We start from the raw sequence: 115343 nt of genomic DNA, 5'->3' as shown, positions 1-115343 counted from the left end.
CGACAATTTCACGGCCCGGGAAAGCCCAACCAGATCGTCACGCCCATTGCGACGAAACCCGGCTGCCCGATCACCATACCCGGCCCGAACTGGCCACCCGACCCGAGAGCGCGCCGAGAACCCTGGGGGCGCTGTAAGCGGACCAGAAACCGGCCAGTCGGTGCGAAACCACCCACCAGCACCGGAGCGGTTTACGCCAGAAGCCCGGCTGGCCGGCCACCGCTTGTCCCCCGGGAGAGTCCACCTGCACCTCTCGGCGCGCGGTTCCGAGCCTGCACTGGCAAAGGCAACCGAAGGGTGAGCCCGCCCGGCCAGAAACACCGCGTGCACAACAATAACCGGCAGCACTCGGCCACCCGGTCACTTCAAACCGGCCAAGGCCCTTGGGGGCGCCCACACCCGCAACACCGACGAACCCTTCCGAGCCTCGACGCCCGGTGCACCCTGTACCCAGGCAGATCCCTCCTTCCATGGAGGGCTTGGTCGCTCTGCGCCGGCGCTCGCAGCGCAAACGCCGCCTCAGCAGGAGGCACCGGTGCGCGCAAATTGCCGGGACAACCGGGCACCGTCCTTGCATTCAGTCCCAGAGCTCTTCGAGTCTCGGCGCCATCCGCGGCTCCGGAAGGGTCTCAGCAGGTTGGATCTCCCCATCCCGCAAGGGCCTCTCCCAGCCCCAAGGGTGGAGCACGCAAGCGTGTGCCCCACCACGAACCCGGGACAACCCGCCGCCTCAGCATTGCCCCAGAGGGCCCACACCCGCCGTGAACCCAGCCGCAAGGTCGGTCCGAATCACCTCCGCAGCAGAGGAGGCCACATCTCCATGAGTCCGGAGGTCGCCCGCACCACCACCGCGGCTTTTCCAGACTCACGAAGGTCGGCAATCCGGCGAATGTCACCGCAGAACGCCATGGCTGCAGCTTCGCTGAGGGATCGTTGACGGAGGCACTCGACGGACCCAAGCCGGTAACAGCTTCAACAGCCTTGTCATGCCACAGGAAGCAGGGTACACGGCACCACAAAGGAATCCCGACTTCTTCGGCCTTGGCGGTCATCGGTTGGGACCTGGTTGGAACGCACCTTGGGCCGGCGCGCGGCATCAGCCCGGACAGAAGCCCGCGAGGTCGGACCAAGCACCAGACAAACAGATCTCCTTGTGTCGTGCATTCCCCACCCCATCCACCCCGTTGAGGCACGTCCCCCATCGGATCCATCCCGAAAGAGTGCCGATTGATTGGTCAAATTTTGCCCTTGACAGGGCCAGAAAATGTGCAAGGCTCCTCGAGCAAATACTCATCGGTATGCGTCCAGACTTCCCCCATATCCCTTGTGCTGCCCGGCAAATGGTCCGCAGTGCATACCGGATGGTCTGGTTCCTCTGGATCCCATTCGCGCTCGGCTCGACCGTGCTCCCGCACCAAGGCCGAATCTCCACAACCGAGGGGTATTTCGATGGAGAGGGACAGTTCAAGTTCGCCCTGCTCGACCCGGCCGGGGGACAAACACTTTGGCAGAACTCGCCCGACTCGGATGCCAATGGCGAGCCCGACCGCGCTGTCCTCATCCCCGTGCGTCGCGGACTTTATACAGTGTTCTTGGGAGACACGAGTCTCACCAACATGGCCCCCTTGGATGAAACGGCGCTGGCGAGGCCCAACTTGGTCCTTCGCATCTGGTTCAACGACGGCAACCAGGGTTTCGAACGCCTCGAACCCGATCTCCGCGTCCCGGCCCCGGCCTATGCCTCCGCGGCAGCAACCGTCCCCGACGCCACCATAACCGCAGCCAAACTCGCTCCCGAGGTCCTCAACCCCCTCCAACAACAACTGGCGGCCCTTGCCAGCGAACTTCATGCACTCTCCAACCGGCACGAGGCTATGGCAGCAGCCATCACAACCGGCCTTCCGCCCGGAGTGCCTGTCCTCTCTTCTGTGCCGGATGATCCGACCCTGCTGCAGCAAGGGTTCCGATTGGCCATGAGTCTGCCCGCCCCGGGCTGGACAGCGGGCTCCACGGCCGACGAGCCCCTTCCCCGACACGGACACACCGCCGTATGGACCGGCACCGAAATGTGGATCTGGGGTGGGACACTCGCGGATCCTGCCCTGACCACCGCCAGCGGAGCCTTCTATCGCCCCGGGTCCGATACCTGGTCCCCCATGCCCCTGGCAGACGCCCCGTCGCCACGCACAGGCCATGGTGCGGTTTGGACCGGAAACGAGATGATCGTCTGGGGCGGGACCGGTCAGGGCCGCTACCTCGAAACCGGCGGCCGTCTTGCTCCGGACTCCCCGACGTGGTCCCCCGTCTCGACCCTGGGAGCTCCGTCCGGCCGAGATGGCCACGTCATGGTCTGGACGGGGCGTCACGTCCTGGTGTGGGGCGGTCGAAACTTCACCGGCCTCTTGAACGACGGGGCGCTCTACGACCCGACGCGCGATCAGTGGACGCCGTTACCCAGCCAGCAAGCCCCCGAGCCCCGCACGGGCGCAGCGGGAGTCTGGGCCGGCGACACCCTGGTCGTCTGGGGCGGCCAAGGCCTGCAGGGAAAGCTCAATTCCGGTGCGCGGCTCCGTTTCGACGCCGCAGGCAATCCGGTCGGTTGGGAGCCCGTTTCCTCCACCAATGCGCCGTCGGCCCGCACCGGACACAGTGCCGTGTGGACCGGCCGGTTCGTCATTATCTGGGGCGGTGGAAGCGACGGAGGTCTTCGAACGGACGGCGCCCTTTACGACCCGGCCGCAGACAGTTGGACCCCCCTGCCGTCCCAACAGGCACCCGCCGCACGTCAGTTGCACAATGCCATCTGGACCGGTCGCGAGATGCTCATCCTCGGAGGCATCGGCGGCGACGGCTCGTCCCCGTCTCCCCATGCTTTCGATCCCGTTCGGCAGACCTGGCGGACGCTCACCACAAGCGGGAATCCGCCCGCACGAAGCGAGGCCACGGCTGTTTGGACGGGCACCGAAGTGCTGCACTTCGGAGGCCGGGTCGGAACGGTTACGCTGGCCGCCTTGTATCGTCTGGATCCCCGTCCGGCTCTCCACCTCTATGTAAAAAACTGAAAAGCCGCCCCCATGCACTCACCATCGCCGATGCCATCATCGTGGCAGGTTCCCTCCCCGCAGACCGCAAACCGGCGTGCCCGCTCGTCCCCGATCCGGACCGTCCCGGGTCTGCTGGCCCTGACACTTTTGACCGCTTTCAAGCCGTGCCTCCAAGCCCAGTGGGTCACCCAATCGTTCGACCTGGTGGCAGGCTGGAACGCCGTCTTCCTACACGTTGACGCGTCTTACACGAACCTGGACGACCTCATGGCAGAACCGGGCCACCAACCGATCCTGGAAATCTGGCAGTGGCAGCCCGAGGTGCCCGCCTCCCGGTTCACCCAGTCACCGGCCGTTCCTGCGGACACCGGATCGCCTTGGAGCAGTTGGGTGCGCGGACAGGGCGCGGACTCGGTGCTCACACGACTGGAAGGTAATCGGGCCTATCTGGTACGGATTCGTAGCGACGTCCCCACTTTTCGTTGGCAGGTGAAGGGCAGACCCCTGCCGCCCCGCTACACCTGGACGACCACCGGGTTGAATCTCCTCGGGTTTGCCACCCCACCGTCCACACCTCCAACTTTCGAATCTTTCTTGCGTCCGGCACCGGAGCTGCTCAACCAGCTTGAACTCTTCCGTTACATCGGCGGTCCGCTCGGCCCGGCCAATCCCACCCCGGTTTTCAGTCTCAACAGCACCCCGGTCCGACGCGGAGAAGCCTTTTGGATGCGAGCCGGCGAACTGTACAACCGGTACTTCGGACCTTTCTCCGTCGAGTTGGCACCCGGCACCCCCTTGGATTTCTCCGACGACTCCAGCGCCACCAGCATCAGGCTTCGCAATCTCACCACCGCCCCACTGACCGTCACGCTGGCCATGCTGGCCTCCGAAGCCCCTCCCCCTGGCCAGCCCGCCATCGCCGGTTCACCCCCCGTCCTGGTGCGCGGAGACCGCAATCCCACCAACCTGACCTACGGCTATACCAACTTGGCAGAGCCGCAGTCGTGGACCCTTCAGCCCGCAGGTCAGCCGGGCTCAAGCGTTGAAATCGTCCTGGGCATCAACCGCACAGCCATGACAGGCCCCGCAGGCACCTTGTACGCAGCCGTCCTGGTGCTGACCGACCACCGCGGACTCAGCCGGGTGGAACTGCCTTTGAGTGCCAGCGTGACTTCTCGCGCCGGACTGTGGGTCGGCGCGGCCGCTGTCACACACGTGCGTCACTACCTCACACAATACCGGCGCGGCCCCGACGGCACACCCGTCCTGCAGCCGGATGGCCGCTACGAAATCGAGGGCGTCAAACAGGATCTCGGGACCGTGGGCCGACCCTATCCGCTCCGCCTCATCCTCCACACCGACGCCGACGGCACCCGAGTCCGACTGCTCCAGCGCGTGTTCGTGGGTCCCAAACCCGACGGCACCATGGGTCTCACCACCCGCGAGGAGCTCCTGGACCCCGCACGACTCGCCGACGCGCGCAGGATCAGCGCCGTTCACCTCCCCTGGTCCGCGGCCAACGCCCCTTGGAACGGGACCGGTGCCCTTCAGGCCGGCCAGTCCGCCAGCATCGTCGTGACCGTCTCCTACGACGACGCGGCCAACCCGTTCCTTCACACCTACCATCCCGACCACGACAATCTCAACGCCACTTTTGATCAAAGGTTGCCCCGGGGCGAGGAGTCCTACGACCTTCGCCGCGAGATCATCCTCACACCGCAACCGCCCGCCGACGATTTCGACAACCTGACCCGCGGCCACAACACGGTCGGGGGCCAATATGTCGAATTCATCACCCTGACCGGTCGGACCAAGCCCGGCCGGCCACAACCCGAAAGCCGCACCTTCGAGGTGCGCGGCACATTCGAACTCACCCGGATCAGCGACATCGAAACGCTCACCACCCAGTAAACAATCATACTTGGAACAACCTCCATTCAACCCATCCAACCGTCCCGAACCATGAATACTCGAATCACCGCTCGCAACCATCCGCATCGTGCCCGGCCCCGCACCCGGACCCTCTGCGCCGGGCTTCTGTTGACGGGGTTCATCCTTGTTCCACCCTCCCTGACACTCCGGGCAGCCGAGACCAAACCGCCCGACGTCATGAGCTACCAAGGGTACCTCGTGGATGCCAATGGAGCCCCGCTGGCACCGAACAATCCGGCCAATTACCCGGTCATCTTCCGCATCTACGACCAGGCCACCGGCGGCAACCGGCTCTGGTCCGAACAACAAATTGTGACGATCGACAAGGGCAACTTCAGTGTGCTCTTGGGCGAAGGCACAGAAGTCCAGGGCGAAAGCCGTCCCAGCCTCTCTGACATCTTCGGCGGGAGTCCCCTGGCCGTGGGATCCTCCGAACGCTATCTGGACATCACCGTCACCGTCAACGGCCAGCCCCTCAACATCCTTCCCCGGCTCCGACTCCTCCCGGGCCCGTATGCCTATCTGGCCCGCTATGCCAACAGCCTGGTCGACGTCAACGGCCAGCCGCTCGCGACCGCCGGCGTGGGCAACTCCCTCGTGGTGAACGGCAGCATCACGGCCAACAGCCTGTTCGGCAACGGCGCCGGCCTGACGGACCTGAATGCCAACAATCTCTCCACCGGCACAGTGCCCGATGGACGTCTCTCCGACAACGTGGCCCGCCGCGACCAGCACAACAACTTCGCCCAGAATGTCCAGGTCAACGGGACCTTGCGTGTGGGGCAGATCGGAAACTTTCTCATCGGGGCCCCGGGCTACGGGTCTGCTTTAATCTTCTCGGGCGGCCCTGACCTTTCGCAAGGTTGGAGCAATGACAACTCCGACCCTCTGTGGATCGCCCGATTCAACGCCGCAGAGAACCGCACCGAACTCAGGGTCAACATCGGGGATGACCCCGGAGGAGGCGGCGCACTGGACAAGTTCGTCATCGGCGTCACAGCCGGCGTGGGACCTGACTTCACCTTGTCGCCGGCCAACTGGCAGGAAAAATTCACCGTGGACTCCCAGGGAACCGTGGGGTTGAACGGTCAATTGTACATGCCCAACATTTCGTCTGGTTCTGGAACTACCCTGGTTATAGAAAACAGCGGACGAGTCCTGAAATCATCGTCCTCCCGTCGGTACAAAACCAACGTCTCGGCCCTCTTGGACAAGTTCCAGCTGATCCTCCAGGCGCAGCCGGTGCAATTCAGTTACATCGGCCAGCCGGGACAGCAGGACATCGGTTACATCGCCGAAGACCTGCACGAACTCGGCCTCACCAATCTCGTCGTCTATGACAACCAAGGTCAACCCGACGCCATCCGTTACGACAAAATCTGTCTCTACCTCAACGAGATCGTAAAAGACCAGGCCCGCGAACTGGCCGAATTGAGGGCGGCACGCCAACAACAAAACGCCCTCTTGGAGGCGCAGCACGTCCGCCTGCAGGAACTCCAATCGCGGGTGGACTCCCTTGAACAGAAGCTGCGCGCGCTTTCCGATGTGTTGCCCGGCCCCAAGACGGCGCCCGACGCAGCCGTTGCCCTGACGTCCCACAAGGATTGACAACGCCCCGCAGTTGGACCCCAGCCAGGCTCTTACAGCCACCGCCCCCTTGCCCATGAATGCACCCTCTCGGCCCCGGTCTATAAAGGTGCCCTTGTGCTGCTTGGGTGCCCTTGCGGTTGTGGCGGTCCGGGCCGACCACAATCCGGTTCCGGCCACGCCGTTCGAACTCCGCCAAGACCGCACCGACTACAACTACCAGTCGCTGCGCGGCGTGCCCATATCCTCCACCAACGGCGTGCCGCCGGGGTCCGACGGCCGGGCGCCGACCCCTGAACAGCAAAGGGGGGACGGGCTTGACGAAAGCCCTGCATCACCCCAGCAGTTTCAGTCCATCATCACCGTGGGGGCCGTGGTCGCACCCCGGAACACCAATCTCAACCCGGCCCTGAGTTACGCCGCCAACGCCGCCGCAGCCAATCTGGACCTGCCACGCGGCGAGGCCGGCGGCCAGATCTTGGTGGTCCTGGTCCGGGCACGGGTCGGCGCACCGTGGGTAAGCCGGTCGGTCAGCTTCTTTTTTGGATCCCCCATCCCACCGCCCCTGGTGGACGTGGACGGCAACCCGCTGCCGCCCAACGTACTGGCCCGGGAGTACTGGCACCCCGAGCCGCATCGGCCCGCCCGATTTGCAACCAACGATATCTTGGATCCGTCCGCGTTGGCGGCCCGACTGAACGCCGCCGCCGATCCCGTGGCCGCCTTTGTCAAGGATCGGCTCTCCGACACTACACGGCAGCTGCTCAACGAGCCGACAAACCACGCTTTCATGACCAACCTCGTGATTGATCTCAATGCCATCGTGGCGGGGCCTTCCCTGTACACGCTCAGCCGGTTCAGCAACGTGGTGCTCTCGCTGGAGACAATGAACCTCGATCCCGCAGGCTCCGGCAGTGACAATCCGGCGCGTCTGAATCGTCTGCTCCTGGAAGACGCCTTCCCCGCCCTCCTGGCCCGAACCGCAGTGTCCTATTACTGGAGCCCCCATTCCCAAACCACCTACGCCATCCAAGCGGGCCAAATCGAGGTGGTCTGGCGCAAAGCCCAACCAACCAACATGCCGCCGCCGGATTATGGCACCAACCCGAACCGTTACTGGGTGGAGGCAGGCAATTATTACACCCTCTATCGGGCGCGGTACCTTGTCTCGGGCAGTCCCGTCAAGCCACCCCGCAAGATCTATTGGACGGAAGGCCCGTTCCGCGCCACCGGAAAACCCGTGGCAGTGCCGCCCGGGCGTGTCTCCGTGGTCAATGTGCTCTTCAACAGCACCTTCCCCAGGCGCGTCGCCACCGCGTACCGCGCCCTGGGTCAAACACCCGTTCTCGAGGATCCCAACGCACAGTTGGAAGAGACCCGCACCCTCTGGTTCGACAGTTCTCGTCGCGAGATCCTGGCATACAACGTGGAAGGACGCGTCTTTGTCGAATTGTTGGGCGAGACGGAGCCCGGCGGACGCATCCGGCGGCCCCTCGGTTTCGAAATCGTGGATGTCTACAGGGAACCCGTACCCGCCGACGTCAACACTGAGTTGGGCGAGCCCCTCACGGCCTTCCCGCCGGAAGAGGGACCCGACGACTCGGCATTGTATCCAGATCCCGTCCAGGGCAGCCTCGACTTTGTTTACCAGCACATGCCTGCAGATTCGCCCCGACCTGTGCTCTTTGCCACCCGCGAAACCCGCAACCGCAACGATGTCCAGGTTCACTGGCTGGAAACCGGAGTGGAGGGACTCCGTTGGCCGAACCGATTCGTGCGCTATCGCCAGGTCTGGCCCACCGACATCCTCAAGTACAGCCACTATTTGCGTCCCCGTGTGAACAGCGAAGAGGAGGCCAGAGCGACGGCGGTTCCGCTGCCACCCGAAAACGCCCCCATGATTGATTATCAGGACGCTCTGGACCGCCCGAGGGCCAAACTGACCGAAACCTTCAGTTTCTACACCTACCTGACCGAACAGTACCCGGTGCATCGAACATTATTGCGGTTCCGGGCGGGGGACAACATCCGATTCGAGCGGGTGCTCTCCTGGCTCGAAACGTTCGTCTCCGATCCCGCCCGGTGGAACGGGACGTTCGCATCGGGTCTGACGGTCGTGGACCCAGCCACCGGTAGGAGCTTCCCCATTTGGACCAACGGAGAGCTTCGATTCCCGGACACGCTCCCGGCACGCCTCGCCGCACCGCGCGTCGTCAACCAGATCGCATATGTGGGTCAGCGAATCCATGCGCCTGCCGGTGAACTGGGCGCCGATCCCGTCGAGCAGGCGTACTGGGCCGGTTACATCCGACAAAGCGCGGGCACAGCCTTTCATCCCGGCGCCTACGTGGACCCGTTCCTCGCCGGCTTCGAGGCCGCCAACAGCGGTGCCATCATTCCGGTCAACGCCGCTCCCGGCAACGACCGTCTCCAGGTCTGGTGGTTCCGGCTCAACTCGATCAACCAGGAGCAGATGGCGCAGGGATTCAGACCCGTATACTGGCCGGCCGTCCTTGGCCGGTACACCCTGCGCTGGCCCGACCCCGCGCGGGAGATCGTGCTGGCCAGCAACGATGGCAGCGGTCCGCTGAGCAGCCTGGAGGCCAAGGGCCAGATCTACTATCAGAACGATCGAAACCAGCCCGGGTTCAACCCCAACGAGGAGCACGCACTCATGCAGGGAGGCCAGGCCTACGCCCTGCGCGACGACTTGAATATCACTCAGGGCACCAACTACACGTCCGAACCTTACGTCCTCATCGAGTACACCGCCGAGGACAATCGTCCTGCAATGTCCGTGTTCAAGGTCCGGCGGGAACGGCCCGAAACAGGCGATGTGTTCAAGTATGCCGTTGAGGCCGGCACGGTCATTCAGCCCCCCATGCCCCTGCCGTTGTTGGGGGTGCCATGGGCGCCCCGCATCGCCGGCCAGTCACCCATCAGTCTCAACCGGGAAGTCCGGGGTTGGGAGATCCAAGCCACGGCCGTGCAAATGAACGCAGGCTACGACGAGGTCACCCTCACCACCACAAAGCCGCACGGTGTTCCTCGGGGCAGCGTGCTCCGCGTCCAAAACACCCACCAGCTTGATGAAATCGAGCGGTTTCTCGTCACCGGCGTGGATTACACCGCACAGACACTCACCGGCATCATCCTCGCCGGTGATCTCATCCCGCTTCAGCAATGGACCGGGGCAACTCCAACGGGTGCCAACCTGGTGCGCTTCGCTATCGAGGATCCCGCACCACACCTCACCGCGTTACCGGACAATGCTGTGGTGCTGGCACTGGACAGCACTTTGAGAAGCGCCTGGAGCGTGCAGGTCGTCGAGGTGGGGTTCGACGGTAACAACCATTACGTGGATCTCCAGTTCGAGGACGACCAGGCTGCCACGGCCGGTGCAACGGCAAGCCGGCTTGCCATTCCTGACAACCAGATTGAGGCCGATGCGTTCAACTCCTGGCGGCTGGCCTACGAACCCTTGCCGGTCCAACCCCTCAACCCGGACCTGCGCGATCGCTATGCATCCTTCACCCTCCAGGATCGCAAGGGCAATATCTGGGTCTACCGCGGTCCCCATGACCCGAACGACTCGCCCACTCTCGCCATGCAATTCTACTACAAGACCCTCCCGGGCTTCTTCTTCCCGACCCTGCCTCTCGATGCACAGCCCCCGGTGGGCACCGTCACACCCTATCTGCGGCCACGCAACAGCGACGGCACCTATGCGGGAGATCCCGTGTACGGAAACAGCACCGGTGGCCAGAATCCGGACGGAAACGCCCTTCACATCCTTTACACACCAGTCTGGCCAGCCCATGCCCCGGTTCTTCAAATGGCCGAAACCCTCACCCTGCCCAAGCGTGGTCTGCCGGCCGTCCGCGGTCAGACCAGCCTTCAGGTGGTCTATCAGCAGTCGCAGGTCACGCGCGATGACGGCGCCCCCTCCGTGGTCCTTCATGATCCCACACGCGAGAAGGTCTTTGCCCTGGGACCTGCGGGCGGCACCGACCGCCTGGGCAAGATCCCGGACTCCATCCGTACCACCATCTACCGGGGCCGAACTTACTTCCCCAATTTGCCCCCTCATCTCAGCGAGCGGTTTTTCTTCGATCCCAATCGTGGTGAGTTCGGCGCCCTTGTGCTGCAAGGCGTCTTCCGGGACGAACCCACGGGCGACGATTACCTGTTGCCCAATGTGCTGGGCCAGGATGACATCGCCCGACTCAAGGCGCTCTGCCTGCCGTACGATTCGGAACGTGCCCGGTGGGAGGCGGCCATTGATGGCCTGCAAACCGACCTCCAACTCTTCTTGGAAAATCCGGCCCGACCGGGGACCTACTACCCATACGATGACACCATCTACGGACCCTCCGATGTTTGTGAGGTCAACGACGATGATGAGGCTGTGGACTCGTATGCCCTGACCGCGATCGGACCGGGCACCGGCTATGTCACGCTCATCGCCGGCAATGGCCTGGCCTTCACGCCTCCGTCGGAACCCGTTTCGATTCACATTATCCGCGTGACCGACACCCTCTACCGAGGCGAACTCAAGATCGTGGCCTCGTCCAACCCTCTGAGCGAGATCCTCACCCTCCAACAGGTGGTGGACCTGGCGGGCCGGGCTCAGGACTACCGGTTTGAATGGAAGATCGCCGCACCCGTGGATGGGTTGCCCCCCGACGTGTACCGCACAGCGCGCGCCGCCCTGCTCGAAGATGGTGTCTGGCAGCACATTCCCTTCCCCACGGAATCCGATACACCGTCCCGACTCTCCGGGGTGGAAGCGGAGCGTGTCCGCGCAGACGTCATCACCAGTATCGTTCCACGCCAGCGCATCGCGTTCCGAGGGCCGGTTCAGTGGACCGAGAACCTCCTGTGGATTTCCGTGGACCCGGCCGTCGGCCCACTGATCAGGCCCGGCATGCGGCTCATCCTCCGCGACGCAGAAGGCCGCGAGATCCCGGGGACCGTCTCCCCGCGCTCCACAACCAATCAATGGGCCGTGCAGCCTGACCCCAATCCACCAGTGCCACCGGCGGCTTTCCAACCCGTGGAGGTCTTTGAACCCGCCACCACCAACCATCCCCAGAGCGTGGTCTTCAGAACCTTCTCCGTACCCGGTGACGCGACGTACAACGAGGTCTGGTTGAGTCTCGACCTCAATGCCGACCTGGGCGCGAAAGTCTACCTGGACGGCCAGTTGTACATCACCGCCAACTTCGGACCCCAAGACACACCCCCGTCTTCCGCACCAGGGATCTTCCAGCCCCTGCCACGGGCCTACCGATTGGATCCGGCCGCTCTGGCCGGGGGCCGGGTCCGAGCAGACGGTTCCCAGGAGCATACGGTGGCGGTCGAGCTGTTTTCCTCGGCGGTCCCCGACCAACGCCTCACTTTCAACCTCCGCATCGAGGCCAGTCAGGTCGTGGATGTCACCGATCAAGGGTGGGTGCCGCTCGACCCAGTCCGGTTTCCCGACGGCCTCCGCGCGCTGTTGGGCGGCCAGGCCGACGTGCGGGCGCTCAGCGACAATTATCTCATCATGCGGTACCAACCCGTCTCCTCCAACCATGCCTCCTTCCGCCCCGACCCCGGTGACCCGTCACGAAACATTGCCTGGTCCGCCTGGACCCGCCCGCAACTGGCCGAGGGCTGGATCAAACGCGTGCTCGCCGGCATCAACCCCTTCAACCAGCGTGTGGCAGACCTCTTCTCACACCAGATCAGCACCGACGTCAGTATCATTCAGCAGGCAGGTCCACGGTGGGAAGGTGACATTGCCCTGAACCTCGAATCGCTGAACCAGTTCGGGCTCATCGAGATTTACGAAACCGTTCTGCGCCGCGGCAAAATGCTCAGCATTGACGCCGGCATCAACTACGGACCCGCCAATGACGCCCTGCTGCTGGCTGCCGGGTACCTCAACGACCTCTACATGATGCTGGGCAACGAGGCTTGGGCCGATGCCGCCAATCCCACAATCGGCATCGGTACCAAGGACCACACCTACGGCGAAATCGCCACCGCACTGTTCGCCTTCCGAGGCCAGGTTCCGTCCCTGCTTGAGGAAGAGCTTGCCCTCCTGCGCGGTCGCGACGACCACCTCATGCCCGGCGTGGAGATCCGACCCGTCTATAACCGCCTCTATTGGAACTACACCCGGGGCATCGACGCCGGCGAGGTCATCTACGCGCTGAACTATAACATCCTGGACATGAACGAGGACGGCCGGGTTGACGCCGAGGATGCCCGTCGTCTCCATCCCCAGGGACACGGAGACGCGTACGGCCACTATCTCACCGCCCTCAAGGGTTATTACGGCCTCCTGATGAACACCGACTTCGACTGGGTCCCCCGAATCGAAGCAGTGACCGTCCTCGGCGTCCCCGTCTCGGTGGATTATCAGGATGAACGGAAGTTTGCCGCAGCCGCCGCCGCAGTCGCCCGCACCGGCCGGCAGATCACCGATCTCACGTGGCACAGGGATTACAAACCCGGCCGGGGGCGGGGCTGGCAACACTTGGGAGCCGCCAGTACCAATCCACGCCGCACCATCCCCAGCACACGGCTCTGGGGCGTGGATCACTGGGCCACCCGCACCGGCCTGGGAGCCTACGTCAACTGGGTCGTCGGCAACGCCGTTCTACCGGACCGTGACCCGGATCCGTCCCACGAAGGCGGCATCCAACAGGTGGACCGAACCACGGTTGTGGAACTGCTCGAACTGCCCGCCATCGCCGGCGGTGTGCAGGCCACAATCGACAACGCCGAAGCCGGACTGAACCCGTTGGGCCTGCCTGCCACGGCCATTCCGTTCGACATCAACCCCAATCTCGTCGTGGGCAACGAGCCCCAGACACACTTTGAACAGATCTATGCCCGCGCGTTGGCGGCCCTTCAAAACGCCCTGGCGGCATTCGACGACGCCAAGGACGTCACCCGCCTCATGCGCTCGGAGGAGGATTCGCTCGCCGAATTCCGAAGCCTCGTCAGCCGCCAGGAACTGGCCTACACGAACCAACTCATCGAACTGTACGGCACGCCGTACCCGGATGACATCGGGCCGGGCAAGACCTACCGCAGCGGCTACAACGGGCCCGACCTCGTCCACTACATGTATGTGGACGAAGCCGAACTCAGCACCCCGCTGTTGGATCCCCGCTCCGACAGCGTCTGGCGCATCGACACCCAGACCTTCACTCTGAACTGGGTCGATGCCGAGAGTGGAATCTCCGACTTCAATTTCATCACCAAGGCACGTGTGGACGGGATTGACCTGGGTCTGGCGGAGAACCCCTGGGCGCCCAATTACAATACCAATCTCTACGTCGAGTTCGTTCTGCCGGCCCACGGTTTCTTCGGAAAACCGGCGGAATGGAAGAGCCGCCGGGCCTCCCCCGGGAAGATCCAGCAGGCGATTTCGGACATCATCAAGGCCAGGAACGCCGCGTACCTGGCTCTCTACAATGTGGATGCGGCCAAGGGGGACCTCGACTGGGCCCTGAAAGCCTTCGAGAGAAAGATCGCATCCCATGAAAAAATCCGCGCTTGGAAAACCGGGCTCCTCGCGGCCCGGCAGGTCCTGGACTCGGTCAAGCTGGCAACGGAGATCGTGGACAAGGTCTTTGACGCCACCTCGGAGCAGATCACGGAGATTTCCGAGACGGCGGCCGAGTCCCTGCCCACCGTCTTCATCGCCGGTCTCGCCGCCGGCGGCGACCTGACCGCGCCTGCACGGGGCGCCATCGAAGCAGCCGGAGTAACCTTCAAAACCGCCGTGGAATGGAAAAAGGTGGGCACCTTCGCAGCCATCAAGGCCTTTGAATTCGCCAACGAAACCACCGAGCGCTGGGTCGAGTTCGGTCACATCCAGCAGGAAGAGTGGAACCAGGAATTGCGTGACGCCACGAGCGAACTCCGCGACAAGGTCTATGGTGTGCAGAATCTCCTGCCGGAGCTGAACGCCCGCCTGCAGGAGCTGGATGACGCCTGGCGGAAATATCGTGCCTTGTTGGCCGAGGGCGACCGGATCCAGGAAGAGCGCCGCATCTTTCGCCAACGTGCGGCCGCCGTCATCCAAGGGTTCCGCACGCGCGACGCCGCGTTCCGCATTTTCCGGAACGAGAAGCTGGAGCGATACAAGACCCTGTATGACCTGGCCGCCCGGTACACCTTCATGGCCGCACAAGCCTTCGACTACGAAACCGGCCTCCTGCATTCTGACGAGGGCCGACGCTTCCTGGCCCGGGCCGTCCAATCCCGCGCCCTGGGTGTGGTCCGAAACGGGCAGCCCCAGTTCGCCGGCAGCAACACCGGGGATCCGGGCCTTTCCAGCATCCTGGCTGAGATGTACGCAGACTGGCTGGTTCTCAAGGGGCGTCTCGGGTTCAACAATCCGGACGCCTACGGAACCACTGTCTCCCTCCGGCGAGAGTTGCTCCGCATCCTGCCGGGGCCCGAGGGTGACGAGGTCTGGCGCGACTATCTGTCCAGCCGTCGCGTGGCCAACCTGCTGGAGGATCCCGACGTCCGCCGCTACGCCCTGCAGATTGACCCCGGCAACGGCCAGACTGCACCCGGTCTGGTGATTGAATTCGGCACCACCGTCGGCACCGGTCTGAACCTGTTCGGCCTGCCCCTGGCAGGAGGAGACCACAACTTCAGTCCCAGCGCGTTCGCCACCAAGATCCATGCCGTCGGGGTGGCCTTGGAAGGCTATGTGGGCATGGACGTCCCCACCGCCAACCAAAGCGCGGTCACCTACGCAGGCGGCAGTTCGCCGGCCGACCCGGACCTGACCTTCCTGGATCCCAATGCACTCGCCGCCACTCCCTATGTTTACTTGATCCCAGCGGGCGTGGACTCCATGCGAAGCCCGCCACTCGGGGACCAAAGCGTCGTGCGCACCTGGTCGGTGGACGACGTGGCCATCCCGCTGCCGTTCAACATCGGGGCATCGGAGTTTTCCTCCTTCCCATTCTGGCATTCGGGGGACTCGTTGACCGAACCCCTATTTGCGGTGCGCAAACACCAGGCCTTCCGGCCCGTACCCGACGCCCGACTCTTCCCCGCCGACATCTACGGTTCGGATGGGCGTCTCCAGCCGTCCCAGTTTACCAACCGGCGCCTCATCGGGCGCTCCGTTTGGAACAGCCGGTGGAAACTGGTCATCCCGGGACGCACGCTGCTGAACGATCCGGAGGAAGGGCTCGACCGCTTCATCGGGACGGTCCATGACATCAAACTGCGGTTTGTCACCTATTCGTATTCGGGCAACTAACAGCACCCTTTCCCATGCGACAAAACATCCTTGCCACCATTGGGCTCTGGTCTGCCGCCCTCGGGTTCGGTTCGACGATGAGCATCGTGTGGGCATACCCGCCGGCCCCTCACCATGTTATCGAAGGAGTCGTCCGCGACTCCTACGGAACGCCCCTTGGTACCCCATCCGCCCGAATCACCCTGGAAACGTCCACAGGCCAAACCATCTCCGCCCCTCTGATTCCCACGATGCGTGGCGGCCTCAATTACAGGCTCACCATACCCATGGATGCGGGTGTCACTCCCGAGCGGTACCGGCCCACGGCCCTCCAACCCCTGATCCCGTTTCGCATCAAGGTTACCATCGGGCGCACCACCTGGCTGCCGATCGAGATGCAGGGAAGCCTGGTCGCCCTGGGACAACCTGCCCAACGCACAAGACTGGACCTCACCTTGGGCGCGGATTCCGACGGTGACGGACTCCCGGATGCTTGGGAATATGCCCTCCTGCAACAACTCGGTGGCAACGGCACCCTGCAGGACATCCGACCGGAGGACGACCTCGACGGAGACGGTTTGAGCAACCTCCAGGAGTATCTTGCGGGCACCTACGCCTACGACCGCAGCCAGAGCCTGCTGCTGGAACTCGCGGATGTCGGTACCAACAGTGCCCGACTGCGATTCACGGCCGTGACCGGTCGCACCTATCAAGTCCTCACGGGAAGCGATCTTCGGGGATGGAACCCCGTCCCCTTCCGCGTCCTGGGCACGGCTGATGGGCCGGTGACGGAGTACAAGGCCGCTGACGTTCGGCTGATCGAAGTGGAGGTTCAGGTATCTGAATCCGGGAGTGAAACCAGTGCAAGATTCTTCAGGCTGAGGGTGTTCTGATGGGTTTCCATGGGCAACATTTCAAGGGCAGCTTCCGAGTCTCTTCGCAGCGACTGCTGATCATGGCGATCGCGGGGGTCCTCGGCAGCCTGGCCTGCTGGTTTGCCATCAGGACGCCCGTGCCCTTGCGCGAGGTCACACGCGATCATCTGGAGCTGAGAGACGGTGTATTGTTCGAGAAGGGCCGGACGCGCCCTTTCGAGGGTCTGCTGGTCGAACGATATCCGGATGGTCGTTTGCTCTCCCGTTCCCGCATTGTTGCAGGCCGATTGCAAGGGCTCTCGGAAGGTTGGTATCCGGATGGCCAGCTCCAAGTACAAGAAGAGTACCGTCAAGGGATCCCCCATGGACGGAGGATCAAATGGTACCCCGACGGGACCACCCAGTCGGTCGCCCACTTGGTGGAGGGGCGGTACCAAGGGTCTTACCAGCGATGGCACGAGAACGGTGCGCTTGCCGAGGAGGTGATGTTCGAAAGCGGCCAACCCCACGGCTGGGCCCGATCCTATGACCCCGACGGTTCGCCCAGGGCCGAAATCCGCTTGGAACATGGCCGGGTTGTGGAAAGGCGCCTCTGGCCGGCGAAAGAGACTTCCGGCATGGCGGGAACGATCCTGCACCCGGCGTCCGGCCCGTGACGATGGCCAAGCAGACCTTTCATCTGCGGTCGAAGTCCTTACTCCAAATCGCGATCTGGAGCACGTCCGTCCTTTGTCCTGCGGCTACGCACTGCGGGGAACCGGTGGCGCGCTCGGCCCATTACACGTTGCAACCCGCTCAACCAAGCCGGGGAGGCGGATGGGCCTCCTCGTTCCACTACCGCGTTTACGCTTGCATAGGCACGCCGGTTGGCCATCTGGCGGATCGCGACCGAAAAGTGGAGTTGGCCGTGGGCTTTGTCGCCACGTTGAACGATCCCCCCGTGGCCTCATCGGACACCTTGTTCCGGTTTCCCGGTCAGACCGCGAAAACGGCCATCTCCGACCTCCTGGCCAACGATGTCGACCCGGATGGAGACCGACTGCATGTGACCCGCCTCGATGAGCGAACGTTCGCAGGTGGTCGCGTTTCTATGGACAACGGGTGGATCCTGTACGAACCAGCGGACCCGCTGCCGCAGGAGGACACATTCACGTACACTGTGGAGGACAGCGCCGGACACACCGTGCGGCAGATGGTTGTCGTCCGGATCAGGGGGCCACAACCGGCACCGTCGCTGAACCTGGTCCAAATCCAGATCCTGCCCGACGGGAGGCGAAGCCTGATCCTCGCCGGAATCCCGGGTCAACCCTACGCGATCCAAGCAAACGAAAGCCTGACCTCGACGAACTGGCTGACCTTGGAGATCGTCCATGCCGATGCCCGGGGGCTCGTGTTTTGGACGGACCCCACCCTGCCACCGCCCGCCATGCGCTTCTACCGACTCGTTGCCCCATGAGTTTGCGACCGCCCAAATCCTTTGTGTCGTTTGCCCGGCTCAGCCGCTTGATCTGCCTGGGATGGTGGTTGACCACCATCTTACCCGTGGCGGGTTACCAGCCACAAACATTTCAGTTCACCGTGCAGAACGCGATCCCCGATGGAGACCTCGCCGGGCTGGCGGACGCCCATCTTTTGCCTCCGGGTCCTGCTCCCATTGAGTCCATCACTGTCACCCTCGCCCTCAGCCCCGCCGCCGGAGGCGGTTTCTTGGGCGACTTGTTCGTATCACTCACGCGCCTGGAGACCGGCTACACCGTCCTGTTGAACCGTCCCGGGCGTTCCAGCCGGAGACCCTTCGGCTACAGTGACGGAGTCCCCGTGCGAATCACCTTCGACGATGAAGCGGCGTACGATATCCACAAATACCGCTCGTTTCTGACGGGCAACGACGACCTGCCTCTGGACACGCCGCTTACCGGAGTCTGGCAACCTGATGGACGAACCAACCATCCGAACTTCGTGTTGGAGACCGATCTGCGGGCGGCACCGTTGTCGGACATGTCCGGACTTTCCCAAGAGGGCACTTGGATGCTCTTTCTTGCGGACGTCAGCACGGGTGGAGCTTACATCCTGGAATCCTGGAGCTTGGAGGTCCGTTATGTCCCTGAAGCCCGTGTCTCCACGCTGCTGTCGCTTGCACTCCTGAGCGCCTGGCTGGTGCGGCGCTTTCGCCGCAGAACCGCCCCGTCACCCCGGGTCCGGTGAGCCGGGCACAAGCATCGTGTTCTGGTTGTTCGCGCTGCGACAGCCGGGACTCCCGGCGCCGGAGGCGGTCCACCCGCGGGAAGCGCAGGTGCTTCCGGGGCCACCGCCGGGGTGCAGACAGGTCCTTGCCGGGCGGAGGGGGACAGCCCAAACTGAACCCTGGCAAGACCATGGCAGGGGTGTTTTCCCAGAACACACTGGAACAGATCCGCGCCTCCAACGACATCGTGGAGGTCATCAGCGCCTACCTGCCCCTGAAACGCCGCGGCGCCAACTTCGTCGCACTCTGCCCGTTCCACAAGGAGAAAACCCCCAGCTTCCACGTCCATCCGCAACGCCAGATCTTTCACTGCTTCGGCTGTCACAAGGGCGGGGACGTCTTCACCTTCGTCCAACTCTACGAGAACGTCTCCTTCCCGGAGGCCGTCCGGCGGTTGGCCGAGCGTGTGGGCATCCGTCTTGCCCTCGAGGAAGACACCGAGGGCGCGGCCCGTCGCGACCTCAAGCGCCGGCTCCTCGATCTGATGGAACAGATCACGCGCCGGTGGCAGAACGTCCTGGCCACGGAAGCCGCCGGCCGGGCCGCCCGCGATTACCTGGCCCGGCGCGGCGTCTCTGCGGAAGCCATCCAAAAGTTCCGGCTCGGAGCCGCACCCGCCGCCTGGGACGACACCGTCAACTGGGCACGCAGCAGGGGGTTCGACCCCGAACTGGTCGAACAGGCCGGGCTGATCATTCGGCGCGAGGACGGTTCGGGCTACTACGACCGGTTCCGCGGCCGGCTCATCTTTCCCATCTGCGACGAGCAGGGCCGGGTGATCGCCTTCAGCGGCCGCGTGCTCGGCTCAGAGGCCGAAACCGCCAAATACATCAATTCACCCGAAACCCCCCTGTTCCGAAAAAGCCGGGTCTTCTACGGGCTGGACAAGAGTCGGCGGGCCATCCTGGACGCGGGCTTCGCCGTCATCTGCGAGGGGCAACTGGACCTCATTGCCTGTCACGAGGCCGGGGTGACCAACGTTGTGGCGCCGCTCGGCACCGCCTTCACCGAGGAACACGCGCGCCTGCTCCGCCGCTACACCTCCGAGGCCGTCCTGTGTTTCGATTCCGACGAAGCCGGCCAACAGGCCATGAGCCGCGCCCTGGAGGCGCTGCTGGAGGCCGGTCTCGTCGTCCGCGTGGCCGTGGTCCCGTCTCCGGACGATCCCGACAGTTTCATTCGCACCCGCGGGCCCGAGGCTTTTCAGGCCCTCATCCGAAACGCCGGTGACTTTTTCGATTACTACCTGAAACGGCTTTGCCAAAAGCACGACGTGCAGACTGACAGTGGCCGGCTCGCCATTCTCCGGGAAATGGGCCGTCTCCTCCTCAAGACCGCCAACGCCCTGTTGATCGAGAATCACGCCCGCAAAACCGCGGCGGTCCTCGGCGTCAGCCCGGAGGCGGTCCTGACGGAGTTCCGCCGCATGGACAGGCAGGGCGGCTCCCCCCGCCCACAGTCAGAGCCCACGCCCGGCCAGGCCGCACCCGCCGGGCCGCCTCCGCTGGAAGAGTGGTTGTTGCGCCTGCTCTTGCAGCACGACTCCCTCCTCCCGTGGCTGGTCAAACATCTCTCCCCTGAATGGCTCCAACACGACGGCGTCCGCCGCATTGTCCAGATGTCTTTCCAGTGGGGACGCGAGGGACGCCCCCTCCGCGTGGCCGACCTGGTCCAGGCCCTGCCCGAACCGGAACTCCAGTCCCTGATCAGCGCCTGCGCAGTGGACGACCGCCCTCTGCCGGAACCCGAACGACAAGTCCGGGACGTCACCCTCCGGATCCGCAACGCCTGGCTGGACCGGCGCCTGGACGAGTACAGGCGCCGGATGGGCCGGCCGGACCTTTCCGATGCCGATCGCCTGGCCCTTCTCCAGGAAATGCAGAACCTCCGGCATCAGAAACTGGCCGATCTGCCGCTGCCCGACGAGCCGGCCCCTTGATCCCTCGCGGGCGACATCCGCAGCCCGGCAAACTGCGGATGGCGCCGGAGCCTCTCCCACACGGAGAGGGCCGCCATCCGATGGGCGTCTCCCGCGTGCCGGCCGGAACCGGCGGGCGGTGTTTTTCGCAACCGGTCCAGCCACGCGTGATCCAACGGACGGCTCAACAGTTCCAACCGGTTCGATGCCACGGTGGTTTCCTCCTTCACACCCACCGGCCGGCCGCGTCCCACAAAGAATCCCGCCATCAACAGTGCCGTTCGAACCCGATTGCTGCGGGAGTACGTGGTCAGGACACACGGCCGCGACGGGTCGAGCCGGCCGTACAGCCGCCGGAACACCTCCGCCGTCCACAGGTCCGGATGGCACGACGGCGAATAGGGATCGAACGCCACCGCATCGGGCGCATCGGCCGGCGGCTCATCAACCGCCAGCCACCGGGCGAAATCTCCTTCAACATATCGCCATTCGACCCCGGCCGCGCCCACCGTGCCGGTGAACGCTCCCCGGGCGAGGAACTCGTCCACCAGGGATTCCCACCCCGCAAGATACCGGAGCCGCCCAGCCTCCGCCCGCGCAAACGCAAGGGCGTCGAGTGAAAGATCGAAGCTCCACAGCCGCAACCGCACCCGGCGCGCCGCCGCCGAGCGCAGAACCGCCAGGGCGTTCGCCCCGGCGCCCAATCCCACATCCCACACCACTGCCAACGCCTGCCGGCCCGATTCGACCCGCGTCCAAAGCTGCGGCAGTTGCAGTTCCTCCACGTAAAGCGCGGCCGGCTCGATCTCGGGCCCGGCCACCGGGTGCATGGTCTCGCCCCAGGCCCTGTCATGCACCGCCCAGCCACCGCCCGCCAGCGGTACCAACTCGAACCGGCTGTTGGACCCTCCATGCTCCATGTACGGAAACGAACGGCGTCAAGGGAGCGTGACCGAAGTGTGACCGCGGAAAAAGAAAATTGGTGGAGCCGAGGGGACTCGAACCCCTGACCTTCTCAGTGCGAACGAGACGCTCTACCAACTGAGCTACGACCCCACCGGTCTGCAAGCCCTTGTCGGGCCCGGCCGGCTGCGGCGTTTCCGAGGAACCACCGCGCCAACCGCTTTGCAATATGCCGCGTTCGCGCCGTTGCGCAAGCCCATTCCCGCCACCGCTCAAACGCCGGGCAACTCCCGGCAGCCGGGCACAGCCGCCGGTCAACGCCGGGTTCCCCTGCAGGCAGGACCACCCTCCCACACCCGGCCTTGCCAGAAGCGCGCCAGCCGATAGTTTCCCAACGATGCCAACAATCGGCACAGTGTATCTTGTGGGAGCCGGTCCGGGAGACCCGGGCTTGCTGACGCTCCGTGCCGCCGAACTGCTCCGCCGGGCAGATGTGGTGGTGTATGACGCCCTGGTCAATCCGGCCATCCTGACCCTCGCCCGGCCGGAGGCCGAGCGGGTCTTCGGCGGACGGCGGGCAGGAGAAGGACCGGCCGACCGCACCGCCGTCATGGACCTGATCGCCACCCGCGCCCGCGAGGGTAAAACGGTGGTCCGACTCAAGGGCGGCGACCCCTACGTTTTTGGCCGCGGCGGTGAGGAAGCACTGTATCTGGCCGAGGCCGGGATTCCGTTCGAAGTCGTGCCGGGCGTTTCCTCCTTCGTCGCGGTGCCGGCATATGCAGGCGTGCCCGTCACCCACCGCGGATACAGCTCGCGCCTGGTGATCCTCACAGGGCACGCGGATCCCGAGTCGCCCGAATGCCCCGTGGACTGGGCGGCCGAGGCCCGTTTGCCGGGGACGAAGGTCGTCCTGATGGGCACCGCGCAAATGGGCCGCATCGCCGAGGTCCTCCTGCGCCACGGCATGGCGCCGGACACGCCGGTGATGGTCACCCAGTGGGGCACCACGGCGCGTCAACGCTCCGTGGTGGCCACGTTGGCCACCATCGGATCCGAACTGGCCCGCGCAGGGCTCGGCGCACCCGGCGTCGCCGTCATCGGCGAGGTGGTCCGCCTGCGCGAAAAGCTCAACTGGTATGAACGCCGTCCGCTCTTCGGCCAGCGCGTCGTGGTGACACGCGCCCGGGAACAGGCCGCCGCCCTGTCACGGCCGTTGGCCGAACTCGGTGCCGAAGTCTGGGAGGTGCCCGTCATCAAGACCGCCCCTCCGCGACGCCGGCGCGACGTCATGGACGCCCTGCTGGAGTTGAACAGCTATGACTGGCTCGTCTTCACCAGCCCCAATGGCGTCTCCGCCTTTTTCGACTTCTTCTTCCAGCGATTCCAGGACCTGCGCGACCTCGGCGGCGCCCGCATCGCAGCCGTGGGACCGGGCACGGCCGAACGACTCCGGCAACTGCACCTGCAGGTGGATCTCGTGCCCGAGGAGGCCCTGGCCACCAAGGTGGCCGAGACCATGGCCAACTACATGAGCCTGGAAAACCTCCGCATCTGCCTGCTCCGGGCCGAGGTGGCCAATCCCGACCTCCCCAAGGCCCTTGAGGAACACGGTGCCATTGTGGACGACATCGCCGTCTACCGCACGGTGGCGGAGACCGAGGGCAACGACGAGACCGCCCGACGCCTGCGCGAAGAAGGCGCCGACTGGATCACCTTCACCAGCGGCTCCACGGTGGAACATTTCCATCAAAGGTTTGATCTGCCCAAACTCCTGGGCCGGTTCCCCACGCTCCGTCTGGCCAGCATCGGGCCCGAAACCAGCCGTGCCCTGGCCGGTCTGGGCCTGGCCCCCACCGTGGAGGCCCGCGAACACACCATCCCCGGCCTGGTCGCGGCCATTCGGGACCACGTCATCGCGGAACGTCTGGTGGCATCGCGCTGACCTCACGCGCATCCCGGGCACCGGCGCCGCCAAGGCCCGCACTTGACCGGCCGGCAGGTAACCCTGCAGCTTTGCTCCATGCGCCGGGTCCTCCTCTGTCAGCTCACCGCCACCGCCCTGCTGGCCGCCACGCCGGCCCCCGAGTTTCACCTTCACGAGTTCGAGAAACGGGTCCTCACACAGGAGTTCTGGGCCGAAGGCATCCACGCCGCCGATTTCAATCGGGACGGTCACACCGACGTGGTGTGCGGACCGTACGTCTATTTCGGTCCCGGTTTCTCCCGGCGCTTTGCCTTTGCTCCGGCCACACAGTCTTTCGAACGCACCCGCGAGGACGGCTCCCGAGAAGTGGTTCCCGGTTTCGAAGGTGCCCTGGGTTCGCGCAACGCCTACGCCGACGTGTTCCTCACCTTCACCGGCGATTTCAACGGAGACGACTGGCCGGACATTCTGCTTCTACCCCACCCCGGCGGCCCCGCCCGTTGGTACGAAAATCCATGCAGACCGGGCGTGCCCTGGCCCGGCCACCTGGCCCTCGAACCGACCGACGGGGAATCGCCCGGGTTGGCCGACATCACCGGGGATGGCCGGCCCGAACTGATTTGTTTCTCGGGCGGACGCCTGGGCTATGCAGAGTTCGATCCCCGCCAGCCCCACCGGCCGTGGACCTTCGTGCCCGTCAGTCCGCCCGGAGACTGGGGCCGGTACACCCACGGCCTGGGCTGGGGCGACGTGAACGGTGACGGCCGCACGGATCTCTTGGAAAAAGACGGCTGGTGGGAGCAGCCTCCATCGCTGGAAGGGCGGCCCCTGTGGAAGCGGCATCCCGCCTCGTTCGGCCGTGGCGGCGCACAGATGCTCGTGTTCGACGTCAACGGGGACGGTCTGAACGACGTCGTCACCGCCCTCCATGCACACGAATACGGCCTGGCATGGTTCGAACAAATCCGCTCCGGCCACGAGATCACCTTCCGCCGGCATCTCATCATCGGAGAACAGGATCCTGCCAACCCCTACGGCGTACGGTTCTCCCAGGCCCATGCCCTGGCTGCGGCCGACTTCGACCGGGATGGCCTCACCGACTTCGTCACCGGCAAACGGTTCTGGGCACACGGACCCACCGGGGATCCCGAACCCAACGCCCCTGCGGTCCTCTACTGGTTCCGCCTCGTGCGCCCTTCGGATGGCAGCCTCCCCTTCTTCGAGCCGCACCTGGTGGACCACGACTCGGGCGTGGGCACACAGGTCACCGTCCTGGACCTCGACGCCAACGGCTGGCCGGACATCCTCGTGGGCAACAAAAAGGGTGCCTTTGTCTTCCTCCATCGCATGCGCGCGGTCACCCGGGAGGAATGGGAGGCGCGCCAGCCCGCTCGAATCCTGCCGCACAAGCGCTGATGGCGGTGCGCCCGGAGCCCGGCCGGCCCCGGCAAACGGCCGGGCACCGGACGCAGCGGCCATCCCCCGGGTGCCCTTACGCGCCCTCACCCGACCCCACGCGAGCCGGGCGGGCCCGCGGCAGGGCCGCAACTGGCCGGGCCGCGGACCCCTTTCCCGGGGCATTTGAACCCCGGCCCGGGGCGACGAATACTAAAGGGCGGGTCCGCACGACGAACCCGCCCCGTTCAAACGGTTCTGCAGCCGATCACTGCTTGGACTCTTCCCCTTCGCGTTCCTCCTCGGCCGCCTCGAAGGCATGCTGCAGCGCCACCAGGTCTTCGCCCGGCTTGAGCTGGTCCAGCAGCCGCTGTTCCTCGCGCAACTGTTCCTCGGTGTAGTTGGCCGCCTTGATGGACAGGCCGATCCGGCGCTCCGCACGATCGATTTTGATCACCCGCGCGGTGACCTCCTGGCCCACCTTCAGCACATTCTTGATCTTGTCCACGCGTTCCTCGCTGATCTGGGAAATGTGGACCAGGCCGTCGATGTCATGCTGCAAGCCCACAAACGCGCCGAAACTGGCCAGTTTCGTGACCTTGCCGGTGACCAGATCGCCCACCTTGTAGAGCTCGTCGATCCGTTCCCACGGGTCGGGGGTGAGCTGTTTGATACCGAGGGCGATCCGCTGGTTGGGCTTGTCCACCTCCAGCACCACTGCCTCCACTTCGTCGCCCTTCTTGAGCACCTCGGAGGGATGATTGATCTTGCGCGTCCAGGAAAGATCCGAGACGTGCACCATGCCGTCGATGCCCTCCTCCAACTCGATGAACGCACCGTAACTGGTGAGATTGCGCACCTTGCCCTTGACGCGCGTGCCCGGCGGGTACTTCTGATCGATGGTGTCCCACGGATTCGGTTCCAGCTGCCGGACCCCGAGGGAGATCTTCTGCTCCTCGCGGTTCACGCTGAGAACCACCGCCTCGATCTCCTGCCCCACCTGCAAGACGTCCGAGGGCTTGGCGATCCGTTTCGTCCAGGACAGCTCCGTCACGTGAACCAATCCCTCCACGCCCGGTTCCAGTTCCACAAACGCGCCGTACGGGACCAGGTTCACCACCTTGCCCTTCACACGAGTGCCCACCGGATACTTCGTCTCGATCTGGTCCCACGGGTTGGGGGTCTTCTGCTTCAGGCCCAGACTGACCCGCTCCTTCTCGCGGTTGACGTCCAGCACCACCACGTCGATTTCCTGCCCCACCTTGAGCAGCTCGGACGGATGCCCGATCCGGCCCCAGCTCATGTCGGTGATGTGCAGCAGGCCGTCTATTCCGTCCAGGTCGATGAACGCACCAAAATCGGTCAGATTCTTGACCCGCCCTTTGCGGATGTCGCCCGGCATCATCTCCTGCAGCAGCTTCGCACGACGCTGGGCCCGTTCCTCCTCCAAAACCTCCCGCCGCGACAACACGATGTTCTGCCGCTCCGGGTTGATCCGGACCACCTTGAACTCAAAGGTCTTGCCGACGTACTCAGAAAGGTTCCTCGGCGTGGTGATGTCGACCTGCGACGCCGGCAGAAACGCCTCCACCCCCACGTTGACCAGCAGACCGCCCTTGACCACCGCCTTGACCCGACCCTGGATCCGACCGCCCTCGTTGCAAATGGCCAGGATGCGTTCCCAGTTCTTCTTGAACATGGCCTTCTCATGCGAGAGAACGACCATGCCGTCCTTGTCCTCCAGCTTCTCGATCAGCACATCCACCTGCATGCCGGGCTGGAGGCTCTCGGGGCTCTCGAACTCGCTCAGGGGCACGACCCCTTCACTCTTGTAACCGATGTCCACCAACACTTCCTTGGGACGCACCTCGATGATGGTCCCGGGCACAATCTCGCCAACCGCAAAGCGCATCGGGCTTTGCTTCATGGCGTCTTCCATCGTAAGCATAAGAATTCTCAGCCTTGTCGGGATTGTGTGGAGCGCTTGGGAACGCACCCCTGAGGGGCGCTGCCGAATGCTCCATTGCCTAACGAACCAGTCGTTGCAGCGGCAACGGAGGTTGTCCCCCGGATGCCTCCGGGGCCGGCCCCTCCTTCTCAGGAGCCGGAGGTTCAGTTCCGCGTTAACTTCTCTTTTCTCAGCCTCTCGTGGAACATCCGCACCCGCGGAGTCCAGGCGAACGGCAAGCATACGGACACACCGGTGCCGTGCAAGGGCAAAAACCGGCCCCGATCACCACACCCGCCCTACCCCTCGGCCCCGCTTCCGCCACCCTTTCCCACGCGACCCCGACCGAAACGGCCCGCTCCCGCCTTTGGGCCTCCACGAGATTCGACCTCCCCGGACTGCAAGCGCCGGAGGGTCGCCAGCACTTCATCCGCATGCCCGTCGGGCCGGACCTGACGCCAGATCCGCCGGATCCTCCCCTCCGGATCGATCAGGAAGGTCGTCCGCAACGTTCCCTCACGTGTGCGGCCCATGAAGCGCCTGGGCGCGCGGACACCGTATCGCCGGCACACGACAGCCTCGGGATCCGACACCAGCACGAACGGAAGCCGCTGCTTCTGCACAAACCGCGCGTGCGACGCCACCGAATCGGTGCTCACCCCCGCCACCACCGCGCCCAGCTGCTCCAGCGCATCGTGCCGGTCGCGAAACCCGCACGCCTCCCGCGTGCAACCCGGTGTGTGATCGCGCGGATAAAAATACAAAACCACCCAGCGACCTCGCTGCTCCCGCAACCGGAAAGGGGCTCCGGCATGTGTCTGCGCCTCGAAGTCCGGCGCCAGATCCCCCTCCTGCAATTCTTTAGCGTCCGATGGAGTCTTCCCACTCATGACGATCCCTCTCCTCCTTGCGTCTGCGCGCCCGGTCGGGCCGGCTCCGGTTCGTCCGGCGCCTTTGCACCCGCCGGCTCCTGCTCCGGCCGCGGCCGCGGCCCGCTGCTCGGGCTGGCACTGAGCTGGCGCACCCCATCCCATATGTACAGCAGCCCCGAAACACCCGTGGTCACTGCCGCCGCCAGCGCCAGCAACCCCAGGGCCGTCCCGTGCAACTTCAAAAGCACCCAAAGCACCACGATCATCTGCAAAACCGTCGCCACCTTCCCCACCATCCGCGGCCGCACCACGGCATGCCCCACCGTCATGTGGATCACCGCCAGACCCACCACCAGCAGGATGTCCCGGCCCAGGATCGTCCCCGTCAACCACAACGGGACACGGTCCAGGTACGGGCTGTGATCGAAACTCAGCAGGACCATCGCCGACACCAAAAGCAGCTTGTCGGCCAACGGATCCAGCACCGCCCCCAACTCGCTCTGCTGACGAAAGTGCCGGGCAATGAAACCGTCCAACGCATCGCACAATGCCGCCACAGCAAAACACGCCAGACCCACGTGCCGGTGTACCTCCCAGCCCGTCTGAACGTAATACAACACCTCCACCACGAACACCGGGATCAGCAGAATCCGCAGAATCGTCACCTTGTTGGCCGTGGTCATCCGACCCCATGGGTAACCGGACCGCCCGCCCAGACAAGACCAAATCCGTCACACAACCCTCGCCACCTGGACACCCCCGCAAGGGCAAGACACATCCCGCGCACCATGTCCGGGGTCGCTCGGCCGCCAGCAATCCGCTCCCGCCCCGGGCCCACGTCGGCCTGCGGGACTCCACCCCACCGTCCGTACGAATCCTCCCCGCCGGTCACCCGTCGGGACGACCCGCCCTCGCCAACCTCGTCCCCCATCCGGACGCACACCGGCCGGCAGCACCAACCTGGCCAGACCACGAAAGCAATCCCCGACCACACAGGCGAACACCCCCTGAGAGTCCTGCATGGTGGCACGACGCCTTCCAAGGGCCAAACATGACCCGTTGCGCGTGCCACCCGGCGTGTCCTCGGCAGAACGACAACCCACCCATGCCTGCCACGGACAACGCTGGACCCTTTTGCACCTTGGAACGACCGAGAATGCCGCGCCAGCGGGTTGCAGGAGGCAGGCTTCATGATCCAACGATCGCCCATCCCAGCAACCGGGTCCGAAATGTTCCTCCCGCGGCCGCCACCGGCACCTTTGGGCCGGTCTCGGTCATGAGAGGCGGAGCCTGAACCCGAGGGCGGCCCATTTCCATTGGAAAGGGTCCAGCCGGATCAAGAGAACAAGCCCCGGCCACCCGTTCACACCTGCACCCCCTGCCCGGCAGGTCAAGGCAACAGCGGACCTCCGGCCTGGCGCGCCTCCGGCGTGGTCGCCCACAGGTTCACGGGCCAGATCGTCCGGCCGAACCGTACAAACCGGACACTGCCATCGGCAAAAGCGTAATTCGATCCCCTGCCCGCGCCACGCGCACCACCGTGCCGCGCCTGATCCAGCTGGGTCAGGTCCTCCAGCCGCTCGTAGTCCAGGTACCAATGCGTGGAATCGGTTCGTTTTTCGCCAAGCAGACAGGTCTCCGAGGGTTCGCGAAGGTCGGCCTCCCGAATGGCGTGACCGTTGCTGGACACCACCTGGCGCCAGTCATCCATGGGAAACCAGGACCGGTAATAATCGTTCCATGCGTTGTAAATGAAACTTCGGGGTGCGGCGTCGGCGGGCCAGAGCCGGGGATCCGCACGACCCGTTGCAGGCTGGGGCCCGTCGGAAGCACAAACCAGAACCTTCACATCCTCGTAGTACGGCAACAGCCGTTGCGGCCACCGCAGCGGATGCGTGCGCGGACAATACCGGCCCTCGTTGTCCTGCACGTACATCTGCATCGCCAGGCCCAACTGTCGGAGATGGTTCAGGCACGCAATCCGCCGGGCCGCCTCCCTGGCACGTGCCACCGCCGGCAACAACATCGCCACCAACACGCTCAGGATCGCAATCACCACCAGCAGTTCCACCAGGGTGAAAGCGGCCGCGCCCCGCAGCCACTTCCTCAAGATCCCGCCCCGCCCGGCGCCGGACGAATCGACCCCTCCAATCCGCGGCCACCCCGCGACAGACCCGTCAACCGCGGATTCGCCCGCGCGCTCCGGCAAACCAGGCGGAGCGACCTGTCGCCCCACCATTCTCCCTGCACACCCACCACTGTTGGCCACCATACCATCAGAATGGACGATGCGCCGCCCCCGGGGTTTCATCCGGCCGGCTGAGCGTTGTCTGCGGCACCTCCCGCTTGCAGTGCCGCAAACCACGCCGACCTCCACCGCTCCCCGCCCTCGAATGTTTGCGGTGCGCACCGCGCCGCGGCGCCGGCCCCACCCCGGGCACGGAACGGCAGCGGCTCCGGCCGGACTCACCGGCCGCACTGAGGTCCAGCCTGCCGGGCCCCGCCTGTTGGCAACCGCGTTTTCCGCGCTACCATGTCCGGGATGCAAGACATCCGGTCGCTGACCCGTGAGGAGTTACAGGCCGAACTGGCTGCGTGGGGAGAGCCCGCCTACCGGACCGATCAGGTCCTGGGCTGGCTCTACCGCCACTACGCGGCGGATTGGTCGGCCATGAGCAATCTGCCCTTGGCGCTGCGCGATCGTTTGCACCAGCGGTTTGCCCTTGCCCCACTGGAGCTGGTCCGCGTGCAGGGTGCGGCGGACGAAACCCGCAAGTTTCTCTGGCGGCTGGCCGATGGCGCGTTGATCGAGAGCGTCCTGATCCCGGCCAATCCCGCCCTGTACGGCGAACCGTCCGATCGCCATACGCTCTGCGTCTCCACCCAGGTCGGGTGCGCCTACGGCTGCCGGTTCTGCGCCAGCGGCCTGGCCGGTTGGAAACGCAACCTCCTGCCCCACGAAATCGTCGACCAGGTCACGGCCGTGGAACGGTGGCACCGTTCCCTCACCGGCACGAAACCTCCCGGCCGGCTCGTGGACAACCTGGTCATCATGGGCATGGGCGAGCCCCTGGCCAACTACGACAATCTCATGCGCGCACTGCGCATCCTCAACGCCCCCTGGGGCGCAGGCATCGGCGCACGACGGATCACCATCTCCACCAGCGGCCTCGTCCCGGGGATCCGCAAACTGGCCGACGAACCCGAGCAGTTCCGGCTCGCCATCTCCCTGCACGGTGCCACGGACGAGGTCCGCGACCGCCTCATGCCGGTCAACCGCAAGTATCCGCTGGCCGACCTGGTTGCCGCCCTCGAATACTACCAGCAACGCAAAGGCCGCATGCTCACCTTTGAGTACATCCTCATTTCGGGGATCAACGACGGCCTCGACCAGGTGCCGCCCCTGGCCGCCCTGGCCCGGCGGCTCCATGCCAAGGTCAACCTCATCCCCTACAACCCCGTCCAAGGGCTGCCCTGGCAGCGTCCCGACCCGGCCCATTGCGAGAGATTCTTGCTCGCACTCAGGCGGGCCGGCATCCCTGCCACGCTGCGGAGAGAGAAGGGCACGGACATTGATGCCGCCTGCGGACAGTTGCGCCTCCGCACCCTGCAGGAGCTGGACGCCGCCCCGGCATCCGGCCCGGCTCCACCGGCAGGCGGCCCGGCTGAAAGCGGCATCTGATCAAAGCACCTCGGTCTCTCCCGGCATGGCGATCGGATACCGTCCCTTTGCATCAGCCTTCACTGGCGGTGGACCGTCGTCGCGCAGATCCTCCAGCCCGGGCGCCAATTCGCGGTTGGAAGCCAGGGCCTCTTCACGCGTGATTCGCCTGCCCGATTCACACGCCATGCGCCCCATGATGGCGGTCAGGTTCGACGCGGCACTCCGTTCCACCTCGTTCCACGGCCTGTCCCCACGGATGGCTTCGAAAAAGAGATCCATCTCCCGCTGGTAGGGATCACACGGCTCTCCGCGGTACCGCCACAGCAGCTGGTCGGCTCGGGGCTCGTGTCCCCGAAAGAGCATCGGATGGGGCTGGCCCTCACCCAGCACGGCACAACCCCGCGTGCCGTGCAATACGACACCGAAAAAGTCCCAACACCGTGCCATGTGCCGCCCCTGCACGATCATCCGCGTCCCGTCGGCGAAGGTGTACTCGGCCATGTAATGGTCGTAGAGCTGGTCGGGTTCCCGCCGGACCTGCCGTCCGCCCATCCCCTGCACCGCCACGGGTTGGCCTCCTTTTGCCCAGCAACCCACGTCGATGTTGTGGATCAGCCAGTCCACAAAGAAACTCCCGTTGAGCCAGGTAAACCCACTGTAATGAGCAATCTGCCAGGCCAGTTCGCTCATCCCCTCGGGTCGTGGTCCGATCCCCACCGGCCCGTGCATCCGGTACGCGTACACGGTGATCAGGTCCCCCAGCGCCCCGCGGTGCACCTCTTCCAGGGCCTGTTCCAACGGCAGGTAATGTCGGCTCATCAGACCTGTGGCCACTTTCAAACCCCGTCGTTGCGCCTCCTCCCCCGAGCGCAACACACGGCGGATCCCCGGCACATCCACGGCAAAGGATTTCTCCATGAACACGTGCAACCCGCGTCGCACCGCATACTCGAAGTGAATCGGCCGGAACGCGGGAGGCGTGGCCAGCAGCACCACGTCGCCGGGCTCCAGACAGTCCATCAGTTGCCGGTAGCCCTGCAACCCGCCGAAAACCCGGTCCGGTGTCACACGGATCTGCCTGCCGAACCGCGGCTGCAACCGCTCCACCAACGACCGGCCGCGTTCGGGGAAAAAGTCCGCCACCGCCCACAACTCCGTGGGGCCATTCGTTGAAAGTGCCTGGGCCACCGCCCCACTGCCCCGCCCCCCGCAGCCGACCAGGCCCACACGCAGGGTGTGGGACCCGCCGGCGAACACTCCCACCGGCACCGCACGCAACAGCGCCCAACCGGTCAATGCACCTGCCGATTGCCGGAGAAAGCGGCGACGACTCGACCCGCCCGAGACGCCCGACGAGGACTGCCTGGTTGCCATGCCCGAGGCTCACCCGACCGACCGGGGCCTGTCAACGTCGCATCCGACCCGGCCGACCCGGCCCGCCGCCTCAGCTCCGGAAAAAGATCCACCAGGTCAACGCAAGCACCGGCAACAGGTAGGGCAGCGTGAACCGGAACACGTAACCCAGAAAGGAGGGCACGTGCGCCTTCTGATGTTCGGCAATGGATTTCACCATGAAGTTCGGGCCGTTGCCGATGTAAGTGCACGCGCCGAAAAACACGGCACCAATGCTGATCGCGATGATGAACAGGTTGTTCTCCGGCGGGCCCAGCAGCACCGAAAGCTGCAGATGCTCCGTGCTCGGTTGGCCCGTCGCCAGTTCATGCGGGAAATACTTCGCCATGCCCTCCAGGGCCCCGCGGGTGATGGAATCCTGCACGGCATCGGGGCTCAAACCCTGGGCAATGGCATTCTGCAACTGCTGCAGGACCGGCGGCGGGGCAAACACACCCACCGCCGCACTCAGGAAGCTCAGGTACGTCGGTGCATTGTCCAGAACCGCGCTCAACACCCCCGTGCCCCAGTAGAAGAGCGCCGGCGTCGGCTCGCCCAACTCCCGCGCGTGCAACTGCAGCCAGTCCAACGCCGGCATCATGGTTGCAAAAATCCCGATGAACAGGATCGCCACCTCGCGAATCGGCTCGAAGTTGAAATCGTTCGCCTCATGCACCGGGCGGGGCGTGGTCAGATAGGATCCCACCGCCGCCGCCACCATGATCACCTCCCGCAAAAACGGCGGGTTCTGGATGAACACCGCCCCCAGGATCACCGCCAGAAAGGCCACATTGTGCAGGCCACGGAACTGCCATTGTTCACCTCCGCCGGTTTCCTTCTCCCGCACCTCGCGCGGTGCCCGCAGGAAATTGCGCCGGTCCAACACATAGAATATCGCCAGGAGCGATCCCACCCCCACCAGCCACATCGGCCAGCAATGCTCCAATACCCACCAGAACGGGATCCCCTTCAGATACCCCAGGAACAGCGGCGGATCCCCGATCGGCGTCAGGCAACCGCCCACGTTGGACACGATGAAGATGAAAAACACCACGTGATGCGCCGTCAGCCGGTACCTGTTCATCCGCAGCCAGGGGCGGATCAACAGCATCGACGCCCCCGTGGTGCCCAGTACGTTGGCAATCACCGCGCCCACCAGCAAAAACACCACGTTCGCAACCGGGGTGGCCTCGCCCTTGACCGTGATGTGGATGCCCCCGGAGACAATGAAAAGCGAGCCGATCAGAGCAATGAAACTGACGTACTCGTGAGCCGTGTGGCCGATCCGTTCCACCGCGCCCAACCCCAGCCAGTAATACGCCAGGGTGACGGCCCCCAAACTCAATGCCACCTTGGGATAATGCTTGTGCCAACCGTGCGCCCATACCAGCGGCCCCAGGGCTATGGCCGCCAGCAACAGCACAAACGGCAACACCATCCAGGGATTCGGCTCCAACATTGCGCCGTGCATGGGCAGCAAACAATAGGGAGGGGCCCCCGCCGGTCAAGCATCACCGACCCTGCGCCCCCGCAACGCCACCGGTCAGCCGGCTCTCCCCGCCGCGTGCCATGGCTTCCGACACCATGCCCAGCACCTCCGCCCGCACCAGCGCGCCCACCAGGCGCGGATCCGACAGGCTCTTCACCACGGGGATGTGCTGTTGTTCACTCCGCAACACCAACGGCAGCGCCTCGAACACGGTCTGGTTCGGCGTCACGCAGGGCGGCGGCGGACGCATCACGTCCATGGCAATCACCGCCCGCAGCTCTTCACCGGCATTCAAGAAAGGCTTCAAATCATGCAGCGCCACCACCCCCACCAGCCGGTTCTCGGAATCCACCACCGGCAGGAAATTGTTCGCACGCGTCAAAAACCGCTGCGCCATCTCCTGCAGCGTGGCCGTCTCCCGCACCGGCGGGACGGGTTCCCGCATCAGATCTCCCACCCGCCGGTCCAACGTCACCTCGGTGGGCGTCTCCAGACCGCGCGCACGCAGACTCTCCGTGTAGATCGAATCCGGATGCAGCCGACCCGCCACCAGGGTCGCCACCGCACACCCCAGCATGAGCGGCGGCATCATCGAATAGTTCAGCGAAATCTCGAACACCAACACCATGGCCAGCAACGGCGAACGCGTCGTGGCCGCCAGGACGCTGCCCATCCCCACCACCGCAAACGTGCTCAACGGCAACTGCTCCGCCAGCCCGCCCAGGTGCAGAGCCAGCCCGAAGGCCGCCCCGACAGCAGCGCCCACGAACAACGTCGGCGTGAACACGCCACCGACCGCGCCCGATCCCACCGTGACCGCCGTGGCCAACAGCTTGGCCGACAACAAACCCACCAAAAACAGCAGACCCCAACCCTCCCCGGTCAGTCCCATGCTCACCCACGGCGCCGTCAGCCGGTCGAACTCGCCGTGCAGGATCCGATTCGTCACCGAATAACCATTGCCGCACACCCCGGGATAACCCAGTGCGATCACACCCACGATCCAACCGCCCAGGGCCATCCGGGCGTACACCGGCCAGGGCAGCCGATCGAACTGCTGCTCGGCATGCCGCAAAAGCTTCAAAAACAGCGCACCCATCCCGCCGCAAAGCGCGCCCAGCACCAGAAACCACGGCAGCTGCCCCAACCGCGTGAACTCCACCGCCGGCACCTCGTACCACGGTTCGATCCCAAAAAAGCTCCGGGACAACACACTGGCCACCACCGCGGACACCACCAGCGGGGCAAACATCAGCATCGAGAAGTTCCCCAGCACGATCCACGCCGCAAACACCGCTCCCGAAATCGGCGCGTTGTACGCCGCCGCAATGCCCGCCGATGCCCCGCAGCCCACCAGCAACCTCAGCCGATAGGGCGGCCACTGAAACCACTGCCCCCACTTCGACGCCAGCATCGCCGACAACTGCGTGATGCCGCCCTCCCGCCCGATCGAAGCCCCGCTCGCAATACTCACCAGCGAGGAAACCGCCCGCACCATGCTCGGTCGAAACGGCAGGCGGCCATCCCCCGCCACCACGGCCTCCAGAAGATTGGTCGTCCCACGCGCCCGCACCCACCGCGAGCCCCCGTACAAAATCAAGCCCGCCACCAACCCCCCGAGGGCCGGAATCAACATCCGCTGCCACGGCCCCATCAACTCCGCCACCTCCACCGGATCGCCCGACCGCTTCACAAAAACCAGCCGAACCACATCAACCGCCTCGTGGAAAAACAGGTTCACCAACCCGCCAATCACCCCCACACCGGCCGCCAGCAACAGGTGAACCGTCTCCTCACTCGGCGCCAGCCGCTCCCGCCACTGCAGGGCACGCCGCCAGTGGCGGCGCCACAGGACCTCCAACATCCGTGGCAACCGCCGGACCAGCTCGCCGGGCGATTGCTTGCCGTTCACGCGACCATGCTAACAAACCGAACGACACCGCGACCAGTCAGCGTGCCCGGACCCCGCCGCCACCCCGGACCGGTCGCAGTTGCACCACCCGGCCCCGCGGTGATAGCAAGAACGCATGCGCCAGGCTGTCGCACCCGGGCTCACGAGGCTGCTCCCTACCCCGCTGGCCCTGGCCTTCGCGCTCGCGGGCAGCTTCGTCCCGCGAATGCCCGCCCCGGAAATCGAGCCCGCACTGGTCCCCGTCGGCGCCCTCTGGCACTACCGACTCAACTCCCTCGACGGCCCGCCTCCGCCTGCAAACTGGTTCCAACCGGACTTCGACGACTCCGCCTGGCCCTCCGGACGATCCGGCTTCGGCACCGGCTTGGGCGACGAGGTCACCGTCCTCACCGGCTCCAACCTGGTTTCCGCCTGTTTTCGGACCCGCTTCACCCTCGACGAACCGGCCGCCATCCAATGGCTCCTGCTCCGACTCGACTACCACAGCGGATACGTGGCCTGGCTCAACGGACAAGAAGTCGCCCGGCGGGGCCCGGTCACCGAACCACCCGCTTGGGACGAGGTCGTGCCGTTCCGACCCCGACCCGCCACGGAGGAAGTCAACCTGAGCTCCTTCCGCACCCTGCTTCGAACCGGCACCAACGTGCTGGCCATCCAGGTCCATGGCTACCTGCGGCCCGCTCCCGCCCTGGCCCTCATCGCCGAACTGCGCGCCCATTTCAGCCGCGGTCCCTACGTCCAACAGGTCGGTCCGACCTCGGCACACATCCTCTGGCAGACCGTCGTTCCCACCACCGCCGTCGTCGAATACGGCCTCCAGCCCGGGCCCGACCACTTCCTCGAACTCCCCCAGCTCACCAACCGGCACCACGCCGTGTTGAGCAACCTGCCTCCGGGCACCCTCATCCATTACCGCGTGCGCAGCCGAACCGAGGATGGCGAGGCCCTCTCACCGCCGGGGGCGTTCCGCACCGCGCCGCTCGCCGGACCGGTGCGCTTCGCCGTCCTGGGTGATTCGGGCTCCGGAACACTCCCCCAACTGCAGGTCGCCTCCTGCCTGGCCACCGCCGCAGTCGACCTGGTCCTGCACACAGGCGACCTTGTCTACCCGGCTCTCACCCGCGCACTTGCCGATCTCAGGCTGCTGAGCGTCTACGAATCCATCATGCGCAACGCCCCCTGGTACCCCACGCCGGGAAACCACGACCTCTACGGACCCGAGCTGCTCGATCCCTACTTCGAAATCTTCCTCCTCCCCACCAACCCCGTCACGGGGACCGCCCATTTTTATTCCTTCGACTTCGGCGACGCCCACTTCATCTCCCTCTTCGTCCCCACACTCATGCCATTCCGCAACCAGCAGGCCTGGCAGATGGGCGCCGACAGTCCCCAACTCTCCTGGCTGGCCGGCGACCTCGCCTCCACCGACCGGCCCTGGCGCATCGTTTTCCTTCACAGCCCGCTCTTTCACTCGGGAGGACATCGTTACGACGATTACAACTTCAACGGAATCCAAGACCGCCTGGAACTCCAGACCTGGCTGCTGCCCATCCTCACCCGGTACGGCGTGCAGGCCGTCTTCAGCGGCCACGATCACAGCTACGAACGTCTCGCCCCGATCCAGGGCGTGCATGCCTTCGTGACCGGAGGCGGTGGCTACACGTTGTACGCCCTGACCGAACGCGACCGCCTCAGCGTTGTTTACCAGGCCCGATTCCACCACCTCGAATGCGAGATCAATGGCGATACCCTGCACGTCGTCGCGCGCGACCGCTTCGGCAACGTTTTCGACACCGTCACCATCCCCAGGGTCTCGCCCCCCACACTCTTCTGGGTCGACCCGACCTCGCTGCCGCCCCGGCTGGGCTGGAACAGCGCACCCGGCGAAACCTACGAACTGCAGGCCACCCCCGCATTGACCGTCCCGTGGGAAACCCTCGAGACCATCTCGGCCACTGACTACCAAACCGTCCGCCCCGTCCCGGACACCGGATCGGACCCCACCGCGGCCTTCTTCCGACTGCTCTGGCGGCGGTGATGCACCCACATCAGCGCGCCCCCACCGCCGGTCCGCGCAGGGGGTCTGGCCCCCGTCACCCCGGAAACGCGAAGGGGCGGCACCACCCGCACCGCCCCCGTCCGTCAACAAATCCCGCTTGCAGGGCCGGGCCCGGCCACCATGCCTCAGCCGGAGCTCCCCTGCCGGGGAGGCAACTCTCGAATCCGCATGTTCCGAAACTCGATCCGCATGTCCACCCCCGCATGGATCTGCAAGCCGATCGGCGCGGGGTCCTTGTACCGGTCGTCCGTGTATTCCACCAACTTCTGGTCGTTGATCCACACGGTAAAGGTGGTGCCCTGCGCACGGAGCCGGAACTTGTTCCACTGTCCCGGCTTCAGAATCTTCTCGATTTCCCTGGCCTGGCCCGATTCCGGATAGCGTTCCCGCCCGCCGGTGTAAAACGAACCGGTCATGTCCTTCTTGAGTGTGCGCGAGACACCGATCTGAAGCTGCAGCTCGGGCTTGCGCAGCATCACCCCGCTGTCGATCTCACCATCCCACCGCGCCTCGAACTCCAGCTCGAAATCGCCGTACTCCTTCTCCGTCCAGAGCACATTGCCCTGGCGCGCCGGATCGCTCTGCCCCACCAACACCCCGTCCACCACCCGCCAGAACGGGTTCGGCTCCGGGACCTTCCAACCCGTCAGATCCTTCCCGTTGAACAGCGGGCGCCATTCCTGGGCCGACAAGGGCAGCAGAAAACCCGCAAGCACCACCACCCAGGCCGCCAGCCAGCTCCGTCGTCGCCTTTCACCCGTTCCAAAAGGATCGCACTCCTGCCGGCAGGCAAGCCACACCGCTCCGACCGAGAAAAAGGAAGCTTGTTGGAAGGACCGCAACCCGAAGGCTGTCACCCGGCTCGTGCCCCCCGGGTTCCCGTGATTCGAACGTTTCATCCCGTTCACGAGCCTGCATTCTGCCGAAACCCATCCCCACCCCGCAAGCACCGCCGGAACCCTGCCCCTGAAACGCAGAATGGTCGGAGCGACAGGATTTGAACCTGCGACAGCCAGCTCCCAAAGCTGGTGCTCTACCAAGCTGAGCTACGCTCCGACCCTGCTTCATAGTGACACGCGGCCGATCCCCCGGCAACGCGGAATTTATGGGCAGCCCGTCGCCCGTAGCCGGCCTGTCGAACCGGAACTTCCGACCTCAGCACGCCGGACTCCCTGGGCCCCGCCCCGCAGCCCGGCGGTATCGCCGGCTCCTCCGTGCGCGCGTCCAGGTTTTACGGATTGCGCCACAGCCGGCCGGCCCTACCCTTGCCGATGTGAAAACGAGGTGCCGCAGCGCCCATCCTCTCCCGTCCAGCCCGGCCACCGGTGGGGGTCTTGGGCTCATGCTGATCGTTCTATTGACACTCCGAGTGCCCGCCCAGCAGGTCCCCGTGGTGGAGGTCACGCTCACCAACGGCATGCGGCTGTTGATGGTCCAGCGTCACGATGAACCGTCCATCGCCGGCGGCTGGGTCGCCCACGTCGGCAGCGCCAATGAACGGCCCGGGATCACCGGCATCACCCACCTCTTCGAACACATGATGTTCAAGGGAACACGGACCATCGGCACCCGGGATCCCGAGCGCGACCTCCAAATCATCGAAGAACAGGAACGCATCCGCGAGCAGATCCGGAAGGAAGAGGCCGAACTCCGGGCAGCCTGGCGTCGGGGCGAGATTGACGACTGGCGCAAGCCGGAAAATCGCACGCCGCGCCTGCGCGAGCTGGAGGCCCGGTTCCGAGAGTTGGTCGAGGAACAGCGCCGGCTCCTGGTCAAAAACGAGTTCGACCGGATCTACACCGCCGCCGGTGCCTCCGGCATGAACGCCTTCACCACCGAGGACCTGACCGCCTATTTCATTACCGTCCCGGCCAACAAACTCGAGCTCTGGATGTGGATGGAATCCGAACGACTTCTCCACCCTGTCTTCCGAGAGTTCTACGCCGAGCGTGACGTGGTCTTCGAAGAACGCCGGCTGCGTATCGAATCCACCCCCTTGGGCCGCTTCGAAGAAACCTTCAACGCCCTTTTCTGGCAGTCGCATCCCTATCTCTGGCCCGTGGTCGGATGGCCATCGGACATCCCGGCCATCACCAAGGCGCAGGCCGACGAGTTTTACGCCACCTACTACACGCCGGAGAACATCACCCTGGTCCTGGTCGGCGATTTCACCACCAACCAGGCCGTGGCCATGGCCCAACGTTACTTCGGGCGGATCCCGCCCGGAAACCGTCCCCCGCCGGAGGTGATCACCGAGGAAATCGCACCCGTGGCCGAACGCCGCATGTACGCCGAGGCCGAGGCCAACCCCCAGGTCCACATCGCCTGGCTCACCGTGCCCTTCGCCCACAAGGATTCCTACCCGCTGGATCTGCTGGCCGAGATCCTCTCCCACCGAACCGGCCGGTTGTACAAGGGACTGGTGCTCGGACGGGAGATCGCCACCCAGGTCAGCGCCAGCCAGAATTCCCAAAAATGGTCCGGTAACTTTCGCATCACCGCGGAAGCCCGCGAACCGCACACGCCCGAGGAGGTCGAAAAGGCCATCTACGAGGAACTGGCCCGGCTGCAGGAGGAACCCGTGCCGCCCGAGGAACTCCAAAAGGTGAAGAACAACTTCGCCGCCAATGAATACCGCCGGCTCACCTCCAACTTCGCCATCCTGATCCAATTGCTGCTTTACGACGGATGGGGCGACTGGCGCGAGATCAACGCCGCCGGCCCCAAATACCAGGCCGTCACCGCCGAAGACATCCAACGCGTCGCCCGCAAGTACTTCACCAAGGAAGCCCGCACCGTGGCCATCTACACCCGGAAACCGGCCGCCGGGGCAAGGGCAGCCGGGGCACATCCACCCGACCAACCATGAACGCAGTCTCCCCCCAGGCCGCCGCTGTTCTCGTTCCCATCCCACGTCTCATGCAAACCCCTCCTAACAACCGCCTTCGAACCCATTGGTTGAATGCTTCCGTGCCCGGCCTTCTGGCAAGTCTGGCCCTCTGGTTTGCGCCCGTTCTCGTGGCGGGTGCCGCCGACGACATCCCTGACCGCCCGGAGCAGCTCCGGTTCCCGCCTCTTCAGTACGAGCCCCCCGATCCGGCAACCTGGCGGGTCGTTCTGCGTTCCGGACCGGTGGCCTACGTGATTCCCGATCGTGAATTGCCCCTGCTCAACGTGGTGGTCTACGTCCGCGCCGGGGCGTACCTGGATCCGCCCGGTCGGGAGGGACTCGCCGATCTGACCGGTTACCTGCTGGCCCGTGGCGGCACCCGGTCATGGGCTGCCGACGACCTTGAAGAGCGCCTCGCCTTCCTGGCCGCGCTCCTCAACTCCTCCCTCGGCGACACCCAGGGCGCCGTCAGCCTCAACTGGCTTGCCAAGGACATGGACGAAGGCCTGTCGCTACTGCGGGAAGTACTGGCCTTTCCCCGGTTTCAGGAGGACAAGCTCGCCCTGCGCAAACAGCAGCTCCTCCAAGCCATGAAAGAACGCAACGACCACCCCGCCTCCATCGAGCAGCGCGAGATCGGCTTTCTGGCCTACGGCGAAGATTTCTGGGCCAACCGACTTCCCACCGCCGCCTCCATCGAAGCCATCCGCCGCGAGGACCTGGTCCAATTCCACCAGAGATGGTTTCACCCCTCCAACTTCGTCATCGCAGCCAGCGGCGATTTCGACCGCGACGCCTTCATCGCCAAGCTGGAGGCGCTGTTCGCCGACTGGCCCTTCAGCGGCGTCCGGCCGCCCCAGGTCCCCACCAACACCTCTTTCGCGGCGTCCGGCACATACATTATCCCCAAGGACGTCAACCAGGCGCGTGTCTCGCTTCTTCTGCCCGGTGTGACGCGCGATCACCCGGATTTCTTCCCCCTCATGGTGATGAACCACATCCTGGGCGGCGGCGGGTTCACCTCCCGCATCGTCAACCGGGTCCGCTCCGACGAGGGTCTGGCCTATGCAGCCGGTTCCTCCCTGCCCGGCGGCGTCCATTTCCCTCCTCCCTTCCGCGCCGCGTTCCAGACCAAATCCCGGACCGTCTCTTATGCCATCTCCATCGTCCTGGACGAACTGCGGCGCATCAGGGCCGAACCCGTCAGCGAGAACGAACTCCACACGGCGCAACGGGCCTTCATCGACACCTTCCCACGCCGGTTCGCCACCAAGGCCCAAACGGCGCAGCTCTTCGCCCAGGACGAACTCACCGGCCGCTACGCAAGGGAACCGGATTACTGGAAACGCTTCCGCGAGCGCGTCGCCGCCGTGTGTCGTGACGATGTCCTCCGTGTGGCCCGCGCACACCTGCCGCTGGACCGGCTGGTCATACTCGTCGTGGGCAACCCGGACGAAATCCTGCTCGGCCATCCCGATCACCCGGTCAGCCTGTTCGAGCTTTCCCCCGGCCCGGTCATCGAATGGCCGTTGCGTGATCCGCTCACCCTCGAGCCGGTGGGAACGCCCCGGACCATCGCGCCCGGCCGCAACTGACCCGGGACCTCCGCGCCGGCGCAAGCCCTTCCACCGGCCGGGCGTTCACCAGAAGGTCCCGCCGTTGCCGCCGTGCCCTACAGCCGCACCGGCCGCGGCAACCGCCAGCCCGGCGATTCCACACGCACCGGTTCCTTGTGCCAGATGCCCGGGATCGGTTTGCCACACTTCGGGCAGGTCCCCTCCGGCGTGATCTCGTACCGTTCCACCACGTAACCGGTCCGCGCCACCACGGTGTGGCCGCAACCGGGACAGCGAGTGTCCTCCCACGGTCCCACGCGCCCCGGAAGATTGCCGGCGTATATGAACCGAAGCCCCTCCTCCGCACCGATCTCAGCCGCCCGAACCAGATCCTGTGCCGTGGTCGCGCGCGGCTCGGTCATCTGATAGTCCGGATGAAACGCCGTCACGTGCCACGGAATGTCCGGACTCACCGAAACCAGGAAACGCGCCATGTCGCGCAGTTCTTCCGGACTGTCGTTCCACCCCGGGATCACCAGCGTCACCACCTCCAACCACAGACCCCGGGCGTGCACCTCCCGGATCGTCTCCAGCACGTGCGCGAGCGTCCCGCCCAGGGAGCGGTAGCGGCGGTCGTTGAACGTCTTCAGGTCCACCTTGTAGCACTGAATCCACGGCCGCAGGTAGTCCAGCGCCTCCGGGGTGGCGTTCCCGTTGGAAACGAACCCGCACAACAAGCCCCGTTCCCGCGCCTTACGAAACACGGCCACCGCCCATTCGGCCGTGATGAGCGGCTCGTTGTAACTGGAGACCACCGACCGCGTACCCGTGCGTTCCGCAGCAGCCACCAGCTCGTCGGGCGTCACCGGCTGAATCGGCACTCCGGCAGCCGGATCCCGCAGCGCCTGACTCGTCACCCAGTTCTGGCAGTATGAACAGTGAAAGTCACAACCGAGCATCCCAAACGTCAGCGCGTCCGTGCCCGGCAACACGTGGAAGAAGGGCTTTTTCTCGATGGGATCGCTCGCCACACCGGCCACGTAACCGAAAGGCACCCGCAGCTCACCGTCCCGGTTGAAACGGACCTTGCAAATCCCGCGCCGGCCCGGGGGCAACAAACAGCGATGTCCGCAGGCCACGCAACGAATCCTGCCCCCCTCCTCCGACCGCCACAGCTCGCCACGAACCGTGTAACGGTCCAGCAGATCCGCCAGCGTCAGATCCGCCACACCGGCAGGCCGGCGGGACTCTTCGCCCAGACTCTCCTGTGCCACCGTTTTCATGGGATGCCTGCCAAAACCTAAGCCCCGGGGCCCGCACCTGCAAGGGGCGCACACGGGCTGCCGGAGGCTGGGAAACGCCTGCCCCGTGCCTTTGCCGCCAGTGCTGGAGGTCTGCACGCGGCCGGCCAGGCAGGCGAGCAGCCGCCATTCCCCTTCGCCGGCACGTCAAAACCCCACACGAAACCCGGGCGCCGGTTCCGCCCGAAATGGGGATCCTACCAAGGGCCCGTCCTCAAATACTCGTCAATGGCCCGGGCCGCCCGCCGGCCTGCTCCCATCGCCAGAATCACCGTCGCACCCCCGGTGACAATGTCGCCCCCGGCAAACACACCCTTTTTGGACGTTTTAAGGGTTTCGGGATCCGCACGGATGTAGCCTTCGGGGGTCGTGGCCAGATCCGGCGTGGTGGATTGGATCAGGGGATTGCCCCGGTTGCCCACGGCAATGACAGCCATCCTGGCAGGAATCACGAATTCCGACCCCGGCACGGGCACCGGCCGGCGGCGCCCCGAGGCATCGGGCGCGCCCAGTTCCATCCGCACACAACGCACCCCGTCCAACCAACCCCGACCATCATCCAGGAACTCCACCGGAGCGGTCAGAAGTTGAAATCGCACGCCCTCTTCCCGGGCATGTTTCACCTCCTCCAACCGCGCGGGCATTTCCGCCTCCGACCGCCGATAGACAATCGTGGCCGTGGCCGCCCCCAATCGCACCGCCGTCCGGACGGCGTCCATGGCGGTGTTTCCCCCTCCGATCACCACCACCTCCTTCCCACGGCAATCGAACACGGGCTCGTCGGCACCCGGCTGCCCGGCCCTCATCAGGTTGACCCGCGTCAGAAACTCGTTGGCCGAGTAAACCCCGCAAAGGTGCTCCCCCGGGATGTTCAGGAAGACCGGCAGACCGGCGCCGGTGGCCACAAACACGGCGTCAAACCCCTCCCGGCCCAGCAGTTCGTCCAGGGTCACCGTCTTCCCCACCACCACGTTGGTCTGGAATCGCACCCCCAGCCGCCGCAGGTTCTCCACTTCCTGACGTACGATCTCCTTGGGCAACCGAAACTCCGGAATCCCGTAAATCAGCACCCCGCCGATCTCATGCAACGCCTCCAATACCAACACCTCGTGCCCCTTCCGCACCAGGTCCCCCGCCGCGCTCAGGCCTGCCGGCCCGCTCCCCACTATCGCCACCCGCTTGCCCGTCGGCGGGGCCTTTGGAGGCAACGCCGGCCCCCCGTGCTCCCGCTCGTAATCCGCCACGAACCTTTCCAAATACCCGATGCCGATCGGTTCGCCACGCTTGCCCAGAATGCAGTTCCCCTCGCATTGATGTTCCTGGGGACACACCCGGCCCGTGATCGCCGGCAGCACGTTGTCCTCCCGGATCTTCGCCGCCGCACCCAGGTAGTCACCCTCCAGCACCAACTGGATGAACTCCCGGATCTTCACCCCCACCGGACACCCCTGCGTGCAGCGCGGACTCGCACACTCCAGGCACCGCAGCGCCTCCCGCCTGGCCAGCAGCTCGTCCAAGCCCAGATTGACCTCTGCAAAGTTTTGCCGACGCTCCGTGGGCTCCTGCTCCGGCATCTTCTGCCGGGGCAGTTTCATCCGTTCACGCGGCGGCAGCGGATTGCCCATGATCACTCCCCTCCGCCTTTCAGCGCTTGCTCCAGCGCCAGCATCCGGCATTCGTGCGGCTCCTCCGCACCTGCCGCGGCCGCCGTCCGCTCGAACTCGGCCAACGCCCGTTGCTCGAAATCCCGGTACATCGTGTTGCGCGTGGCCAACAACCGGAAGTTCACCAGATGCGCATCGAACTCCGGCCCGTCCACACAGGCGAACTTGCTCTCCCGCCCCACCTGAACACGGCAGCCGCCGCACATGCCGGTCCCATCCACCATGATGGGATTCACGCTCGCCACCGTCTTGATCCCGTATGGCCGCGTCAGCTCCGCCACCGCCGCCATCATCGGGATCGGTCCGACGGCCAGCACGTAGTCCACCTGCCGGCCCGATTCGAGAAGCCGCCGTAGCACATCTGTGACCAGTCCTTTTTCCCCGTAGGACCCGTCGTCGGTCGTCACGTACAGTTCGTCGCTGAATTCTCGCATTTCCTGTTCCAGAATCACATGTGCCCGACTCCGCGCGCCCAGGATCACACAAACCCGATTCCCCGCCTGCTTCAACGCGCGCGCCGTGGGATATGCGATGGCCGTCCCCACGCCGCCTCCGATCACCACGGCCGTCCCGTACAACGCGATCTCCGACGGTTTGCCCAGCGGCCCCACCACATCCAGCACATGGTCACCCGACTCCTTGCGGTTCAACAATCGGGTGGTCTTCCCCACACCCTGGACGATCAGGGTGATCGTGCCCGCCGCTGGATCCGCATCCGCAAGGGTCAAAGGAATCCGTTCGCCGGCCTCGTGGACGCGCACGATCACGAATTGCCCCGGCTTCTGACGGCGTGCGATCGCAGGTGCTTCGATCCGGAAGAGCTTGATCTCCGGCCCGAGGAATCTGGCCTCGACGATTCTGAACATACGCATTCCCCCGGCACGGGGCCTGTCCGCACCACCCGAACATGCAGCCAACAGGCCTCGTAACCACCCAGCATCGTTGCGAAACCCGCCACCTACCCTCAACACCAAATCTCACCCGCCCGAGCCCGCGCCCTCGTTCCAACCGATATCCAACGTCCCCCGGCCCTCCACCGTGTCAGAACACCTCACCGAAGACAGTCTGCCGATGCCGGAACTCCGGCCCCGGCCCCGTTTGGACTCGGGTCCTCCCATCACCAACAGCCGGGACAACCGGGTCGGACCCTCGTGGACGCACACCCTTCCCCAAGCGGGTATGGCCCACCCTCTCCCCCGTACCGGCTTCGAGGTCCTCGGCGCGGTGCACAGCGGATTCTTGTTGCTGGCAGGAGAGTGGGTGGCCGGCCTGCACGTCGGAGATCACCCGGCCGCCGCCGCACTGGTGACCGCGCTCTTCACCCGGATCGCCGCCTCCCTCGGTGTCCTCATCGCATCGGTGGTCACCCGCAAAGACCGCGTCCCCGGCCTGTGCCTGTTGCTGGCCCTGCCCATGGCCGCCCCGGGCGGTTGCTGGTTGCCCTTGGAAATCGCCCCGGACATCCTGCGCCACGCCGCCTTCTTGCCTGCCCACAGGTTGCGCCGTCCCGGCCCTGCATCAGCTCATCAGCTTCGGGTAACGCCTTTCCCGACATCATGCCTCACGTTTTTGTGCTCACCGGTTTCGGCACCGTCACACAAATCCCTGCCATCGGACATCTTCGGATCTGATTCATCATTCCATCCAAAGCAGACCGTCTTTCGACCCTTTTGCCCGCACGCGTCCCGTCCGGGCGTCCCGTTTGGCCACAAACCTTCCCGCCGGGATCCCAACGAAGGCCGCTTGCCCCGGACAAGCCGCGGCGGCGCGATTCAACAAGGAGATCTTCATTGACCGGACCCGGGCGTTGCCCTAAGTGTGGGCGGCAACGTTTCGAATCGTGTCAATCCGTCCATGAGCCAACGCATTCGCTTCACACTACCGCAGGCAGAAATTCCTGCTGCCTGGTACAACCTTTTGGCCGATCTTCCCGAGCCTCTGCCTCCGCCACTCCATCCCGGCACCCGGCAGCCCGTCACGCCCGACATGCTGACAGCGATCTTCCCCGAGAACCTGGTTCAACAGGAAGTCAGCTCGGAACGCTGGATCGAAATCCCGGAGCCGGTCCGCGAGATCTACGCCCTCTGGCGCCCCACGCCCCTGCTGCGGGCGGTGCGATTGGAGAAGGCGCTGCAGACCCCGGCCCACATCTACTACAAGTACGAGGGGGTCAGCCCCGCCGGAAGCCACAAGCCCAACACCGCCGTCGCCCAGGCCTTTTACAATCGCGAGGCCGGCACGCGCCGGTTGGCCACCGAGACCGGGGCCGGGCAGTGGGGGTCGTCCCTTGCGTTCGCCTGTCGGCTGTTCAACCTCGAGTGCGTGGTTTACATGGTCAAGGTCAGCTTCCAGCAAAAGCCCTACCGGAAGCTGCTCATGCAAACCTGGGGCGCCACCGTTCACCCCAGCCCCAGCGACCAAACCGAGTACGGCCGGCGGGTGTTGCAGGAGGACCCCAACTGTCCGGGCAGCCTCGGCATCGCCATCAGCGAGGCGATCGAGGACACCGTCAAGCACCCCGGCACCAAATACTCCCTGGGCAGCGTGCTCAACCACGTCTGCCTCCATCAAACGGTCATCGGCCAGGAAGCCCTCAAACAAATGGAACTGGCCGGAGAAGAACCCGACGTGGTCATCGGCTGCGTCGGCGGGGGCAGCAATTTCGCCGGTCTGGCCTTCCCCTTTGTCCGCCGGAAAATCGCCGAGAAAAAGACCACGCGAATCGTGGCGGTCGAACCCACCGCCTGCGCCTCACTGACCCGTGGCGAACTGCGCTACGACTTCGGCGACACAGCGGAAATGACGCCCCTGTTGATGATGCACACCCTCGGTCACAAGTTCATCCCGCCCAAGATTCACGCCGGCGGTCTCCGCTACCACGGCATGGCCCCGCTGGTCAGTCACCTCAAGAAGCTCGGGCTCATCGAGGCGGTCGCCTACCCGCAAACCCGCGTGTTCGACGCGGCCGTTCTCTTCGCCCGGACCGAGGGGATCGTCCCGGCCCCGGAACCTTCCCATGCCATCGCAGCCGTCGTGGACGAGGCCGTCCGGGCACGCGAAGAAGGCAAACCCCGCGTCATCCTCTTCAACCTGTGCGGGCACGGTCTGTTGGACCTCTCGGCCTACGACCAGTACCTCACCGGCCAGATGAAGGACACAGACAACGGCAACTCCTGATCTCCCATGAAACCGACCCGTCTCATCCTTGTAGGGGCCGTCCTGTGGACGGCAACTGGTTCGCACCTCCCTGCACAACCCTCGGCGCACTACCCGCCCGGAATCGAAGGCATCAAGGGCGCCACCCTGCCGCCGCCCGGTGTCTACTTCCGCGACTACAACCTCTTTTACTACGCCAGCCGGCTCAACGACGCCGGCGGTGATGAGATCGGATCCGCCGATCCAAACACCTTTGTCTACGCCAACGTCCCACGTCTGCTTTGGATCACCGACTGGAAGCTCCTTGGAGGAAACCTGGGCTTCGACGCCTTGTTACCCATCCAGTACACCGACCTGCGCATCAACACCCCGGGCGGCAGATTCGATGACAGCACCTTCGGCATCGGCGACCTCTTCGCCGAGGTCACGCTCTCCTGGCACCTGCCCCAGGCCGACTTCGCCATCGGCTACGGGCCCTGGGCGCCCACCGGGGATTCCTCCGCCTCGGACCCCACCGCGCCCGGTGCGGGCTTCTGGACCCACATGTTTACCGCGGGCATGACCTGGTACATGGACACCGAACGGCGCTGGGCCCTGGCCGCTCTCTGCCGCTACGAAATCAATCACGAGGACCGGGACAGCGACTGGCGGCCCGGTCAGGTCTTCACCGTGGATTACGGCCTCAGCTACGCGGTCACCCCGGCGATCGACCTCGGCATCGCCGGTTACTTCCAAACCCGCACCACCGGCAACCGCGGTGCTCAGGCACCCACGACGGACCGCGAACAAGTGGCCGGCATCGGCCCCGAGGTGGTCCTGTTCTGCTCCAAACTGGGCCTCTTCACCTCCGTACGCTACCAGTACGAGTTCCTCGCGGAATCACGACTCCAAGGGCACACCGGCGTGATCACCCTCACGCGCCGGTTCTGACCCGCGACGCCTCCTCCACAAAACCGGATCGAATCCCCGGTCTCCGAGAGAAGAAAACCCGGGGCGGGCAGCGCCTTTGACAGATCCCGCTTTCGCCGTTAACCAGTAAACTCCCGTCTCCACGGGAGGCGGAGCGCAAAAAAGCCGTGGGAGCCGCACCGGCCGGACTCGGGTACCCCGGCAAGGGAACCTGGCAGGGCTGGCGCCGCCCCACAAAGAGAAACCGAAGCACCAAGACATGAACACGGACACCTTGTTGCAAGCCCTGCGGTGGCGCTACGCCACAAAAGTCTTCGACCCGAACCGCAAGATCCCCGCCGACGTATGGTCGGCCCTGGAAGATACGCTGGTCCTGTCGGCCTCCTCCTTCGGTCTGCAACCCTATCGGTTTGTGGTCGTGGACGATCCGTCGCTGCGCCAGCAACTGATGCCCCACGCGTGGAATCAACGACAGGTCGTTGACGCGTCTCACTTCGTGGTGTTCGCCGCGCGCACGGCCATCACGGAGGGTGACATTGACCGCTGGATCGCCCGCATCGCCGAGGTCCGGGGGGTCACGCGCGATTCGTTGGCCGGGTATCGGTCCATGATGACCGGCATGCTGCTCGATCCCTCGTTCGCGCCGCAGGCCGTTCATTGGGCAGCCAAGCAGGCCTATCTGGCCCTCGGCAATCTCATGACCGCCGCGGCCCTCCTCGGGATCGACACCTGCCCCATCGAAGGCTTCGTCCCGGCCGAGTTCGACCGGATCCTCCAATTGCCGCAACAAGGTTACACTTCGGTGGTCTGCTGCGCACTCGGTTACCGGTCACCGGACGACAAGTATGCCGCCCTTCCGAAGGTCCGCCTGCCGAAGGAAGAGCTGATCCGCCACGTCTGAACGTCGCTTGCAGGGGTGATCCGCGGCGGGCGGAAAGAGCCGCCGGATGCACGTCGGCCGGGGCGGACCGCCCCGGCCGCGTGGCTTTGCCCTGCCTGCGTGCCTGCCTGCACGCGCCCGAGCCGGCCCCGGTCCGCAGCAGGCAACCCGGCCGGGGCGCAACCGGCAGATCTGTCTCGCCGGCCTTGATCGGCTCGTGACCCACCGGTGGGCAGATTCAAGCCGGTCAGGGCCGACGAACGCCGCGATCTGCCCGGTCGCCCCGGTGAGGGGGCCGCTGCCAGATACACCCGGCCGCGATCCAACACGACCGCACACAATTGGTGCACCAATCGCAGCGGATCCGGCGGCCTTCGCAGCCGGCGGCGTCAGTACTCCCGGTTGCGTTTGCGACCCGGTTCGGGCACGGGATAACGGCCGTCGGGGCCGGGCTGCAGCGGCGCGGGCGAGTCGTAGGTAAGCTGGTCCAGCCCGGGCGCCATTTCGTGGTCGTGGTTGAGCATCTCCTCCAGTGTGATTTCCTGGCCGGTGTGGACGGCCATCCGGCCCATGGAGGTGACCACGCTGGCCATGACGCCCCGCTCCACCTCGTTGTGCGGTTGATCCTTGACGATGGCCGTCAGCAACGCGCGCCACTCGTTGATGTAGGGGTTGGACTCGTCCTGCGGAACGTTCGATTCCCACACCAGGTCGGAGCGGCGCATGCGCTGGCTCTTGAAGATCCGCGAGGGCAGTCCACAGTCGCCGCTGCTGGAGGCCACCGCCATGCCCTTCGTGCCGTGGAGATAACTGGCATACAGATCGCGGCAGCCGGTCATGCACCGGCCGTCGAACAGCATCTTCGTGCCGTCCGGGTACGTGTACTCCACCGAGTACACATCGAAATTCTGATCCACGTAGGGCCGTCCCTCCGGATCGGTTTTGTAATGCCGGCCTCCCAGACCCTGGGCCCGTTCCGGCCACGCACCCTTCATCCACGCCAGATGATCAATGATGTGGATGTAGAAATCACTGAAACAGCCGCCGCTGGCCCAGATGAAACTGTGGAAACGCCGGACCTGATACAGGAGATGACTGATGTCCGGCGGCTTGGCCACGGAGGCGAAATACCCGCCGGGCCCGTGCATGCGATAACCGCGTTGCAGAATGATCTCACCCAGTTCACCGTCGCGTACCCGCTGCGCCAGTTCCTGCAGGGCGCGGCTGTGCCGGGACATCAGGCCCACGCCGCATTTGAGTCCCTTGGCCTCCGACTGTTTGGCCAGCTCCAACATCCGCCGGCTGGTCGGCCCGTCCACGGTGACCGGCTTTTCCATGAAGACGTTCAGTCCCTTTTGGATCGCATAGGTGAAATGCACCCATCGAAAAGCGGGTGGCGTGGTCAAAATCACCACGTCGCCGGGCCGCAGGCAATCCATCGCGTGTTTGTACGCGTCGAAGCCGAGGAACCGGCGTTCCTCGGGCACGTCCACGTGCTCCGCAAACTGCCGTTGAAGGCTGTCGTAGCTGCTCTGCAGGCGGTCTCGAAAGACATCCGCCATGGCGACGAGTTTCACCGGCAACACACCGGCATGGATGGCATCACCCACGGCCCCCGTGCCGCGGCCGCCACAACCCACCAGTGCCAGTCGCAGTCCTCCACCCTCCCCGCCGTGCACATGCGGCAGGGCCACACCGGCCAGAGCGGAGACCGCCGCGAGGCGGCCGGTTTGGATGAGGAATTCCCGGCGGTTGGGCCATCGGTTGTTGGTTGAGTCCACTGGTTCCATACGCTCATGCTCCATGGGTGGCCGCCCTTCTGTCAACGCGCGGTTTTTTCACATGGGACGACCCCGGTCCGCCGCGCATTCGAACGCTTGCGGATCCGGCCCGGTTGACAAGCGTTCGGGGAAGGCTTTACTTGCGGTCATGAAGGCGAAGGATCCCGCGGCGATTCCCCCCGGCTCCATCAGCCGGCGCACGTTTCTCCAAACGGCCCTGGCCGGCCTGGCCATGGGAAGGTCGCTTCTCCAAGCCCAACAACCCGGTTCGGCAGGCATTCCCACGCGGCCACTGGGGCGCACCGGCGTCCGCATCTCCATCATCGGTCTGGGCGGTTGGAACATCGGCGCCGTACGCGACGACGACGAAGCCATCGCCCTCATGCACCGCGCCATTGACGAAGGGCTCACCTTCTTCGACAACGCCTGGGAATACCACGACGGGCGCAGCGAGGAGCTCATGGGACGCGCCCTCAGCTCGGGCGGCCGTCGTGACAAGGTCTTTCTCATGACCAAGGTCTGCGGCCGGGATTATCGAACGGCGCGCCAGCATCTCGAGGAGAGTCTCCGGCGTTTACGGACCGACCGCATTGACCTGTGGCAGTTCCACGGGATCAAATGGGACGACGATCCGGACCTGATTTTCGCCGAGAACGGCGCCCTTAAATGCGCGCTGGAAGCCCGCAAGGAGGGGAAAATCCGTTTCATCGGGTTCACCGGCCACCAGCATCCCCGGCACCACCTGGCCATGCTGGCGCGGGACTTCGCATGGGATGCCGTTCAAATGCCCTTGAACCTCGTGGATGCCCATTACCAAAGCTTCCAGAAACAGGTCCTGCCGGTCTGTCACGAGCGGAACATCGGCGTGCTGGGGATGAAAGCGCTGGCCTCGCAGAACGGCCGGCTGGTCCGCGAACTGGGCATCCCGGCACCCACGCTCCGGAGGTACGTACTGAGTCTGCCGGTCACCAGCCTGGTCTGCGGCATCCAGTCGCGGCGCGACCTGGAGCAGGACATCGCCATGGCCCGCAATTTCCAACCCCTCACCGAATCGGAGATTGCCGAACTGCTGGCCAGGTCGGAGGGCCCGGCCGCCGACGGACACATCGAACAGTACAAGGTCGGCAACTACGGCTGCGACTGGTGGCATCGCCACGCCCGGACTTCGTGAGTCAGAAGGGCGCTTGCGCGCCACGGGCCGAACGTTTAGATTTTTCAGCGGATCGAGGCGAATGCCCGGCCAGGGGCAGCGCCTGGGTTCCCGTGGCGCCAGGGTAGCTCAGTTGGTAGAGCAGAGGACTCATAAGCCTTTGGTCGGGGGTTCGAGTCCCTCCCCTGGCACCAGCTTTCCGGCGACCCGTGTGTGAGTGCGCACGGGTCGCCCTCTTTTTTACCCTCCGCAAGCCTGCCGTCGTAAAAGACGTCCAGCTGCACAAGTGAGGCTGATTCAGCGTGCCAAGGCACGCAACCAGACGGTCATCTCGCCGGGTCCACGGTTGGCCCACACACAGTACGGAACCAGCCGGAGCGGTATCTCCTGCCAGTCGGCATCCGTCCAGGGCCGGTACAGCCGCCCGGTCCAATCGCCGGGAGGCCGCCAACGGGCCGTCCCTTCCAAAACCACGACCCCGCCCAGCAGATGCCCATCCCAGCGCATGCGCAAGGGAGACCCCGGCACCACGCCCACGTCCGTCACGCTCACACCCCGCGGCAGATCGGCCGATTCCAGGCAATAGACGAGGGGCCCCCGTTGCACGGCCACCTGGTGGTAACTCTCCTCCACCCAAGGGTGGGCCTCCCACCAGATCGGTGCCATCTCCAAGTCCAGATCCACCACGTCCCCGGCCTGCCAGGTGCGCGTGATGTCCCACCAGCCGCCCGGGCCGTCGGCCTTCTGCTCCGGCCCGAGATTGATGCGCAGACGCGCGGAAGCCGCCCAGGCCGGCACCCGCAGCCTCAAGGTCATCCCTCCGTCCAGCGGGCGTTCCACGACCAACCGCACCCGTCCGCTCCAGGGAAACTCGGTCTCCTGGCGCAACCGAACCTCGCCCAGCTCCTCGTTTTGGAACTGCATTTCGCCCGCGCCGTACAGCACCACACAGACCGTCCGGTTGGACACCAGGGCCATCCAGCCGGGCGATGCGGCCACCATCCGCAGGAGGTTGGGCGGGCAACAAAACGAACTGACAAACGGCACCCTCTGCCGGGGCCAACGCAGTTCGAATGGCAGCGGATCGGTGACCCGAAGCGGGTTGGTGTAGAAAAAGTTCGTTCCGTCGAGGCTCATCCCGGAAAGCACACTGTTGTAGAGGACCTGCTCCAGCGCGTCGGCGTACCGCGCGTCCCCGGTGGCACGCAACATGCGCCAGTTCCACAGCGCCCAGCCGATGTTGGCACAGGTCTCACAGTGCGCGGTCAGTTGGGGCAGTTGATAGTTCCGGCCGTAGGCCTGATGAACCCGGGTAATGTGTTCCTGGTCGCGCGCGCCATCGGGAGAGGCACCGTCGTAGAGAGCCCCACAACCGCCGGTGAGATAGAGCTTCTTCTCCACAATGTTGGACCAGACCCGCGTCAGCGGGGGCCAGAGGCCGGTGTCGCCGGTCTCCAAGTAGAGATCCGCCGCACCCGCGTAAAGGTAGTTGGCCCGAACGGCGTGACCCACCGCTTCGGCGTGCTGGACGTAAGGCAACCGATCCTGGTTGTCGTCCCCCCCGCCTTCGACCTCGCTGCGGACGGCCCAGCATTGCCGGGCCAGATCAAGCCAGTAAGGCTCGCCCGTGGCCCGATACAGGTCCACCAGCCCCATGAAATGCGAGGGACAGACCGGACGTCGCACCGCCTCGGGCACCGGCTCCCCCAGCGCGGTTTCCAGCCGTGCAGCCGCCTTTCTGGCCACCTCCAACAACGAGGTTCGCCCCGTCACCCGGTAATGCATGGCAGCCGCGCTGAACAGGTGCCCCAGATTGTAAAGCTCGAACTGGAACCGGTCACCGAACGGCACGGCCCGGGCATCGCCCTGGCGCATCCGCCATTGGACGGCGGTTTGGAGGTACCCGTCCGGTTCCTGGGCCCGCACGATCCACGCGATCCGCTCCTCGACGGTTCGCGCCAGCCGAGGATCCGGGCGTACAGCCAGGAAAGCGGAAGCGGCCTCCAGCCATTTGTAACACTCCCCGTCGTTGAACGGCGCGCCGCGACGGCGCCCCTCGGCTGCTCCGGCAACGATCTCGAAGTTGCGCCAGAAATGGGTGTGGTTGGTGCCGGAGAAGAGGGCGTCCATCGCGGGCAAGGTGCTGGTGCGACACAATTCCCAGCGTTGGGCCCAGAACCCTCCTGTCCAGCGCGCCGAGCCGGGGGGCAGTTGCTCCCACCGGCTCCGCCCGTCCCCGGCAACCGTGGCCGAAACGACAGAAATGATCAGCAGCCCGATCAGTGCGGCCCTGATCTGTCCTGCCCGGATTCGACTCCCTTTCATGAATCACCTCTCTCAAACGCCCGCACGGACCCCGTCGCCCCGGACGACAGGCCATTGCTCACGGCCATGGGTCCTCCACGTCCCGCGGCGTCAGGGTCGCGGAAGCCGGCACGACTCCCAAAACGACGAAACTGCCGGGCCCGGGCACCTCGAGACGGTTGCGGCCGGCCGGATAACGGCGTGCGTACACATCCACAACCGGACACTGCTCCACCCGGGCAGCATTCCGCAGCACCGGCTCGGGACTGCCCTGCTCGGCCCAGTGCGCCGCCGCGTCCACGTTCGGCGGTTGCAACCAGATCGCGCGTTCATCCCGAAACAGCCCGAGCATAACGTACACGGGTTCGTCCACCTCGAACTCCACCGGCCTGTACCGGCCGTTCTTGGCCTCTTCGTGAGAGAACCGGATGCCCGTCAAACCATGCAATTCGGGCGCCAGTTCAACCAGCCGATAACTCCGGTCTCGAAACGGCCGAGCCCCGGGACGCACCTCGTACGTCTCGGCCCCGGGCCCCATCACCCGCACCTGCGCCGCAGGCCACGGCCGTGGCGGTGGCTGATCCCGACCCAGCTCGCCCCGTTTCCAGCGCTCCCAGCGATCGAGAAACTCGCGCAGCTCCGCCCGGTACAAGGGCAGCACGTGCGACCAGTGAAAATTCGTCACCACTCCATCCACCACCGCGGGCCAAGGGATGCGCCGGTGCCCGGTCTGCAAGCTGTTGGCAAACCGGTACGCCGGTCCGGCCACATCCGCCAGCTCCTCGAAAGCCGTCACGCTCCCGGACAACGCCCGGGCCGCCCGTTCCAAGCGGGCCGGATCGTGATCCAGCCGAAACCGGAGGACCTCCTCGGCAGCCCGGGTCTTGGCGTCGTAAAAACGGGCCAGCGCGTCAAGTGCGCGGAAGTCGTTCTGCCAGCGGAGGAACTCTTCCTTTCGCCCGCACACACCTCCCTCCGCCCCGTCCAGCAGCTGCACCGCGCGACGCGCCCGTCTCCACGCCTCCTGCCGCGCCACCTCCGGCGTTTCCCCCGGGCAGCCTTCGCCCGCCATCGTGCGTGCCACAAACTCCTGCAACCGCCACCCCGGCGGCGCCAGGCATTCCCACAGATCGTGCACCGGCTGGAACCGTTCCGGGTGCACCAACTGCTCCAGCGTCATGCCCAAGGAAAGGGTTTGCCGGTTGCCCTCCGTGATACCGAACCGACGCAGCAGAATCGGCGCCACCAGCCCGGCCTCGTTGCCCGCCGTCACGAACCGTTCCGCTGTCGCCGCGTCACAATCAAACCACTCCCGCACCCGATCCCGCCAGTACACCCGTTCCTCCGCTTCCGGACGATCCGGGTTCCACGCGTACCGCCCCCAGGCTTCGAACCAGCCCCGGTCACGGTCCCATTGCCGCAAGGGCGGTTCACACGCATCGGGTGCGTCCGGCCAGTTCCAGTACACCAACGGGTAAAGGTGCAGCCCGGAAGCCTGCAAATCCTCCCGCATGCCCAGCACGCAACGTTGAATGAACTCGGGGGCGAAATACCGGAACGGCTCCAGATTGGCCAGGATGTGGACATTGACCACGTGCGGCCCCATGGCCGCCATGCGCCGGTGCAGCTCCCGCAGCCGACCCCGCACGCCGTCCGTCGTCAGCGACTCCCCGTTGAACTTGGTCATCGTGTACAAGTTGGTGTAGATGGCGAAACAGGGCGGCAGGACGCGTTCGGCATCCGTTGCGTGGGTGCGAATGATCAATGGCGGCAATTCCTTCAAACCGGCGGCCCGGGCGCCTTCCATCACGCCCGGCAGGATGACGTTCGTCGCCCACTCGAGCTGATGCTCCGCCCCTTGCAAAGCCTCGCCCAGGCAAACCAGCAGTCCCACATGAGGATACTCCCGGATGAACGTGGCAATCGCGCGACGCGTGTAGTCGGCTGCAACCGGATGGGGACGACTCAACTGTGTGGGCAACCCGTGCTTCTCGGCGAATGGCTGGGGCAGCAGGATGTTGTAGAACATCACCACCAACCAGATCCCGCGCCGGTCGCATTCGCGGGCCAGCCAGTGCATCATCTCGATGTTGCGCTCGAGCACCGCCTCCGGGACCTCCACACCCTCCGGGTACCCCGGCACCCGAACCACCGACCCGAAAGGATGCCCGCTCCACAGGTACAACGTGTTGTACCGGCACCGGGCCAGAACATCGAGGTACTCCCGCCAAAGATCTCGGTCGTAAAACCAGGGAAAAAGCTCCGGAGTCCAGGGATACTCGTACACCTGGCGTCCGGGAAGAATGGTCGGTTTTTGCAGCCCCACACAGACACCCCGCAATCGCAAGGCGGGTTTCTCCTCCAGATCCCGGGCCGGTCCCGTACCGGTGCGCCGAACTTCCTCACTCAACGCCAGGCAGCCGTACATCAGACCGGTATCATCTCCCGCCTCGATCCTCCACCCATCCGGCTGCACGCGCACCGCGAAAGCCTCTGATCCGCTTGGGACCGTCTCTGAACGACAAAGCCGTACGTGAACGACGTTCGTCTCCCCGGGTGTCTCGCTCGTCACGACCCGGTATCCCGCCGCAGTCCATGCCGCGGTCAACTGCTCCAAGCCGTATGCCACCCGCTGCCCACTGACTCCCTCACGCTCAAGCCTCACCACAGCGCCCGGAACCGGGCGGGATGCCGCTCCCGCCCAACCCGCCGCAAGCAGGACCCCCAGCAGGCAAGCTCGCAGCCCCATCCCACGCCACAGTGCCACGGAGGCCCCTGAGCGGGTCTCCACCCTTTCTTGATTCACATGCAATGGCCGCATCGTTTCGTTCATTCCACAACGACCCGAATTTTCACCCGTGCTCAATCCAGCACCGGCCTCCCGCCCCGGTCGAACGCCGCAGTACGGTCTCGTAACATTGCCCCGGTCGGCATGTGCCGCACCCACTTCAGGTCGGCACCCGCTTCCTTTCCCTGCCCGGATGCCGTGCGGGCCGTCACCGATCTGTGTCCGACACCAACCCCGAAGGGTTCACCAGCCACCAAACGCCCGGACCGGTCAGAAGGCCGGTGGATGCATCGAGTCGCCGGCGCCGTCGGACCTGCCCCGTGTTGCTGTCCAGCTCGCGAAGTTCCCACCACCGCTCGGTTTCGTTCAGGGCAAACCGCGCGCCTGCCCGCGCATAGATCAACCGTTGCTGCTCGCCCTCCTCCAGACACCACACGCCATCGGTGGAACGCGCCGCGGAAGGTTGCATCCGCGGCACGGCCCGGAGCAGTTCCGGATCCGTGGAGCGGGGCAACCGCGGCAGTGAACCACCGGCGCACAGCCAGGCCCAGCCGGCGCTGTCAAACGCGCAGATCCACGCCAGGCGCGGATAACGCGCCCGGTACTCGCTCACCATGCCCGCCAGATCCTCGTCCGTCGGTCGTCCGCCCGCCCAACGCCGTTCGAACTGCCGCGGTGCCACATGGGCCCCGCCCGGTGGAGCAAACTCCCCCCGGGCCGTCCGCCACCAGTATCGAAAGTCCACCACGTCCACCAACCGGCGCATTTGTTCATCCTGCAACACGGCGTCCTGCACGTCCTTGGGGGCCGAAAGCACCACCTGCGGGTCCGAACCCGTCTCAGCCATCCAGGCCTGCACGGTTTCCAACCAGAAACGCATGAACGATTCCGGCCCGGTGAACTCCGCCCCCAACGAATGCCAGACATTCTCCGCGCCCCGGAGGGCTCCCAGGCATTGGCGGATGTAGGCACGATGCAAAGGCACCCGCACCGGATGGCCGACATCGTAGAACTGCTCCGCCATGAAGATCCGCTTGTCCCCCGCATAGGGCGGCGGCTCGGGAAACCCGGTATCGTTGACGTTGTTCGCCGGTCGCCACGGACAGTCGGCCCAGTGTGCACCGGCTTCCAGGATGTTGTGCTGGAAATAGTGCTGGTGGAGCAGCACCAGGCCACGCTCGTCACAGAGCCGGGCAAAAGATCGTAACCGGTCCCAGTACCACGGATTGTAACGCGTCAGGTCATACCGGCTCAGCCCGTCCCACGCGCGCCCCCGGCCACTGCGCGCGAACGGTTGCTCGAAGAACGGCGCCAGCACCTCGCCGTCCGGCCGCCGCACCATTTCATGATCGTCGCGACGACGGTCGTACCACAGCCCGTGGTGATGCTCGAACACGGGGCGTCCCGTTTCCACCATTTGCCGGGCCACCTCTTCCAAATCGTCCGTCCAGCCCCGGCCGATCCGGCCCGGCATGAACCGGGTCAACGCCGGTCCCACTTCAGCCGCCTCGCCCGGCAGTCGGCTGCCCCGCCACCAGGCCGTCTCCAGAATGCCGCCGATGAGCAGACGATCGCCCACGACCACCCATCCATTCGTCACGCACACCCGGCGCGGTGGGCGCGGCGGCTCCCCGGGCGGTTGCCGGTCCGCCGGAACCCACTCCGGTGCGTCCCCCGAATCGCAAGGCAGCGGGGCCTCCCGGTCCAGTCGCTCGATCCAATCCCGCAACGAAAGCGCCGGCCGGCGGGATGCTTGGGTCAGTTCACGCGCACGTTCCGGGCTCGGATTGGTCACCTCTTCCCTGGATTTGGGCGGGAATCGAAGTCTCAGGTCTGCGTCCGCGACTCCGCGCCCGGTCAACTGGGCCGCCCACAGACTCACCGGCCGCACGAACTCGTTGGACTGCCGCCAAATGCCGTCGCCCTCGAACGCGCCCCACGATCCGTATGATGCGTTCCACGCACCCGGCGGATTCCAGCAACGGATCACCGAGGCACTGCAATTCCAGAGGACCGAACAAGCCGCCGCCCACCCCACCCGGCGATGGTTGCCCGGCCAGAAACCCAGACCCAACCCCGCACCATCCACGGTGACGTTGTCGTACAACACCCCGCTGGCCCAGCTTTCCCACGCTCCGCTGTCGCCCAGCGCCCGCGCCGCCTCACACAACACAAAGGCGTTGGGACCCGCGGCACAATGGCCCACGATGAAGTCGTGGCATCCGTCCTCGGCGTAACACCGCAGGAAGAGCGTTTGCTCTCCGGCGGTGAAGAACGTGTGCCGCCGATGACCGCCCGGTTCGGACACCGGTGCCAGTGCCAGGCAGTCCTCCACCGTCACACAGCGGGCCGTTTCGTACACGGCCACCGCCCCCCCGGCGAAATGCCGGAACGTCACCCGCCGGATCCACGCATCCTCCACGTTCTCCATCGTGACGCCATACCACGAATGGTCCTCGTCCAGCGGCCGGTCAGGGTCATGGGAAGATTCGAGGCAAAGGTTCTCGATCCCCACACGGCGGATGCGACCGGGCCAATCGAAACCTGCGATCCAACCGCCCCCCAGCTCCGCCTCCAAAGCGGTGGTGATCGGCACGTCCCACGTCACCCGGTCGCCTTCCACGCCGGTGAGCGTGCGTTCCCAGACCAGATCGTGACTGCCCGGCTTCCACCGCGCGCCCACGCCGCCTCCGAGTTCGTCCATGCCCAACCGTTGGATCCATGCCTGCGTCGAGGGACGCACAATCAAAACGCGCCGCCCGGCTGACAACCCATCCGCGCTGCGAACCCGACAGCCCGTTGCCCCCACGGGCACGTATGCATCCACCACGGCCCAGGCGCTGTTCGTCCGGATGGTTCGGTCGTTCTGACCGGTCACACGGATCAGCGGCCGCCGGTCGATGCCGGTCGCCACGAGGACCGTCCCGTCGGGGCCCATTCCCTGTCCGCGCAGCACCACGCCGGAGGCCCGGATCTCCAGCCGTCCGCCCACCTCGTATCGCCCGCGGAGCAGCAGCACCGCCCCGCGCCATCCATGCGCATCAGGAGCCCGACCCGCGACAAGATCCAAGGCCGCCTGAATCCTTTCCGTGTCGTCCCCCGGCCCGGGTCTCACCACACATGCCACCGGCACGATCGGAATGGGCACATTGCCGCCGGCATAACCGCAGTGCGAAAAGTCCGGCACCCGGTTGCCCCGGCCGTCCGCAACCCAAACCAGCCGGCCGTCACGATCCACCCGGATCTCGGGCGCGGACGGTGCCGACCCGCGCCCCGCCGCCAGGCCCACGCAAAGTCCCAGCAAAACAACGCCGCCAACCCGGCTCGTCATTCTCCCCGGCAAACTCATGGCAACTCACAGCTCAGTGGCCCCAGATCGGCCCTGCGCGCCACACACCGGTCCCCGCACCAGACCTGAAACCCGGCACCGCGGCCGTACCGCGTACCGTCCCGATCCCACACAATCGTGACGGCCCGACCGTGGTAGGGCAAACCGTCCAGACAGAACCAATCCCACACACCTTCAGGCAGCAGCGGCCGAAGCTCCAGGCGATCCTCCTCTTGAGGGACCACGCCAACCAGCCCGGTGATCAAAAGATCGGCATAAGTGGAATGATTGTAATCCTTGCTGCGGTCGCCTCTGTGGATCCAATCACCGGTCACCTCGTCGAGATACTCGCCCACCCATGGCCGGCCGCCGCGTCCCTGACAGCGGGTGTAGACGAGGAAAGCCTCGAAAAAGTCCCGGCCGCTCAGCGGCAGAGTCGCCTCTTCGCGCAACGCACGTGCCAGAGCCGTCAGCGTTTGGGAGGTGGCGAACGGCCAGACGGCACCGTCCCATTCACATCGGCCCACTCCGTGCGAGCGAAAACGCGGATGCCGCCGTTCCGCCGTGGTCAGCCCGGCCGGAGCCCAAAAGCCCTGCCGATTCGTCAGCTGCAGCCAGGCCCGGGCATATTCTCCCGTCGGCGGCACCAGGCCAAATGCCCAGGGCAAAAAACCAATCGCTTCCCGCACATCAGCCGGGCGACCGTCCTCCTGCAGGGTCTTGAAAAACGCCGCCTCCGGATCCCACAGCCGTCCCAGGACCCTCTCGCGCAGTGCGTCAGCCTTCCTGTCGTAAGTCCCCGCCAGCTCATGACGGCCCGCCCGACGGGCAATTGCGGCTATCGCGCGTGCGTTGCCGTACATGTAAGCGTTCAACGGCACACGCACATGCCGGCGGTTGCGCGACCCGCTGAGGGATTCCTCCATCCCGTCACGAACGTCATACTGCCAGAAAAGGCCGTCGGGCCGGCCATGTTCGTCTTCCCAGGCTTCATAATCCGCTACCAGATCATCCAGCCAGGGCACGGCTCCGCCGGGGAACCCCCGTGCGCAGTACCAGCCATATACGGCCGCCGCCAGCCACTGACTGTAGCGACGCAAATGCGGCTGCGGACCGCCCTCATGCCCGCGAAGCCAGAAGTGAATGGTCTCCTCCCCGTACCGCCCGTTTCGCAACCAGCGCGCCTCCGCCAGATGGTGCCCCAGGGCGCAACTGATCGTATTGTAGGGCCCGGCATGGCTCACCGGCGGCAGAAACTCCGTCACCACCCAACCCGTGGGGGTCCGCCGCAAATGCTTTCGATAAACCCACCAGCGAAAATAATAAGTCCGGACCACCGCCGGATCCGGCGCATCGAAGAACGGGATCTCACGCTGCATCCACGCCCAGGCCGACGCATTCGGCATGGCGTTCACCACCGTCTCACGGTCGAGGGCGTTGAACTGTTCCACATACGGACGGAACGTATCCGGCTCCAAAATCACCAGACAGTCGGCCCCCTGCACCGGCCCGGACAGGAGACACGTGACCAGCCCCCGGCCCAACCAACCCGTCAGCTGGGCTGCCAACACGAAGCGCCCTGGGGAGGACCAACCCTTCATTTCACCGTTCTCCGGGCCGGCCCGGGAAGCGTTCCGGGTCGGGAAACTCGCCCACCAGCCAACCCAGATACTCCTCCAGGTTGGTGTACCCATCTCCGTCACGGTCCTGCTGGGCATCGGCCGGGTCCAAGGGATTCAAACCGGCGCGCCGTTCCCACTCGTCAGGCATCCCGTCTTCGTCGCGATCCCATCCCTCTGGTCGGTGCACTTCCGGATACTCTTCCCAACCACCAACGTCCTCCTGGGAATCCGGCAACCCGGGCAGACCGGTGCGGCTGCCCCGGTACCGGGCCGTGCCCGTGCGCACCTCCTCGATGATCCTCCGGTCGAGCTGGTCCTGAACGGGAAAATTGCAGCCCACGTCCGCCAGCACGTTGGTGTAAGCCTCGCATGCCGTGTGGGTCCGCACCAAGGGATCGAAAAACGGCTCGTCGTGCAGATAATCCTCCGGCGGTTCGCCCGGCCAGAAACGTACCCCACCCCATTTCTCGTCCGGTCCCACTCGTCCTTCCAGCACGTTGCCCGCCACGTAATAATCCTGCGGACCGAACCTCGGCACGCCCTCGCGCTGGGGCCGCAGAATCCAGAACCAATCGGTAGCCGGGCCGGGCTTGTAGTAGTTGTTGACGAACTGCACCTGCGCCGCCCCGCCGTCGGTGGTGCGATGATGCCAGTTGTAAACGACGTTGTTGCGGATATCCAGCCGGCCCGTGTGCCGACCGGCCTGATCGAGCCCCCCGGCCAGGCTCCAATTGCGGCCCGCACAATGCGCCAGCAGATTGTGATGGAAGCTGCCGATGTTCCCTCCAATGCTGGCCGCGTAGCCGTGTCGCGTCCCCGGCGGATACTTGCGGTGCCCGGCCTCATTCAGTGCCTCCGCGATGAGAGTGCGCTGAAGCGTGATGTTGCCCGCACCGCGGGAGCTGAACGCCTCGTCCAACGTCCAACTGATGGAACAGTGGTCCACAATGCAATGATCGCTCGAGGCCAGGCCCATCCCGTCCAGGGTCTCGCCGGAAATGTTTCCGGGCCGCACCCGGATGTAGCGGATGATCACATCATGGGCCCCCAGGACGCCAAAGTTGTAGCCGCGGATGCAGATCCCCTTGCCCGGCGCGGTCTGGCCCGCCACCGTCAAATACGGATTGCGCACGATCAGGGGGGATCGGAGCGTGATCAACCCACCCACGTCGAATACAACCGTGCGCGGGCCCTCCGCTTCCACCGCAGCCCGCAAACTGCCGGGGCCACTGTCGTTGAGATTGGTCACCTTGATCACCCGCCCGCCGCGGCCCCCGCGAGCAAAAGCTCCGTAGCCCTCGGCGGTGGGAAAAGCACGGTGGCGGATTCGAAACCGCCACACCTCGCCCCGTGTCACCCGCCCGGCGGCGTCCTCCTCGTCCACCCGCCAGTAGTAAACCGGGAAGTGATGCAAACCGGCAACCTCATGGGACGGCTGTTCGAACCGACCCAGATACACCGGGTCGCCCACCCGGGCATGCGCCACCTCGTTGAGGTTCGTCCCCAAATACACATGATGCCCCACCGCGGACGGGGCCGACATCCAATGCAGTCGAACCGAACCACCCGGGCCGGCTGCCACGTGCTCGTCATCCCGCTCAGGCCAGGGACGCCGCGCCTGCCGGGACGGATCCGGCACATCCAACGCAAACCCGTTCAACACCACCGCCGCTGCCGTGTCGTCCGTCCCCGGTTCGGCTCGAAACTCCACGAGCACGGGCCGGCCCTCCTCCGCCTCGAACGCCACGAAGGCCGTCGCCACCTCGTCGTCATGTCGGACCCGGTGGGAGGGCTCCAGCGGACCCAGCACTTGCCGGCCGTTGACCCAAACGGCAAACCGTGCCGGGGGACGATCCCGTGGTTCATTGTGCCAGGTCGCCAGTGTGTGGCGTCCGGCAGAAAGTCCTTCCAGGGTCAGTTGAAGCGTCGCCGCTTTCGCAGGGCCTTCGACACACACCCCGTCGGAGCCCAAACGCACGCCGTCCACCAGAAAGGCCTTGACCCATACCACTTCCACCCGGTTTGTACCCCCCGCGCGAATCGTGACACGCAGGCCGTCGAACTCGGCCGTCGCCTCCCCCGGCCCCCGCCAGTGCCAGTTTTCCCAATGCGGCGTGCGCACGTCCCGGCGCGGCTCCGGCGGGTTCAAATCCACCCGAAGCGAGGAAAAAACGTCCTGCGGTCCCGCGCACACCAGGACGGCCAGCAGCAGGAAGACCGGCCCAGCCGGCCCGTGGGAGCGGATCGGACGATCCATGGAAAAGGCGGCGCCGGCCCGGAGCAGGCCGGACCGGCGCCGAATCTCCGCAATCTTCCGGCTCACGGCTGGACCAACCGGTAGAACACCGCCTCCGCCGCAGGATTCACGGTGATCACGAACCGGTTCGTGCTTTGCGACCCTTCCACAGGCACCCAATCTTCCGGTGCCAGGCTGATCCCCTGCTGCAACGTGCGCACCTGTTGCTGCAGGATCCAGCCGGTATAAGCCTCGGGCCATTCCAACGTGATCTGGCCGTCGGAGACCATCACCGCCACCTGCGGCGGCTCCAGCGGAGCCTCCACAATCCGCACAATGCCGTTGGTCGCCAGATCGCTGCCGTCCCATCGCATACCAGGGCCGGGCGAAGGCGGATCGAACTGGAAGTCAATGTTCGGGTTCAACGGCGAGTTGGGCAGGTTGAAGTTGTTGCTGATGATCACGAAGCTCTGCCCCACCGCGAAAGGCACGCTGCCGATGTTGGTCATGGTGATGATGCCGCGGATGTTGCCAAACACGTCCACGGCCACCATGTCATTGCGCGCCGGGTGGTTCAGATCCACCTCCACGATCAACCGCGCACCCGGGTTGAGGTCGAAGCGCCCCTCCACCGAGAGGACACCGATGGAATGGCCGGGCGAAATCACCCCGCCGTTGTTGATCGAGAGCCGGCCGTCGGCACCAAACGTGTAGCCGTCCGGATCACTCACCACGCCCTCACCCATCAACGTCCCGTTGACGTTCAGCCGGGCCTCGGTGTTGACGAACCGGCCGTCCACAATCAGGGTCGCACCCGGTTCCACCGTGGAGGTGCCGGTGGCGTTCACCACGCCCCCGGCCGCGATGTGTGCGGTCCCGCCATTGATGCGCACCGGCCCGTTGACCGTGCCCGGGCTCTCAAAGGTCCCACCGTTGACGGTGATCCCGTTGTTGATCGTGCCGGAGCTGACGACCGTGCCGGACGAGATCAACCCGTTGATCGTGCCCGAGAAGTTCAGTGTCCCACCCGGGCCGACGGTGGTCGTGCCCAGACTGCCGGAGCCCTGCACCGTTCCCTGCTCGAGCAACAGCGGCAACTGACTCTGAGCGTTCATGATCATGGTGCCCGTGCCCTGCTTGGTCATCGGGCTGGTTCCCACGATCGAACCGCCGCTGAACGAATAGGTCTTCGCCTGATTGGTCACCAGCACCTCGCCCGGTGCCACCAAACCGACCACGGTGATGCTCGTCGTCCCGGAAGCGGTGTCGTCAAACACCACCGGTGCCCCGTTCACAAACCGGCCGCCGTCCTTCCAGTTGGCCGTGGTGGTGTCCCACTGGCCGTTGACCGTGCCGTCCCAGACCACCTGCGCCGGTGCATTCGTGTCCACCACGGCCACCAACATCCGCCGGCTGGTGTCATCCAGGAGATATCCATAGTACCCTTCGGGCAACATCAGCGAAATGCTGGCCGCGGCCGTCTCATAGGCGATGAGCGGAATCTCCGCCGGGAATTGCGAGACGTTCCGGATCTCAGCCAGCCGCAACTCGTTCCCCGTGCCCGACGCGGTGAAGTTCGTCACGTACACATACGGCTCCGTGCGGGCCCCGTCCACGTGGAGTGTCAGCCGCGCATTGGACAGGCTGAGCCGGGCCAGTTTCTTCTCCGGACTGGCGGCCGTATTGGTCAGGATGAGCGTGGCACCATTGCTCAACACAATGGCGTTGTCTCCCGACAGCTTGGTCACGCCACCCACCTCGATGCGGTTGACCAGCGCCGTGCCACCCGGGCCGATGAAAAGCTGGCCGCGGGTGTTCCACGGCTCGCCCAATGGAAGCGTTTCAGTCGTGTACCCCAGTTCGAGCACGTCGTTCACCCGCAGGACCGCCGCGTTGCTGATCACCAGCAGGCCCTGGCAATACCCACGCCCTTGGAAGGCTGTCTGCCCTTCCCGGGAACCGCCGTCCTGGAAGCCGAGCACGGCTCGGTTCACGTCAATCACTCCGCGACCCACGAACATCTGGCCCTGAATGTTCGGATCCCCGCTGAGAAGCGGCCGATCCCGAGAGATGTAAAACAGATCGGCCAGGATCTCCACGCTGCCGTTGTTGTCACCGAAGTACAGCCAGCTCTTGATGTTGCTCGTGGCAGCCTGCGGACCCCCGTCATCCGACACCGCGAACACCTTCATCCGCCCGCCGTCCACATTGCGGAAGATTGCGACCGGGTTCTGAGCCGCAAAGGCCGAGTTGAAGCGAACACGCCCTTGTTGATTTGCCCCCACAAAACAGACGCTCTCCATCAAGAATTCGTTGTACGCACCCAGATAGAGATCGCGGATCTGCGTCGTGCCCGCCAGGCCGCTGCTCATGAAAGTCATCGAGAAGACACGCGTTTCCGGATTCTCGTAATTGTCCGGGTTCGTATAGTGCGCCGTGATCCGGTTCGTCCGGGCCAGATAGATCGTGGGGATGAAGCGCCGGGGCCGGCCGCCATACCCATTGTCCAACAGGTTCCAGTAATGCGGCCAGGCGGAATAATCACCCAACCCGACGCGATTCACGTGCGCCACCAGGGTGCCCAGGGCCGACAGGTTCAGTTCATGCCCGATCTGCCCGCCCAGCAGGACTGACAAATCAGCCATGGTGTTGCTGACCACCATGGTCGCCTCCGGGCCCACCACACTCACCATGGGACCATTGCCCAACCAGAGCGGCCAGCCCGAATTGTCCTCCACATAGTCGCGCAAAATCCGGAAGCCCAGCGGGCCGACGACCTCGAGCGTCCGCCCCGCGCCCAGTTCCAATGTGTAGTAACGGGTCGCGTTCGTCGTGGCGAAACGGATGGAACCCACCCGCACGTCCTGGTCCACCAACACGTTGGTAAACGCGGCCGTCTGACCCCCCCGGTCTGTGAATACAACGTCCGCTCCCTCCGGCGGAACCGCACCGCCCAGCCAGCTCGACGCCGAAGACCACTGACTGGCCACGCCGTCCTGTCCGTTCCAGATGTGCGCCACCTGCAGGGTCAGAACCAGATGGTTGGTGGCTCCGCCCGAGCCCTCCAGCAGGAAGGGATACTCGCCCTCCGCCACGTTGTTCCAGCTCAGGGTCAACATCACCGGACCGGATTCGGTCAACGAGGAGGGGCTCACCGCCGCCGATGCACCGTCCGGCAGGCCGGACACGGTCACGTTTACCGGACCGGTCACATCCGTCAGTACGGCATAGTTCGACAACACCGTCGAACCGGACGAACCCACCGGAACGGTAACACGCACCTGCAAGGCGCGGAAATGCACCGTCTGCGCGCCCACCCAGGCCGGCAGCACACCGGCCAACAGCAGCGCCATCCCCCATGCCCACCGACCACGCTGACGGATGGTCGGCCCGAGCGTCAGCTTTTCATTCCGTTCCGCCGGTTTCTGCAGCATCTTGGCACCTCCTATAATGATCCAAGTTTTGGGGTTCCGGATTCTCACTTCAAACCACGAAAGTCCTGCTCAAAAAAACTGTGCCGGGGCCGCACCCCGGCTCCCGGCACGCGTCCCCTTTCAGTTGTAGGGAAGCCGATCGTTCAACCAAAGGTAATCAGGGTTGCCCCGTGCCGGCACATTCCGTTCGATCTGCCCCTTCACCACCGGCCGCTTCGTCCCGGGATGGGTCCACTTGTGAATCTCGGAATGCCCGTCCGCAAAGGAAAAATTCGCACCCCCACCAGAGTGGTAACTGGCCGGCAAATTCCGGAAGTAGGCTGTGGCAAGATCCGCGCCACCGACGGAATGAAACACGGCGTCGTCAATGCTGCCCGGATGCTCGTCCAACGTCACGAAGGTCATCGCCGGCCCGGGTTTCACCAGCTGGGTCACCTTCGTAAACCCCCGCTCCGGATAGATCCGCCCGTACACATTCGGGTTGATCACAGTCACACTGATCCCCCCCAGGAACGCATTGCCCGAAATGCTCAAGACACGCGGCCCATTCTCGGAAGGAACCGTGTCGGCCGGACACTTGTACACACCCGGCTGGCGCACATACGGAGCCAGCAGGGAGTACTCCGGGTCGATCAACTTCATGGCGTTGGTGTTGTCCGGGTTGACGAACCAGTCCACACCGTTGCCCACGATCTTCGGCGGCATGCGGTCATCGTTGTCCCCCACGTACAACATCCAACCGGTCATCACCTGCTTCGTATTGTTCAAACAGGCAATCCCTTGCGCCTTCCCCTTCGCCTTGGAGAGCGCAGGCAACAACATCCCGGCCAGGATCGCAATGATCGCAATCACCACCAACAACTCGATCAACGTAAAAGCACCCCCACCACGGGCGCCTCCGGCACGCCCGCCCTGCACAGGACCCGACATCTGAAGGTTCATTCGCATGGGATTGATTCAACAAAAGATTGATCGGACTCCGGTTCCATCCACCCCGCACACCCCTGCCCTTCCCCGGCCAATCGGCCCGCTGCCGAGCCGGTCCCACCGAGCGCCACGGCACCTTGCCGCCGGTGCTGTGCGGAGTTCCGTCATCTCCCCTGCAATATACGCTCCACCCACAAGAAACTATAATGTTCATTACGCCAAAAGGCTTGCGAATCCTGACATTCACTGCAGGCAGTTTCCGCAACCAGCTCCCGCTCCACCCTTCCCGCACCGGCACAAGTTTCCAAGATGGACCCGCCGGATCTTCTTGTTCATCTTGTTCACACGGGCCGGGTTGCGCAACCGCAACCATCACCGCGGGTCTCCGGCTCCGTTGACCAAAATGACAGATCGCCATCGGACGGAAATACTGTCTGCGGACTCACCGGAGAGCTTCCGACAGGCCGTCGAAGCGGCAGCCGCCAGGCTACGTGCGGGCGAGGTGGTCGCCCTGCCCACGGAAACCGTGTACGGGCTGGCCGCCCACGCGTTCAACCCGGCGGCGGTCCGGCGGGTCTACGAGGTGAAGGGCCGTCCCCTCTCCAATCCCCTGATCGTCCACGTGGCATCGCTGGACATGGCGCGAAACTGTGCGCGGGTGTGGCCCCCGGAGGCCGACCTGCTGGCCCGCGCATTCTGGCCCGGCCCCCTTACCCTGGTCCTTCCCAAGACCGACCTCGTGCCGCCAGAGGTCACCGCAGGTCTGGACACGGTTGCCCTGCGCTGGCCCGCTCATCCGCTCATCCAAGCGGTCATCCGGGCATGCGGCTTTCCGCTGGCCGCTCCCAGTGCCAATCTGGCCAACCGGGTCTCTCCCACCGAGGCCGCCCATGTGCACGCACAGTTGGAAGGACGGATTCCATTGATCGTGGATGGGGGACCTTGCACGGTGGGCATCGAGTCCACCGTGCTGGACCTGACAACCTCCCCGCCCTGCATCCTGCGCCCCGGAATGATTCACGCCGAAGCGCTCGCGGCAGTGTTGGGCAGACCCGTGCGTTCCGAGCCGGCAAAGGCCCCGGCGGAAACCGCGCGGCCCAGCCCGGGCCTCTTCCCCAAACACTACGCCCCGGCCGCCCCGGTCTTGGTTCTGAATTGGAAGGACACACCGGACCTTTGCCGTCAATTGAGCGCCCGGGGGCTGGATCCGGTCCATGCCCATGTCCTGAGTCACACGTGCGTGCCCGACCCGGCCGCATTCACCGAAGTCCGGGTCCTGCCGCGTGAACCGGAGGCTTACGCACGGGCCCTCTACGCCTGCTGGCACCGTTGCGATCGCCTGGGTGCCCGGCTCATTATCATGGAGGCCGTGCCGGACGAACCGGCCTGGGCCGGGATCGCAGACCGCCTCCGCCGCGCCCAGGGTGAGGCCCATTGATCGCCACCCCGCAGATACGCACACCCGGTTTGCCGTTGCGAACCGGCCCGCACCTGCTTAACTGGACCCATGAGGAAACGGTTCGTGTTGCTCGTCAGTCTTGTCATGTCGCTGGCTGCGGCGGCGCCCGCGTTCGCCCAAAGCCGCATCGCCACGGTGGACCTCAGTCAGCTCTTCGACAATTACTGGAAAACCAAGGAGGCCGAAGCCGCACTGAAAAAGCGGGCCTCTGAGCTGGAACAAGACCACAAGAACATGATGGACGAGCTGCGCAAGCACAGCGAGGAGTACCAGAAGCTCCTTGCCTCGGCCAGTGACCAGGCCGTCTCCGAGGAAGAACGGGAACGACGCAAGCAGAGCGCCGAGGCCAAGCTCAAGCAGATGCGCGACCTGCAGGATTCCATTGCCCAGTTCGAGCGCCAGGCCCGCGCCACCATCGAGGAACAGCGAAACCGCATGCGCAACAACCTCCTTGGCGAGATCCGCACGGCCGTCCAATCCCGCGCCCGCGTGGCAGGGTACACCCTCGTCATAGACGTCTCCGCCCGGTCGGCGCAAAACACGCCCATCGTCCTGTACAACAGCGGCGACAACGACATCACCCAGGCCGTGCTCGAACAACTGAACCTCAACGCGCCCACCCCCGCCACCGGCTCCGGCACCCAGAAAGCCCGATAAACCCGGACCGGGTCGCCCCTTCGGCCCGGCCTCTCCCGGCGTGCGGCCCATGCCCATCCGATTGCCCCCACTCAGTCGCCGAACCTTCCTCCGCCACCTCTTCTACGGCGGCCTCGCTTGGGGACTGGGCCGGCCCCTCGCAGGGGCCCGTCCCTCCCCCACGGACCCTCACGCCTGGGCCCTGCTGGCAGACACCCACATTGCTGCCGACCGCGCCCGATTCCACAACGGCGTCTCGATGGCGTCCAACCTCGAAACGGTCGTCAACGAAATCCTCACCTCCCCCGCCCGCCCCTCCAACGTCCTCATCGCCGGTGACCTCGCATACAGCCAGGGCGAAACCGGTGATTACCAACAACTGCTCACGCTCCTCGGGCCCGTGCGCCGGTCCGGCCGCCCCGTGCACCTCCTGCTCGGCAACCACGATCATCGGGACCGTTTCCTGCAAGCCATTCCGTGGGCCTTCCGCCCCGACCGGCCCTGGCGCGCCCGCTGTTGCGCCGTGGTCCCTTCTCCGCGGGCCAACTGGTTCCTGCTCGATTCGCTGGACAAAACCCTTTCGACCCCCGGCCTTTTGGGCCCGGAACAACTGGACTGGTTGGCCCGTGCACTGGACGCCCGCCGCCGCCGTCCCGCCATCATCGTCCTCCACCATCACCCGGACGAAGGCCCCAATCGCTCGGGCCTCAAGGATACCGAAGCCCTGTTGGCCGTGTTGCGGCCGCGGCCCCAGGTCAAGGCCTGCGTTTTCGGCCATACCCACCGCTGGAACCTCGCCACCGACAGCAGCGGTATTCACCTCGTGAACCTGCCGCCCACCTCCTACGTGTTCCGGCCTGAGTACCCCGTCGGTTGGGTGGAAGCAAATCTCGGGCAGGACGGCATGGACCTCCACCTCCGCTGCCTGGACCCTCGCCATCCCGACCACGGACGCCTCGCCCACCTCACCTGGCGAACCGCCTGAGCCTCGCCGCCGCAATCGCACCCATCCGCAAGCGGCCTGCCGTCGGCTCCCCTCCTCGCAGATGTCTCGAACGGTCCGTTACCTCGAGCCGCGGCGGGACCTACAACCCCCAAACCTCCCATCCCGCACGGTACGCCCGGCGCAAAAACCGGTTGGCCTCCGTCACATTCCGGAAACGCAGCCGCCCGGCATCCCATTCGAGCGTGGTCTGCGGAAACCGACTCGCCACGCACCCCAGCAATACGGTCTCGGTCAGGGGCCCTGCGTAATCGAACCCGGCAGTCGTCGCCCGGCCTCCCCGCACAGCCTCCAAAAACAAGGTGTAATGGTTGGCCGACTCTGCCTCGGGCAGCCGGACTCCCTCGAAACGCTTCCGCGGATAGAGTCGTGCCCGCCCGATGTGAGGCAGCAACATCACACCCTCGGTCCCCACGCAAATCGAACCTTGAGCCGGCGGCGCATCCTCCTCCAACAACGCCAGCACATCCCGCGGCGGTCGTTGCCGGCCATCATACCAGGTCAACCGAAGCGTTGGCCCCGCAGTATGGGCTGTCCCGGGAAACTCATACACGACCTTCCCGTCGTTGGCCCAGTTCCATGCATTGGGAGGCGGCCCTTCCGACCGCACACTGCGGGGAGCGGTCAAAGCCAATCCCAGAAAGACCGGATCGAAAATGTGACAGCCCATGTCACCCAGGGTTCCCGTCCCAAAATCCAGGCGCCGCCGCCAGTTGGCCGGATGATAATAACCCCCGCCAATGAAGGGGCGCCACGCCGCCACACCCAACCACCCGTCCCAATCGAAGCCCTCCGGCACCGGATCCCGCCGCACCGGCAACGGCTCCGGATCGCCCCAAGCCTTGTCGCTCCACAGATGCACCTCCCGGACCTTGCCGATCAGCCCCTGTCGCAGGATCTGCACCGCCTGCCGGTATTCCGCCAGCGAATGGATCTGGATCCCCATCTGCGTGACCAGGCCGCGCCGGCGCGCTTCCCGCGTCAGTTGCCGACTCTCGTAAAGGTCATGGGTCAGGGGTTTCTGCACGTACACGTGAAGCCCCCGCTGCATCGCCGACATGGCAATCGGCGCGTGCATGTGGTCGGGCGTCGAGACGTTCAAGCTGTCCAGATCCCGCTCCCGATCCAGCAGCCGCCGCCAGTCCTGATAGATCCGCACCCCAGGGAACTTCCGGCGCCAAACCTCGGCCCGAGCCAGGTCCACATCTGCAATGGCCACGATCCGCACAAAATCGTGGTGGGCAAAACTCTCCAGATCACTGGCGCCCATCCCCCCGGCACCCACGCACGCGTGCAGGATGGTCTCGGACGGCGGAACACGCCCGGCCCGCCGCCCCGCCACACACCCACCGGTCAAACCACCGGCCGCGCCGGCCACCAGCCAGCCCAGAAACTCCCGCCGCGTCACTCTGCCTCTGCTCATGACCAACCTCCCTTCACCGGGTGGGAATCTCCCGAATCCACAACTCACGGAACCACACCGGCGTGGTATGGGCCTGCAATTCGATCGGTCCCCGCGCGGGCACGGGCCGGCCACGATCCCAGTAGTTCTCCAACACCGTATCCCGCACCACCAACTGATCGTTCAAAAACACATGCACCCGATCGCCCACCATGACGACCCGAAAACGATTCCATTCACCCACCGGCCGATCCGCACGCGTCAGAGGCCGGGACGCATGCCGCTGATTGTTGTACAGGCCGCCCGAGCCAACCTCCCGACCTCCCTCCACCGGCGGCGTGTACGGATCCCAGATCTGAACCTGGGGCACCCCCCGAAGATACACCCCGCTGTCACTGTGCGGCCCGATCTTCCACTCGCAGACCAGCTCGAAATCCCCGTACTCCCCGCGCGTGCACAAATTGTCATAACCCTTCCCGCGATACACCAACACCCCGTTTTCCACCCGCCAGTTCCTCTGCATCTCCCGGTCCGCCTCCGACCGCGCCACGACACGCTCCTCCGCGCTCATCTTCGCCCACTTGCGCGGATCCACCCAGCCCCGCCACCCCGTCAAATCCCGTCCATTGAACAAGGCCGTAAAACCTTCCGTCCGCCCGGCCGGCCCGTCCGGAAGCCCCTTCAAACGAATGTTGCGGAATTCCACCCGATCACCGTGCCCCAGGAAACCAATGTGCCCCCGCTCACGAAAAATCCCCGGATGGCGCCGGATCACCTCCGGATCCCGTACGTCGTTCAAATCCGCCTCCAACACCGTCTGATCGTTCACCCGCACACGGATCTGCCGGCCCTCGACGTGAATCTCCTCCGTGTTCCACTGCCCGGGCGGACGCAGCGCACCCTGCCGGGCCGGCACCACGTCGTACACCGACCCGTGGAACTGGGCCGGCCGCAATGGTCCCCACTTCCCCTTCAGTGCCGCCGTCTCCTCCAGAATCTGAATTTCCATCCCCACGTACGCGGGGTCGTCCCCCAGCGGCGCGCGAATCGCCACACCATTGTTCGCACCCTCCGGCAGTCGAAACTCAAACCGCAAAATGAAGTTCCCGTACTGCCGCGTGGTATAAAGTTTCCCGCCCCGCTCCGTGCACACCAGCAGCCCGTCCTCGACGACGTACCCGTCCGGCGGCCCATCCACAACCTGCCAACCCTCCAGCGAACGGCCGTCGAACAACGATACGAATCCGGGCTCCGCCTCCGACGCCCCCGGGCCAACCGCCCGGCAGCCCACCCATGCCACCCCCAACGGCAGCCACGCCCACAACCATCGTCCCCTGCCACTCATGCTCCTTCGCATCCAGCTCATTCAGCCCGGCCTTCCGATCCGAACCCCGCCTCTCCGGCAGCCCGGCACGCAGCCTGAGAAGCCCGCACACCAAACGTCAAGTCCTCGGGCCGATCACCCCCTCCTCCAGCCCGTCCAGCTTGCTGGTCAGCTGCCCCGGGCCCCCCGATCGTCCCGGGACCGGACCGCTCCTTTTTGGTTGCCGGAATCCTGCGGACGATTACATGTCTCATCGGGTCGGTGGCTGCAGGCCCCGCGCGGGCCCCCAGCCCCAAGGACCCGAAGCGGGCCGCAGGCCCGGTCGAATGTTTTCATTCAACAAAAGCGTGGAGAATTGGTCGCATGCCCATTTACGAGTTTGCCTGTCCGAAATGCCGGCGGATCTACAGTTTCCTGTCCAAACGGGTGAACCCCGATCGCACCCCCGTTTGTCCCAGGTGCGGCAACAAAGACCTCATCAAGCAGGTCAGCCGATTCTCCTTCGTCAAAGGTGTGCCCGAGCCCAAACCCAAAACCGAAGGACCTGACACGGGCCCCGATCTGCCCGACTTCGACGATCCGCGCGTCGAACGGGTCATGCAGGAACTGGAGCGGGACATGGAGCACCTCGACGAGAACAACCCCCGACACATGGCCTACGTCATGCGCAAAATGAAGGACCTCATGCCCCCGGGCAGCGTGCCCAAGGAACTCGACGTGGCCATCAAACGACTCGAAGCAGGCGAAGACCCCGAGAAGATCGAGGAAGACATGGGTGACGTCCTCGGCGATTTCCTCGGTGGTCCCGAAGGCGAAGACGACGAGTTCGGCGGTGGCATGGGCGGCTACACCCGGGACGAAGGCCTTTACGAATACTGAGCCCGCACCGGCGGCCGGACACGCCCGCGCCTCCGGACCGATCCACACCTGCGCCAGACATGGAGAACCCCGGCCCTCTTCCCCCATCCCCGGCCACGTCTGCCTGGCAGCCTCGCTGCCCGCCATTGCCACGCAAACAGGGAGGGATGGAAAACCACCACACGCGAGCTGGATCCTCCCCTCGACACGCCTCCCGCAGCCGCCGCCCTTGGCCGGGCGCCAAAAGTGGCTCGGGAAAACCCGACTCTCCCAACCCCCGCAAGGCCCTCGGACCTTTCAGCCTCCCGGTCTGTCCCTCCTGACTGCCGCAGGCTGACCGGACCTTGGCAACGGATCGATTGCCGCGCCTCAGCTGCCCGCGCAGGCCACCTCGAACCGCCATCGAACACGCGGGCAGGCCCGGCGTCGAACCACCACGCCAGCAGCTCACCCATGACCACCATGCCTCGGCAGACCCGCGGCCGGCGATCAGGGAGCCACCAACCGGTAGAACCGCGTCCCCTGCGCCGAGGTTGCATACCGCAGCTCGCCACCCTCCGACACGATGCCTTCACGGATCTCCTCCCATGGGGTGGAACCCAGAGCCGTCGTGCTCTCCAATCGCCACGGACCTTCCACCCAGCTCAAGATCACCTCGTTCCCCACACGCCGGATCTCCAGCCGCACCGGCTCCGGCAGGGCCGCCACGGGCACGAACAGCAGGTAGTTCAGGTACACCTTCCGCACGTCCTGGCCGGGCACACCGGCCATCGTGAGCCGCAGGGTCTGCTGTCCCGACAACGTCACCACCGCCGGCCGCCCGTCCCGCATCAACGGCACATACGTAAAGTGCGTGCGCATCAGATTGTTCGAAATCCAGAAATGCCCCAGCAGTTCCGTCGTCTGATCCGGTTGGCTCGGATCGCTCGTCACCCGGGCCAGTTCGGCCTTCGTGCTCCCGAAACTTCCCACCCGCAAATACACCTGGTAATTCGTGGGGGTGAACACCCGGGTGTAATTCAGCCACTCGCCCGGCTCCGTCCGCGCCACCACGTACTCCTGCAGTCCCACTGCCCTGTACTTCTCTCGAATGAGTTCCGGTGGGAGGGGATCCCGCAGCCCGCGGGTGAAATCGCTCACGTCCTGGTTGCCCGTGGACGTCCCCACCGCGTCCCAGGTGCGATAATCGTTCCAGCCGCCCTCCGGCGTGCTGCGGGCGTCGGAATAGTCCACGCCCGGCACGCCCACCAGATCGTAGTACCCCACACCGTTGCCGTTGACGAGTGTCCCGCCAGGGGTGTAGCCGCTCGGCGGCACCGGATCCGCCTGGAACCGCCCGCCCTCATAGTTGTAATCCTCGCACTCCACAGTCTTGAACGGCGCGGTCTCCAGTTCCCCCTCCACGAACGTGTCGAACCAGAACGTATGAACCGACTTCCGGACGCCGCCCGCGTCCTGGACCTCGATCCGCGCCGCATACACCCGGCGCGGCTGAAGCGTCCCGGGCACCGTCCCCAGTGTCACCGTGGAGCCGCCCCCGGACAACAGTTGCAACGACCCGCTCACGTCCTCCCCGTTCAGGAACAGCCGGGTCGCCGCCACGTCCACCGGATGGTCCGAAAACGTCGAGACGGTGAAGCGGATCCCCTCCGACGCCGGATGAAAGTTCGTGAACCGATTCGTCGGATGCCGCGCAATCACCTGGGGTGTCCCACTCACCGGATGCACCATCACCGGCGCCTCCTGCGCATGCGGATCCGCCCGACCGCAGAAGTAGTTGTCCACCGTCAGGTCCACCGTCCCCTCGTTGCCCTGCCGGCTGAAGCCCAGAAAACCGCACGCCCCCGTGTAAAACGAGTAATCCTCCGCCTCCAACACCACCATCGGGCGCGTCAAATCGTGATGGTCATACAAACGGGCCGTGTAATGATTGCCCCGCCCCTCGAACGTCAGCCGGTACGACCGACCGGGTTCCAGTGTCACCTCGGCCACGGCCAGCGTCCGCGCCTGGAAACCCGCGTTCACCACGTTGATCTGGAACTGCCCCTGACGCCGGTCGGTGGGTCCCTCGCCGTACTGTGAGGTGTCGTAATTACAAATCACCCCCTGCGCCGTCGCAGGATTGACGTTCTCGTGCACCGTCCCCGTGGTCGCGTCCGTAAGATGCCCGAACAACACCACCGCCTGATTCTTGTCCGTCCCCGGCCAGTCCACCAGGTCCACCGCCACGTAAAAATCCGTGTACTCGTTGGTCCGGTACCACATCCCCACCGCCGGCGCCGTCCCCGGAACCGGACTCGCACGCAACCGGAGGGCACGCCCCTGGTCGTGCTCCACGAACGTCGTCGTCACCAATGCAGGGTTCAACGCCGACAATCGCCACCCTGCCGCAATCATCTGCCCGGCATCCGTGTACGCATCGAAACTCTCCTCGATCTGCCCCTGTGCCCAACCCACCCCACCAAGGCCCGTCAACCCCAACCACCCGCTCAACCACCACACACAACGTCGCAATCCGCGAAAACCAGACACACCCGACGCGCCGACGGAACAGCAAGAAGTCCGTTTCATGGGAGGATCCAGAAGTTTGGTGAATGGTTGTCGTGACTCTGGCTTGTCGCAGACCTTCTAGTCCGACCGCACAAGCCTGTCAAGCGTCCAGTTTGAACCCGTTGCGCCCGGCCACGGGCAATCCCGCCAGGCCCATCACGACCCGGGTCCGCCCACGCAAGTGCAGCAGGTTCGATCATGCGCGCTTTGGCCGTCCAGCACTGCCCAGCGTCCCTTCGCGCCGGCTCCGCACCGGCCCCCGGCTTCCTCAACCCATTTCCACCGGCCACACTTCAGCCTTGGCCCAACCCGGGCAGGGCCGTCCTCCAGCATCGCGGCTTGCGAAAGACACGTCCCGTCCTCCCTCACGGCCTCTGCGCGTATCATGGAATCCCGTACCATCCGATGATTGAAGCGGTGGCCATCCACAAGTCGTGCTGTCGCGGTCTTTGACGGAAATGCACCAGCGAGGTTTTCACCTGTCGTTGCCGCGACCCATGCGAAGGCCGCACAGCCATCCTCCACAGACAGCTCCATCACAAGCGAAAGGCCTGTGACAGGATGGCCGCCGTGTTTCCCCGCTCGGGCATCCTTTTTACGCTGTTCGGCGCGGCGGTTGCGCTCCTCGTCGGCGTCACGATGGGCCAGCGGCCCGAGTGGAGCCATCTCTTCCCCTTCATCGGCCCTTCTTTCCACGGCCTTTGGCGTCTCCGAGTTCAGGACAGCCATCAGGCGAAGCCACCGCTGATCCTGCGCGGACGAGATGCCGCGGGGCGGGCTGACAGCCTGCGCTACGGGCGGGCTGTCGCTCTTTCCGGCGTTGGCGTTACGACGCGGCCTGCGCGACCTTCGCCGCAGGCTTTGTCGGTGGCCGGTGCACAAGAGGCAGGTGGTTCAGAGCACACCGGTGTGAAGACAGGCGAGGGTCCGGGCTGTGCATGGCCGGCATGGAAACGGCCCTGGCCTGAACCGGGCAGGACCGGGTCGCGCGGCAGTGTGGTGGGCTTGCACGCCGGGCGCCAGAAGCAATGTCAGCCAGCCCTTCGCAACCGCAGGGTGCTGGCGATCACGTGGACGCAGCGGGAGCCAGCCAGGGCTGCTGACGCCGCCGGCAGATGGCCGTCGGGCTCGGGCGCAATGTCCGGTCTCACTTTCCGCCCTGATGATCGGCAGACGCCGTGACTTCGCGGATCTCCCTGGAACGCCAGACGTAGTAGATCGCGGGATAGACCAGAAGCTCCATGATCGTGGAGGTGATGACGCCGCCGATCATGGGTGCGGCGATGCGTTTCATGACGTCGGCACCGGCCCCATGACTCCACATGATGGGCATCAGACCGGCGATGATGACCGTGGCGGTCATGGCTTTGGGGCGGACGCGCTTGACCGCGCCGTGATAGATGGCATCGCGCAGGGCGGCCAGGCTGGTCAGACGGCCCTCCTTCTTCCACTGCTCGTAGGCTAGGTCCAGGTAAAGCAGCATCACCACCCCCGTTTCAGCATCCAGACCAGCCAGTGCGATGATCCCCACCCAGACAGCGACGCTCAGGTTGTAGTCCAGCAGGTGCAGTCCCCAGAAAGCCCCGATCAGCGAGAACGGCACGGCCAGCATGACAATGGCCGTTTTGATGAGTGAGCCGGTGTTGATGTAGATGATCATGATGATGATCAGCAGGGTGAGGGGCACCACAATCATCAGGCGTTGCCTGGCCCGCAGCATGTATTCGTACTGGCCACTCCAGAAGATGCTGTAACCGGTCGGGAGTTTGATCGTGCCATTGGCAATCGCCTCGTTCACGGCGCGCATGGCCATTTGCACGTACGTGCCCACGTCAATGCCGTGCATATCCACGTAAACCCATGCGTTGGGAACGGCCGCCTCGCTCTTGATCGAGGGCGGCCCCTCCACGATCCGCAGCGAAGCCAGCTGGCCCAGCGGCACCTGCGCACCGGTGGGGGTCGGAATGACAATGTCGCGCTCCAAGGTCTCGATGTCCGAGCGGTAGTCCCGGTTGTAGCGCAGGTTGATCGGATAGCGTTCCAATCCCTCGACGGTGGTCAGCAAGACTTTGCCGCCCAGCGCAACCGATAGCACTTCCTGAACATCGGCCAGTCTCAATCCGTAACGGGCGATGGCGTCGCGGTCGATCTCGACCTCGACGTAGGTGGCACCCATGACGCGCTCGCCATAGACGCTGGTGGTGTGGGGCACCTGCTTGACCACGGCCTCGATTTCCGAGGCGATGCGCTGCAGCTCGCGCAAATCCGGCCCCGCCACCTTGATGCCCACGGGCGTCTTGATGCCCGTGGAGAGCATGTCGATGCGGGTTTTGATGGGCATGGCCCACGCATTGGCCAGGCCGGGGAACTGGATGGCTTGGTTGAGTGCGTCCACCAGCTCATCGGGCGTGCGGCGGCGGTGGGCGATCACCCTGCCCTCGGCATCCTTGATGTCCACCTCGGGCCATTCCTCCTCGGGCTTGAGCATGATCGTGGTTTCGATCATGTCCAACGGGGCGGGATCGGTGGCGGTCTCCGCCCGCCCGATCTTGCCGAAGGCGTGGTGCACCTCGGGAAAGCTCTTGATGATCTTGTCGGTCTGCTGCAACAGCTCCCGGGCCTTGGTGATGGAAATGCCCGGGAAGGTGGTGGGCATGTAGAGAAGGTCGCCTTCATACAGCGGCGGCATGAATTCGGACCCGATGTTTTGGAAGGGGAACAGCCCTCCCAGCTTGAAGACCAGTTCCTTCAGCGGGCCGTCGGGAAGGAACCGGGCGGCAAGTCGGTTGGTCGGCAGGAAGGTCCAGATCACGAGGCCTGCCGCGGCTGCAATGACGATCCAGCGCCAGCGAATGATGAGGTCAATGAGAGGATGATACAGCCAGATCAGGAGCCGGTTGACGGGATTCTTTTCCTCCGGCGGGATTCGCCCCCGAATAAAGTAGCCCATGAGGACTGGGGCCAGCGTCACGGACAACACGGCCGCGGCAGCCATCGAGTAGGTTTTGGTGTATGCCAAAGGCTTGAAGAGGCGGCCCTCCTGTTCCTGCAAGGTGAACACCGGCAGGAAGCTCACCGTGATCACGAGAAGGGCATAGAAAAGGGTCGGGCCCACCTCGATCGACGCGTCGCGGATGATCTGCCAATGCGGTTTCCTGCCCTGGTCATGCTCCAGGTGCTTGTGGGCGTTCTCGATCATGATGATGACGGCATCCACCATGGCGCCGATGGCGATGGCGATGCCACCCAGGGACATGATGTTCGAGCTGATTCCCTGCCCGAACATGATCAAAAAGGAAATCAGCACGGCGATGGGCAGAATGACAATGGCCACCAGGGCGCTTCGCAGATGCAAAAGGAAGGCCGCACAGACCAGGGCGACAACGATGCTCTCCTCGATGAGCTTTTCCTCCAGCGTCCTGACGGCCCGGTCGATCAGCGCGCTGCGGTCATAGACGATCTTGTATTTCACGTCGGGCGGCAGGGATTTCATCGCGTGGTCAAGCTGCTTCTTGACGTCCTGGATGACCTTGTAGGCGTTGGCGCCATAGCGGACGACGACGATGCCGCCGACGACTTCGCCTTCGCCGTTGAGCTCGGCCAGGCCCCGGCGCATCTCGGGCCCGAACTGCACATCGGCGACCTGGCCGAGGAGGATGGGCACGCCGTCAGGGCCAACCCCGACGGCAACCTTCCGCAATGCCTCCAGGTCCTGCACATATCCTTTGATGCGGAGGATGTATTCCCGCTCGGCCAGCTCGATCGAGCGGCCGCCGACCTCGCCACTGCTGCCTTGGATGGCGCGACTGACGTCGGCAAGAGAGAGGTTGTAGGCCCGGAGCTTTTCGGGATCGACCGTCACCTGATATTGCTTCACATACCCGCCCACGGATGCGACCTCGGACACACCGTCCACTGCCAGAAGCTGGTATTTGATGTGCCAATCCTGCCAACTGCGCAGTTCCCACAAATCCCGTTGGTCCGATTCCAGGACGTACATGAACGCCCAGCCCACGCCGGTGGCGTCCGGTCCGAGCGTGGCTGTCACTCCCGGGGGCAGTTGGCCGGTCAGCCCGCCGAGGTATTCCAGCACGCGGCTTCGTGCCCAATAGAGGTCCGTGCCGTCCTCAAAAATCACATAGACGAACGAAAAGCCGTAGAACGAGTATCCCCGGACCACCTTTGCATAAGGCACCCCCAGCATCCTGGTGGCGATTGGATAGGTGACCTGGTCCTCGACGATCCGCGGGGCCTGGCCGGGGTATTCCGTGTAAATGATGACCTGGACGTCCGAAAGGTCCGGAATGGCGTCCAGGGGAATGTTGCGTATCGCGTACACGCCACCCACGATCAGGGCCAGCGTGGTCACCAGCACGAGGAACTTGTTCTTCAGCGAGAAGTCTATGATGCGTTGGAGCATGACGTGTCAGCGAAGGTTTCCATGGGTGGGGTGGAAGGCCGGGCCGCGGCAACGGCGGAGCGCATAGCTCGGCGTCGCCGGGCCCGGGGCAGCACGCGGCGGACGATGGTCTGGTCCGGCCGCGACGGCGAGGCGGACTAAGATAACGGTATGCAGAAGCTCACGGCGGTCATCTATCGGGATGATCAGACCGACTGGTTGGTCGCGGAATGTCCGGAACCCGGGGTCGCCTCGCAGGGAAAAACGGAGGACGAGGCACTGGCCAGTTTGAAGGAGGCCACCCGGCTCTACCTCGAATCCTTCCCCCGGGCGCTGCCGAAACCTGCCACAGTGATCCAGTTCGAGCTGACTCATGCCTGGACTGCCCATTGTTTCCGGACAGGAAGCAGTGCGGGCCTTCCAACGTCCGGGATTCTCCATGGACCGCCAACGCGGCACGCATGTGGTCTTGAAAAAGCGCACGCCGACCGGCGAGGTGGGCTGTGTGATTCCCATGCATTCGGAGCTCGCGGCGGGGACGCTGCGGAGTGCCCTGCAGACCGCCAAGGTGAGCATGGACGAATTCAGGGACGCCCTCTGATTGGGGGCGGGCCGGGACCGCCGTTGCGGTTGGCCTGCGCCTGCAAGTTGTGTGGTGAGGCGGGTGGACACGGCGGATGCAGGTCAGTGTTCGTGGCGGTCGGACAGTGGATCCATCCCGGCAGGCGGATGCGCCTTGCGCCAGTGTTCCTCGACAATCTTGCCGTGCTCGACGGTCGAGGTGGGCACCAGGTCCATTTCGCACTCGGGGCATTTGCCCGGTTTGTCCGACACGACATGGGCGTGGGACTTCATCGGGCATGTGTAGAGCGTGGGCATGGGCGCCGCGGTGGCCTGGTCCTGCGGCTGCGGCCTGGCGGAGGGTTCCGGCGCGGGCGGCTTCGGTTTTCCCATGACCGGGATGAGCGTCATGCGGCAACGCGGGCACTTGCCCGGTTTGTCCAGCTTCACGTCGGCGTGTTCGGACATCGGGCAGGTGTAGTACTCGACCGTGCCGCCGGGATGTATCTTCTCGAGAAGGGCCTCCGAGACCGGCACCAGGGTCATGCCGCAGATGGGGCATTGGCCGGGATGATCATACTCGATGGCCACATGTTCGGGCATGGGGCAGATGTAGATCAGCTTCTCCGCCTGCGGGGTGGCAGCCGGGGCTGGCTGGGCGGGCATGTTGGTCATGCCGGGCATGGCCATGGGCGCCGGCCCGGTTTGCTCGGGTTCGAGCATCTTTTGCAGGGCCTCGCGCAACTGGCTCTCGGAGTCGAGCATGAACTGGCCCGACACGACGACTCGTTCGCCCGGCAGCAAACCGGAAAAGACCTGTACCATGTCGTCTTCAGCCCTGGGCCCCAAGCGGACCTGCCGGGGCTCGAACCTGCCGCCGCCGAGGGCCACGAAGACGGTGTTGCGTGTGCCGCTGCGCAGGACGGCCGACTCGGGCACCAGCAGAGCAACCGGATCGAGTTCACGGGTCAGCTCGACCCGGGCATACATGCCCGGTTTGAGGAAGAAACCCGGGTTGTGGAACTCCATGCGGACGCGCAGGGTCCGAGTTTTTTCGTCCAGGTTCGGATAAATGTAGGTGACGCGGCCGCGGAATTTGCGGTCGGGCAGATAAGACAGGGTCATCAGCGCCTCCTGGCCGAGCTCGATGAACGGCAGATCCTGTTCGTACACCTGTGCGTGTACCCAGACGATACTCAGATCCGCCAGCCGGTACAGTCTCTGTCCCGGCTGCACCATCTCGCCTTCGACGACGTTTTTCTCCCGGACGAACCCGTCAATGGGGGCCACCACCCGGAGGGTTTTCCTGGGCTTGCGTGTGCGTTCGAGCTCGGCGATCTGTTCCTCGCTGATATCCCAGTATTCCAACTTCAGCCGCGCGGTTTGCCGCAGCGCCTCCCTGCCGGGATCCCGGGTCGAGAGGCCTTCCAGAGCCAGCAGATATTCGATCTGTGCGGAATAAAGTTCCGGTGAATAGATTTCAAAGAGGGGATCTCCCTTGTGCACCTGCGCACCTGTGTAATCCACGTACAATTTCTCGATCCAGCCCCGGAATTTGACCGTGACGTCGGCAAGGGAGGTTTCGTCGTGTTCGATGATTCCTACGGTCCGGATGGTGCGCCGGAGCGGGCCGTTGGTGACGACGGTGGTGCGGATGCCCATGTTCTGGATCGTCACGGGATCAATGACGATCGTGGAGCCGCCCGGTTCCTCGTCCTCGTAGACCGGGATGAGATCGATGCCCATGGGGGACTTGCCGGGTTTGTCGGAGATGTAGGTCGGGTCCATGGGCGCCCGCCAGTATTTGATCTTGCGCTCGCCTTTGGCGCCTGTCGTTCCGGTCGGGGCCGTTTTGCGGATGGGGGTAAGTTTCATGCCGCAGATGGGGCAGTTACCGGGGCGGTCCTGGATGACCTGTGGGTGCATGCCACAGGTGTAAAGGGTCTTGCCTTCCGCCCGGCCGGCTGTCTCCGCCCGAGCCGTGCCCGGGCCGGAGCGTGTGCCGAGGTAATAGCCGCCCAAAGCGGCTCCGACCAGCAGGACGATGATTGCAAGGAGTTTCAGCGCTTTCATGATCTGGTCAATGTTCGTCTCGGGCCGAAGCGGGCATCTCTCATGTCCGGGGCACATTTGCTCATTGAGCTTCGGGCGAAAAATCGGAGGCGCTCCTGGACGACAACACCGGTGCACCTTCAGGGGTGATGCCAACGATCACCAGCGACAGCTCTGCCAATGCGAGTTCTCGCTGCAAACGGGCGTCCACCTCGGCCAATTGGAAATTCAGCAAGGTGCGCTCGGCATCGATCAGGTTGAAGAAGTCGATCTGCCCGGCCAGGTAACCGGCCCGGGCCACTTCCAGAGACTGGCGCGCCTTGGGAATGAGCCTCTGTAGAAGCAGCTTCAGGTTGCGCTCGCTCTCCCGGTAACTGAACATGCGTTCGGCAAAGGCCACCGCCAGGGTGATTTCCTCGGCGCTCAACCGTGCCTCGGCGGCACCCTTCTCGGCCTGTGCCTGTGCGATTTCAGCCGCGATTTTGTCGCGCCAGATGGGCAGCGTCATGCCCACAGCCGGGCGGACCATCACCGGCGCGGCTTTGGCATCGGCCATCACCCCCGCGCTGAAGTCGGGCACACGCGACTTGTAGGCCAGACGCAACGACGCCTCGGCCCGGGCCACTTCCGCGGCCATGGCTTTGAGGCGCGGGTTCAGCTCGTAAGCCCGGGCCAGCAGCCGGTCCGCGTCCAGATCCAGCGGTGTGGACTCGAAGCGTTTCGGCAAGGGTGGCGCGGGCGCATCGGCCTGCAGTCCGAGCGCGGCTTTGAACTGCGCGATGAGCGGATGGCGCGAGTCCTCCAGGTTTTCGATCTCGGTCTGGATGCGGTCCTGTTCAATCTGGGCGCGCAGCACGTCCTGCAACGTCACCTTGCCCGCCTCGTTTTGGGCCCGGGCAATGGTTTCCAGCTCGGCCAACAGGCGCAGCATCTCACGATTGACCCGCAAGGTGTCTTCCAGGAAATACAACCGATAGTACGCCTGCTTGACCCGGTAGGCCGCGCGGAGAACCTCCTCCACAAATCGCTGGTAACGAGCCTCGCTCTCGGCCGTGGCCGCTTCTGCGCGAAGCCGCAGCTTGCCGGGTCCGGGGAACTCCTGCATCAGCCCGGGCATGACCGCCGAAACGATTTCACCAATGTCCATCTGGAAGGTCAGCCGCAAATCCGGTAACGACCGCATCTGCGTCACGCGCTCCACGGAAGCCGCCCAATCGAAGTAGGCCGCCCGGACCCGCGGATCGTTGAGCATGGCATGCGCCAGGTAGCTCTGCAGGCCGGCTTCGCCGTCGAGGGTCGGAAGGGTTTGCCGATCCCGTCCCGGCTGGTAGACGTCCGTCACAGTGGCCAGGTCGTTGCGGAGCTGCGATTCGCGGGCCGCGGGGATGCCCCGGCAGCCGGTCCATGCCAGAAGTCCCATTCCGGCCAGCAGCCACAACAGCCTGTCGAGGCGGGCCACTGGTCGGGGTTGAACGGCCTCCCGCCGGCGAAGAGAGGGACTCTGGCCGGAGGTCCGCTGGAGTCGTGCGGAGACTCTGCTGCCGTTCAAGTCGGGGGCACCGCTCTCGCCGGTCTTTCCCGGCCCGGTTGGGCAGATCAGGTCGGATTCATGACCATCCGTCTTTCGCATGGCAGTTTGCGGTTGACCAGAACGGGTCTTGCATTGGCTGTCCCCTGCCCCGGCCTGGTTGGCTTGACGATTCAAAGACCTTGCCTGGCCGGGCGTTTCCCGGCCCAGCGACGGCCACCCAGCCGAAACATCTGCCCGCGCATTGGCCGCAGGGCAATACACCCCCTGCCCGGACGGAGACGCCGGGTTGGTCACTCGCACTTGCTAGATCCCGCGGCGCGCGGCGAATCGTCCCGCGCCGCGACCGCCTCAGTGCTGGTGTCCTCCGGCCGACTGCCCTTCGGATGCGGCAGCGTTGCCGGAGAGTTTGGCCAGGTACTTGGCAGGGTCCTGCTGGAAGTCCTTCAGGCAGTCCTTGCAGCAGAGCTTGATCTCCTGGCCCGCGTGCACAAATGTGTAAGCCCCGCCGTGGTCATCGAGTTTTTCGCCCGACACGATGCACACGTCGAGCGGGTAGGGTTTGGCCGAGGCTGTCGCCTCGCCGGTGCCGGAGCCGGAACCACATCCGACACCTGCCCACGCCACAAGACACGCTGCCATCGCAGCACCTGTCCACCGGATGGTTTTCATCATGACCAGTCTCCTGTTTGCTTCTGGTGGTTGCGCGGGTCGGCCGATCTTCACGGGCCGACACCGGTCATCAAGCCATTCTACACCGATCCGGTGCGGACCCCTCACACTTTTTGCCTCCAGGACGGCCAAAGGTGTCGCAGCCCGGGTTGAGCGCGGGAGGTTGGCTGACGATGAAGTTCAAGTTGGTGCGGGATGTCCGCGGAATCGGGGTAGAATGGAGTGGACAGAGCCGCGCGTCACGGGACGATATGGCCGACCCCGATGGTGCGGACCGAGGGTTGAACGGGATCGGCAAAGCCGCGGCCCGGGTTGACCGTGCGGTGGAACAAACTGGTCGGAACAATGAAAAGCAAACACGAAAGGGACGATGCGGCGGATCTGAGTGAGCTGCTCCGCTCGGCGCGTCCGGAGGCACGGCTTCCGGACGGATTCGGAGCATCGGTATGGCGGCGAATCGAGCAGAGCGAAGAGACCACGGAGTCCTCCCCGCCCTGGTGGGTTCGGCTGGCATGGATGTGGGTGGAGCCGCGCCGCGCCTTTGCGACGCTGGCACTCGTGTCGCTTCTAGGCGCCGCCACGGGCCTGGTGCAGGGGTGGCAGTGGTCGGAACGCCTGGCGCGAGATCGGTACGTCACCGTGGTCAGCCCCTTGCCTCCCTGGCCATGAACAACCGGATTGCCGCCTGGATCGTCACCTGCGCGGTGGTTTTGTCGGTGGGCCTGTTTTTCCTGACCGCCCGCTGGACGGCGCGTTTGTCGGCCGAGCGCTGGAGCCATCCCCAGGACGACCTGGCGTGGCTGCGGCGGGAGTTTCGCCTCGGGCAGGAGGAGATGAGCCGCATCCGCCGTCTTCACGAGGGCTATCTGCCGGTCTGCCGCGAATGGTGCGCGCGCATTGCGGCCAAGAAGGCCGAGCTGGAATCGGAGTTGAGCCACAGCGGCGGTTTCACACCGCGTGCGGCGGAACTGGTTCGTGAGCTTGCGGCCCTGCGAGCCGAGTGCCAGGTGGCGATGCTCCGGCATTTCGAGGAGGTCAGCCGGGCCATGCCGCCCGACCAGGGACGCCGCTATTTTGCGGAGATGCTCCGGCTGACCCTGGGGAGCCACGAAGCCACCGAACGGGCCATGGCCTTGGAATCCTCCGGTGTTCATGAACACCGTTGACACGGACGAACTCGACCGCCGTGCCATGCAACGGCTGGCCCGTGGCGACGACGCGGCCCTGGACGAGCTGATGGAACGCCATGCGCCGGGAGTCCATCGTCTGTTGCTGGGCCTGGTGCAGGATCCGCAGGACGCACTGGACCTGGCGCAGGAAGTGTTCGTGCGCGTGTACCGGGCCCGGAGCCGGTTTCGAGCGTCGGATCGTTTCGTTCCGTGGTTGTACACGATTGCTGCCAACCTGGCGCGGAACCGGTTGCGCTGGCGCCAACGGCATCCCACGGTGCCATGGGATCCGCTGGAGAGTGACGGTCGGGACGCCGTCCATCCGGTCCGCACGGTGTCCGATTCGATCCCCGATCCGGCCGAGCAGTTGATGTCGGGCGAGCGCATCCAGGCCGTGCGCCGCGCGGTCGCCGAACTGCCGCCGCAGCTGCGGGAGGTGGTGGTGCTGTGCGAGTGGGAAGGGTTGTCCCGGGCGGAAGCGGCCCGTGTGCTCGGCACGACGACCAAAGGGGTGGAGTCCCGGCTTTACCGGGCGCGGCAGATCCTTCGTGACCGGTTGCGTGCGTGGCTTTGATTGTGCCCCCCGCCTGCCGGTGGCGTGGTTGCATGAGAGATGCCGCCCCCGGCCAGGGGACTCGCAGATCTCCGCCCACGAACTGGAAGACCGCCACCTCCAGCCTTTCAGGGTCCGGGTGTCGTCCGCACGCATCCAAGGGACAGGGACCGGTAGATTTGGCTTGCGTTGTCCCGGAGAATGGGTGTGCCTACGGGGAAGCCTGCCGGGGAGGCGGGTTACCAGAAACGCTTATGCAGGGCACACTGTCACTCAAGTTTTTGCGGTCCGTCCTGAAGGTGGCGGAAGAAACCGCCGTGGGTGCGGGCGAGCAGTTGCGCCGGCACCTGCACGCGACCAAGGCGGTCCAGCTTGCCACGCATCACGACATCAAACTCGAGCTGGACGTGCGCACGCAGGAACGGATTCAACGTCAGCTGCAACGGGCCTTTCCGGAAATCCCGGTCGTGGGCGAGGAGGGATCGTCCGAGGCGACAGCGACCGGGCTGCGCTGGGTCGTGGATCCGATCGACGGCACGGTGAACTTTGCACACAACATTCCGCATGCGTGCGTGTGCCTTGCGTTGCAGGCGCGGACTTCGCTGATACCGCCGGAATGGCCGCGGTCGTGCGGGGCCTCGCCCTGGACCACCGTTGTGGGAGTGATCCACGATCCGTTCGTGAACGAACTCTGGACGGCCATCCGGGGTGAACCCGCCCGGCTGAACGGTCGGGTCATTCGGGTCAGTCGGATCGCCCGACTGGAAGAGGCGATGATCACGATCGGGTTTTCGAAGACCCGTTCCAACCTCGAGAAGTCCCTGCCCTACTTCGCCTGGCTGGCGCGCCGGGCGCGCAAGGTCCGCATCATGGGATCGGCGGGGTTGGGACTGGCCTACGTGGCCTGCGGGCGGTTCGACGCCTACATCGAACGGCAGGTGCGTCTTTGGGACATTGCCGCGGGCGGGCTGCTGGTCGAATGCGCCGGCGGGAGGTTCTGGACGCGGCCCTGGTCACGCGGCCACACGGGTCGCGAAGCCTACGCGATGGTGGCAAGCAACGGTCTGTTGGACGGGCTCCTGCCCCGCCCCCGCTGAGTGCGGCCGGGCGGGGCGTCAGTCCCGGATGAAGCATTCGCCCCGCGGCACCGCCGGCGGTTTCGTGTCCCGGCCCCGGCGGTCTGGGAAGCCGGTCAGTCGCGCGTCCGTGCTTTACGGTGCTTCCAGAGCTGCGCGGTAGAATCGTGTCGAGCCTCCCGTGCCGACCGGCAGCTCGAGCCAGCGACCCGTCGCCGGGAAGAGAATGATTTCCAGTTCCACGGGGCTCCAAGTGACCGGCGGTTCGAGGTCGGATGCGGACTCCAGTCGCACGGCCCGATTGGCTGGCTGCCAGATTCGCAACCACACGCGGCCGTCCCCGCGAAGTTCGGCCGCGAAGACCCATCGTTCGGCCGGGTTGCCGGGACTCGTACCCGCGAGATACTCGAGCGCGTTCGGGTCGCCGTCGCCGTCCGGATCGGCGTCCGGTGCCGCTTCCAGCCCGGGCAGATCGCCAAACCAGCGCGATTGCCATGCTTCCCACGATTCCCAACCGGCCAGTTCGTCGCGGATCCAGAGTGTCAACAGCGCGACGGCCTGGCCGTCCACGAGCGAAGTGGCGATCGGCGGCATCTGACCAGGGCCCCGGATGGAGACCCTGCGCAGGAGTTCCGACCGGGACGGCTCGGCAGGCACGACCAACCTTTGATCGTCCTCTTCCCGGCCGTGGAAAAGGGGTGCGTTCAGGAGTCCTGCCTCGGCCGTGGGTCTGAAGAGTCGCGCGTCCCAGCGGGCCATCTGGACACCTCCCGGATGGTGGCACTGGGCGCAGTTGACCGCCAGCCAGGACCGGACACGGTATTCGACGCTGACAGTTTCGTCCTCCGGCCGGGCCAGGGCGCGCCATCCGGTGGTTGAAGTGGGCGGGTTGCTGAAGTATCCCGCCTCAGCCAGGGCAAGGATCTGGTTGGTCACCACCCCGTCGTAATCGTGAGGCTTGTGTAGTTGCGGGGTGTTGAAGCCGAGGGCGAAACCGGCCGAGGTTCGATGACACTGCAGGCACTCCACCCGGCTGGGGTAGTGCCACAGCTGGGTCCGCAGTACCGTGCCGTCGGTGTTGTAGATCACGAAAGTCTCGTCCAGCCCCTCCTCCGGGACCAACGATGCGTCGGCCGGCGATTCGCCCCAGCGATAGGTGACTCCGTAACCGTTCTGACCGTCGAAGACCAACAGCCTGGTTTCCAACCGCCGCGCCGATGCGGGCAGGCCGTTGGTCAACTCCAGTTCAAAATGTTTCACCCAGACCGTCCCTGGCGGGAAACGCCAGGGCTCTGTGGGATGGAACACGATCGTGCGTCCCGGGTCCGGCACGGAAAACCACCGTCGTTTGGAGGCACCGTCCGACCAGAACGGCAGGTTCAGATCATACGCCACGACACCCGCAGCCGGTCGCAGGGTGACCAGGTCCTCGAACGCCCCGGTTTCGGCCAGCGTCTGCGGGATGGGTTCCCCCACGAAGTTGGTGTTGTACACGATGCGCCGGATGACCGAGTTGGTGCCGAACCGCAGGTCCACATACAGGATGTCCCCGTTGCGCGGGTCGGTGCCGAAGCAGGAAATGCCGCCGGCGTTGAACGGTCCGCCGAGAGGACTTTGGAAGAGGAACCGGTTCTCGATCACGTTCGTTCCGTCGCTCTTCAGCGCCCAGATCCGCCCGCTGCCGTAGTCGCCAAAGACATAGGCACCGTGGAGGTCCGGAAATCGGTGACCGCGATAGACCACTCCGCCCGTCACGGAATAGCCGAGGGACCGGCCGTAATCCACCAGGGGTCGTGCATGCCGGAAGCCCGCGGGAATCCACGCGCTGTTGGTCCGCTGAAAGTTGCCTTCGAAATAGCTCCAACCGTAATTGCCGCCCCGTTCGATGAGGTTGACCTCTTCGCGCGTGGACTGGCCCACGTCGCCGCAGAACAGGCGGCCCGTCTCCGGGTCGAACGCCATCCGCCAGGGATTCCGCAGGCCCACGGCCCAGAACTCGGTGCGGACCTGTGCCGGGTTGACCGGCCGGCCGTTGAACTCGGTGGCGCCCACGAAAGGATTGTCCGGAGGCACCGCGTAATGCCCGGCCACGGCCGGATGCGGGTTGGGCGGCAGGCTGTCCGGCCGCTGGTCCACGTCAATCCGCAGGATGCCGGCAAAGAAGTCGCGGTCAATCCGCTGGCTGTTGTCGTAGCGATCGTGTGCTCCCCCCTCGTCTCCCAGCGAGACATAGAGGTAACCGTCCGGGCCGAAGTGCAGGTCGCCCCCGTTGTGATTGTTCGCCTGATCGTACTGCACCAGCAGGCGGACTTCGGACGTGGGATCGGCCCGGTTGGGATCGTCGGACCGGGTCTGGAACCGCGCCAGGATGTCGTGCAGGGCGTTGACCGCGCCCGGCACCGCCGTGGTGGCCGGCCCGGTGTAAAACACGAAGAAATACCGGTTGGTGGCGTAGCCCGGGTGAAACGCCAGTCCCAACAAACCGCGCTCATCGCTGACGCTCAAGCTGGTGCTCACCCGCGCGCTGATGTCCAGAAACACGGTCCGGGTGGGCTGGGCCAGGTTGGTGATCACCACGATCCGACCCGACTTTTCCACGACAAACAGCCGGTTGGTCTCGCCCGGGGGCGATGCCAGGGCCACCGCGTTCGTGAAAACCAGGCCCGGAAAGGCCTCCACCTGGGTGTAACCAAAGCGCCCGGGCACCAACGGCATCCGCAGCGTGGTGTTCGGTTCCCGCTGCAGCGGACCCGCGCGCAGGGAACCGTCCGCACCGGGAAACCACGAGAGCGCAGCCAGCGACAAAAGGCAGGCTCGGAGAACGCACGGATTTGGCTCCACGCCGGAACGTTGTGCCACCCATCCGGGTCTGTCAAAGCCGCCGCGGGGCAACCTCGGGACTGACGGACAAAGGCGGCGGCATCCGGGCGGCCGCTTCAGGGGCGGCGGTTCCACGGCGAGTGGCACATCACGGCAGCCGCCCACCGGTTCGAACCCGGTCAGGACCGATGGACAGGTCCATGGCGTTCAGTCAGCAACCGGGCCGGATTCACCCTGCCCGGCTTCGGCAATGGCCCGGGCCAACAAGGGCCGCACCCGTTCGGAATAGTGCAGCTCAAGCGCCGCTGCACGGCCGGCCGGCGACATCTTTTTCCACGACCGGGCCAGGGCGTTGACCAGTTTGTCCTCGGAGGTCCGGCTCGCAAGGTCTTCCAGTTGATGCTCGAGAAACACCAGACAGAGCGCGTCTTCGAGCACCTGCGTTTCCGGATCGTGCGGCAATCCCTTTTTGAGGTTGAGCTCCTGCACCCGTCGGACGATCTCCTCGGGATAGCCCACCTCACGCAAAATCCTGGCCGATTGTTCGGCGTGAAACCGCTGCAAAGTCGTGCGCCAGCGGAGGTACCCTGCCCGGTCCATGGGAAAGGATTCCCGGGGGATTTCCCACCGCCGGAGGTGCTGGCAACGTGCCGCCAGACGCAGGGCTTCGCTCGCCTGCGGGCAGAGTCGCAAGACCCACTCCGTCAGCCAGCGGGCATAAACCAGTTCCCGCGGCAGGCGCTCGCCGTTGATCTCCAGCGTGTTCGGGTCGCGTGCGTTTTCCTCGTCGAACCGGCGGATCGCTTCCGCAAAACGCACCGGGTCAGCAGGTCGAAACTCCGTTTGCATGGCTGGCCAAGGTTTCGGAGGAAGTCGCCCAGGCGCAAGACCGGCCGAACTGATGGGCTTTGGACCGCCACCCGCCGCACCGCCTTTTCAACCCGCCCGGGGTCCCCCGTGGGCTGGCGTGCATTCCTGTTTCGCCTCGTGCTCCGGCTGGACGCGGTCGGCCCGGATGGCCCGCGCGCGATACCATCGCATGGCCAGGCAGTCGACCAGCCCACGCCAAAGCCGGTTGCGAATGCCGTACTTGGACTGTCCCCGAGTCCGCGGCCGGTGGTTCACCGGCATCTCCACCACCTCGTATCCCTGATAACGCAGCACCGTGGGCAGAAACCGATGCAACCCGTTGAACGGAAGCACCTCCTGCAGGGCTGCGCGGCGCATCACCCGCAGGGCGCAGCCCGCGTCGGCCACCCGGTCGCCGGTCACCAGGTTCCGAAAGGCATTGGCGATTCGCGAAGAGACCCGGCGGATCCAGGGGTCCCGACGCCTTTGTCGGACCCCACAGACAGCAGCCACTCCGGCTTCCAGGCGCGCCAACATGGCGGGCAGGTCATGCGGGTCGTTCTGCCCGTCGGCATCCAGCGTGATCACGATCTCGCCCCGCGCGCGGGCAAATCCTGTCAAAAAGGCGGCGCTTTGCCCCGCGTTGAACCGGTGCCGGATCAAACGCAGCCAGGGCCACAGGGCCCGCAACCGTTCCACCTCGGCCGGACCACCGTCGGTGCTCCCGTCGTCCACCACCAGCACTTCGAACGGCGCACCAATTGCGGTCATGACCTCCGCCAACTCGGTCAACAACGGTTGGAGATTGTCCCGTTCGTTGTAAACCGGCAGCACCACTGAGAATCGCGGTGCGTCCTCCGCCGGGCCGGCCGCACCGGCCGGGTGTTTCCCGCCTGCTCTCTGTTCCTCCGCCTGCATGGTCCGTCCGTCGAACGCCCGTCATCATACGACGGTCCCGGAACACAGAACAATGGCCATTCCCGACCCGCGTCCGCAGCCGGGGCATCTCACGTCCGGGACCCGGCTTGTTCCGACTGGTCCCGGCCTCCGCCGCGTTCCACTCTGGAGATGATGCAGGCGGCGAGCTTGATTTCCCAAACGGCCACCCCTGTCACGGCCGGGGCACGCGTGAGGAGACAGCCGGGGGTACGACGCGGCGGTGCCTGCCGGTGTCGGTTTTTCCCGCCGCCCGGCGGACGTTTCGGCCCTTCTTTCATCCCGAGCCGGGCCACCCTGGGCCTCGCGCTGCTTGTGACACTCCTGACGCCGGCGCCGCCGGCCGGGGCACAACCCGCCCCTCGCACGCACACCACACCACGAACCTTCGAGCCCCCCGTTTCGCGCGCCGATTGGGAGAACCGCGCCCGCCAGATCCGCGAGCAGATCCTGGTCAGCGCCGGTCTGTGGCCGATGCCGGAGCGGGCGCCGCTGCGCGTCCACAGGTTCGGGCGCATCGAACACGCGGGTTACAGCGTGGAGAAGGTCCTGCTGGAGACCTGGCCGGGGTTTTACCTGGGAGGGAACCTTTATCTGCCGCTCGGTCAGGGTCCGGGCCCCTTTCCCGCGGTCCTCACGCCTCACGGCCACTGGCCCCAAGGTCGCGCCACGGACATGCCCGAGGGCAGCATCCCTGCCCGTTGCATCCATTTCGCCCGACACGGCATCGCGGCTTTCGCATATGACATGGTCGGCTACGGCGACACCTACTTCGCCGGAGACAGCTCGGAAACGTTGCGCCCGGCGGATTTCTCGCAGCGTCATCGCGCCTTCCCGGACACGCCGGAGACGCGTCTTTGGGGGGTAAACCTGCTCGGCCTTCAGCTCTGGAACAGCCTCTGCGCGCTGGATTTCCTGGCCGCTCTGCCCGAGGTGGACGCCCGCCGCATCGGTGTGACCGGCGCCTCCGGTGGCGCCACGCAAACCTTCCTTCTGGCGGCCGTGGACGATCGGCCCGCCGTTCTCGGGCCCGTCTGCATGGTCTCCCACACCATGCAGGGTGGATGCGTCTGTGAAAACGCGCCGGGACTGCGCATCCGCTTTTCGAATCTCGACTTCGCGGCAGCGGCCGCGCCCCGTCCTCAGATCCTCGTCGGCGCCACCGGCGACTGGACCCGAACGACACTGGAGGTCGAAGGTCCCGCGGTGGAAACGGTCTATCACATCCTCGGCGCACCGGAACGGCTCCGTTACGTGCGATTCGACGCCGGTCACAATTACAACCGCGCCAGCCGCGAGGCCGTGTACGCCTGGTTTGAGCATTGGTTGCTCGGGCGCCCGGACCGACCGGCCTGCAGGGAAGAACCGTACACAGCCCCACCCACGGAGGAACTCTGGATCGGATCCGATCCGCAACGGCCGCCCACCGCCCTCCGGGCCGAGGAATACGTCCGCACGCGCATCGAAAGCCGCCGTCGCCAGTGGGATCGGCTTCTGCCCAAAAGACGCGAGGATCTCGCCGCGTTCACCCTGGTGGGCCGGCCACTGTGGTTCCACACCCTCCAGCTGGCGCCGCCCTCCGGCCCCCCGCGCATCGTGTTTTCTCCCCTGCAAACCCTCGGCTCGGAACGCCGGATCCGGTTCGAAATCCACGACGGCGAGACGCCGGATCCATTGGAGGGGATCTATCACCTGCCCGCTCGTGAAGTCCGCCGCAACAGACAAAAACCGTGGCTCATCGTCCTCGTGGCCGATCCGGACCCGACCGGCACGGATCCGGACACCTCCGCCCTGCTTGCCGAATGCCTGCAACAGGGGCACAGCGTAATCACCCTCTCCCGATTCACGCCGGTCCCCGGCCCTTCCACCACACCCCATTTCCACACCTACAACCGCACCGCTCTGCAGTCCCGCGTGCGCGACCTGGCCACCGTGCTGAGGAGCGTGGGCCGGCTGGTTCCCAACGGCACGCCCGTGCGCGGCCGGCTCCTGTGGGGCTCCGGCCGGGCCGGTTTGTGGGCCCTGCTGGCCGCGCCCGAGGCGGACGCCGTGGTTGCGGACCTCCGCAAGATCCCGCTCCACGATCCACGCTTGCTTGTGGAACCGGACCTCTTCTGCCCGGGCTACCTCGCCATGAACGGCCCCCTCACACCCGTCCTGCTGGCCGCGCCCCAGCCGTTGCACCTCGCCCGTGCCGGCGAACTCCTGCCTGAAGAGACCGTGAGACACCTCTACGCCGAGCTGGGCCGCCGCAGGGCCTTCCGAACCTCCGACACGCCACCGGATCCCCGGGACATCTTCCGCTGGCTGCGCGGCTTGTGAGCGAATCCCGCCTCAGGGCATCGGCCGCAGGCCGTACACGGGCATGATCGAAAAGTTGTACCCAGCCCGCCAGAAGCCCCTTGTCCCGCCCATGGGACCGGTCACGGCCCTTCCCCTGCTGGGGCACTCTCATCAGTGCATGCCGGCCAGACGTTCCCGCAGCGACGCCACGCGCTGGGCCACGGCCTCCGGATGCGGCGACAGGTCCTGCAGCCTCGTCCAGTACCGGATGGCCTCCTCGTAGTTTCCCAGTTCTTCCTCCATTTGCGCCCGCAACCCGACGATGCGGCCCAGCACCAGCCGGTTCGTTTCGTTCACCGTGCCGTTGTGCAGGCGCCACGCACGTTCGGCCGCCTGCCAAAGATGCCGCGCCCGTTCGGCATCGTGCCGGTGCTGCCATGCCAACCGTCCCAGTTCCAACAGGATTTCCTCGCTGTCCGGGTTGGCCCGCAGTCCGCGGCGGAGGAACACCTCCGCCTGATCCGGTTTGCCCAGCCGGTCGGCCAGCCAGTAGGCCGCGGTCGTGTAGACCCCCACCTGGTGCGGATCGAATTCCGAAGCCAGGCGCAACCACGGCAGGACCTCGGCCTCGGTGCGGCCACCGGCCAGGTGGGTATGCTCGGTCACCTTGAAATGCCGGGCCAGACGCTCGATCCAATCCCGCGGCGCCCCCATGAACCCGCCAGCCACCGCCTCACGGTGGGCCCCGTGCTCATGTTCATCATGCGTGCAATCTTCCGTGCAATGGGCGCGCGTCGCCGGCCCGGCTCCGTGTCCCTCCCCTGCCTCATGATCATGCGCGGCAGGGTCGGCATCCACCCCGTGCTCGCATGCGGCTCGTGCCTGGTCGAAGATGGAGGGGTAATAACCGCTGTGCAGATACACATCCGCCTTCACGAAAAAGTGATTGGCAAACAACCGGCGTCCGTCGCCAAGCAACGCCAGCAGAAAACTGTCCGCATGCGCCCGCCGGCCGCGCCACGCCTCGGAACGCGGCTCCAACCAGGCGGCCAGGGCGACCGCGGTCGTCACCAGTGCACCGGCGATCAGGATCGTCGTTCGCCCGTTCATGTCGGCAACGCCTTCTTGCGGAAGATCCACCACGCCCCCAGGAGAAAGAGCCCCGCGTACACGGCGGCGTACAAGGTGGCCACGCCCACCGCGCCCCAGGCCACCGGCGGATGTTCGTGGATCAACAGATCGCGCACGTCGAACAACTCCAGATGCGGCAGCGCGTAGTACAGGCCGTACACCACCGACCCCCAGGGATCCGGCTGGGCCGCGGCGATCACGTTCAGGTGACCCGCCAGCAGGAGGATGCCCGCGACCACGATGAAACAAATCGTGCTGTTCACCGACGGCGCACTGAAAATCAACGACCCGAGGATCGCCATGCTCACCACCACCGCCAGCATCATCCAGTGCAGCCAGAAGGCCTGCAGACCCAGCGTCCACGACCCGGGCGCACCCTGCAGCGCGCCCACCAGCAGATAGAAACCGTAAAACAGGGCCAGCGCCAGACCGCTCGCCAGCCACACGCCGGCAAACTTCCCCACCACCACCTGCGCGCGCGTCACCGGCTTGGCCAGCAGGGGAAAGATCGTCCGGCTCTCCCGTTCGGCCGGAATCTGCCGCGCCGCCGTGACCACGGCGATCACCAGCGCAGAAACCCAGATCAGCAGCAACGTCACCTCCCGCAGGTAACGCACCACCCGGACGTCCTCGAAAAAGTCCACCGACGCCAGCAACAACGTGATCAGCGCCGTCAGCACAAAAAGGACGTAAAAGTCCTTCCGCCGATACAGCTCCCTCACCACCACACCGGCCAACGCAAACCAGGTTTTCATGCCGCCAGACTCGTCGGATAACCAATGATCCGCAGGAACACCTGTTCCAGATTCGCCTGATGACTCCGCACCAGCTCGTCCACGCGCCCTTCCACCTTCAGCTCGCCCTGGTGCACGATCGCCACCCGGTCGCAGACCGTCTCCACCTCGCCCAGCTCATGAGAGGAAAAGAAGACGGTCTTTCCCTCGTTCTTGAGGCGTTGGATGATCTCGCGCACCTTCATGCGCCCGATCGGGTCCAGGCCGCTGGTGGGCTCGTCCAGGATCAGCAGATCCGGGTCGTTGATCAGCGCCTGCGCCAGGCCGACCCGCTGCTGCATGCCTTTCGAGTAATGCTTCAACTGCCGGTTCCGGGCCGGCTCCAGCTCGACCAGCTTCAGCAACCGCTCGATCCGCCGGTCCAGCTCCGGCCCGCCCAACCCGAACAACCGCCCGTAAAAGCGCAGGATCTCTTCAGCCGTCAGGAACCGATAGTAATACGTCAACTCCGGCAGGTAGCCGATCCGCTGCCGCGCAATCGGATCCTTCACATTCACGCCGAACAGGTACGCCTCCCCGCTCGTGGGCCGCACAAACCCCAACAAGACGTTCATCGTGGTCGTCTTGCCGGCCCCGTTCGGCCCGAGGAACCCGAACACTTCCCCGGGATACACCCGCAACGTCAGGTCCTTCACCGCCACCTTGGGCGGCTCCCCACGCCGCGACGCCGGATACTCCACACGCAAATGCTCCGTCCTCAGGATCGGTTCCACACCTGCCTGCGTAGCAGTTTTCGTGCCCCGCAAGGCAAGTGCGCATGAACCGATCATTATCACGCAATACGCTCGGCATCAATGCGTTGCACGACCGCCGCCCGGCCGATGCCGCCACATCTTCGGCAACTGTTGCTTCCCAACTGCCGCCATGTGTCTCGAAACCGGCCATCTTTTCCCCATCCCGAGACACCTCAGGGGACCCGCCTCTGTCCCGCATTCCTGCCCGACCATCGTCTTTCCCAGTCCATTGGAGCCCCGCTCGAGCAGGTCCATCGACGCCCTGGATCTCCAGCGCGGAGCTCCGTGAGCGCGGTCCCACGGCTCCGACACCTCGCCGTTGTGCCGCGCGCTGCTCCGGCCGCCCGGTTCCGGACCCACACTTCGGCTTTGACCCCGGCCGGGAAGGAACCCACAATCCGAACCGCAGGGTCAGCTCGAAAAGCAAACAACCCCCACAGGAGACAACGTCATGAAGAGAACCATGCAAACACTCGCGTTCGTCGCAGCCCTCACCCTGCCCTGGATCCTCCTCCAAGCAGCGGATGGAGGAGGATCCGGAAGCTCCACAGAAACCTGCAAGGTGGACGACACACAAACCGGCTGCGAGAACCAGGGAGCCAACTGCACCACACAATACGGCAACGCCGGCACCTGTCAGGGAGTCAACAACCCCTCCAAACCCTGCAAGTGCGACCCGGTCCAAATGCCCAAGTATTGACTTCGTCGCTCATGCGATAACCGTCCCAGCATGCCGTGTTCATATTGCAAGCCGTGCCAAGGCAGGGCCCAACCCTGTGCCGTTCCTGCCATGGATCCACAGGGTTGGGCCGTGCTTTTCCCGTACTGATTCCCCGCCTTTCCACAGCCATGCGAGGACTCGTCCGACCCGCCCACGCGAGAACCTCTCAGGCCCTTTCCGCCGCCAGTGCACTCCCGCCAGGTTGTGCCTGCTCCCTGGTCCGGCTTCTCCTCCTCTGCCTCCTGCTCCCAACTTCCAGCAGGTCGTTGTGCGCCGACGCCGGTATCGTACTGCGCGTAGACGGCATCATGGAAGGGCGGACTTACAATCCGCTTACCGGCGCGGAGTATAGGAACGAATACGTTTACGTCGTCTTCAGCGTCTGGCTCGCCGGGGAGCAGTGGCAGCTCCGTTCCACGAACACCTCGCGATCGCAGGCATGGATCATCATTGCCCGGGACAACACCAACACCTATGTGCTCGGGCCTCCCTTCGTTTACAGGAATCCAGCCGCCACCCCGTCAAACCTTCTGTGGGGCACCGTGTACTCATCACCCCTCCTTCTCCTCGACACGTACACAGAAGCGGCTCCCAGTGCCGTTTGGGCTGCATATTGTTTCAGGCCCGATTACATCCGGCCCGACCGGCACGGCCGATATGTCGCCCCACTGCCGGGCGCCCTGCGTTATGGCAGCGGGGTGTTCGGTTACCGGTGGGAATACATCCCCAGCAGCGATGGCCGTTTTGTGGACCTGCTCCGAGTCATTCGCGATCCCAGCCTTGATGTCTCAGAAAGGGAGCAGTTCCTTCACCCGCACTTCGATCCTCCAGAATCACTGCCAGCCTACCTTGAGTGGAGGGACTCCCTCGATGTGGCAAGAAAAACCCCGAGCGGTTTCGTACAGTTCGAACTTCTTATCCACGAGCGATTTGTAACCAATGGCTGGCACATCCCGTTGCGCAGCGAAGCGACCTCATATCTCGCCGGCACACCCGGAAAACCTTGGGTGCACCGCGTACTTCTGACAACGAATGTCTCCGTGTACGCGGACACCTTCAACCCTGTTCCTCGACCGAGCCTGCCCACGCGGGTTCGCGATTACCGGTACCGCCGCTTTGAAAACGACCTCCTCTTCCTCCGTGCCACGTACGTGTTGCAGCCGGGCGAGCCGTGGAGGGGGCCGAACGATCCGGAGCTGCTGGCCCAGGCGGAGGAGTACATCCGCAACGGCCCGCGGTACGACGCCTTCCTGCGCCCGCAAATGCGTCACTACCTCACCTGGCTGGCCTATGCCGCGCTGGTCATCGTGCCCCTGGCGGCCTATGCACTGCGCCGGCGCCTGCCCCGCGGCACGCCTCCCCGCACTTGAACCCCGTACTTCCCGCTCCACCGCCACCTGCCGGCCTTGCCCATCCCGCGCAGCGCGGCCTTCCCAGCCTCCCAAACTCAGATCGGCAGGTGGTCGGAACGGGTGGCTTACAACCCTCTCGTACAGGCCGATCCCAGCCCGAAAGGGCCTGCGCCCCGGCATTCGGCAAAGCAAAAAAGTTCTTGACAGCAGAGAGAGAGAGAGAGAGAGAGTCGGCGGCGTGAGCACCGGGCAAAAACACCGGAGCACCCTCCGAACAGGCTCTCAGGCCGCTGCCGCCGCCCGAGGTGCACCCGGCTCACGGCACCGTCCCCAACCGCGCAAGCCTGCTTTCACACCGGCCCGGCAAAGCGCCCCTGATCGGCCGGCAACCGTATGCCCTGCGACGGCCTTGCGCGGCACCTCCAAGCATCACCACCAACCGCCCATTTCTCACCAGACTTTCAGCCCCACTGCCCATCATGTCGCTCAACAGCGCCTCGATCACAGCCTCTCACCCGTCCAGCTTTCTGCGCACCGTGGCCGGCCCGGCCCACCTGGTCGCAGCCATGGTTCTCCTGCTGTTCGGCCTTTCCAAAACGGCCCTGCTGCTTTGGCCGGCAGCCTCAGACCGCATCCCGAACCTGGTCTTCCCGTTCGCTTCCGATCTGACCGTCCAGTTGCTGGCCGGCTGCTTGGAGCTTGCCCTTGCGATCGTCTGCATCCTCCGCCGCGGCCGACAGGGCCCCAGCCTGCTGCTGGTGGGCTTCGTGGCCACCCTGCTCTGGTACCGCTGGGCGCTGAACCTGCACGGATACCGACCTTCCTGTGGCTGTCTGGGATTGTTGGCCCGACTGCTGCACCTGCCACCCGTACTGGACCGCCTGCTGCCCCAGCTGGCCCTGGGTCTGCTGCTCCTGTGCGCCCTGCCGGCCCTGCTGCAACCCAGGGACGTTCCCCGGCAGACCACCCCAACCCAACCCGTCGCCCCGTGAAACGACCGCCGCCTTCCACACCCAAAGCCACCGGCCCCACGGCTCCGACACCTCGCAGTCGTGCCGCGCGCCGCTCCGGCCGCCCGGTTCCGGACCCGCACTTCGGCTTTGACCTTGGCCGGGAAGGAACCCACAATCCGAACCGCAGGGTCAGTTCGAAAAACAAACAACCCCCAAAGGACACAACGCCATGAAGAGAACCATCCAAACACTCGCGTTGGTCACAGCCCTCACCCTGCCCTGGATCCTCCTCCAAGCAGCGGACGGAGGAGGATCCGGCGGCTCCACAGAACAATGCAAGGTGAACGAAGACGAAGACGGCTGCGCAAACCAAGGAGCGCAATGCACCACATCCTCTGACGAGCGCGGCACCTGCCAGACCGTTGCGTACTCGCGCAAGCCATGCAAATGCGTCGCCCAGTAGGCGCTTGGACGCCCACAATGCGCCAGCACGCACCGTTGCTCAATCAAAGGAGATCCGCGCTCCATCGCTAACAGTGACACGGGTGGCGGGACCCAGCCTCCCGCCACCCTGGTCATACTCATTCCGCCCGTGGCAACCTGATGCGCTTCTTGCGGAACCTACGGACTAATGAGGCGGACTGCCACGGGCAGACGTTCTCTTCTGAACAATGCCATCCCAGCGAGCCAACAGATACAGAGCGTTCCACTCAAAATGTCCGGCTCCGCGCCACTCGCGGGTGCATATCCACGCACCGGCCACTGCACGTTGCGTGAAACGTTGCCCTTTCATGCCATGAGAGCAGTGTTTTGCATACTTGTCAGTGTCTTCCTTTGCGCTGCCTGTTCTTCCCAGGCGAGCAGTTGGGAGGTACGCGGAGAAATGGAAGGTCACACTTACAACCCGGAGAAAGGCACCGAGTACCGCAACGAATTCTGTCGGATCGTGTTTACCGTGAGGCTCTCTGGCGAGCGATGGCAACTGTTGGCAACCAATGTGAATAATCCGGAGGAGTGGCTCATTCTCGCCTGGGATGGCACGAACAGCTATGCCCTCCGACCTGGGCCCATATCGGAGGGCGAAGCGCCCGCCACCAACACCGTCCTCTGGGGCACGGTTTATGCCTCACCGCTCTGGCTGCTGGACACCGAAGATCCCTATTACATTTCATCCGTCTGGGTCGCCTATTGTTTCCGCCCTGCGTACATCTCGCCGGACTCGCGAGGACGTCTGGTGGCCCCGAGATTCGGTAGATCGCGAGATAATGTCAGACGGTTCGGATACCAATGGCAGATTGTTCCGAGCGCCGACGGAAAAACCGTGGAAATGCTCCGCCTGGTTCGCGACCGCACATTGGATCTGCCCGAGATGCAGGAGTTTTTGCGACCCGAACAGGACTTGTCCGCAAACCTCTCAGACTTCAATTTCTGGCGAGAAATGCTGGCTTTCAATCGAGCGACTCCTGACGGATTCGTAAGCGATGAATACGTCTGCCTGGAGCACTTGCTGACCAATGGTTGGCACATTACTAAACATGCAGAGCTTGTGCGGTATATGGACACGGCGCCTGGCAAGCCGTGGCAGCGCAGGGTGATCCGCGCCACCGACGTGGAGGCATTTGACCAAGCGTTCCAACCGGTCCCTGTGGTCCCAGCCCCGACTCGCGTGGTGGACTACCGTTACCGCCGGCTCGAGAACCATCGCCTCTTCCTCCGTGCCACGTACATGTTGCAGCCCGGGGAGCCGTGGAGGGGGCCGAACGATCCGGAGCTGCTGGCCCAGGCGGAGGAGTACATCCGCAACGGCCCGCGGTACGACGCCTTCCTGCGCCCGCAAATGCGTCACTACCTCACCTGGCTGGCCTATGCCGGCCTGGTGCTGGTGCCTCTGGTGATCTACGCCCTGCGGCAGCGGTCGTCCCGCAGCGGCGCGCCCAAGCCGTGAGTCCTGTCCCCATGCATGGTCCGCTCTCACGCCACATCCATACTCCAAATGATCCTCGGTCCGGGCATCGCAGAATGGGGCGGGCGCAACGTTTTGCGCTCATCATGTGCCGGGACCTCCTCCAGGGTCCACGCACACGATTCGGGCCGGGCTCGCACGTCATGTTGTATCTTCCCGCACGGCCGGTGACATCCCGCCGGGTGCGGACAGGCCTCCGGGCATTGTCCATGCGATGGGGGCCATGAGAGGGATGAACAGTCGTGATCCGCACCCGGCAGGGATTCGGCCTCCGCGCCGGTTTGCCGGCCGATGGTGGGCCGCTGAGGTGAATGCGGCGGCTCTGCTCCTCTGGCCGGGCTGGCTGGTGGTGGCCGTGCCGCTGGTGCTGTATGGGTTCCCGTCCAGGGGTCACGACAGCATCCATCATGCGCGGTGGACCGTTGCGTTTGGGGAACAGCTTGCGGCCGGCGAATGGTACCCGCGGTGGCTGCTCGAGACGAACCACGGTTGCGGCAGTCCGTCGTTTTTCTTCTATCCGCCCTTCGGATTCTGGGTCAGTGGTTTGTTTCTCCGGCTCTTCGGTGGTGAGTCAGGAGTGTGGCGGGCACTGGGGGCCGCCAGCGCACTTGCCCTGTTGGCGTCCGCGTTTTCAGCCCGCGCGTTGTTGCGTCGGCTGGTGCCCGAGCCCCGGGCAACCTTGCTTGCCGTTCTGTACATGTGGGGACCTTTCCATCTGGCCATAACGTTGTTCGAACGGGCGGCGTACGCGGAGTTCTGGTCCTATGTGTGGTTGCCGTTGATTCTACGGGGTATCCTCGATCTTCGGGATGGGCAGCGGGCGGGTTGGCTTTTTGCCATCGCCGGTTTGACCGGCCTGTTCCTGACGCATCTGCCGACCTCGGTGACGTTTCCTCTGCTGGTGCTGCTGGTGGTCCCGTGGTTCGGGCTCCGCACCCTGGCGCGCACGGTGGCTGCGTTGGCCGTGGCCGTCATTCTGAGCGCGTTTTACTGGCTGCCGTGCGCGGCGTTGCGTCCGCATGTACAGACGGAGGCCATGGACGTGGGTTGGCACCAGACGTTCTTTTTCCCCGCACTGGACCCATTGAAACCTCTGGCAGTCGCCGACGCGTTCAACATCCGAGTGTTCATCGTGTTTCTGGCCTGGGTGATGGTTCTGGGCTGCTGCTACGCGCTTCATCTGCTCCGGCCGGCCGAGGGTCCGCGCGGGCGGGACGGCCTGGTGTGGTTGTTGGGTGGGCTTTTTCTGACAGGTTTTCTGGTTCCGGTGACCGAATGGTTCTACGAACTTTTCAAGCCATTGCGCATGATTCAGTTCGCCTGGCGGTTCCTGACGCCGGCCACGGTCTGGACGGTCCTGCTCCTGGCTCAGTTCTGGCCGATGCACGGGGCGCCAAGGCCGGTTCGGTGGTTGCACCGGATGGCACTGGGCGTGTCGGCACTCGCCGTGGCGGTTCTATCCTGGGACACGTTTCCCAGGGTGATGGAAAAATACCGGCTGGGCCCTTCCCGAACTCGATCCGAACTCCGTACGCTGCACGATGCCGTGGAGTACCGACCACGGGGAACGAATCCTCTGGCGGCCGCTGACTCTTACGGTACGAACCGGGTTGCGTCAGCGAACCCGGAGATTCGGGCCACCGTCCTGGAGTGGAAGGCGCGCAAGGTTCGTCTGGCCGTCGAAGCGGGACAGGAAGGCCTGCTGTGGGTGCGGCAGTTGTGGTTTCCGGGCTGGCAGGCGTCCCTGGACGACGGCAAGGAGATGCCGTTAGGCTCCGAGGGACCGGGGGGAACGATTTCCGTTCGCGTACCGCCGGGGAGTTATTCACTCAGCCTGCTGCTCCGGCCGACGGCGTTTGAAGTGGCCGGTTGCTGGATTTCGTTGTTGGGGCTGATGAGCACCTGCGGGGTGCTGGTTTATTCTTCGGTGTCCTGGCGGCGCACCAGAGGCGAACCGAATTCGGGTCTTTCCGAAGGTCACCCGGCGGCGGACGTGCCACAGTTCGTTCCGCCCGGGCAGCCGCCCGGAGGTAAGGACCCGGCGGGGCGTTCTCCCGTGGCGTCTGATTGTCGGAGCGGAGACACCGGCGGCGACCGCTGTCTGGCCGTGTTGATCCCCTGCTACAACGAATCCGCCACCGTGGATGCCATCCTCGAAAAGGTGCTGTTGCAGCCGAACGTGGCCGAGGTGATCGTGGTGGATGACGGCTCCACCGATGGCACGTGGCAAAAACTTCAGTCCTGGCCCGCTCGGGATCCAAGGGTCAGGGTGTATCGCCAGGAGCGGAATCGCGGGAAAGGTGCGGCCATCCGGCGGGCCCTGCAGGAGGCGAGCGCGGAGATCGTCGTCATCCAGGATGCAGACCTGGAATATGATCCCGCGGACTGGGGCCCGATGGTGGATCTCATCCGGTCAGGCCGGGCCGACGTGGTGTACGGCAGCCGCTTTGCTCCGGGCTCCTGTGCGCGGACACCCTGGTGGCATCGTGGGCTCAACCGATTGCTGACCTGGGCCGCGAACCGGATCACCGGCCTTGTGCTCACGGATGAAGCGACGTGCTACAAGATGTTTCGCCGGGAGATTCTTTTCGGTCTGGACCTGCAGGAGGAAGGCTTCGGCTTTTGTCCGGAGGTGACCGCCAAGCTTGCGCGCAGGGGAGTCCGGATTATGGAAATGCCCATCCGTTACACGGCGCGAAGCCGCGCCGATGGAAAGAAACTGCGCCTGAAGGATGGGTGGGAAGCGCTGCGTTGTTTGTGGCGGTACTCGCGCCGGTGAAAAGCGGATAAGGTGGCCCGGAGAGCCGGCATGCCGGCGGATGCGCCTGTTCTCCGCTCTGCCCGCACCAGAGGAAGGGATGATGCGACGCCGGCTTGAAATGCTGTGCCGGTCCGTGCATCCGGTTCTCCCATGCTCGCGAGTGTCCTTGGCTGCAGGGGGCAAGCGGCCGACGGTGCTCCCCCGGAGAAATGGGGACGGCAGCCTTCGTTCCGGCGCATGACGTCGGCGGGCGAGGGCCGGGTCGGTTCGACGACGCCATCGCCGGAGGCGTTGGGCACTTTTTTCGGATTCTGCCGCCCGGTGTCGGACCGGAATCGGCCGGTGGCATGCGTCGGGCTTCCTGTAGAGTGCCCCGGATGGGGAGACCTGCACTGCGGCGGGACGCCGGGGACGGGCGGCACATCGCGCGTGTTTGTCCTGTCCGGGTTGCCTTTCCCGCCACTGCGTGGCGCCCCCCTCGCCGGGCCGGGTTGTGCCGGCGGGTTTGTGGAGCCCTGCCGATTCCACCTCCGGCGGGTGCGGTTGCCGGCGCGACGGCGTGGAGTGTGGCTGGCTGATTCGTTTGAGGTGTCCCGCGCCGCAGCGGCACTGCGGCCGTGCAGTATGATCGCGAAGAGGTGGGCGAGATGACAACGAACCAGGGAATGGATTCGGTTGCAGTGTCGGGCGGCGTCCTGCCGCGGCTCTGGACTGTGTACCTGGCGCTGGTCTACGCGGTGGTGGTCACCCACGGGACCGGCCTGATGGGCGGATGGGGGGTGTGGTATTCGGAGAATCCGGCGCATCATGCGCAGGTGGCGGCTCTGTTGCGGGGTCGTCTGGCACTGAGCAGGGATCCGTCCGCACTTCGATTTGACGAGTGCTGGTCGGAGGGGGGCGTTCACCAGGTTTGGGGGTTGGGAATACCGCTCTGGCGTCTGCCGTTCGAGGCTGCGGCGAGGGTTTGGGGCGCACCCATTTTTCCGGATCTGCTGTGTCTGCTGGTGGCCCTGGCCGGTGTGGCGTATGCACTACTGAGAGCGCTCGATCCCCTGCTCTCCGGCGTCATGCGGACCGATCACGGGACGCGAGTTCCCGGCCGGGACGACCGCGGTATCGGGTCCCGGCTGCTCTGGCTGTTCGGTGCGGCGGGTGTGGTGCTGTGTTTTCCGCCCTTTCTACGGCTGCTGCACACCCGGTTTCACGTGTATGAACAGGCGGTGGCCTACGAATACCTTGTCGGCGTTCTGCTCGTGGCGTGCCTGGTGCGCCTGGTTCGGCGCGCGTGTGGAAGCTGCTTTGCGTGGCTCGGACTGGTGGCCGGATACGGCATGTTTGTCCGGCCCACGCTGGTGTTTCACGGGGTTGCCGCCCTGTTGAGTGGTGCGCTCTGGCTGTGGTTTTCCGGGCGGACGGTCGCGTCGGAGCAAGGAGCCGGGGATCCGCCGGGGCGAACCGCGGACCCGGGCACCTGGTTTCGCGCGGTGGCGCCGGGCGTGGTCTGCTTCATCGTCGCAGGAGGTCTGTTATACCTGACGAATCACCTCAGGTTCGGCAACGGATTCGAATTCGGCCACCGGCTGAACGTGCAGAACCTGTACGGTTCGATGTACGCGACCCGGTTCGATCATCCTTATGAGGATGAGCCGATCACCTCGGCGGCGCAGGAACTTTTCGGACTGTTGTTTCTGCCGAAGCGCTACAGCTGGAATCAGTACGAAACCAACCAATTCGTCGGCCAATCCCCCACCGTGCGGTGGCGGGAGGTCGGCATGCCCACATACGACCTGACCTACCTGGCGGTACTGCTGCCGGTTTGGGCGATCGGGCTGTTTGCATGGGCGCGCCTGTGGCGGCCGGCCACGGGTGCCCCGGACACGGCCGGCGAAACTCGCAGCCTCCTCCGGGGCGTGTGTGCCGTGCTGGGCACCTACTCCCTGCTGGGCTCGACAGCGCTGGCGGTGTTCTACCTGCGCAACTGTGTGATTGCCACGCGCTACATGCTCGATTTCATGCCGTCCTTTGCTGCGGCTTTTCTGGTGGCGTGGGGGCTCTGGATGGAAGGGTGCCGGCGGCTCAAGAGGCTGCCCGCGTGGTTGCCGCCGGTTGTCTCGGTCCTGGGATGGGCCGTTTGGTCGGGCTGGCAGGTGAGCTTCGAGAACGGGATTTACGGGACTCCGAACCCGCTCACGCGCGAGGCGGCTTTGAAGGCGCTCGAGGATCACCTGGCGACCCGGCCCGTGACGCTGCCGCAGGTCGGTTGTTACGAAGGGGCTGAAGCGGCCCGTCGTTCAGGGATCCCGTTCAACGGAGCCGGATGGTCGGCCGGTCAGGAGGGCGCTCTGATGCCGTGCACGATCCTGTTCGTGGATCAACCGTGTTTTCTCCGGTTGGAACTGCGCGAGAATCCGAATTCCCCTGTCCCGGCCGATCCGCACGGCATTCGAGCGAAGGTGGGTTTGGAATACCTGCGGCTGGAGAATGTCGAGCGACAAGGAGATCTGTGGATCGTAACGTTCGCGGGTCCGCGCCAACGGCGTTATCAGACCGGCCTGCAGCCGGTGTTTCTGGCCACCGTGTCGAAAGAGCATCTGGCCGCCACAGAGGGGCTGCCGTGGCGACTGATCCGTGTCTGCTGGCGTTGAGGGAGCGTCCCCGGCAAAGGCCGGCCAGTGTGCCTCCGGCGACGCTGCCCTGCCAGGAGTCCGTGGCTTTTGCAGACGCTTATCTGGAAGGTGCGCCTTCCATTCGCTCCGACCGGGTTGAGTCCGGCCGTGGCTGAATCATCCGGGGTTGTTCACTGACGATCCGGCCGATCCTGTTCTGATCTCGCGAGTCTCCCGATGGGGTGTAAGAACGGTGGCAGGCATCATCTTTGTCTTCGGGGGCATGCGCTCAAGCCGTGCCCAATCGGCCTGCTGGTCGCCCAGCGTTGCCAAGGGAGGCAGGCACCCTATAGTGGCGGGCGTATGAGCCGATGGCAGCGGTGGCGACTGTGGACCGGCGTGGGGATCCTGATGGCGGGGCTGGTGCAGGCGAGTGCCCGGGTCCTGAAGGTTTTGCCCCAATACCTGGACCGGGAGGGGCGGGCCGCCCTCTCTCCCAGCCTGTTCGATCGGGATGCGTACCAGGCGCATTTGCGTCGGCACCCGGAACTGCGGCACAGCATGCGGATACAGGTGCTCTGGCGCCGGCCGGCCGGGCTTTCGGGCGATCTGAGGTTGCGTGTCGAGCTGCGCGGGTTGACGAAGGAGGGCATGCCGGTAGAACGGACATTGGAACAGACGGTTGCTACGGCGGGAAGGCGTCGGCGTTGGACCACCGTGCGGCTGAGTCCAGACACGCTTCGGGAGCTGGGCGACGTGGTGGCCTGGCGGGTGACGCTGTGGTCCGGCGAGGAGCTGGTGGGCGAACAAAAGTCGTTCCTCTGGGAACGCTGAGGGTCCGGGACGTGAACGCACGGGACCTGGGTTCCGGTTGGGTTCTGCCCGGAGAAAGGCACGAAGCGGAAGCGTGAACCGTGACCGGGGCCGACCTTGGTCGGCCTGCATGTGGCGGGAGTGCGGAAAAGGGCGTTGTCATGAAATCGTTCGTGGCATTTGTACAGGCGCTGTTCCTGGTGGGGCTGTTCGTTGTGGGACTGTGGGTGGGCGCCCATTACAGGGGCTGGTTGGGCATCCCGGAAGGGCCGCGAATTCATTCCAGCGCCGCGGTGGTCCGACAGGTCCAGTCCCTGGCCCAATTGGTCACGGTGCGCTACGTCCTGGAGAAGGTGGTGGCGGCTGAAGACGTCAAGTGGTACGGGCAGAATCGGTTGCTCCTGCTGGCTCACGGTGTGGTGAAGGCCGGGGTGGACCTCACGCGCGTGCAACCGGGCGACGTGGAAATCGCCGGGGACCGTCTGGTGCTGCGGTTGCCGGCGCCGCGGGTCACCGATGCCTACCTGGACGAGTCTCAAACGCGGGTGATTGACCGCGAGACGGGTTTGCTGAGGAGGTTCGACAAGGAGATGGAACAGATGGCGCGTCAGGCCGCACTGCGGGAGATCCGTCTGGCAGCCCACGAAGCGGGCATTTTGAGAGAGGCGGAGGAACAGGCGCGAGAGCAGTTGACCCGGTTTTTTCAGGCGGCCGGTTTTCGGGAAGTCCTGGTCGAGTTCCACCGCCCGGGCGGCACCGCTCATCCGTCCGAGTGATTGTTTGCGGGGCCGTGTTTCCTCTCCTCACGGCCCCGCGACCTTTCAGCGGCGCACGGTCTTGTGGCGGCGGGGACCGCGGTTTGCACCGACTTGTCGGATGGGCACCGGGATTTCCCGGGCGGGATCGCTGGCGGAACGAAACTCCACCTGGATCCGCCGTCTCTGGATGCCCACGGGCAGATGGGACGGCCAGGCCAACAGGCTCAGGGTTTCTTCCCCGGCCGTGGTGCGCGGGGCCGGCCGGTCCATCACCGCCGTGTAGCTGCGGATCTCCTGCAGGAACGTGGCCAGATGGAGCTTCGTTGCCATATTACCGCGACTGAGCGGGCAGAAACCGTGCCAAGGCAGGATCCCGTACTCCGAAACGCGCGAAGCTCGGGATGTCGCCTCATCCAACCTGGCAAAGATCAGGCCCTCACGCCTTCGCGCAGGCTGGCGCGGTGTGCGACCGCGCCTGGTGGGCTGCGGTAGCTTTTGCCTCATACGTGGACAAACGCGTCCAGGAAAACGGCAGCCACGTGCCGGTCAGATGGACGGGGCACGAGATCAAAAGTCGGTCCCTGCCCCTCCCGAGCCCTTGCGGGCAGGGAGGTCGTCTACAGGGCGGCCGATTCCAGCGGGGCGCTGCGGAGGTGTGAAAAGTGGGACGGGATCCGTCCCGAGCGGAGTCGGGTCCCGGGAATCTGTTGGGGGTCCCGGGAATCCGTTGTCAGGCTGCAAGGGCAGGTCGGTCCGGCCTGCGGTAGATGGGGCGTTCGACAATCTCGGCCGGGTGACGCCCACCACGGATCTCGATCTCGATGCGCCGGCCGGGTTGGGCCGCCGGCGTGGGGACGTATCCCAGGCCGATGCCGACGCCAAGTGAGGGGCTTTGAGTGCCGGAGGTGACGCGACCGGCCGCGGTACCGTCCACCCAGATCGGGTAGCCGGTGCGCGGCGGCGGCGTGCGGCCCAGCATCCGGAAGGCCACACTTTGACGGGACCATCCCTGGGCGCGTTGCGTTTGCAAGGCCTCCCGTCCGATGAAGTCGCCCTTGTTCATGGCGACGAATCGGCCCAAGCCGGCCTCCCAGGGGGTGGTGGTTTCGTCGAGGTCCTGTCCGTAAAGCGGGTAGCCCATCTCGAGGCGCAGCGTGTCGCGCGCGCCCAGTCCGCAGGGGCAGAGACCGAGGGCCCGGCCCTGTTCGAGGACGGCCCGCCAGAGGGAGACGATCGGGGCGTCCATGCCGAGGACCTCGAAACCGTCCTCGCCGGTGTAACCGGTTCGAGAGACCAGGACGCCCTCGTGTCCGAAGGGGAAACCGGCGATCTGATTCTTGCGCAGGGCGCTCGGGCGTTCGACGCGCGCGCCTGAGACGGCGGCCGCCTGGATGCATCTGTCCATGACCTCGGCTGATCGGGGTCCTTGTATGGCGACCGCGGCGTAGTTGTGGGAGGCGTCGGTCACCATGAGGGATTCGGGCGGGGCGAAGGCGGCGGCCTTGTCGCGCAGCCATTGGACGTCCGATTCCGTGCGGGCTGCGTTGACCACGAGGAGGAACACCTCCTCGGAAAGGCGGAAGACGTACAGGTCGTCAAGGATCCCGCCCCGCGGATTGCAGAGGAGGGTGTACTGGCCGTGTCCGGGGGCGAGCCGGGTCACGTCGTTGGTGAGGACAAAGTTCAGGAACCGCGCGGCCGCCTCGCCGCTGGCCACGACCTCGCCCATGTGCGAGATGTCGAAGATGCCGACCGCTTGTCGGACGGCGATGTGTTCTTCGGGGATGCTGCTGAACTGGAGGGGCAGTTCCCAGCCGGCGAACGGCACCAGACGGGCGCCGAGTCGGCGGTGTTCCTCGAACAAGGGTGTCCTACGAAGCATGAGACGCGTGCGATTGGGTGGTGGGAGCGGGTGGTGGCGTGGGTTCCCAACCCTGGCGAAGCCGCTCCAGTCGTTCTTGAACCTCCTGGGCCAGCAGTTCGTATGCGGCGGAGGCGCTACTGTACGGGTCGTACTCGATGATTGGTTTGCCGAAACTGGGTGCTTCGGCCACCCGGGTGGTGCGCGGGATCATTGTCTCGAAAACAAGGTCTCCGAAGTATTGTCGCACCTCCTCGACCACCTGGTTGGCCAGGCGGGTGCGGCCGTCGTACATGGTCATGAGGATGCCGAGCAGTCGCAGGCGGGGGTTGAGCGCGTTGGTTCGGACCTGGTCGAGCACCCGCTGGAGGATGGAGATGCCTTCCAGCGCGTAGTACTCGCATTGGAGCGGC

73 protein-coding genes and 3 tRNA genes (1 of these 76 cut by a window edge) are annotated in these 115343 nt (G+C 65.2%); 38 read left to right on the top strand and 38 right to left on the bottom strand.

Annotated features, from left to right (window positions below):
- Positions 1–1340: 1340 nt before the first annotated feature.
- The 9 genes from ACPDIX_RS06275 to dnaG all read left to right on the top strand — a co-directional run bounded on the left by ACPDIX_RS06275 (position 1341) and on the right by dnaG (position 20887).
- Positions 1341–3062, top strand: coding sequence for a Kelch repeat-containing protein (locus ACPDIX_RS06275; protein WP_423430922.1), 1722 nt, complete (start codon positions 1341–1343; stop codon positions 3060–3062).
- 129 nt (positions 3063–3191) lie between these two features.
- Entirely contained in the window at positions 3192–4955 is a 1764-nt protein-coding gene (locus ACPDIX_RS06270; protein ID WP_423430921.1) for a hypothetical protein, read from the top strand.
- 51 nt (positions 4956–5006) lie between these two features.
- Complete coding sequence (locus ACPDIX_RS06265; RefSeq protein ID WP_423430920.1) at positions 5007–6584, top strand: tail fiber domain-containing protein; 1578 nt, start codon at positions 5007–5009, stop codon at positions 6582–6584.
- Between the two features lie 94 nt (positions 6585–6678).
- On the top strand, positions 6679–15849 hold the full coding sequence (locus ACPDIX_RS06260) for a hypothetical protein (RefSeq protein WP_423430919.1): 9171 nt from the start codon (positions 6679–6681) through the stop codon (positions 15847–15849).
- A 14-nt stretch (positions 15850–15863) separates the two neighbouring features.
- Complete coding sequence (locus ACPDIX_RS06255) at positions 15864–16721, top strand: hypothetical protein (RefSeq protein ID WP_423430918.1); 858 nt, start codon at positions 15864–15866, stop codon at positions 16719–16721.
- 62 nt (positions 16722–16783) lie between these two features.
- A complete protein-coding gene (locus ACPDIX_RS06250; RefSeq protein ID WP_423430917.1) occupies positions 16784–17359 on the top strand; it encodes a toxin-antitoxin system YwqK family antitoxin in 576 nt (191 codons plus the stop codon).
- 2 nt (positions 17360–17361) lie between these two features.
- The gene (locus ACPDIX_RS06245; protein ID WP_423430916.1) at positions 17362–18159 is read left to right on the top strand and encodes an Ig-like domain-containing protein; all 798 of its coding nucleotides are present in this window, start codon (positions 17362–17364) and stop codon (positions 18157–18159) included.
- On the top strand, positions 18156–18908 hold the full coding sequence (locus ACPDIX_RS06240; RefSeq protein WP_423430915.1) for a PEP-CTERM sorting domain-containing protein: 753 nt from the start codon (positions 18156–18158) through the stop codon (positions 18906–18908). The genes ACPDIX_RS06245 and ACPDIX_RS06240 overlap by 4 nt, the downstream gene beginning before the upstream one ends.
- A 170-nt stretch (positions 18909–19078) precedes the next feature.
- Positions 19079–20887, top strand: a complete 1809-nt coding sequence (dnaG, locus tag ACPDIX_RS06235; RefSeq protein ID WP_423430914.1) for a DNA primase — start codon at positions 19079–19081, stop codon at positions 20885–20887.
- Here the strand turns inward: dnaG and ACPDIX_RS06230 are convergent.
- Positions 20842–21786 (bottom strand): MnmC family methyltransferase, encoded by a 945-nt coding sequence (locus ACPDIX_RS06230; protein ID WP_423430913.1) that lies wholly within the window; start codon positions 21784–21786, stop codon positions 20842–20844. The genes dnaG and ACPDIX_RS06230 overlap by 46 nt on opposite strands.
- A 60-nt stretch (positions 21787–21846) precedes the next feature.
- Positions 21847–21922, bottom strand: a tRNA-Ala gene (locus ACPDIX_RS06225).
- Positions 21923–22166: 244 nt separating this feature from the next.
- Between ACPDIX_RS06225 and cobA the strand changes: the two genes are divergently transcribed.
- Positions 22167–23714, top strand: a complete 1548-nt coding sequence (gene cobA, locus ACPDIX_RS06220; protein WP_423430912.1) for a uroporphyrinogen-III C-methyltransferase — start codon at positions 22167–22169, stop codon at positions 23712–23714.
- Between the two features lie 78 nt (positions 23715–23792).
- Positions 23793–25112: an FG-GAP repeat domain-containing protein gene (locus ACPDIX_RS06215; RefSeq protein WP_423430911.1), complete on the top strand. Its 1320-nt coding sequence runs from the start codon at positions 23793–23795 to the stop codon at positions 25110–25112.
- 247 nt (positions 25113–25359) lie between these two features.
- Here ACPDIX_RS06215 and ACPDIX_RS06210 read toward each other — a convergent pair whose 3' ends face one another.
- The 4 genes from ACPDIX_RS06210 to ACPDIX_RS06195 all read right to left on the bottom strand — a co-directional run bounded on the left by ACPDIX_RS06210 (position 25360) and on the right by ACPDIX_RS06195 (position 30021).
- Positions 25360–27039, bottom strand: a complete 1680-nt coding sequence (locus ACPDIX_RS06210) for a 30S ribosomal protein S1 (protein WP_423430910.1) — start codon at positions 27037–27039, stop codon at positions 25360–25362.
- Positions 27040–27338: 299 nt separating this feature from the next.
- Positions 27339–27929 (bottom strand): peroxiredoxin, encoded by a 591-nt coding sequence (locus tag ACPDIX_RS06205; RefSeq protein WP_423430909.1) that lies wholly within the window; start codon positions 27927–27929, stop codon positions 27339–27341.
- Positions 27926–28594 (bottom strand): CDP-alcohol phosphatidyltransferase family protein, encoded by a 669-nt coding sequence (locus tag ACPDIX_RS06200; RefSeq protein ID WP_423430908.1) that lies wholly within the window; start codon positions 28592–28594, stop codon positions 27926–27928. Before ACPDIX_RS06200 ends, ACPDIX_RS06205 begins: the two co-directional genes overlap by 4 nt.
- 707 nt (positions 28595–29301) lie before the next feature.
- The gene (locus ACPDIX_RS06195) at positions 29302–30021 is read right to left on the bottom strand and encodes a type II secretion system protein (RefSeq protein ID WP_423430907.1); all 720 of its coding nucleotides are present in this window, start codon (positions 30019–30021) and stop codon (positions 29302–29304) included.
- A 432-nt stretch (positions 30022–30453) separates the two neighbouring features.
- Here ACPDIX_RS06195 and rlmN point away from each other — a divergent pair, with 432 nt between their 5' ends.
- A complete protein-coding gene (gene rlmN, locus ACPDIX_RS06190; RefSeq protein ID WP_423431018.1) occupies positions 30454–31593 on the top strand; it encodes a 23S rRNA (adenine(2503)-C(2))-methyltransferase RlmN in 1140 nt (379 codons plus the stop codon).
- Here the strand turns inward: rlmN and ACPDIX_RS06185 are convergent, their stop codons facing one another.
- The 3 genes from ACPDIX_RS06185 to ACPDIX_RS06175 all read right to left on the bottom strand — a co-directional run bounded on the left by ACPDIX_RS06185 (position 31594) and on the right by ACPDIX_RS06175 (position 36368).
- Positions 31594–32949 (bottom strand): Gfo/Idh/MocA family protein, encoded by a 1356-nt coding sequence (locus ACPDIX_RS06185; protein WP_423430906.1) that lies wholly within the window; start codon positions 32947–32949, stop codon positions 31594–31596.
- A gap of 70 nt (positions 32950–33019) precedes the next feature.
- Positions 33020–34438 carry a sodium:proton antiporter gene (locus ACPDIX_RS06180; protein WP_423430905.1) on the bottom strand — a complete coding sequence of 473 codons (1419 nt, stop codon included), beginning with the start codon at positions 34436–34438 and terminating at the stop codon, positions 33020–33022.
- A gap of 40 nt (positions 34439–34478) precedes the next feature.
- Positions 34479–36368, bottom strand: coding sequence for a ClcB-like voltage-gated chloride channel protein (locus tag ACPDIX_RS06175; protein WP_423430904.1), 1890 nt, complete (start codon positions 36366–36368; stop codon positions 34479–34481).
- 115 nt (positions 36369–36483) lie between these two features.
- On the opposite strand from ACPDIX_RS06175, the gene ACPDIX_RS06170 reads away from it, so the two are divergent.
- Positions 36484–38406 carry a metallophosphoesterase gene (locus ACPDIX_RS06170; protein ID WP_423430903.1) on the top strand — a complete coding sequence of 641 codons (1923 nt, stop codon included), beginning with the start codon at positions 36484–36486 and terminating at the stop codon, positions 38404–38406.
- A gap of 146 nt (positions 38407–38552) precedes the next feature.
- Here the strand turns inward: ACPDIX_RS06170 and ACPDIX_RS06165 are convergent, their stop codons facing one another.
- Positions 38553–39326: a 3-keto-disaccharide hydrolase gene (locus tag ACPDIX_RS06165; protein WP_423430902.1), complete on the bottom strand. Its 774-nt coding sequence runs from the start codon at positions 39324–39326 to the stop codon at positions 38553–38555.
- Between the two features lie 80 nt (positions 39327–39406).
- A tRNA-Pro gene (locus ACPDIX_RS06160) sits at positions 39407–39483 on the bottom strand.
- 286 nt (positions 39484–39769) lie between these two features.
- Between ACPDIX_RS06160 and ACPDIX_RS06155 the strand changes: the two genes are divergently transcribed.
- Together ACPDIX_RS06155 and ACPDIX_RS06150 are read left to right on the top strand one after the other, a co-directional pair.
- On the top strand, positions 39770–41296 hold the full coding sequence (locus ACPDIX_RS06155; protein WP_423430901.1) for a M16 family metallopeptidase: 1527 nt from the start codon (positions 39770–39772) through the stop codon (positions 41294–41296).
- 50 nt (positions 41297–41346) lie between these two features.
- On the top strand, positions 41347–42912 hold the full coding sequence (locus ACPDIX_RS06150; RefSeq protein ID WP_423430900.1) for a M16 family metallopeptidase: 1566 nt from the start codon (positions 41347–41349) through the stop codon (positions 42910–42912).
- Between the two features lie 77 nt (positions 42913–42989).
- On the opposite strand, the gene amrS is transcribed toward ACPDIX_RS06150, so the two are convergent.
- From amrS to ACPDIX_RS06135, 3 genes are all read right to left on the bottom strand, one after another.
- Positions 42990–44156 (bottom strand): AmmeMemoRadiSam system radical SAM enzyme, encoded by a 1167-nt coding sequence (gene amrS / locus ACPDIX_RS06145; RefSeq protein WP_423430899.1) that lies wholly within the window; start codon positions 44154–44156, stop codon positions 42990–42992.
- A gap of 215 nt (positions 44157–44371) precedes the next feature.
- Complete coding sequence (gene gltA, locus ACPDIX_RS06140) at positions 44372–45799, bottom strand: NADPH-dependent glutamate synthase (RefSeq protein ID WP_423430898.1); 1428 nt, start codon at positions 45797–45799, stop codon at positions 44372–44374.
- Between the two features lie 2 nt (positions 45800–45801).
- The gene (locus tag ACPDIX_RS06135; protein WP_423430897.1) at positions 45802–46704 is read right to left on the bottom strand and encodes a sulfide/dihydroorotate dehydrogenase-like FAD/NAD-binding protein; all 903 of its coding nucleotides are present in this window, start codon (positions 46702–46704) and stop codon (positions 45802–45804) included.
- 988 nt (positions 46705–47692) lie between these two features.
- Here ACPDIX_RS06135 and ACPDIX_RS06130 point away from each other — a divergent pair.
- The 3 genes from ACPDIX_RS06130 to ACPDIX_RS06120 all read left to right on the top strand — a co-directional run bounded on the left by ACPDIX_RS06130 (position 47693) and on the right by ACPDIX_RS06120 (position 50804).
- On the top strand, positions 47693–49015 hold the full coding sequence (locus ACPDIX_RS06130) for a TrpB-like pyridoxal phosphate-dependent enzyme (RefSeq protein ID WP_423430896.1): 1323 nt from the start codon (positions 47693–47695) through the stop codon (positions 49013–49015).
- A 6-nt stretch (positions 49016–49021) separates the two neighbouring features.
- Positions 49022–49924, top strand: coding sequence for a SphA family protein (locus ACPDIX_RS06125; protein WP_423430895.1), 903 nt, complete (start codon positions 49022–49024; stop codon positions 49922–49924).
- Between the two features lie 238 nt (positions 49925–50162).
- Positions 50163–50804: an NAD(P)H-dependent oxidoreductase gene (locus ACPDIX_RS06120; RefSeq protein ID WP_423430894.1), complete on the top strand. Its 642-nt coding sequence runs from the start codon at positions 50163–50165 to the stop codon at positions 50802–50804.
- Between the two features lie 368 nt (positions 50805–51172).
- Here ACPDIX_RS06120 and ACPDIX_RS06115 read toward each other — a convergent pair whose 3' ends face one another.
- The gene (locus tag ACPDIX_RS06115; protein ID WP_423430893.1) at positions 51173–52573 is read right to left on the bottom strand and encodes a Gfo/Idh/MocA family protein; all 1401 of its coding nucleotides are present in this window, start codon (positions 52571–52573) and stop codon (positions 51173–51175) included.
- Positions 52574–52712: 139 nt separating this feature from the next.
- On the opposite strand from ACPDIX_RS06115, the gene ACPDIX_RS06110 reads away from it, so the two are divergent.
- Entirely contained in the window at positions 52713–53735 is a 1023-nt protein-coding gene (locus ACPDIX_RS06110) for an aldo/keto reductase (protein WP_423430892.1), read from the top strand.
- A gap of 97 nt (positions 53736–53832) precedes the next feature.
- Positions 53833–53908 (top strand) — tRNA-Met (locus ACPDIX_RS06105).
- A 103-nt stretch (positions 53909–54011) separates the two neighbouring features.
- Here ACPDIX_RS06105 and ACPDIX_RS06100 read toward each other — a convergent pair.
- The 7 genes from ACPDIX_RS06100 to ACPDIX_RS06070 all read right to left on the bottom strand — a co-directional run bounded on the left by ACPDIX_RS06100 (position 54012) and on the right by ACPDIX_RS06070 (position 70374).
- The gene (locus ACPDIX_RS06100) at positions 54012–56039 is read right to left on the bottom strand and encodes a glycoside hydrolase family 127 protein (protein WP_423430891.1); all 2028 of its coding nucleotides are present in this window, start codon (positions 56037–56039) and stop codon (positions 54012–54014) included.
- A 58-nt stretch (positions 56040–56097) separates the two neighbouring features.
- On the bottom strand, positions 56098–58683 hold the full coding sequence (locus ACPDIX_RS06095; RefSeq protein WP_423430890.1) for a hypothetical protein: 2586 nt from the start codon (positions 58681–58683) through the stop codon (positions 56098–56100).
- 331 nt (positions 58684–59014) lie between these two features.
- Complete coding sequence (locus ACPDIX_RS06090; protein ID WP_423430889.1) at positions 59015–62137, bottom strand: DUF6298 domain-containing protein; 3123 nt, start codon at positions 62135–62137, stop codon at positions 59015–59017.
- 14 nt (positions 62138–62151) lie between these two features.
- A complete protein-coding gene (locus ACPDIX_RS06085; protein ID WP_423430888.1) occupies positions 62152–63735 on the bottom strand; it encodes an MGH1-like glycoside hydrolase domain-containing protein in 1584 nt (527 codons plus the stop codon).
- A gap of 1 nt (position 63736) precedes the next feature.
- Entirely contained in the window at positions 63737–66079 is a 2343-nt protein-coding gene (locus ACPDIX_RS06080) for a pectate lyase family protein (RefSeq protein WP_423430887.1), read from the bottom strand.
- Entirely contained in the window at positions 66076–69426 is a 3351-nt protein-coding gene (locus tag ACPDIX_RS06075) for a hypothetical protein (protein WP_423430886.1), read from the bottom strand. Before ACPDIX_RS06075 ends, ACPDIX_RS06080 begins: the two co-directional genes overlap by 4 nt.
- A gap of 120 nt (positions 69427–69546) precedes the next feature.
- On the bottom strand, positions 69547–70374 hold the full coding sequence (locus ACPDIX_RS06070) for a type II secretion system protein (protein WP_423430885.1): 828 nt from the start codon (positions 70372–70374) through the stop codon (positions 69547–69549).
- A gap of 382 nt (positions 70375–70756) precedes the next feature.
- Between ACPDIX_RS06070 and ACPDIX_RS06065 the strand changes: the two genes are divergently transcribed.
- From ACPDIX_RS06065 to ACPDIX_RS06055, 3 genes are all read left to right on the top strand, one after another.
- Entirely contained in the window at positions 70757–71791 is a 1035-nt protein-coding gene (locus ACPDIX_RS06065; protein ID WP_423430884.1) for an L-threonylcarbamoyladenylate synthase, read from the top strand.
- Positions 71792–71860: 69 nt separating this feature from the next.
- Entirely contained in the window at positions 71861–72469 is a 609-nt protein-coding gene (locus ACPDIX_RS06060) for an OmpH family outer membrane protein (RefSeq protein WP_423430883.1), read from the top strand.
- Positions 72470–72518: 49 nt separating this feature from the next.
- Positions 72519–73433: a metallophosphoesterase gene (locus ACPDIX_RS06055; protein WP_423430882.1), complete on the top strand. Its 915-nt coding sequence runs from the start codon at positions 72519–72521 to the stop codon at positions 73431–73433.
- Between the two features lie 100 nt (positions 73434–73533).
- Here ACPDIX_RS06055 and ACPDIX_RS06050 read toward each other — a convergent pair whose 3' ends face one another.
- The gene (locus tag ACPDIX_RS06050) at positions 73534–74874 is read right to left on the bottom strand and encodes a Gfo/Idh/MocA family protein (protein ID WP_423430881.1); all 1341 of its coding nucleotides are present in this window, start codon (positions 74872–74874) and stop codon (positions 73534–73536) included.
- 13 nt (positions 74875–74887) lie between these two features.
- A complete protein-coding gene (locus ACPDIX_RS06045) occupies positions 74888–76210 on the bottom strand; it encodes a 3-keto-disaccharide hydrolase (RefSeq protein WP_423430880.1) in 1323 nt (440 codons plus the stop codon).
- A 330-nt stretch (positions 76211–76540) separates the two neighbouring features.
- On the opposite strand from ACPDIX_RS06045, the gene ACPDIX_RS06040 reads away from it, so the two are divergent.
- Entirely contained in the window at positions 76541–77056 is a 516-nt protein-coding gene (locus ACPDIX_RS06040; RefSeq protein ID WP_423430879.1) for an FmdB family zinc ribbon protein, read from the top strand.
- 468 nt (positions 77057–77524) lie between these two features.
- Here ACPDIX_RS06040 and ACPDIX_RS06035 read toward each other — a convergent pair whose 3' ends face one another.
- Positions 77525–79606, bottom strand: a complete 2082-nt coding sequence (locus tag ACPDIX_RS06035) for a hypothetical protein (protein WP_423430878.1) — start codon at positions 79604–79606, stop codon at positions 77525–77527.
- Positions 79607–80732: 1126 nt separating this feature from the next.
- Positions 80733–84005, bottom strand: coding sequence for an efflux RND transporter permease subunit (locus tag ACPDIX_RS06030; protein WP_423430877.1), 3273 nt, complete (start codon positions 84003–84005; stop codon positions 80733–80735).
- A 352-nt stretch (positions 84006–84357) separates the two neighbouring features.
- On the opposite strand from ACPDIX_RS06030, the gene ACPDIX_RS06025 reads away from it, so the two are divergent.
- Positions 84358–84585 carry a type II toxin-antitoxin system HicA family toxin gene (locus ACPDIX_RS06025; protein ID WP_423430876.1) on the top strand — a complete coding sequence of 76 codons (228 nt, stop codon included), beginning with the start codon at positions 84358–84360 and terminating at the stop codon, positions 84583–84585.
- Between the two features lie 83 nt (positions 84586–84668).
- Here ACPDIX_RS06025 and ACPDIX_RS06020 read toward each other — a convergent pair whose 3' ends face one another.
- From ACPDIX_RS06020 to ACPDIX_RS06010, 3 genes are all read right to left on the bottom strand, one after another.
- Positions 84669–86618, bottom strand: coding sequence for an efflux RND transporter periplasmic adaptor subunit (locus ACPDIX_RS06020; protein ID WP_423430875.1), 1950 nt, complete (start codon positions 86616–86618; stop codon positions 84669–84671).
- Between the two features lie 61 nt (positions 86619–86679).
- On the bottom strand, positions 86680–88227 hold the full coding sequence (locus ACPDIX_RS06015; protein ID WP_423430874.1) for a TolC family protein: 1548 nt from the start codon (positions 88225–88227) through the stop codon (positions 86680–86682).
- Positions 88228–88476: 249 nt separating this feature from the next.
- A complete protein-coding gene (locus tag ACPDIX_RS06010) occupies positions 88477–88800 on the bottom strand; it encodes a hypothetical protein (protein ID WP_423430873.1) in 324 nt (107 codons plus the stop codon).
- A gap of 342 nt (positions 88801–89142) precedes the next feature.
- On the opposite strand from ACPDIX_RS06010, the gene ACPDIX_RS06005 reads away from it, so the two are divergent.
- The 4 genes from ACPDIX_RS06005 to ACPDIX_RS05990 all read left to right on the top strand — a co-directional run bounded on the left by ACPDIX_RS06005 (position 89143) and on the right by ACPDIX_RS05990 (position 91616).
- On the top strand, positions 89143–89466 hold the full coding sequence (locus ACPDIX_RS06005) for a hypothetical protein (protein WP_423430872.1): 324 nt from the start codon (positions 89143–89145) through the stop codon (positions 89464–89466).
- The gene (locus ACPDIX_RS06000; protein WP_423430871.1) at positions 89463–89963 is read left to right on the top strand and encodes a periplasmic heavy metal sensor; all 501 of its coding nucleotides are present in this window, start codon (positions 89463–89465) and stop codon (positions 89961–89963) included. The genes ACPDIX_RS06005 and ACPDIX_RS06000 overlap by 4 nt, the downstream gene beginning before the upstream one ends.
- The gene (locus ACPDIX_RS05995) at positions 89950–90540 is read left to right on the top strand and encodes an RNA polymerase sigma factor (RefSeq protein ID WP_423430870.1); all 591 of its coding nucleotides are present in this window, start codon (positions 89950–89952) and stop codon (positions 90538–90540) included. The genes ACPDIX_RS06000 and ACPDIX_RS05995 overlap by 14 nt, the downstream gene beginning before the upstream one ends.
- Positions 90541–90773: 233 nt before the next feature.
- Positions 90774–91616, top strand: coding sequence for an inositol monophosphatase family protein (locus tag ACPDIX_RS05990; protein ID WP_423430869.1), 843 nt, complete (start codon positions 90774–90776; stop codon positions 91614–91616).
- Between the two features lie 114 nt (positions 91617–91730).
- Here ACPDIX_RS05990 and ACPDIX_RS05985 read toward each other — a convergent pair whose 3' ends face one another.
- The 3 genes from ACPDIX_RS05985 to ACPDIX_RS05975 all read right to left on the bottom strand — a co-directional run bounded on the left by ACPDIX_RS05985 (position 91731) and on the right by ACPDIX_RS05975 (position 96182).
- Positions 91731–94310: a PQQ-dependent sugar dehydrogenase gene (locus ACPDIX_RS05985; RefSeq protein WP_423430868.1), complete on the bottom strand. Its 2580-nt coding sequence runs from the start codon at positions 94308–94310 to the stop codon at positions 91731–91733.
- A gap of 312 nt (positions 94311–94622) precedes the next feature.
- Complete coding sequence (locus tag ACPDIX_RS05980; RefSeq protein WP_423430867.1) at positions 94623–95264, bottom strand: DUF4202 domain-containing protein; 642 nt, start codon at positions 95262–95264, stop codon at positions 94623–94625.
- 87 nt (positions 95265–95351) lie between these two features.
- Positions 95352–96182 (bottom strand): glycosyltransferase family 2 protein, encoded by an 831-nt coding sequence (locus ACPDIX_RS05975; protein ID WP_423430866.1) that lies wholly within the window; start codon positions 96180–96182, stop codon positions 95352–95354.
- A 333-nt stretch (positions 96183–96515) separates the two neighbouring features.
- Between ACPDIX_RS05975 and ACPDIX_RS05970 the strand changes: the two genes are divergently transcribed.
- Positions 96516–98522 carry an alpha/beta hydrolase family protein gene (locus tag ACPDIX_RS05970; protein WP_423430865.1) on the top strand — a complete coding sequence of 669 codons (2007 nt, stop codon included), beginning with the start codon at positions 96516–96518 and terminating at the stop codon, positions 98520–98522.
- Between the two features lie 132 nt (positions 98523–98654).
- On the opposite strand, the gene ACPDIX_RS05965 is transcribed toward ACPDIX_RS05970, so the two are convergent.
- The 3 genes from ACPDIX_RS05965 to ACPDIX_RS05955 are packed head-to-tail and all read right to left on the bottom strand — an operon-like array spanning position 98655 to position 101121.
- Positions 98655–99593: a tetratricopeptide repeat protein gene (locus ACPDIX_RS05965; protein WP_423430864.1), complete on the bottom strand. Its 939-nt coding sequence runs from the start codon at positions 99591–99593 to the stop codon at positions 98655–98657.
- Complete coding sequence (locus tag ACPDIX_RS05960) at positions 99590–100369, bottom strand: ABC transporter permease (protein WP_423430863.1); 780 nt, start codon at positions 100367–100369, stop codon at positions 99590–99592. The genes ACPDIX_RS05965 and ACPDIX_RS05960 overlap by 4 nt, the downstream gene beginning before the upstream one ends.
- A complete protein-coding gene (locus ACPDIX_RS05955) occupies positions 100366–101121 on the bottom strand; it encodes an ABC transporter ATP-binding protein (RefSeq protein WP_423430862.1) in 756 nt (251 codons plus the stop codon). The genes ACPDIX_RS05960 and ACPDIX_RS05955 overlap by 4 nt, the downstream gene beginning before the upstream one ends.
- A 472-nt stretch (positions 101122–101593) precedes the next feature.
- Here ACPDIX_RS05955 and ACPDIX_RS05950 point away from each other — a divergent pair, with 472 nt between their 5' ends.
- The 8 genes from ACPDIX_RS05950 (at position 101594) to ACPDIX_RS05915 (ending at position 113087) form a co-directional block, all read left to right on the top strand.
- Positions 101594–101842 carry a hypothetical protein gene (locus ACPDIX_RS05950; protein ID WP_423430861.1) on the top strand — a complete coding sequence of 83 codons (249 nt, stop codon included), beginning with the start codon at positions 101594–101596 and terminating at the stop codon, positions 101840–101842.
- A gap of 329 nt (positions 101843–102171) precedes the next feature.
- Complete coding sequence (locus ACPDIX_RS05945; RefSeq protein ID WP_423430860.1) at positions 102172–103233, top strand: hypothetical protein; 1062 nt, start codon at positions 102172–102174, stop codon at positions 103231–103233.
- Between the two features lie 461 nt (positions 103234–103694).
- Positions 103695–104207 carry a hypothetical protein gene (locus ACPDIX_RS05940; RefSeq protein WP_423430859.1) on the top strand — a complete coding sequence of 171 codons (513 nt, stop codon included), beginning with the start codon at positions 103695–103697 and terminating at the stop codon, positions 104205–104207.
- An 844-nt stretch (positions 104208–105051) separates the two neighbouring features.
- Positions 105052–106113, top strand: coding sequence for a hypothetical protein (locus ACPDIX_RS05935; RefSeq protein WP_423430858.1), 1062 nt, complete (start codon positions 105052–105054; stop codon positions 106111–106113).
- A 241-nt stretch (positions 106114–106354) separates the two neighbouring features.
- Complete coding sequence (locus tag ACPDIX_RS05930; RefSeq protein ID WP_423430857.1) at positions 106355–108910, top strand: glycosyltransferase; 2556 nt, start codon at positions 106355–106357, stop codon at positions 108908–108910.
- Between the two features lie 629 nt (positions 108911–109539).
- Positions 109540–111537, top strand: a complete 1998-nt coding sequence (locus ACPDIX_RS05925) for a hypothetical protein (RefSeq protein ID WP_423430856.1) — start codon at positions 109540–109542, stop codon at positions 111535–111537.
- Positions 111538–111861: 324 nt separating this feature from the next.
- On the top strand, positions 111862–112332 hold the full coding sequence (locus tag ACPDIX_RS05920; RefSeq protein ID WP_423430855.1) for a hypothetical protein: 471 nt from the start codon (positions 111862–111864) through the stop codon (positions 112330–112332).
- Positions 112333–112472: 140 nt separating this feature from the next.
- On the top strand, positions 112473–113087 hold the full coding sequence (locus ACPDIX_RS05915; protein ID WP_423430854.1) for a DUF4230 domain-containing protein: 615 nt from the start codon (positions 112473–112475) through the stop codon (positions 113085–113087).
- Between the two features lie 45 nt (positions 113088–113132).
- Here the strand turns inward: ACPDIX_RS05915 and ACPDIX_RS05910 are convergent, their stop codons facing one another.
- From ACPDIX_RS05910 to ACPDIX_RS05900, 3 genes are all read right to left on the bottom strand, one after another.
- The gene (locus ACPDIX_RS05910; protein ID WP_423430853.1) at positions 113133–113399 is read right to left on the bottom strand and encodes a hypothetical protein; all 267 of its coding nucleotides are present in this window, start codon (positions 113397–113399) and stop codon (positions 113133–113135) included.
- Positions 113400–113799: 400 nt separating this feature from the next.
- Complete coding sequence (gcvT, locus tag ACPDIX_RS05905; protein ID WP_423430852.1) at positions 113800–114951, bottom strand: glycine cleavage system aminomethyltransferase GcvT; 1152 nt, start codon at positions 114949–114951, stop codon at positions 113800–113802.
- Positions 114941–115343, bottom strand: the 3' portion of a protein-coding gene (locus tag ACPDIX_RS05900; RefSeq protein ID WP_423430851.1) for a ParA family protein. 443 nt of this gene lie beyond the right edge of the window; the window shows 403 of its 846 coding nt (coding positions 444–846); its start codon lies off the right edge, out of view — the gene reads right to left on this strand; it ends in the stop codon at positions 114941–114943. Before ACPDIX_RS05900 ends, gcvT begins: the two co-directional genes overlap by 11 nt.

The sequence above is a fragment of the Limisphaera sp. 4302-co genome, from assembly GCF_049537155.1.
Lineage (GTDB): Bacteria > Verrucomicrobiota > Verrucomicrobiia > Limisphaerales > Limisphaeraceae > Limisphaera.
The sequence above is the reverse complement of the archived record's forward strand: the minus strand, read 5'-3'. Positions and strand labels throughout refer to the sequence as shown.

Coding starts and splice junctions, on each gene's coding strand:
- ACPDIX_RS06275 (WP_423430922.1), top strand. CDS start 1,341: ATGGTCCGCAGTGCATACCGGATGGTCTGGTTCCTCTGGATCCCATTC.
- ACPDIX_RS06265 (WP_423430920.1), top strand. CDS start 5,007: ATGAATACTCGAATCACCGCTCGCAACCATCCGCATCGTGCCCGGCCC.
- ACPDIX_RS06255 (WP_423430918.1), top strand. CDS start 15,864: ATGCGACAAAACATCCTTGCCACCATTGGGCTCTGGTCTGCCGCCCTC.
- ACPDIX_RS06250 (WP_423430917.1), top strand. CDS start 16,784: ATGGCGATCGCGGGGGTCCTCGGCAGCCTGGCCTGCTGGTTTGCCATC.
- ACPDIX_RS06245 (WP_423430916.1), top strand. CDS start 17,362: ATGGCCAAGCAGACCTTTCATCTGCGGTCGAAGTCCTTACTCCAAATC.
- ACPDIX_RS06240 (WP_423430915.1), top strand. CDS start 18,156: ATGAGTTTGCGACCGCCCAAATCCTTTGTGTCGTTTGCCCGGCTCAGC.
- dnaG (WP_423430914.1), top strand. CDS start 19,079: ATGGCAGGGGTGTTTTCCCAGAACACACTGGAACAGATCCGCGCCTCC.
- ACPDIX_RS06230 (WP_423430913.1), bottom strand. CDS start 21,786: ATGGAGCATGGAGGGTCCAACAGCCGGTTCGAGTTGGTACCGCTGGCG.
- cobA (WP_423430912.1), top strand. CDS start 22,167: ATGCCAACAATCGGCACAGTGTATCTTGTGGGAGCCGGTCCGGGAGAC.
- ACPDIX_RS06215 (WP_423430911.1), top strand. CDS start 23,793: ATGCGCCGGGTCCTCCTCTGTCAGCTCACCGCCACCGCCCTGCTGGCC.
- ACPDIX_RS06210 (WP_423430910.1), bottom strand. CDS start 27,039: ATGCTTACGATGGAAGACGCCATGAAGCAAAGCCCGATGCGCTTTGCG.
- ACPDIX_RS06205 (WP_423430909.1), bottom strand. CDS start 27,929: ATGAGTGGGAAGACTCCATCGGACGCTAAAGAATTGCAGGAGGGGGAT.
- ACPDIX_RS06200 (WP_423430908.1), bottom strand. CDS start 28,594: ATGACCACGGCCAACAAGGTGACGATTCTGCGGATTCTGCTGATCCCG.
- rlmN (WP_423431018.1), top strand. CDS start 30,454: ATGCAAGACATCCGGTCGCTGACCCGTGAGGAGTTACAGGCCGAACTG.
- ACPDIX_RS06185 (WP_423430906.1), bottom strand. CDS start 32,949: ATGGCAACCAGGCAGTCCTCGTCGGGCGTCTCGGGCGGGTCGAGTCGT.
- ACPDIX_RS06180 (WP_423430905.1), bottom strand. CDS start 34,438: ATGCACGGCGCAATGTTGGAGCCGAATCCCTGGATGGTGTTGCCGTTT.
- ACPDIX_RS06170 (WP_423430903.1), top strand. CDS start 36,484: ATGCGCCAGGCTGTCGCACCCGGGCTCACGAGGCTGCTCCCTACCCCG.
- ACPDIX_RS06165 (WP_423430902.1), bottom strand. CDS start 39,326: ATGAAACGTTCGAATCACGGGAACCCGGGGGGCACGAGCCGGGTGACA.
- ACPDIX_RS06155 (WP_423430901.1), top strand. CDS start 39,770: ATGCTGATCGTTCTATTGACACTCCGAGTGCCCGCCCAGCAGGTCCCC.
- ACPDIX_RS06150 (WP_423430900.1), top strand. CDS start 41,347: ATGCAAACCCCTCCTAACAACCGCCTTCGAACCCATTGGTTGAATGCT.
- amrS (WP_423430899.1), bottom strand. CDS start 44,156: ATGAAAACGGTGGCACAGGAGAGTCTGGGCGAAGAGTCCCGCCGGCCT.
- gltA (WP_423430898.1), bottom strand. CDS start 45,799: ATGGGCAATCCGCTGCCGCCGCGTGAACGGATGAAACTGCCCCGGCAG.
- ACPDIX_RS06135 (WP_423430897.1), bottom strand. CDS start 46,704: ATGTTCAGAATCGTCGAGGCCAGATTCCTCGGGCCGGAGATCAAGCTC.
- ACPDIX_RS06130 (WP_423430896.1), top strand. CDS start 47,693: ATGAGCCAACGCATTCGCTTCACACTACCGCAGGCAGAAATTCCTGCT.
- ACPDIX_RS06125 (WP_423430895.1), top strand. CDS start 49,022: ATGAAACCGACCCGTCTCATCCTTGTAGGGGCCGTCCTGTGGACGGCA.
- ACPDIX_RS06120 (WP_423430894.1), top strand. CDS start 50,163: ATGAACACGGACACCTTGTTGCAAGCCCTGCGGTGGCGCTACGCCACA.
- ACPDIX_RS06115 (WP_423430893.1), bottom strand. CDS start 52,573: ATGGAACCAGTGGACTCAACCAACAACCGATGGCCCAACCGCCGGGAA.
- ACPDIX_RS06110 (WP_423430892.1), top strand. CDS start 52,713: ATGAAGGCGAAGGATCCCGCGGCGATTCCCCCCGGCTCCATCAGCCGG.
- ACPDIX_RS06100 (WP_423430891.1), bottom strand. CDS start 56,039: ATGAAAGGGAGTCGAATCCGGGCAGGACAGATCAGGGCCGCACTGATC.
- ACPDIX_RS06090 (WP_423430889.1), bottom strand. CDS start 62,137: ATGACGAGCCGGGTTGGCGGCGTTGTTTTGCTGGGACTTTGCGTGGGC.
- ACPDIX_RS06085 (WP_423430888.1), bottom strand. CDS start 63,735: ATGAAGGGTTGGTCCTCCCCAGGGCGCTTCGTGTTGGCAGCCCAGCTG.
- ACPDIX_RS06075 (WP_423430886.1), bottom strand. CDS start 69,426: ATGCTGCAGAAACCGGCGGAACGGAATGAAAAGCTGACGCTCGGGCCG.
- ACPDIX_RS06070 (WP_423430885.1), bottom strand. CDS start 70,374: ATGCGAATGAACCTTCAGATGTCGGGTCCTGTGCAGGGCGGGCGTGCC.
- ACPDIX_RS06065 (WP_423430884.1), top strand. CDS start 70,757: ATGACAGATCGCCATCGGACGGAAATACTGTCTGCGGACTCACCGGAG.
- ACPDIX_RS06060 (WP_423430883.1), top strand. CDS start 71,861: ATGAGGAAACGGTTCGTGTTGCTCGTCAGTCTTGTCATGTCGCTGGCT.
- ACPDIX_RS06055 (WP_423430882.1), top strand. CDS start 72,519: ATGCCCATCCGATTGCCCCCACTCAGTCGCCGAACCTTCCTCCGCCAC.
- ACPDIX_RS06050 (WP_423430881.1), bottom strand. CDS start 74,874: ATGAGCAGAGGCAGAGTGACGCGGCGGGAGTTTCTGGGCTGGCTGGTG.
- ACPDIX_RS06045 (WP_423430880.1), bottom strand. CDS start 76,210: ATGCGAAGGAGCATGAGTGGCAGGGGACGATGGTTGTGGGCGTGGCTG.
- ACPDIX_RS06040 (WP_423430879.1), top strand. CDS start 76,541: ATGCCCATTTACGAGTTTGCCTGTCCGAAATGCCGGCGGATCTACAGT.
- ACPDIX_RS06035 (WP_423430878.1), bottom strand. CDS start 79,606: ATGAAACGGACTTCTTGCTGTTCCGTCGGCGCGTCGGGTGTGTCTGGT.
- ACPDIX_RS06030 (WP_423430877.1), bottom strand. CDS start 84,005: ATGCTCCAACGCATCATAGACTTCTCGCTGAAGAACAAGTTCCTCGTG.
- ACPDIX_RS06025 (WP_423430876.1), top strand. CDS start 84,358: ATGCCTGGACTGCCCATTGTTTCCGGACAGGAAGCAGTGCGGGCCTTC.
- ACPDIX_RS06020 (WP_423430875.1), bottom strand. CDS start 86,618: ATGAAAGCGCTGAAACTCCTTGCAATCATCGTCCTGCTGGTCGGAGCC.
- ACPDIX_RS06015 (WP_423430874.1), bottom strand. CDS start 88,227: ATGCGAAAGACGGATGGTCATGAATCCGACCTGATCTGCCCAACCGGG.
- ACPDIX_RS06010 (WP_423430873.1), bottom strand. CDS start 88,800: ATGATGAAAACCATCCGGTGGACAGGTGCTGCGATGGCAGCGTGTCTT.
- ACPDIX_RS06005 (WP_423430872.1), top strand. CDS start 89,143: ATGAAAAGCAAACACGAAAGGGACGATGCGGCGGATCTGAGTGAGCTG.
- ACPDIX_RS06000 (WP_423430871.1), top strand. CDS start 89,463: ATGAACAACCGGATTGCCGCCTGGATCGTCACCTGCGCGGTGGTTTTG.
- ACPDIX_RS05995 (WP_423430870.1), top strand. CDS start 89,950: ATGAACACCGTTGACACGGACGAACTCGACCGCCGTGCCATGCAACGG.
- ACPDIX_RS05990 (WP_423430869.1), top strand. CDS start 90,774: ATGCAGGGCACACTGTCACTCAAGTTTTTGCGGTCCGTCCTGAAGGTG.
- ACPDIX_RS05985 (WP_423430868.1), bottom strand. CDS start 94,310: ATGCCGTTGGTGCCCGGGCGCTTTGGTTACACCCAGGTGGAGGCCTTT.
- ACPDIX_RS05980 (WP_423430867.1), bottom strand. CDS start 95,264: ATGCAAACGGAGTTTCGACCTGCTGACCCGGTGCGTTTTGCGGAAGCG.
- ACPDIX_RS05975 (WP_423430866.1), bottom strand. CDS start 96,182: ATGCAGGCGGAGGAACAGAGAGCAGGCGGGAAACACCCGGCCGGTGCG.
- ACPDIX_RS05965 (WP_423430864.1), bottom strand. CDS start 99,593: ATGAACGGGCGAACGACGATCCTGATCGCCGGTGCACTGGTGACGACC.
- ACPDIX_RS05960 (WP_423430863.1), bottom strand. CDS start 100,369: ATGAAAACCTGGTTTGCGTTGGCCGGTGTGGTGGTGAGGGAGCTGTAT.
- ACPDIX_RS05950 (WP_423430861.1), top strand. CDS start 101,594: ATGAAGAGAACCATGCAAACACTCGCGTTCGTCGCAGCCCTCACCCTG.
- ACPDIX_RS05945 (WP_423430860.1), top strand. CDS start 102,172: ATGGAAGGGCGGACTTACAATCCGCTTACCGGCGCGGAGTATAGGAAC.
- ACPDIX_RS05940 (WP_423430859.1), top strand. CDS start 103,695: ATGTCGCTCAACAGCGCCTCGATCACAGCCTCTCACCCGTCCAGCTTT.
- ACPDIX_RS05935 (WP_423430858.1), top strand. CDS start 105,052: ATGGAAGGTCACACTTACAACCCGGAGAAAGGCACCGAGTACCGCAAC.
- ACPDIX_RS05930 (WP_423430857.1), top strand. CDS start 106,355: ATGAGAGGGATGAACAGTCGTGATCCGCACCCGGCAGGGATTCGGCCT.
- ACPDIX_RS05925 (WP_423430856.1), top strand. CDS start 109,540: ATGACAACGAACCAGGGAATGGATTCGGTTGCAGTGTCGGGCGGCGTC.
- ACPDIX_RS05920 (WP_423430855.1), top strand. CDS start 111,862: ATGAGCCGATGGCAGCGGTGGCGACTGTGGACCGGCGTGGGGATCCTG.
- ACPDIX_RS05915 (WP_423430854.1), top strand. CDS start 112,473: ATGAAATCGTTCGTGGCATTTGTACAGGCGCTGTTCCTGGTGGGGCTG.
- ACPDIX_RS05910 (WP_423430853.1), bottom strand. CDS start 113,399: ATGGCAACGAAGCTCCATCTGGCCACGTTCCTGCAGGAGATCCGCAGC.
- gcvT (WP_423430852.1), bottom strand. CDS start 114,951: ATGCTTCGTAGGACACCCTTGTTCGAGGAACACCGCCGACTCGGCGCC.